Here is a 115,343-nt window from a genome sequence, read left to right as displayed (position 1 = left end):
TAATAAAATATTACAGGCATTTGCTTCAAGTTTGATATCTTTTACAAATCCAAAATCAATAATTGATTTTGAGAAGCCTGGATATTTAACACTTTTTAAAGCTTCTTTTATATTTTCTATACTCATTTTAAATCCTTTTAAAATTGTAATTGCAATTATAGTTCAAATAGGATAATCTTTGTCTTAAATCAAACTACACAAGCTATAAGTTACTATTTCATATAATTTTGTTCAATTTAAAGGATAGTATAAAATGATTAAAGATTTCAATAATTTTATTGATAAAAGTAAAAAATTGCCAAGAAATATTGTAGATTTAGATAATTTCAGAAAATCATCATATAAAGAACCAAAAAAACTACTAAATATTATAAATGATGATTTAGCTTTAAAAGAAGAACTTTTAAAAATTGTAAAGTTTGATTTTATTGATTTTAAAGAGAATAAAAGAAATATTGTAAATCTTATAAAAATAACAAACTTGGAGTTTATTACATCTTTATGTACAGCAATTCAAATTTCAAGTATATTTCCTAAAAACCTTTTTGCTTATGCTATTACAAAAGATGAGTTTCTATATTCAAATGTTTTTTCTATCTATTTTGCAAACTATTGGTTAAGTAAAATTGATAAAAAGTTAAGAAGTAAAGTTTTACTTCCAGCTTTTTTGAAAAATATCTCAAAACCAATAATATCTTTGACTATTAGCAAGAATAGATCGATAGAACAATTTCTCGAAGAAGCTATTAATACAAATATTGAAAATGCTGAAGAGAAATTTATAGGATTTAAAAGTTCTATTCTCTCTTCTAATATTTTAAAATCTTTTGAATTAAGTCATAATCTTATTTTACCTATTTCTTACTCAAATAATTTAGAAGAAGCTCCTTCATTATTCTTAACTCCTTCAACTGTTTTATATGCAATTGATAATATTTCTAATCCTAAAAAACTTTTAAATGAAGAAGATATTTTAAAAAGTGTAGAAGTATTAAAAAGTATCAATTTTGAAACTGAACAGTTTTTAGAAGCTATAAATGAGATAAAAAGTAGCATAAGTAGATATATTAACTAATTTATAAGTAACATTTCGATACAGTTTGTAACTTTTTTACTCAAAGGAAATGAACTTGAAAGAGATTACATTAGTCGTTTTATGTGCAGGAAATTCAACAAGATTTGATAATTCTTGTAAAAAACAGTGGCTAAGAGTTGGTAATATTCCTTTATGGCTAGATGTTACTTCAAGATTAAGTTCTTATTCTGATTTCTCAGAAACAATTGTTGTCTCAAAAGAAGATGAGCTAAAATATATGCAAAATTTTAGTGATGATTTTATTTTTGTTAAAGGTGGAGATACAAGACAAGAATCTATAAAGAATGCTTTAGAGTTTGTAGATACAAAATATGTTTTAATAAGCGATGTTGCAAGATCTTGTATTCCAAAAGATATGTTTCTTAGAGTTTTAGATAAAAAATCTGAAGCATTTTGTGTAGTTCCTATTTTAGATGTAAGCGATACAGTAATTTATGAAAAAAATTGTATAAATAGAGATGAAGTTAAACTTATTCAAACTCCTCAATTATCACAAACTTCTATTTTAAAAGATGCATTAAATAGCAATATTGAATTTACAGATGAAAGTAGTGCTATAAAAAACAAAGGTTATGAAATCACTTATGTAAAAGGTGATATAAGAGCAAAAAAACTAACTTTTATTGATGATTTAAATGAAATACCTTGCTTAACTCCTCCTTCAAAAAACTTTTTTGTAGGTTTTGGTTTTGATATTCATAGTTTTGAAGAAGGCAAAGATATGTTTTTAGGTGGTGTAAAATTACCTTATGATTATGGATTTAAAGCTCATAGTGATGGAGATGTACTTTTACATTCCTTAATTGATGCTCTTTTAGGAGCTGTTGGGGCTGGAGATATTGGAGAGTTTTTTCCTGACAATGACCCAAAATATAAAAATATTGACTCAAAAGAACTTTTAAAATATATTTTAAGATTTATAAAAAATGTTGGATATGAAATTGTAAATGTTGATATCACAATTATTGCAGAAAAACCAAAAATAACTCCACATAAACAAGATATAAAATCAAGCTTATCAAATCTTTTAGAACTTTCTAAACAATTTATAAATGTAAAGGCTTCAACTTCTGAGAAACTTGGAAGTATTGGTAGAGCTGAAGGTGTTGTTGTACAAAGTGTAGTAAATTTAAAATATTATGAATGGAATAAGAAATGAATATATTAATAGTAGAAAATGAAGTTTATTTAGCCCAGAAAATTGTTTCAAGACTTCTTGATGATGGTCATAATTGTGATTTTGTTGAAAGTGTTCATCTTGAAAACATTACAAAAGATTACGATATTATTCTTTTATCAACTACAATTCCTAGTAATATTTGTAAAGCAATTATCAAAAAATATGCACAAAATTCAATAATTTTACTAATGGTATCTTATATATCTGATGAAACCGTAACAAATCCGATAAAAGATGGTGCAAAAGATTATATTATGAAACCATTTTTAATGGATGAACTTGTAAGAAAAATTTATCACTACAAAGATTGTAGATCAATGAGAAGAGAGCTTAGTGTTTTAAAAGAGTATTATGATTTTACTATGAATAATATTGATACAAATAATATAATTCTGCCACTCTCTTTTCCACTTATGATTGAAACAAATCACCAAAAACTTTCTGATAAAATTGTATTTGAAACAGCAAAAAAATTAGCTATGAGTATTGAATTTGATAGTTTTTCATCAAACTCATGGCAAAAAAAGATAACTAACTTAAATAATAAAACAATTCTTTATATATCAGATTATCATCTATTAAAAAAGAGTTCAAAAGAGCAACTAAATAAACAAATTGAAGATAAAAATGTAATAATATCTTCTTTTGAAGATAGTGAAGAGTTTATTTATAAGAAAATAGTTTTAAATAATGAAAATGTATCAAATGATGCAAATACAATTTTATCTATAAATGATTATGTAAAAATGGTAGTAAGCACTTATCAAAATAAATATCCAGATACAGAGCTTTCTAAAAAGCTAGGAATATCAAGAAAATCTCTTTGGGAAAAAAGAAAAAAACTAGATATTGAAAAAAAGAAATAAAAAGGTAATTATGAATTTTAGAAAATTTTTTTTAACAGTTGGATTTAGTGGTTTAAGTCCAAAAGCTCCTGGTACAGCTGGAAGTTTTGTATCTTTAATTTTAGCTCTTGCTCTACTTGAGTTTTTACACTCTTCAACTCTATTATTATTGGCAATTCTTATTTCAATTATTGCAGTAAAACAGATTAATATTTATGAAAAAGAAGTTGGTATTCATGATAGTAGTGAGATTGTTATAGATGAATTAGCTGGTATGTGGATTGCTCTTTCACTATCTGGAATAAATAATGAAAATATACTTATAACTGCTTCTCTTGCTTTTATATTTTTTAGATTATTTGATATTTGGAAACCCTCTATTATTGGTAAAATCGACAGAGATGTAAAAGGTGGATTGGGTGTAATGGGAGATGATATTCTTGCTGGAGTTTTCGCTGGTATTTGTACAGCTGGTTCTTGGCAATTAATAGATAAATTCTTACTTTAATCCTTAGTTACTATACATTTGTATAGTAACTAATTTATCTTATTTTACTAAAGATAAAAAATCTTTATAAATTTTAGAACCTGAAATAGGTGTAAATTCACAACTTAAAATATTTTTATTTTTATATTTAAATGCAACTACTTCATCATTAAATAGCTTACTATGTGTAGCTTCAAAAATATTGTTATTTACTTCTACTTTATAAGCTGTATTCATAGAAAAAATATCTACATTTTTGTCTGATAAAACTGGATGACTTCCAGATTTCACTGTTTTTAGCTCTTCAACTTTTAAATCATTTGCTAATGCTAAAATAAAATGTCCTAAACCAACTGCAAACATTGGAATATTTGCACTAATTAATGACTTAACTCCACTTATTTCTTCTTTATAAATATTTGGATTACCTGCACCTGAACTTAAAACAACACCACCAATATTTTTATCATTAAATCTTTTTACTATCTCTTCACTTTTTATATTATATGGTACAACTTCAACTTCAAGACCAGACTCTACTAGTTCATTTAAAAATGATTTTTTAACTCCAAAATCTACTACTAAAACTTTTTTATCGCTCATACTTGCTTTATTATACTCTTGAGTTTGACTATTCCAAGCCCCTGTTTTATGAATATAAGCCTCTTTTGTAGATAATTCTCTTATAAAATTAATTTCATTATAACTTTTTGATTCTTGTAAAAGTTCTTTCAGTTCATCTTTAGATGAAACTTCTGTTGAAGCTATCATCATCATTGAACCTTCTTCTCTTACTACTTTTGTTAAAAATCTTGTATCAATTTCGCAGATTCCAAGGATATTTTGTTCTTTTAAAAATTGTGCTAAACTTTTATCTGCTCTATAATTTGAATAGCTATCATGATATGTTCTTGCAATAACTCCAGCAACTTGTGCTTTTGAACTTTCCATATCTGCATCATTTATACCACTATTTCCTATCTCTACTGTTGTAAAGTTTACAAAAAGACCTGAATTTGATGGATCAGTTATTGTATCTTCATATCCAAATGTTGTATTATTATAAACTAATTTACCAATAGCAGTTTTACTTGCACCAAATGATTTCGCTTCTAAAAAAATACCATTTTCTAAATATATATAAATTTTTTGCATTAGATTAATCCTCTTTTAATTAGCTCCTCTTCGTAAAGCCTATGATAAACCATATCATAGTCATCAGTCCCAGGAATTAATTTTCTTTTGTAGTTTTTAAGTTTACTTAAAACCTCACTATCTGCTCTTTCAAACCCTTTTATAAAATCATCCATCGAACCAAATATAACATTTTTTACTTGGTTGTCCGAACATGTAAAGTGAATATAGTCCTCCTCCCATAAAAAATCAATAATTTTGTGAGCAATATCTGAAAATCTATCTTCATTATTCAGAATTACTCCAAAATCATTTGCAAGCCTTTTTTTAGTCATCCAAAAAAGTTGCCTTCTATCAGCATTTAAATACTCAATTTCATCTTCTTGATTATCTAAAATCTCTTCAACTTTTTCATTTAAAGCTGCTTCTTTTTCAATATCTTCATCTAAAATTCTCTCTATTTGCTCTTCGATACTTGCTTTATTTCTTCTTACTTCAACAAAGCTACAAGCTGTTAAATCTCTTGTAATCCTTCTTGCAATATAAGATGTATGGTGTACTCTTAATCTCATTTTAGCCCCTTATAATAGTATCATCTCGTTCAGGTGAAGTTGAGATTATCCCAACTTTTACATTTGTAATTTCTTCAATCTTCTCTATAAATTTCTTTGCATTTATTGGTAAGTCTTCATATTTTCTAATACCAACAACGCTGTCCCAACCATCAATCTCTTCATAAACTGCTTCTACATTATCCATATCAGATGGCATATAATTGATTTTCTCTCCATTATGAATATATGATACACACACTTTAATTTTTTCAAATCCATCAAGAACATCAAGTTTCATAAGTGCTAATTTATCACAACCATTTAATCTACTTGCATATCTTACAGAAACAGCATCAAACCAACCACATCTTCTTTTTCTTCCTGTAATTGCTCCAAACTCTTTTCCAACTTCACCCATTGTTATTCCAGCTTGTGTGAAATCTTCTGTTGGGAATGGTCCATTTCCAACTCTTGTACAATATGCTTTTACAATTCCAATAACTTCACCAATATCTTTTGGATTTAAACCAAGCCCTGTACAAGCTCCACCTGTAACTGTACTTGAAGATGTAACATATGGATAAGTTCCATGGTCTATATCTAAAAGTGTTCCTTGTGCACCTTCTAATAAAACTCTTTTATTCTCTTCAAGTGCTTTCCAAACCATATTTGTTGTATTTACAATATATGAAGAAAGTTTTTCTTTATAAGATTTTAATTCATTTAAAAGAGCTTCTTTATCTGGTGTAGCTATTTGTAATATATCAAAGATTGCTCTATTTTGCTCAAAGTAACTTATAATATCTTCACAAAGTTTAGCTGGATTTAAAAGTTCACCTACTCTAAATCCTGTTCTACTAACTTTCTCTGCATATGTAGGTCCAATCCCTTTTCCAGTTGTTCCAATAGCTTTATCACCTTTTAGTTTCTCTTTTGCTTGATCAATTTGTGCATGAAAAGCTAAATTTAGATGAGCTTTATCAGATATATATAATCTTCCTACTAAACTACCAAATTGACTCATCTCTCTTAATATATTCTCAGGAGATACAACAACTCCGTTTCCAATAACATTTACTGATTTTGGATTTAAGATTCCTGATGGAATTAATTGAAGTACATATTTTACTCCATCAACCCAAATTGTATGTCCTGCATTGTGTCCACCTTGGCTTCTACAAACCATATCATACTTTTGAGCAAGCATATCTACGATTTTACCTTTTCCTTCATCTCCCCATTGGATTCCTACAATTACATCTGCTTTCATTTCTTTCTTACCCTTCAATTATTTTTAATAAATTATCTGTATATAGTGCAAAACCTAAAGAGCTAATCCCTTCTGCTTCATACATTCCACCTCTACAAAGTACAAGGTTATCTTTGATTACTCTATAATATATATCATTATAATATTTCAAACTTCCATAATAAAGTGGTGCTATTATAATATTATTATAATCCACTTCTAAAGCCTTTTCTAAAAGTTTTAGAAGTTCATTTTTTATACTACTTGGAACAATCTGTATTACTTCTTCCAAAGATTTAATATCTTGAACTCTTAAAAGTTTTTCAAGCCAATCAATTTTTAAATCTATTAGCTTTGAAATATCTGCTTGTTTAAAGATCTCAATATCAATATTTAGCTCTTTACTTACTAGTTTTGGAACAATAATATTTGATATTTGCATTATTGGCTCTATTTTTAAAGCTTTTAAAATATCTGCTGTCAAATTTAAAATATCTGAAATATTATTATGCTCTATATATTCACAACCAATTTGATACTCTTCTTTTGAAGGATATGAAAATATTGGTTGTATATAAAACCATTTTTTTTGGTTTGTTGCTCTTCCTAATCTTTTTGTAATAATTCTCACAACATCCAAAGTAGAATCAGCTCTTAGTGAAACTTGTTCATTCTCTTCATCTGAAAACTTTATTAATTTTCTTTCATTTGCTATTGCTTGATGTTGAGAATAAGAGAAGTTTGGTGTTAAAATCTCTTCAAAACCATTTTTGTACAAAATATTACATACAAGATTTTCTAACTCTCTTTTAGCTCTAGCAAGCTTTCCGAAATAAAGTCTACTTCCTTTTGGGATCTCGTGTTCAAAAACCATTTATATTAATTTCCTTTATAAAATGTCTCTGCAAAAACTCTATTTGCTGTTCCATCAAAAGTTCTAATTCCTAGTTCATCTAGTACAAGTTCAGTAGCATTTACAGCCCATGAAGCTTCAAAATCTTCAACTAAGCCCATATGATTAATTCTAAATATTTTTCCAGCTAAATGATCTTGACCACCTGCTATATCAACATTATATTTTGTTTTTAATAGTTTTCTAATCTCATTTGATTGCTCTGTATAAGCTGTTGTCATTGCATTTGCTGGAACTTTTGGATAAATTCTAAAACCAATAGCTTTTAATGCTTCTTGAGTAGCTTTTGCTCTTTTATCTGTTTGCTTATATAAATTATCAAATCCAATCTCTTTAAATTTTTCTAAAATTGCTCCAAGTCCAATAATCAAAGTTGTAGCAGCTGTATATGCTGTTGTATTTTTCTTTTGATTTTTAATTTCACTTGCAAGATTAAAATAGTATCCTGCTGGTTTCTCTTCAATTTTAACAACTGCTTTATTTGATAATCCAATCATAGCAATACCTGGAGGCAACATAAATGCTTTTTGGCTTCCTGTAATTAATGCATCAATATTTGATGTATCAATTTTTTCAACACCTAAAGCTGTAATTCCATCAGCAATTATCATAATATTTGGATTTATTTTTTTAACTTCTTTTGCTATTTCTTCAACTGGATGTCTTAATCCACCAGCACTTTCACAAATTTGAATAAAAAGTGAATCTATATTTTTATCATTTTTAACAGCATTTATAACATCTTCAACACAAGCTGGAGTATCCCACTCTTGTTTTAACTCTGTATAATCAATATTAAATGCTTTACAAATCTTTCCAAATCTCTCTCCAAACTTACCTGAGTTTATTGTAAGTGCTTTTGTTCTTGTTAAGTTTGTAATACAAGCTTCCATTGCACCTGTACCACTTGAAGCCAAAATTAAAACTTCATTCATATCATAAATTTCAAGTAATAGTTTTCTAGTTTTTTCAAATATAGCTTCAAACTCTTTTGTTCTATGATGTATTGTAATATCACTCATTGCTTTTCTTGCAAATTCTGGTACAGGTGTAGGACCTGGAGTTAATAACATATTCTTATCCTTATAAATTTTTATCTTTCAATCAAAGCTGTAAATTCTAGCTAAAAAAATATTAAATTTTGGTAAGTAAAAAATTTATTAAATTTACTATTGACATTATTACTAATTAGTAATATAATTCTCTCCAAGTATTTTATTTCTATAAAATATAAATATTTATCTTAAAAAATAGGTTTAATTATGTTTAAAATGAAGTCATATGACACAAGAGTAAGTAAATCAATGAAAACAGTTGTTAGATTAGATAGAGTTTTTAATAGGATAAATAATATTACAGAAAATCATCTATCAAAAAATAATCTAACATTTAATCAATTTAAAGTATTGGAAGTTTTATATCATTTAGGTGATTTAAATACTGGTTCTATTACAAAACTTACATCAAGCACACCTGGAAACACAACTGTTGTTGTAAGAAATCTCAAAAGAGATGGATTTATTGAATCAAAAAAAGATTTAAATGATGCAAGAGCTTCAATTTTATCTATTACTAAAAGTGGTGAAGAGATAATTGAAGAAGTTTTTCCAAAACATGCTGAAAATCTTTATGATTTTATGAATATTCTAGATGATAAAGAGCTTGATACTTTATACGATTTATTAGATAAACTTTACAAAACAAATAAAAAGGATTAAAAATGAAAAACTTAAAATTAGGATTATTATCAGTAGCACTTTGTTCATCGCTATTTGCAGGTAATTATAAAGTTGATACTTCACACTCAAATGCAGGTTTTAGCGTTAAACATATGATGGTTTCAAATGTTATTGGTAAATTCAATGATTTCAAAGGAACATTTGAATTTGATGAAAAGAATGGAACTTTACTTTCATTAAATGGTGAATTAAGTGTATCTTCTATCGATACAGCAAATGAAAAAAGAGATAATCACTTAAAAGCTGATGATTTTTTTGCTGCAAAAAACTTCCCTACAATTACATTTAAATCAACAAAAGTTGAAAAAGATACAATTTATGGTGATCTTACAATAAAAGGTAAAACACAAAATGTAAAATTTTCTCTTGAAAATGGTGGAACATTTGCAGGAAAAGCTGGATTCTCTTTAAAAGGATCAATCAATAGAAGTGATTTTGGAATCACTTGGAATAAAGTTTTAGAAGCAGGAGCAGTTGCTGTTGGTGATCAAGTAAAGTTAATCATTGATATTGAAGGAGATTTAGTTAAATAATTTTAACTAAATTTTAAAATATGAATCCTACTCTATTTATATCTCATGGTGCACCAAATATAGTTTTAAACAATTCTCAAACTAAAAATAGTGCTAGAGAACTTTCAAGTAGTTTGGATATTCCAAAGTACATAATTATCGTATCTGCTCATTGGCTAAGTTTTGATTTAAAAGTAATCAATCCAAATGCCAATGAACTTATGTACGATTTTTATGGCTTTGAAAAAGAGCTTTATAATTTTAAATATAAAATATCTAGCAATAAAGAATTAACAAATAATTTAATAGAAAAACTTAAAAAACAAAATATTAATATAAGTATTGATGAAAATAGAATAAGTTATGACCATGGAGTTTGGAGCAGTTTATATCTTCTTTATGAAGAGTTAAATATTCCAATAATTCAATTAAGTATTCCTAGTTCCTACTCTATCTCAGAACTTATTGATTTAGGTGAAAAATTAAAAGAGTTTAAAGATGAAGCATTATTGATTTTTTCTGGTGGAATTACTCATAATCTAAGAGATATGAGTTTTAATTCACAAATAAAAGATTATGCAAAAATATTTAATGATGAAATTAAAAATATTATAAATTTGGGTGATGAAAAAGAATTATCAAATATAGATAAAAATAGATATTTTTATCAAAATCATCCAACAACTGAACATTTTATACCTCTTTTAATAGCCTTTGGAAGTGCTTTAAATAAAAAAGGAAAATCTTTTAATAGCGAAATACTCTATTCAAATATTTCAATGGAGAGTTTTATTTTTGATGAAAAGGATAAAAAATGATAAGAAAACTAAAAAAAGAGAATATGGGAACATCAAATCTAGCTTGGCTTGAAAGCCGTTTTCATTTCAGTTTTGCAGAATATAGAAATCCAGAAAATATAAATTTTGGAGTTTTAAGAGTTTTAAATGATGATATTATTCATCCAAAAAGTGGTTTTGATACTCATCCTCATGCAAATATGGAAATAATATCTTATATCGTAGATGGAGAGATTACTCACAAAGATTCTATGGGAAATAGTGAAGTCCTAAAAAGAGGAGAAGTTCAATATTTAAGTGCAGGAGATGGTATTTATCATAGTGAACATAATTTACATGAAAGTGAAGATTTAAGACTTTTACAAATTTGGATTATTCCTCCAAAAAAAAGCTTAGCAAGGCTTTATGGAAGCCATAAATTTACAAAAGATGAAAGAGACAACAAACTACTAAATATTGTATCTTCACAAAATGGAGATGCTCCTATAAAAATCTATCAAGATGTAAATATTTATGTAGCTGAATTTGATAAAGATTTTGAATTTGATATAAAAAAAGATAGACAAATTTATTTTGTATTAATTGAAGGTAGTGCAGAAGTAAATGGCGAAACTCTTAATTTTGGTGATGCTATGGAACTTGTAGATGAAGAGAAACTAAAAGTTAATCCTATTACAAAATCACATATTTTATTTATAGAAATGAAAAAATAATCAAGTTTTAACTATAATTCATAAAATAACCAAGAAAGTAGCTTATGAGTTTAAATGTTTTAATAAATGGAGTTGGAAGAATAGGAAAAGCTGTTTTAAAACAACTTCTAAAGAGTGAAGATTTTAAAATTGTTGGAATAAATGATATTAATCCATATATTGAAAATATCATTTATTCTATAAACTATGACTCAACTTATGGAAAATATGAAGATAAGTTTAAAATTGTTGAAGATAACTTCATACAAAACTCAAATACTAGAATAAAAGTTACAAACTTTGACTCTTTATGCAAAATAGAATTAAGTGATGTTGATATTATTATTGATGCAAGTGGGAAAAAAGAGGATATTAAACTTTTGGAATCTCTTCCAGTAAAAGCGATATTTTTAACTCATCCAAATAAAGATGCAAATATAAATATAGTTTTAGGAGTAAATGAAGATAAACTTGATTTAAATTCTCATAAAGTTATCTCTACAAGCTCTTGCAATGCAACTGCACTACTTCCTGCTTTAAAAATAATTGATGATAAAAAAGAGATAATTTGTGGTGATATTGTAACTATTCATCCACTTTTAAATCATCAAAGAGTTTTAGATGGAAGCTTTGTTCAAAGTGCAACTAGAGGAGTTGATTTGAACTTTGAATTTGGAAGAAGTTCAACTCAAAATATAATTCCAAGTCAAACAACTACTATAAAAGCTTGTTCTTATGTAGTAGAAAAATTCAATCCAGATTTAATAAGCTCAAACTCACTTAGAGTTCCAACAGATACGGTTGGAGTAATAAATGTAACTCTTTTTACAAAAGAATCTTCAAGTAAAGATGAGATAAAAAATCTTTTTTTGGAGTTTGAAAAGAATCAAAAACTTCCAATAGTTTTAAATAATTTTGAAGCTCTAGTTTCAAGTGATTTTAAACAAGAAAAATTTACAACAATAGTTGATCATAGATTTTTAGAAGTTAAACAAAATATGATAAAACTTCTACTTTGGTATGATAATGAGTGGGGATATGCTTCTAAAGTTGTAGATATTTTAGATTTTTATAGAAAAAAGTATTCTCAAGAAAAATCTTGAGAATAACTAAAACTTAAAGTTGTTTTCCAATTCCTTTTGTAAGATTAAGCATAAAACTTAATCCTTTTAAAGTCTCTTCATCTCTCATAAGTTTTAATAGCCCTAAAAGAGACTGCTTACTATTTTTAGCATTTTCTCTTTTTGCATATCTAACTGCATTATCCATGATAAATCCAGCTGTTGCTAAATTATCAACTGTACCTATCATTTTTTCAACCATTGGTTGAGTTGTCATTTCAATATTATCAGATACAACAGCCAAAAGGTCAATAAGATTATCAATTCTTCCTGTTTGAACTAACATAGTCATTTTGTCTTCTAACTCTTGCATCTCTTTTGTTTTTAGAACTTCTACTTTATTACTCATATTTTTCTCCTATATCATTCCACGAGCAGCAGCCCAGTAGATACCTTTATTGAAACCTTTTCTTACAAAACTTCCTAATTTACTACAAGGAGTTGGTTTTACATCTTCCTTGTAATCATACCAAAGTGGCATTCCACAAGATAATCCCATTTGAGCAATAGCAATAACTAAACCATCATAACTCTCAGTTGGGTAACCATGTCTTAACTCAGAAGCAATATTATCAGCAACTACATCTGTTTGATTATGAATTGTTCCACCAGCTTTTGAAACAGGTAAATCAACTGTATCTCCTAAAGTATAAATATTATTTTGACCTATTACTTTAAGTGTTTTTTTATCAGTTGGTAGCCATCCTTCATTATCTAAAGCTTTTGATAATCCAGAATTTCTTATAAACTCAACAGCAATAAATGGTGGTGTTGACATTAAAATATCAAATTCAATCTCTTCACCCTCTTGTGAATATGCTATTTTCTTATCGGCATCAACTTTATTTAAAGTAAATCCTGTTTTATGTTTAATCCCAGCACCATCAAAAATTGAAGGTAATACTTTAGAAGTTGGTTCTTGTAAAAATAGTCCATTTTGTACAGCTTGTGCTTCTGTTGGATATGTATAAATAATCTCTACATTATCTCTAATTCCTCTTTCTACTAAGAAATCATGTAACATAATTGTTGTTTCAACAGGTGCAATACCACATTGATGTGGAATATTTGGAGTTTTTGGGAAGTTTACAGTAATTAAAACTCTTCCTTTTTCCAATTTATGGAATTTTTTAGCAAGTTTCATAGCACCTTCATAAGTATAGAAAATATCTCCACCTTCTGCTAATCCAGGGATTCTTTCAGGTGCAGCTTCACAACCAGTTGCTAAAACTAAAAAATCATAATTAAATTTTTTACCACTTTTTGCTTTTACAAAATTGTTTTTTGTATCAATTTCAACTGCTTCTTCAACTTCAAAATTGATTTCACTCATTAGAAGAGATCTTTGTTCTCTTACAAACTCATAACCTTCTGATTTTCCAAAAGCAACATACATAGCTCCTGGTCTATAATAGTGATTTTTTGAATTAGATATTAAAGTAATTTCTACCTCATCTTTATCTATTTCGGGCATTAATTTTTTTGCAAGGTTATTTGCAGTCATTGTTCCTGCTGTTCCCCCACCAACTATAAGAATTTTTTTTCTCATCTTATTTCTCCTAATATATTAGATAGATGAAAACAATATCAAATATAAGTAAGATTTGTATAAGTTATTTATAAGTTTTATATAAGTTTTAAAGATTATTTATTTTGTAGCCTATGCCTTTTATATTCTTTATAAGTTTGCTATAAGTTTTTTTTCTTAAGTTTACAACGACCATTCTAACAGCATCAGCACTAACCGTTTCTTGCCAAACACTATTCTCTATCTGCTCAATACTCACTATACTATTTTTATTATTTATAAGATATTCTAAAAGAAGTATCTCTTTTTTTGTAAGGCTTATTTCTAAATTATCTTTACTTATAATTTTTTGTTTATAGTCATATAAAAACTCTTCCCCTAAAGATATTTTTTTATCTTTTAGATTTTGTTTTGATAGTTTAGAAGATATCGCAACCAATAATTCATCAATATCTATTGGTTTTTTGAAATAAAAATGCACATCAGATTCAATCACTCTATTCATATATTCAGGACTATTAAATGCTGTCATAACTGCTCTTATTGTACTGTTTTTGATTAGTGCAATTTTTTGTAAAAGATGTAATCCATCAACATGAGGCATCTCAATATCGGAAATAACTACATCAAAGTTTTTACTATTAAAAACTTCTAAAGCTTCCATAGCATCACTAGCACTTATAACCTCTTTAAAATATATTGCTAGAATTCTACTTAACCATTTTAATGTACTTATATCATCTTCAACAATTAAAATAGATATATTTTGTAGCTTTTTATGAATATTCTGCATATTATTCCTTTGCTAACATAATAGTAAACTTTGCACCATTTTTAATATTTCTTACTTTTAATATACCATTCATATGATTTTCTATTATAACTTTTGACATATAAAGTCCTATTCCACTACCTTTCTCTTTTGTAGAAAAATATGGGTCAAATAATTTTGGCATAAGTTTTTTTTCAATTCCTTCACCATTATCACTAATATCTATTTCTAAATTATTATTAATATTTCTTATATCAATCTTTATTTTTCCATTAGAGATATTTTTTGAAACTATTTGCATCATTGCATTGTGAATTAGATTTAAAATAACTTGCCTAAACTCATTTGGAAAACCATATATTTCAAAATTTGTTATATTTTTTTTATCTATCTCTATTTTGATATTATGATTATTTAATTGAACTTGAATTAATCTTATTGCATCTTCAATACTTATTAAAATATCAAATTGCTCTTTATTTTTATTAATTCTAAAAAATGTACTAAAATCATCTATTGTTTGTGACATATAGTTTATTTTATCCATAATATCTGATTCTATCTCTTCTAAAAGTTTATTATCTATATTTTTTTGTGAAGATATATGTCTTAATCCTTGAACAATAATTCCCAAACTATTTAATGGTTGCCTCCACTGATGTGCAATAGAATCTATCATTTCACCCATTGCTGCTAATCTTGATTGATGGCACAATAATTCGTACTGTTCTGTTCTTTTTGAAACTTCAAGCTCTATTTGCTTCTCTAATTTATCTTGATACTCTATCTCTTCCGTTATATCTGAAGTAATCATAACTATCTCGTCACGACTTTCCAAATACGATAAAGACATACTTGCATTTATTCTTTGACCTGATTTTGTAATACAAATTTTCTTAAACTTTTCAATACTTCCATATTGTATAGCTTTTTCAACAGCCGTTTGAGAAGGAGCTGAATATTCAGGAGAAGATAAAGAGATACAAGATTCTTTATATAGCTCTTCCATACTATATTCCATCATATTTTGGAAGAATTTATTTGCATATAAAAACATTCCATTTCTATCTAAAATAGATATCCCATTTGCAGCTAAATCAAAAACGGCTTGAAGCTCCTCTTTTTTTGATCTTAACTCTTTTAAAGATTTTTCTAACTTTGATTGAACTTTACAATAAAGTGTTATATCGTAAAAATAGAAAATATTTTTTTCAAAATATATCTCATATTTTCTTTTTTTCCATTTTATATTAAAGGTTTTTCTATTTTGTTTTTTAGCTTTTTTGAGGTTTTTGTAGTTTTTCTTATTAAAAATATCTTTTAGTTTTTGCCCTGATTCAATTTTTATACTCTTTTTATTACCAAAAATTTCTAAAACTAAATCTTTTTTAACTTTTAAAATAAAAAACTTTGTACTGTTTTTTAAAATATTTTCTTGTTTCATAAAGATATAAGAGATAGATAGAGTTTAATTCTATCTATATAAACTCTACTTTTCTATCACCAGATTTTAACTCACCAATAACATATCCATCAGTTGAAGATAAAATTACATCTACATTTTTTGGGTTTACTACAAGAATCATTCCTACACCCATATTAAATGTTCTATACATCTCTTCAAGTTCAACATGATTTGACATAAACTCAAATATTGGTAAAACTTTAATTTTACTTCTTTCTACAACAGCTCTTAAATTTTCTGGTAAAACTCTTGGAAGATTTTCAGTAATTCCACCACCTGTAATGTGTGCTAATGCATTTATTTTATCTTTGTTAGCTTTAAACTCTTTTACATAAATTCTTGTTGGCTCAAGTAAAACATCTTTTAGTTTTTTTCCTTGAAAATCATCTTCTAAACTCATTCCTAACTTCTCTAAAAGAAGCTTTCTTACTAGTGAAAATCCATTTGAGTGAACTCCTGAACTTGGAAGTGCTATTAAAACATCTCCTGCTTCAACTTTTGAAACTCTATCTAACTCATCTTTTTCTGCAATTCCTACACAAAAACCAGCTAAATCAAAATCTCCCTCTTTATACATTCCTGGCATTTCAGCAGTTTCACCACCAATTAATGCACATTCACTTCTAATACAACCCTCAGCAATTCCTTTTACAACTTGTGTAGCTTCTTCTACTTCAAGTTTTGCTGTTGCATAATAATCAAGAAAAAATAGTGGCTCTCCAAAGTTACAAAGTAAATCATTTGTACACATAGCAACTAAATCAATACCAACTGTATCAAACTTTTTTGCATCAATTGCAAGTTTCAACTTTGTTCCAACTCCATCTGTTCCAGCTAAAATAACAGGTTGTTTATATCCACTTGGTAGTTCAAAAGCACCAGCAAAAGAACCAATACCTCCTAAAACTCCTGGAATTCTTGTAGATTTTACATATGGTTTAATATTCTCTACAAACTGATTTCCTGCATCTATATCAACTCCTGCATCTTTGTAACTAACTGTTGCCATTTTTACCTCTATACTATTTTTTTAAGCTAATTTTTAATTTTAAAAAATTTTTGGGTATTATATCCAACTATTTATAAATCTTAGGAAATCAAAAATGAGTGAAAATAGTTTCAAAAATGCAATTGCTCTTACAGGTGGAATTGCAACAGGAAAAAGTACTGTTTGTAATCTTTTCAAACTTCACGGTCTTTTAATAATAGATGCTGATAAAATAGCACATAAAATTTTAGATAAAGAGCATGAAAAGATTGCTGAAATGTTTGGTAAACAATATGTTAAAGATGGAAAAGTAATAAGAAAAGAACTTGGAAAAATCATCTTCTCAAATGAAAAAAATAAATTAAAATTAGAAGCCCTACTTCATCCTCTTATATTTGAAGATATAAAAAAAGAAGCAAAGATATTTGAAGATCAAAACAGACCATATATAATAGATATCCCTCTGTTTTTTGAGAAGATGAATTATCCTATTAAAGATTCAATAGTTGTTTATACACCAAAAACTATTCAAGTAGAAAGATTACAAAAAAGAGATAATATTGATGAAAAAGAAGCTATTTTAAAAATATCAAATCAAATGGATATTGAAAAGAAAAAAGATTTAGCAAAATATGTTATTGATAACTCAAAAGATTTAAAACATCTTCAAAATGAAGTTGAAAACTTATTAGAAAAGATTTTATAAACTTTAGGGCAAAGCCCTAAAATTTACTCAGCAACATTTATATCAACACCACTTTTAATAAGTTCTTCTTGTCTATCTTTTAAATAATCCAAATATGTATTTGGATAAGCTATATAGAATTTACCACTAACATATCTTAAAACTTCTTTGAAGTGAAAAGGAAATAAAAGTGCATCAATAGTTGATTTTAATTCACCATCATTATATAAAAGAATTCCTGGTCTATAATCTAGTTTTATTTTTTCTACCCAAGCTTTTGCACTTGTTTTCTCTCCATTAGGAGTAATGATTAAACTATTTGAATTTGCATCTAATCTTACTATTGTATATTTAGAAAACTCATCTTGTACATCTTTGTTTGTAAGAATTTTATCGTGAAAATGTCCACAAGGAATACAAGATTTGTCTTCAAAAATAATTGCAAGTGGTGTTTTTATTTTTGATAAATCTGTAAGCTCTTTAAACATTTTATTACTTTTAAATTTATATATATCTTTTTTCTCTATATTATTTAAATATGTAAGAAGATCCATTTTTAAATATGATTTTGTTTGAACATAATCTAAAATATCTTTAAAATCTTCACTATTTCTATATCCATTTACTCTAGCAATAATATTTTTCTCTTCATCAAAAAATACCATAGTTGGACTATATTGAATTTTTAACTTATTTGTTAAATCTCTTTCATTTACAAGTTCTCCATCTATCCAAGTTACTTCTTTACTTCCTTTAACATTTAGTTCAATTACATCAAAATGTTTTTTTACAAAATCACTTGTTTCATTTTTATCTTCAAAACTCTCTTTTAGCATTTTTGAACAATATGGACAAGCCTCAAAATCAAAGAAAATCATAAAATGTTTTCCCTCTTCACTAGCTTCATCTATATCTTCAGCTATATCAAGAAAACTTTGTTTAAACCAGCTTGGTACTGTGTGATTTGAAGAACCAATCACTTTTCCTTCTTGTGCAAATAAATTTATAATAAAAATACTAGAAAACAATAAACTAAGCATAATTAATTTTTTAAATATACTATTCATATACCTCATCCTTAAAAATTGAATTTGTAAAAGTTTATTAAATATTAAATTAATTTAACTATAAAAAAAGCCTTTTGACTTAAATCTAGAAATATTTATCCCGAAAGTGCTAGAATCTAAAATTATATTTGGTATATATGAAATAAGTAGATATGATATAAAATTCATACAATTCTTAAAAAAGGTCACTAAATGAAAGAGCAAACTCAATTAGCAAAAAAAACTCCGTTTAGAAAAAAAAGATATCTTATGTATCTTTTTATAACTATTTTCTCTCTTAGTCTGCCATTTATTCAAATAAATGGGAATCAAATATTCTTACTATCTTTTGATAAAATGCAATTTCACTTCTTTGGAACAGCATTTGATATGCAAGAACTATATTTAATGCCATTTTTACTAATGCTTTTATTTGTTGGTATTTTTGCAATTACTGCTATTGGTGGTAGAGCATGGTGTGGTTGGTCATGTCCTCAAACTATTTTTAGAGTTATTTATAGGGATTTAATTGAAGCAACTCTATTTAAAATGAGAAGAATTAAAAACAAACAAAAAAATATTGATTTCTCAAAAAACAATAATAAAATAAAAAAAGCTATTGGAGTAGTTATCTGGTCAGCTTTAGCTTTAGTTGCTGCTTCAAACTTTATGTGGTTCTTCGTTCCACCACAAGATTTCTTTGCATATTTACAAGATCCTAGTGAACATCTTTTTTTAATAGGTTTCGTTTTGGCAATAACTGCTTTTTTAGTTTATGATGTAATTATTTTAAAAGAGGATTTCTGTGTTTATATCTGTCCTTATTCAAGAATTCAAACTGTTTTATATGATAATAATACATATCAAGCAATTTACTCTACAAAAAGAGGTGGACATATTTATAATGAAAACAAAGAGCAAATTGTTTGGAAAGCAAAAGATTTACCAGATCCAAAAAATGAGTGTACAGCATGTGATGCATGTGTTACTGTTTGTCCAACTCATATTGATATTAGAAAAGGGCTTCAGCTTGAGTGTATTAACTGTTTAGAGTGTGTAGATGCTTGTACAACTGTTATGGGAAAACTTGGTAAAGAGTCTTTAGTTCAATGGTCAAGCACAAATCAAATTGAAAATAATACTCCAACAAAACTATTTAGAAAAAATACAATTATGTATTTTGTTGCACTAAGCCTTACAATTGCTTTAATGTTTGTAATGAGTGGTGAAAAAGAGTATATGCTTTTAAATGTAAATAAAGATACTGAACTTTATAAAATAAAAGATGGTAATGTTGTATCAAATAACTATGTTTTACTATTTCAAAACACGGAATCAAAACAACTTACTTATCATCTTGAAGTTGTTGATAATCCAAATATTACTATAAAGAGATTTGAACCATTTACTCTAAGTCCTGGTAAAATGGCTAAAAAAGTAGTAATTCTTCAAACAGATAAACTTTTAGTTGATAATAATTTAAAAGATACCCCTGTAAAAATTACACTTAAAGCTTATGCTATTGAAGACCCTGAAAAAGTTAAAGTATTTAGAAACGCTACATTCTTTTTCCCAAGATCAGATAGACTTAAATAGACAAAAAAGTGCTTTTGCACTTTTTTGATTAAATTGCTTATTAGCTATTTTTAGATAAAATCACAGCTTATTTATTTTCAAAACTTAATCATTTTATGGAGTATTTTAATGACAAAATTTATATTTGTAACTGGTGGAGTGCTTAGTTCTTTAGGAAAAGGTATCACTTCTGCTTCGATTGCAACAATATTAAAACAATCTGGATTCAAAGTTAGTATGTTAAAAATAGATCCATATTTAAATGTAGACCCAGGAACAATGAGTCCACTAGAGCATGGAGAAGTTTTTGTAACTGCTGATGGTGCTGAAACTGACCTTGACTTAGGAAATTATGAAAGATTTATAGATAGAACTTTAACAAAAATCAATAGTTTTACAACAGGACAAGTATATCAAAGTGTTATAAAAAGAGAAAGAGAAGGTGGTTACCTTGGTAAAACAATCCAAGTAATTCCTCACGTTGTTGATGAAATTAAAGATAGAATATTTGCAGCAGCTGATGATAATGAATTTTTAATTATTGAAATTGGTGGAACTGTTGGAGATATCGAAAGTTTACCTTTTCTAGAAGCTATTAGATCAATTAGACATGAACTTCCAAAAGCAAATACTATGAATATTCATGTAAGTTTAGTTCCATTTATAAAAGCAGCAGGTGAATTAAAAACAAAACCAACTCAACACTCTGTTCAAGAGTTAAGAAGAATTGGGATTACTCCTCATATGTTAGTTTGTAGAACAGAACAAGAACTCCCAAAAGCTTTAAAAGAGAAGCTTGCACTTGCTTGTGATATTGATAGAAATGCTGTTATTGAAGCTGGTGATGCACAATCTATTTATCAAGTTCCTCTTCATTTTATAAAAGAAGGAATTTTAAATCCTTTATCTGACCATTTCAATGTAAAAATCAAACCAAATATGGAAAAATGGGATAGACTTGTTAAAAACATCTTAGTTCCTCAGGATCAAGTTACTATTGCTATTGTTGGTAAATATATGGAACTTAAAGAGTCTTATAAATCTTTAGTTGAATCTTTAATTCATGCAGGAGCTCATTTAAATACAAAAATGAATATTCATTGGTGTGATAGCGAAAGAATCGAAGATTTAGGTGTTTATGAAGTTCTTGGAAATGTAGATGGAATTTTAGTTGCTGGTGGATTTGGTCCAAGAGGAGTAAAAGGTAAACTTGATGCAATTAAATATGCAAGAGAAAATAAAATTACATTTTTAGGAATTTGTCTTGGTATGCAACTAAGTATTATTGAATTTGCTAGAAATGTTCTTGGACTTGAAGATGCAAACTCTATTGAATTTGATGAAAATACTTCAAATCCTCTAATTTATTTAATTGACGAATTTATAGACCAAAGTGGACATAAACAATTAAGAACAAGTAAATCTCCACTTGGTGGAACTATGAGATTAGGAGAGTATCCATTTGAACCACTAAAAGGTTCTAAACTTCAAAAAGCTTATGGAAACAATAAAGAGTACTTTGAAAGACATAGACATAGATACGAAGCAAACCCAAAATATAAAGAGGTTTTAGAAAAAGCTGGAATGATTGTAAGTGGTGAATCAAATGGTCTTATTGAAGCTATTGAAATAAAAGACCACCCTTGGTTTGTAGGAGTTCAATTCCATCCTGAGTTTACTTCTCATCTTGAAACTCCAAATCCAATAATTTTAGATTTTGTAAAAGAAGCAAATAAAGCTAAGTAATGCAAAAAATTACAAAGCAAAGGCTTGTTTCTATATTAAATGCAAGGCATTTGAATAATCCTTATTCAAAGCTTGCATCTATTCCTTCTCCTGATAACTTCAAAGATATCAAAAAAGCATCACAAAGAGTAAAAAAAGCCATAAACAATAATGAAAGAATCACTATTATAGGTGATTATGATGTTGATGGTGTAGTTTCTACTTCAATTATGATTGAATTTTTCAACTCTATTGGAGTAAAAATTGATTATATTATTCCTAATAGATTTGAACATGGTTATGGTTTATCACCAAAAATTGCAATGCAAATTAAAGATGGTTTAGTAATCACTGTTGATAATGGAATTAGTTCAATTGAAGCATCAAAAATATTAAAATCTAAAAATATTGATTTAATAATAACAGACCATCATACAGTAGGAGATATTGTACCTATAGCATTTGCAATTATAAATCCAAAACAAAAAGATTGTTCTTTTGAATATAAAGAGATTTGTGGAGCACAGGTAGCTTGGTATTTTTGTGCAGCCATAAAGAAAGAGCTTGGTGTAAATGTTGATTTGAGCTCTTATCTTGACCTTCTTTGCCTAGCAATTATTGCAGATATAATGCCAATGACCAGCCTTAATTATACAATGGTAAAACAAGGTTTAAAAAAGATGAAAACATCAAATAGAGAAGCTTTTAAAATATTAAATCAAAACCTTCAAAAATCTATTTTAGTATCTGATGATATTGGATTTTTAATTGCTCCAAAACTTAATAGTGCAGGAAGAATGGATGATGCAACTATTGCTTTAGATTTTTTATTATCAAAGAACAAAGATAGAGCTTTTGAATCTTTAGCTCTTCTAGATGAATTAAACTCTTACAGGAAAACTCTTCAAGAAGAGATTACAAAAAAGGCTCAAAACTCTATAAGTAGTGATGATAAAGCTATTATTGTTTGGGGAGAGAATTGGCATGAAGGTGTAATTGGAATTGTCGCTTCAAAACTTTCAAATGCTTATAAAAAACCAGCCTTTGTATTCTCTATAAAAGATGGTATTGCAAAAGGAAGTGCTAGAGCAAACTCTCAACTAAATTTATATGATTTAATTCAAAATGCTTCAGATATTTTATTAGGTTTTGGCGGACATAAAAATGCAGCTGGGATATCTTTAGATAGTTCAAAACTTGATGAGTTTAACTCTATTATTCAAAGTTCTTTAGAAAATAACAAACTAGAACTACATGAAGAACAAGAAAACTTAGGAGAACTAGATATTGCAAGTGTAGATTTGGAGTTTCTAGAAATTATTGAAAGTTTTGAACCTTATGGTTTAGAAAACTCAAAACCTATTTTTAAAGTATCAAAAGCAAATTTAGTTAAATGCGAACTTCTAGGAAGAGACAAAAATCATTTAAAACTAACTCTTAGTAGCAGTGATGGTTTCTTATTTGAAGCTATAAAGTTCAATGATAGTAATTTAAATTTAGATAAAGAACTAAACTTTATAGTTTCAATATCTAAAAATGAATTTAGAGGTACAATAAAACCTCAATTTTTAATACAAGAGTTTATTTAGTTTATAAAACTAAAGGTCTTCTTGTATTCTCTTTTAATTTTCTTTTTTTCTCTTTTTCATCTCTTATATCATCATTTACAAAACCTTCTAGTTCTAAGATTTCACTTGTAATTGCTGTTCTTTCATAAGAAGACCCAACAACATTTCCACTGCTTAATTCTATTAATTTTATAAATATATTTAAAGTTTTACTTGTAATTGAATATGAACCTACTAAAGCATATCTTGAATCAACCTCATCAGATAAAATCTTTTTATGTTCTCTTGTAAGTACATTTAATCCACTTTGTCCAAATTCAAACTCTTTTGTAAGTTCAACTTCTCTTGTAATAATACTTTTTGATGCTAATTTATCTTTTAACATACTTGAAAGTAAAAATCCAAGTTCTGATCTATTTTTCAGATTATCTACATTTACAAAATCTGAAACCAATACAACATCATCTAAATAGATATGTTTTTCTAAATTCAATGATTGTTTATCAACCATTGTTGTAAGCATTGAGTGAAAATTAGTAGCACTTGTTATAGGGTTTTTATACGAACAAGATATTAAGAATAAAGAAAAAAAGGCTAGAGCAAAAAACTGCCCTAACCTAAAAAATGAGAAATGCATATTTTATTTCTCTTCAACAATTTTAATAGTTCTTAATGGTGGACAATCTTGAAACATTACACAATCATTTGCATAATTATGTTTATAAGTTGCTCTAGCACTTGATAGAACTTTTCCTGTTATATTATCAATTATTCTTGCATTTAAGATAACTTTCCCAATTTGTCTTGAATAAGTTCCTACAACTACATAATTACTTGGAACTTCACTTTTTAAATCTTTTTGATCTCTTGATAAAAAGTATTCCCCTCTTTCATTTACAGAAACTGCTAATTGTCCTCTAAATTCCGTAACTCCAAATCCTCTATTAGAAAGCTCATCTATCATGCTTTCTCCAACAACTCTTCCAAATTCTGATGTTTGTTTAAACTTGTCTAACTGTACAAATGATGTAACCACAATTGATTTTTTAGTATCAATCTTTTTATTTGTAACCATTTGTGTAGCCAGAGATGAAATTGTTGCTTCAAGTGTATCTTGAATAATAACTTTTTGTTGTTTATAGTTTGAAATATTCATACCATCACTCATTGATCGTACTTTGTCGTATTCTGTTTGAGTATTTTGATTCTTATATCCACAAGCTGTAAACATAGAAAGAACCGCTACAAATATTGAAAACTTTAGAAACTTTCTAAACATATGCTATCCTCTTTATAAATTCTTAAGATTTTAGTTAAAAATTACTTACAAGAACTTTATAAAAGCTTATATAAATCAAACTTATATATAATCTTAAAAAAATAATTTTATAAAAGGAGCTAAAAATGGCAAAAATTCTGGTTGCAATAGCAGATGGTTTTGAGGAAATTGAGGCAATTAATATTATTGATATTTGTAGACGAGCAGATATTAATGTTGTAAGTGCTGGAGTTGAAAACAAAATTTTAACAGGTGCTCACAATATAAAAATAGAGATGGATAAAAAAATAGATGAACTTTGTAGCGATGATTTTGATATGATTGTTTTACCTGGTGGTTTACCAAATGCTTTTACTTTAGCAGAAGATAAGAGTGTTCAAAAACTTTTAAAAGAGTTTAAAGTTAAAAATAAAAAAATAGCAGCAATTTGTACAGCTCCTTATGCACTTCATAAAGCAGAAGTTTTAGAAAAAAACTATACTTGTTATCCTAGCTTTGAAACAAAAATAAGATTAGATGGGTACAAACCCAATGAAGATGTAGTAATAGATGGAAATATTATAACTTCAAGAGGTCCTGCAACTGCAACAAAATTTGCATTAGAACTTGTAAAAATTCTAAAAGGAGAAGAAATTTACAAAAGTGTAAAAGATGGGCTTTTAGCGTAAGCTCATCTTTGTCTAAAATTTAACTAATATAAAACCATTTTTTCGCTACACTATAAATTAAAAAATTTAAAAAGATTTATATATTATGTCACAAATACCACAATTTACACATTTACATTTACATACTGAATACTCTTTACTTGATGGAGCAAATAAGATAAAAGAGCTTGCAAAAAAACTAAAAGAGTTTGGAATGACAAGCGTTGCTATGACTGACCATGGAAATATGTTTGGAGCAATTGATTTTTATAATGCTATGAAAAAAGAGGGAATAAAACCTATTATTGGAATGGAAGCTTATATTCACAATAGTGAAGATTTAAGTGATAAATCAAATAGACAAAGGTTTCACCTATGTTTATATGCAAAAAATGAAATAGGTTATAAAAATTTAATGTACCTTAGCTCTCAAGCCTATATAAATGGTTTTTACTACTATCCAAGAATAAACAAAGAGCTTTTAAGAAAACACTCAGAAGGACTTATTTGTAGTGCAGCTTGTTTACAAGGAGAAGTAAACTGGCACCTAAATACACAAAATGATAGAAATGTAAAAAATGGCGCAAAAGGATATGAAGAAGCAAAAAAAATAGCTTTGGAGTATAAAGAGATATTTGGAGATGATTTTTATCTTGAAATTATGCGACATGGTATTGGTGACCAGCATTTTATTGATGATCAAATTTTAAAAATATCAAATGAAACAAACATAAAAGTAGTTGCAACAAATGATACTCACTATCTAGAACAAAAAGATGCTGATGCTCACGAAGCTTTTATGTGTATTGCTATGAATAAACTTTATGATGATCCAAATAGATTAAGACATAGTGTTCATGAATTTTATCTAAAATCTCAAGAACAAATAAGCAAACTTTATGCTGATATTCCAGAAGCAATTGAAGCAACTCAAGAGATAGCTGATAAATGTAATCTTACAATCAAATTAGGAAACCCAACTCCTCCAAATTTTAAATTTACAAGAGAAAAACTACAAGAGAAAAATATAGATATTCCTGAGCCACAAAATGAATATTCATTAGAAAATGACAAAATTTTATTTGAACTTGAGTGTAAAGAAGGTCTAGAAGAGAGATTAAAACTAATTCCAAAAGAGAATCACGAAGAGTATAAAAAAAGATTAGATATTGAAATTGAAATTATAAAAAATATGAAATTTCCTGGATATATGCTTATTGTTTGGGATTTTGTTAAAGTTGCAAAAGATATGGGAATTCCTGTTGGACCAGGAAGAGGATCTGCTGCTGGGAGTTTAGTTGCATATAGCTTAAAAATTACAGATATTGACCCTATTCCTTATGGATTACTTTTTGAGAGATTTTTAAATCCAGAGAGAATATCAATGCCCGATATTGATATGGACTTTTGTCAAAGTAGAAGAGGAGAAATTATTGATTATGTTGTACAGCAATATGGAAGAGCGAATGTTGCACAAATTATAACTTTTGGTAAACTTCTAGCAAAAGGGGTAATACGAGATGTTGCAAGAGTTTTAGATATGCCTTATGCAAAAGCTGATGCTATGGCAAAGCTAATTCCAGATGAATTAGGAATAAATCTTACACAATCTTGGGAGAAAGAACCAAAGATAAAAGAACTGTGTGAAGCTGATCCACTTGCAGCAAGAGTTTGGGAATATGCTTTAGCTTTAGAAGGTCTTAACAGAAATGCTGGAACACACGCAGCTGGAGTTGTGATATCAAATGAACCTTTATGGAATAAAACACCTCTTTTTAAACCAAGTGGACTTGATACTTTAGCAACTCAATACAATGGAAAATATATTGAAGATGTTGATTTAATCAAATTTGACTTCTTAGGTTTAAAAACTCTTACAGTTATAAATGAAGCCATAAAACTAATAGAGCAAAGACACGGTATAAAAATAGATTTTAATACTATTGATGTAAATGATAAAGGTGTTTATGACTTAATCCAAACGGGAGATACTTTAGGACTCTTTCAAATTGAATCTGATGGAATGCAAGATTTATGTAAAAGATTAAAACCATCAAATTTTGAAGATATTATTGCCGTACTTGCTCTTTATAGACCAGGTCCAATGGAATCAGGAATGCTTGATGATTTTATTGAAAGAAAACATGGTCGAGCTAAAATTGACTATTTCCATGATGAACTTGAAGATGTTTTAAAACCTATTTTAGAAAACACTTATGGAGTAATTGTTTATCAAGAACAAGTTATGCAAATTGTTCAAAGTGTTGGTGGTTTTTCTCTTGGTGGTGCAGACTTAGTGCGAAGAGCTATGGGTAAAAAAATCAAAGAGGAGATGGATAAACTTAAAGGTGAATTTGCAGATGGTGCACAAAAAAAAGGATTTACAAGAGCTTATGCAGAAGAACTTTTTGATCTAATTGTAAAGTTTGCTGGATATGGTTTTAATAAATCTCACTCAGCTGCTTATGCATTAATTACTTTTTATACCTCTTATTTAAAATGTTACTATCCAGCTGATTTTATGGCTGCTTTATTAACTTTGGAAAAAGATAATACAGATAAAGTTGTAAGATATGTTGATGAAGTAAAAAGATTAGGTCTTGATCTTTTTCCTCCTGATATAAACAAATCTGATTTAGTTTTCTCAGCTACAAAGATTGATGGAAAAGAAGTTGTAATGTTTGGAATGGGTGCTATAAAAGGTGCTGGTGATGTAGCTATTAACTCTATTTTAAAAGCTAGAGAAGAGAAAGATTTTGAGAATTTAGCTGATTTTATTTCAAGAATTGATGGAAGTAAAGTAAATAAAAGAGTTATTGAATCTTTAGCAAAAGCTGGTGTTTTTGATAGTTTTGCATATTCGAGAAACTCTATTTTAAGTCAAATAGAGAAAATTTTAGATGCTACAAACAAAGCATCAAGTGCAAAAAAACTAGCCTTTGGTTCACTATTTGGAGATAGTGAAGAGCTTACAACAATAGATGTAGTGCTTGATCATCTTCCTGAATATTCAAAAAAAGAGATTTTGGAACTTGAAAAAGCTAGTCTAGGTTTCTATGTTTCTGGTCATCCACTTGATGAATACAAAGATAAAATTGATAAAATAAACTATACTTTATCTTCACAAATTGATGAACTTGATGATGGTAGCCAAATTTTAATTGTAGGTAAAATTGAAGAAATAACAGAAAGGATATCGAAAAAAGGTAGTAAATTTGGAATTGTTTCAATACTTGATTTTCATGGAACAATTGAATTTATGCTATTTGAAGATAAATTAAAAGATTTAAGAGAAAGTTTTGATTTAAATGAACCAATAGCATTTAAAGTAAGAATATCAAAAAATGACCAATTTACAAGAATGAGTGTTTTAAAAATAGAGACAATTTATGAAGCACAAAAAGAGAAAGTAAAAATAAAACAGAAAGAAGCTCCTTTACTTCCAGTTTGTATAGCACTTCCTTTAGATAATGATAGAAGAATTATGCAAGATTTATTTGAACTAATTGTAAATAATCAAGGAAAAAGAGAGTTAAGAATTATAATAAAATCAAAACTTGCTGATATAGAGCTAGAATCAGGTATTAAAGTAAATGATAATGTAGAAAAGCTTATTCACAATATAAAAGGAGCATATTTAGAAGATGTTGAAAATTCTATTAACAAATGATGATGGATATGATGCAATTGGTTTACAAGTTTTAATAAAAGCATTAAAACCAATAGCAAAAGTTATGGTTGTTGCACCTGCAAGAAATAAATCAGCTTGTGGTCACTCTTTAACTTTAGAAAGACCATTAAGATTAATTGGCGTTGATGATGATTCCTATAAAGTTGATGATGCAACTCCAACAGATTGTATATATCTATCTTTAGGAAATATATTTAAAAATGGCTATAGACCTGATTTAGTAATAAGTGGTATAAATATTGGTGCAAATATGGGAGAAGATATAACTTATAGTGGAACAGCTGGTGGAGCTATGGAAGCTGTTTTACATGGTATACCAGCAATTGCTATATCACAAGTTTGCAAAGATAGATGTAAGGATATCTCAAATAATTGGGATTTTAAATTAGCTATTAATACTATTATTACTCTTATAGAAAAGATTGAAAATGGTTCTTTTCCATTAGATGAAAGAAAGTTTTTAAATGTTAATATTCCGCCAATAAATGAAGAACTTTGTAAAGGGTTTAAAATCACAAAAGCTGGTTATAGGGAATACGGAAACGACTCTGATAGACACTTAAATCCAAGAGGTGAAGAGTTTTATTGGATTGGACTTCATCCTCTTTTATGGAAAGAGAGTTCTGATAAATCTTGCGATTTTGAAGCAATAAAAGACAATTTTGTTTCAATAAGTCCAATACAACTTGATATGACTTCATATAATGATATAGAAAAATTAGAAAATTGGTTAAATAAATAAAAAAGGAAAAAATATTTATGAATTTTACAAATTCAATCTCAAAACATATAGCAAAGCTTGTAGGAACTCTACTTGAAGAAGATGAACTACAAAAAGCTTTAAAAAGAAAATTTACAAAAAGAGAGTTTAAAGTATTTGTTGCTTTTGAAGAAGGGAAATCTATTGAAGAGATTAAGTTATTATTAAAAGAAAATGATAGCGAAGAGATAGAAAAAGTATATAAAACTGCCATTAAAAAACTAAATCAAGAGATTTTCAAGAAAGAACTTATAGAAAGAGATTAAATTATTTTGAAGTTAAACTTCAAAATAATTATAAAACCATTTTTATCTCTTTATGCTCACCTAAAATTTTGAAAATCTCTGTTCTGTCATCATCACTGTGAACTAGCATTTTCAATGTATAACTTTTAAATTTACCTTTTGAACTTGTTCTTGACTCTTTTATATTATGTTCTCTTTCTAAAATAATCTGTTTTACAATCTGTTTTACATTACAATTTTCAAGAACAACTAACTTGTATTCCCAAGAGCAAGGGTATTCAAGCTCTAATTTATGCTGATTTAAATCTATCATCTTTTAAAATCTCCACTTTTCCCACCACTTTTTTCTTCAAGCTGTACATTTGAAATAACCATACTTTTATCAATAGCTTTTACCATATCATAAATAGTAAGAAGTCCAATACTAACACCTGTTAAAGCTTCCATTTCAACACCTGTTTGTCCACTTAGTTTTGCTTTTACAAATAGTTTAAAACTATTATTTTGTACATTTTCTTCTATCTCACAATTTATTCCTGTAAGTAAAAGAGGATGACACATTGGTATTAATTCATGAGTTTTTTTTGTGCCCATAATAGCTGCAATAACTGCTGTTTGCAATACTGGACCTTTTTTTATTTCATTATTTATAATTGCATTAAAAGCCTCTTTGCTCATAGTTATAACTCCACTTGCAATAGCTTCTCTTTTTGTATCATTTTTATCTGTTACATCAACCATTTTTGGTCTATTATTTTCATCTAAATGTGTTAATTTCAAGATATTTTCCTTTAATTTTAAAATTTAATTCTATTTAAAATTTGGTTAAATAGTTATTAAGATTATTTTTTATATAATCATTGCTTAAATTTTAAAAGAAAGTGGGTGATTTTAGTGCCAGGCATTAAAGTTAAAGAAACTGAATCTTTTGACGAAGCGTACAGAAGATTTAAAAAACAATGTGACAGAAACCTAATCGTTACTGAAACTAGAGCAAGAAGATATTTTGAGCCAATGACGGAAATCAGAAAAAAACAAAAAATTTCTGCTAGAAAGAAAATGCTTAAAAAATTATATATGCTTAGAAGATACGAATCAAGACTGTAATAGTTTTTCGTGCTTTTATTTTAAAGCCTATGTTTTTATAAACATAGGCTTTTTTATTTTATATATATCTAATAGTAAACTTAGAACCTTCCATCTTTTTTGACTCAATTTCTAAAGTAAATCCATGTAAGCTTACAATTGTTTGAACAATATAAAGTCCTAATCCTAAAGAGTTGTTCCAGTTATTGTGTGAAACTCTATAATATTTCTTTTTAACCTTTTCAAGCTCTGTTATATCTATCCCAACTCCTTTATCAATTATAGATATTGAATTCTCATCAAACTCTACAATAACATCTTCAAATGAGTATTTTAAAGCATTTTCCATAAGATTTGAAATAACTATTGTAAAAAGAGTTTCATCTGCTCTTACTTTGATATTTTCACCTTTTAAAAATATTTTTCTATCTTTATATTTTACTTTTAAATCACCTAAGATATTTTCTAAAATATTTTTAATATAAAATTCTCTAATATCTAAACTGCTATCTTTATCTCTTAGTTTTATACTTAGTCTTAATTTATCAATAATTTTACTTAATTTATCAGAATTAAAAATAATCTTATTTAAAAACTTATTTCTCATCTCATTTGGAAGTTCTGAATCATTTAGAAGAGTTTGACTATAACCTTTTATTACTGCTATTGGATTTTTGAATTCATGTGAAATAGCCGAAATAATATCATCTTTTTGTCTATTAGCAAATTTCAATTTGGCTGTATATTTAGCCTTTTCTTTTGCTTTTACTTGAAGTTTTGATGATACTTTATTTAAAATTTTCGTAATTCTATTAAATTCATATGTAAAATTTGATTGAAAAGGATCATTATCTTTAGAGTTTCCAAGGTTTTCTAAAAAGTCTAAAATAGAATCTATCTCTTTTTTTATTCTAAGACTTATAAAATAACTAATCATAAAACTAATAGTCAAAAAAAGTGCCATATATATAAAAATCTCTATAGATAATTGAATAAAATTATCTAAAATTTTGCTTGTATCATCTGCAATTCTTAAAATATACATTTCATTGTTTATAAAAACTTTTTTTGCAACATATAAATACTCTTTTGAAAGTGTTTGTGAAACTCTTGTTTGCTTACCTATTTCAAAATTTATTGCTTGGATTATTTCAACTCTATTTAAATGATTCTCTTTTATCTCTTCGAGTTTTTTATGACTTTCAGCAATTACCGTACCATTTTTATCAATAATTGATACTCTTACTTCAAGTTTTGAACTTAAATTATTTACAAGATTTAATACAGATTCAATATCTTTTGATTTTTCCATTAAGATTGATAATACTTTTATATTTTGTATTAAATTTTTCTCAATCTCATTTATATAAAAACTTTTTGCCCAAAAATATATCACTATTGACAATGTCACAAATATTGCAAAAAAAGTTACAAGATAGCTTCGTAAAAAGAGTTGATGTATCTTTAACAAAAAATATACCCTTCTCCACGAACTGCTTTTATATAATCTTTTTTTCCATTTGGATCAATTTTATCTTTCAATCTTTTAATAGCCACATTTACAGTTTTTTCTTGTTTATCAAGTGCATCTTGCCAGATATTTTCTAGTAGGTGTTCTCTACTTAAAAGAATGTTTTGATTTTTTATAAATTCCAAAAGAAGCTTTGTTTCTAATTGACTTAAATTTACTCTTTTTTCATCTATATAAAAAGATTTATTTGAAGATTTATATAAGATATCTCTTATTTTTATATTTTCACTCTCATTTGAAGTTCTTTTTATAACAGCTTTTACTCTTGCACAAAGCTCTTTTATATTGAATGGTTTAGTAATATAATCATCTGCATAAGATTCAAATCCATCTAAAATATCTTCATCTTTATCTTTTGCTGTAACATAAATAACAGGTATTTGATAACCATCTTTTTTTATACTATTTATAAAAGATGTTCCCTCAACTCCTGGAAGATTTCTATCCATTAAAATCAAATCTATTTTTTCTTCTTCTAATATTTTATTTACATTTTCATTTATTGATAAGAATCCAATAGTTTCATATCCTTCTTTTTGTAGAGTATATTCCAAAAGTTCCAACATATCTTCTTCATCTTCAACAATTAAAATTAACTTATTTTTCATCTTGAATTATCTCTTCTGTTTTCTCTTCTGTTTTCTCTTCTTTTGATATCTTTTTATCTTTTATCTCTTTATTTCTCTCATTTTCTGGTGAAAATCTTATTGCTAAGATTCTAAAAATAAAAAATACAGATATAACAACTAGCATAAACAATATATCAAAATGCTCTTTGTTTTTGTTTGTTGATAAGATAATTACTTCTCTTACTAAAAATATAATAAATATATCAAGAACATATCTAAGCCTTAATGTCTCTTTCTTAATAAAATCCGAAATCATCTTTATAACTTCCATAATAACAATAAATTCCAACATCAGAATAATTGCTTTATAAAAATCATACTTTGCAATAATTATAGTTGCAAAAACTATTACAGCAACTAAGACTTCAAAATTTGTACTAAAATATTTTGAAATTCGTCTTAGTGCTTTCCTAAAATGTCTTATATGAAAAGATTCTCTCTCTTTATGATTGTTCAATATCTCCACCAATTTGTGCAAATTGCAATAACCTTGCAATACTTAAAGATCTATCTGCTATTTTTTCTAATCTTCTTAAAGAACTTAAAATATCAAAATACTCTTTTGATAAATCCAAGTTTTTTGTGATTAGTTTTAAAATATTCTTTTCTACCATAGAGTATAGATCATCCGTTTTACTCTCTTCAACTGCCACTCTTTGATACATTTGTTCTATCTGCTTTACTTCTTTTTCATCTATTATTAAACAAGCTGTTTGCAAAGATAATAATGCTGATTTCAAAAGTGGAATTGCATACTCCAATATTATAGCTGTATCTAAATCATTTGAATATGATTTTCTAAACATTTTTGCAAAATCTTTTGTATTTGCAGTAGTTCTTACAAACTCATTTGTAATTTTTAAAAAAGATACTAATCTTCTTAAATCTTTTGCTTCAGGCGAATAAAGTGCTAAAGTTCCAACAATAATATTATCAATCTCATTTGATCTTATTAAAGTTTTCTTCTCACTTATTTCAAGTTTACTTAACTCTTCAATCTTTTTCTCATTTAAAGCTTTTAAACAAAACTCTAAAGAACCAATCACCTCTACACTTATCTGTTTTATCTCTTGTTTTATTCTAATTAATTTATCTTCATATGGTTTTAACATTATCCAAATCTCCCTGTAATATAATCTTCTGTTTTTTTATTGCTAGGATTAACAAAAATTGTTTCTGTTTCATCATACTCTATTAGTTTTCCTAAGTGAAAAAATGCTGTATAATCAGCAACTCTAGCTGCTTGTTGCATATTGTGAGTAACTGTTATAATTGTATAATTTTGTTTTAATTCCAGCATCAAAGCTTCAATCTTCTCTGTACTAATTGGATCTAGTGCAGAAGTTGGTTCATCCATTAAAATAACTTCTGGTTTTACTGCAATTGTTCTTGCAATACAAAGTCTTTGTTGCTGTCCACCTGAAAGTGAAGTTCCTGGAGTTGTAAGTTTGTCCTTTACTTCATTCCAAAGTCCAGCTTGAACTAAAGAACTTTCAACTAATTCATCACATTGTGAACCTTTTCTTACCATTCCATGTTTTAATGGAGCATAAGAAACATTATCATAAATAGATTTTGGGAAAGGATTTGGCTGTTGAAATACCATTCCTATTCTTTTTCTAACACTTACTTCATCAACATCTTTATCATAAATATTTTTCTTATCAATTACAATCTTTCCATCAATTTTTACACTATTTATTAAATCATTCATTCTATTTATACATCTTAAAAATGTAGATTTCCCACATCCAGAAGGTCCAATCAAAGCTGTGATTTTATTTTGATATAGATTTACATTAATATCATAAAGTGCTTGATTTGAACCATAGTATAAATTTAAATTTTTTACATCGATTTTTGTTTTATTATTACTATTCATTTTTTCCCTTTTACCATTTTACTTCAAGTTTTTTTCTAAGATAAATTGCAACTGCATTTAGTGATATTAAGATTGATAACAATACTAAAATACCAGCTGCTGTTTTTTCTATATACATTCCTTCAGGCATTCCTGCCCAAGTAAAGATTTGTGCTGGCATAACTGTTGCTGCACTTGTAACCATAGCTGGTGCATCTGGAATAAATGCAATCATTCCTATAATAATCAAAGGTGCAGTTTCTCCCATAGCTTGTGCTAAACCAATAATTGATCCTGTCATAATTCCTGGAAATGCTAAAGGCAAAACATGATCTTTTGTTACTTGAATTTTATTTAAACCCAATCCATATCCAGCTTGTCTAATACTATCTGGGACAGCTCTTAAAGCAGCTCTTGAACTTACAATAATAATTGGTAAAGTCATAAGTGCTAATGTTAATCCACCAACCAAAGGAGAACTTCTTGGCATTCCAAATAAATTTATAAATATTGCAAGTCCTAAAAGTCCAAATAAAATAGATGGAATAGCTGCAAGATTATTTATATTTATTTCAATAAGTCTTGTAAATTTATTATCTCCTGCAAACTCTTCAAGATAGATTGCTGTCATAACTCCAATTGGAAATGCAATAATCATAGTTATAAATAGAGTCAAAATAGATCCTATAATACTTGATAAGAATCCTGCATTTTCAGGTATCTTTGAATCTCCATTTGTAAAGAAAATAGTATTAAACTTATTTTTTACTAAAGATTTTGCTTTTAACTCTTCAACAAGTAAAATCTCTTTTTCTTTTAAATTATTATTATGTTTTTTTAAATATTGATCAACTTGATGATTTGCTAAAATCCATAAATTCTGAGTCGTATTCATATATTCTGGATTCTCTTTTATCATTTTAGGAAGATCTCTTAAAGCAGCTCTTGAAACAATTGTTCTAAAATCTCTTTCTACTGCAAATCTTGTATCATCTAAAGATTTCTCATTAAATGTAATATCAACTTTTACATAAGCTACATTAAATGCTGGAATAGCTTTTGTAAGCATATCAAAAAGGAAAAATGCCAAAAAAGCTATTGAAAAGATTAAAGAAGTAAAAGTAAACTTCTTAAATCTTTTAGAACTAGCATGTCTTCTTTTTAGACTTGGATCATAAAATATATTTTGTTTTTTGTTTTTCTTTTTTAGTTTTATCATAATGTATTCACTTTATATTTTTCTTTAAATTTTCTAATTAAAGATAATGAGATCATATTTAAAATCAATGTAACAATAAATAGTGCAAGTCCAAGTGCAAATGCGCTTAAAGTTTCTGGTGAATTAAACTCAAAATCTCCAACTAAAGAGTTTACAATCGTAACTGTAACTGTTGTCATATCTTCAAGAGGATTTATAGATAAATTTGGTCTTAATCCAGCTGCCATAACAACAATCATTGTTTCTCCTAAAGCTCTTGAAAGTGCTAAAAGAAATGCTGAAATAATTCCTGGTAATGCTGATGGGATAACTATATTTCTAATAGTTTCAGCTTGTGTCATACCTAAAGCAAATGCAGCTTTTCTTTGAGAATCTGGTACTGCTTTTATAACATCATCTGAAAGTGAAGATATAAGTGGAATAATCATAATTCCCATAACAACTCCAGATGCAAGTGCTGAATTAAATGTTGCTTCAAGACCAAAAAAGTTTGCTGCTTTTACAACCAAAGGTGCAACTGTAATTGCTGCAAAAAATCCATAAACAACAGTTGGAATACCTGCAAGGATTTCAAGCATAGGTTTTAAATAATCCCTTAATCTTGGACTTGCATATTCACTCATATATATAGCACTTCCCAATCCAATAGGAATAGCAACTGCTAAAGCAATAACTGTGATTACAAATGTTCCAGCAAATATTGGCAATGCTCCAAACTGGCTATTTGCTGTACCTGGTGACCATGTTGTTCCAGTTAGAAAATACCAGAAGCTTCTTAATTTGAAGAACTCTATTGCTTCAAACAAAATTGAGAATAAAATTCCAAAAGTTGTTAAGATTGAGATTGTAGCTGCAAAAATCAATATTGCTTTTATAAGCTTTTCACTGAGTTCTCTTTGTTTTTTTTGTGTATCAAAGATATTCAATACTTTACCTTTATTTTTTATTTTTAAAAGTCTATTAAGTATTGATTACAATATGATTACAGATTAAAGCTCTATAAAAATAGGATTTCGTGAGCCTTTTGATTGAGTTTTCACTATGTTTAGCATGTGATCTAATTTATCAATATTTGATTTTGGATTTATCTCTATTATTGCTGAAGACACTGTTAATAAATCAAATTTTCTTATAGTTCCAAATCTATCTTTTGAAACAATATGTGATTTTTCTTTATCCTCTTTTGAGTATAAGTTTCTTGCACTATTTTCAAATTCATCTTGTACAAGTGATGTTAATTCAATAATATCATTCGATAAACTATTTTTAATTCCAACAAAAAAATCATCTCCACCAATATGAGCAATAAAAGCATTTTTCTGATATCTTTTTTGTAAAAGTTCTGCAAACATTAATATTGCTCTATCTCCTTGCCTAAATCCATAAATGTCATTAAAAGGCTTAAAATCATTAAAATCAAAATATATTATGCAAGTATTTATTTTGAAATTTTCTTTAAATGCTTCATTTATATATTTCTCTATTTGATTATTTCCTGGCAATTTTGTTAAGGGATTTTGATTTGCTGCTATCTCAATATTTCTTCTATATGATAAGGTTAAAAGAGAATTTAAATTTATAAACCCTTTATACTTATCTGATGAAGTTATAAAAATACCCAAAGAGCTACTTATATTTTGATTATACATCTCTAATATTTTATCAACTCCCCAAGTTACTTCAACACTCAAAGCTGGTTTAATATATTTTAATAATGTAGATGAATATGTCTTATTCTGTGCCAAAGACAATCCATATTGTGAGTAAGATATTTTTTTAATATCACTTTCATAAATAACTCCTAAGAAATATCCAAATTCATCAACTATTGGTACAAAATTATGTTCTGTATTTCTTTTAAAATGCAAAAATAGATCATAGAGTGAAGTATGCACATTTAGTGGATAAATCTCTTCTATAAACTCATCATTTATAAAATTCTTACTATTATCTCTTTTATCACACTCTATTAATTTTACAATATGTTCATAAGTTTTTTCTATCTCTTTTATATCTTTAGTTGGTTTTTGAACTAAATAACCTTGAATATAATCAGCTCCAATCTCTTTACAAGTATAAAACTCTTGTTCTGTTTCTATTCCTTCAGCTACAACTAATATTCCCATAATATGAGCCATATCTATTATTGAAGAACAAAAAAGTCTTTTTTTTGCATCTTGATCAATATTTGATATAAAAAATCTATCAAGTTTTATAACATTTGCTTCACTAAAGTATAGAAGTTTTAATCCAGAAACCCCTATTCCAAAATCATCTATTGCAATTTTATAACCACTTTCTTTGTATCTTTGAAGCATTGAAGAAAGAGCATTTTGTTCAATAGCTGTACCTTTTTCACTAAGTTCAAAAACTACCGTATCCTTACTTAAATTATATTTTTCTAAAATTTTCTCAGTATTTCCCTGAGAGTAATTTTTATTATATATTATTCTATTATCTAAATTGTAAAAAAGCTTTAGATTTTTTTGTTCTAGTTTTGCAAACTTATTTATAGCTTTTTCTCTTAGTTTTAAATCTAATTCATATAAATATTCATCACTAAAAGCTAAATCAAAAAGTTCATCAATAGTTCCAATTCCTGGGATATCTTGTACATTTCTTAGAAGTGCTTCAACAGCACAAATTTTACCTGTGTGAGAGTATATTATTGGTTGAAAAGCATAATCAAGCTTCTCAATAATTTCATTCCAATTACGCATTTTTTTCCTATATTCTAAAAAGAGGGAGGGCTCCTCTTTTTATCTATTTTTAGTGTAGATCACTTGCTTTTAATTTTGTACTATTTAAAACAATATTTCTAGCTTTTGTTCTTGTATCTTTTGCTAAAGGAATAAGTCCGATTTCTGTTAAAATTCCTTCTTCTCCAATCATTTTCTCACTCATAAATAGTTTTGTAAACTCTTTTAAAGATGAATTTGATTTTTGGTGGTCATTTTTAATATAAAAATACATTGATCTTGCAACTGGATACTTACCACTTGAAATAGCATCAACTGTTGGTAAAACATTATCAATACTTAATCCAACAACTTTATCTTTGTTCTCAATTAAAAATGAGTAACCAAAGATTCCAACTGCTGCTTCATTTTTTGTTAATCTTTGAACAATTAAGTTATCATTCTCTCCTGATTCAACATAAGCACCATCTGTTCTAATTTCACTATATTTTTTATATTTTTTATTTGCTTTTTCATCTTTTTTATACATATCTGTATAAGCTGAAACTTTTTTTAATGCACTTTGTAAAATCATCTCTTCAAAAGAGTCTCTTGTTCCTGATGATTTTGGTGGTCCATAAACAATAATCTCTCTATTTGGTAAACTTGCATCAATATCTGACCATTTTTTATATGGATTAGCAATTAAAGATTTTCCATCTTTTGAAGGAACTTCTTTTGCTAATGCAAGTGCTAATTGAGTTTTTGTTAGATTAAAGCTTTTTACATTTGAACTTTGAGCAACTGCAATTCCATCAAATCCAATTAAAGCTTCACTAATATTTGTAACACCATTTGAGTTACAAACTTCAAATTCACTCTTCTTCATTTGTCTTGAAGCATTTGCAATACTTGGAGTATTTTTATCTGCACCTGCACAAAATAACTTTATTCCTCCACCACTTCCATTTGATTCAACAACTGGAGTTGAGAATTTTGTAGTAGCACCAAACTCCTCAGCAACTAAAGATGAAAAAGGATAAACAGTTGAAGAACCAACTATTTTTAACTGCTCATTTGCAACTGCACTTGTAGCTAAAGCTGATGATAGAGCAAGAGCCAAAGATATATTTTTTAAATTCATTTTTTCTTCCTATTATTTAGATAATGAAAGTTTAAAAAGTCTTGGTTACAAAATGATTACTTAATTAAAATAATTTTTAAAATAGAGTTTTTTGACCCAGTAGGAGTCGAACCCACAACCTACCGGGTCGAAACCTGTCATTCTATCCAGTTGAACTATGGACGCACCTAAAAATTAGATTGAGATTCTATCTGTTTTTTACTTAAAATTATAAAATTGTACAATCTAAAAGAACTAAAATAAAAAATATTATTCCTAAATATCCATTTACAGTAAAAAAAGCTCTATCTATTTTTTTGAAATCTTTGCTTACTAAATAGTGTTCATAAGAGAGCATTAAAGCAGATACTAATACAGCAAAATATGCAAAATATGAACCATTTGAATAAATTACAAATAAAAGCCAAAAAAGAACTGTGATAAAGTGAAATATTTTCGAAAAAAGCATTGTTTTTTCTGCACCAAATCTTGATGGAATAGAGTGAAGTCCTAACTCTTTATCTACATCTATATCTTGCAAAGAATACAACAAATCAAAACCAGCAACCCAAAAAACAACTCCTATACTAAGCAAAATAACCCAAAAAGGAATAGTTTCACTAACAGCAACAACTCCTGCAATTGGTGCTAAAGCCAAAGAGAATCCTAATATAATATGAGCAAGATATGAAAATCTTTTAAAATATGAATAAGAAGCCAAAATTACAAGAATAGGGAAAGATAAAACAAGTGCCAAAAGATTTATAAAATATGCAACTAATATAAATGCTATTCCATTTGAAATTACAAAAACAAGCATTGCTTTTGGACTAACTCTTCCATCAACATTTGGTCTGTTTGAAGTTCTTGGATTTAAAGCATCAATATCTCTATCCATATATCGATTAAATCCCATAGCAAAATTTCTTGCTGTAACAGCTGCTAAAATCCCTAAAAATAGAAGTTCAGTACCAAACCAAGCAGTTCCATTTAGTTCTTTTGATGCAACAATCATCGCAATAAATATAAAAGGAAATGCAAAAACAGAGTGAGTAAACACAACCAACTCACTAAAATCTTTTATTTTTTGTATTAGTTTTTTCATGGCGTGAAGTTTATCAAATAATGATTAAATTAATGCTTTTTAGTTATAATCCATGAAAAAGGAAGCTTCTTATGTTAAATATTTTTCTTAAAAACTCTATAATAATTTTTATTTTAGCTATTTTATTCACTGCTTGTGCTACAAAAATTGAAAAAGACCAAGAAGAATTAAATAAGAAGAATAAAACAGAATTAATTGAACTTCTCATAAAAAAAGAGCTAGAAATAAATAGACTTACTCTTGAAATAGAAAATTATAAAGAGCAAAACATAGATGATTGAAGCAGCGATTATAGGAACAACCGCATCTGGAAAAACTGCACTATCTCTTGATATTGCAAATAAAACAAACTCTATAATTTTATCTTTGGACTCTCTTTGTGTATATAAAGAGATAGACATTGCAAGTGCAAAACCAACAAAAGAAGAAAGAGGAGATATTATTCATTTTGGAATAGATGAAGTTTTTCCAAATGAAAATTTTGATGTTATAGAGTTTCTAAATCTTTATAAAAAAACAAAAAGATTTGCAGAAGAAAATAATAAAAACTTAATAATAGTTGGTGGAACTGGGTTTTATTTGAAAGCTTTAAAAGATGGTTTAAGTGATGGCTTAGATAAGAAAATTGAACTAGATATCCCTTTAGAACTTGCATATAATCTCTTATTTTCTTTAGATGAAAACTATATGAAAAAAATTGAATCAAATGATAGATATAGAGTAGAAAAAGCTTACTCAATTTATAAACAAACAAAACTCACTCCATCACAATATTTCATAGAAAATCCTAAAAAAGCTCTAGCTCCAAATCTAAAAATATTTGAGATACAAAGAGATAAAGAAGAGTTAGTTAAAAGAGTAATTTTAAGAACAAAACAGATGTTAAAAGATGGTTTAATAGATGAAACAATTTTCCTAGAAAAGAGATATACAAGAGCTCCAAACTCTATGAAGAGTATTGGAATAATTGAAGTTTTAGAGTATTTAGATGGAAAAATAGATAAAAAACAATTGGAAGAAAAAATCATTTTAAATACTATGAAATTAGCAAAAAGACAAAATACTTTTTCAAATGGTCAATTTAAAGATAAAAAACAGAGTATAATTTCTAGCTTAAATTCAGAGATTGTTAAGTATTTTAAGATATAATCGCAAGTTCAAAAGTTTGATAAAGGACTTGCAAAGACTCGCTCTTTTATCATTCGCTTATTTTAAAAAAGGAAAATGGAATGAAAAAAGATATTCATCCAGATTACAAACTATGCCAAGTATCTTGTGCTTGTGGAAATAGCTTTGAGACAAAATCAAATGTTGAAGCAATGAGAATTGACATTTGTTCTGCTTGTCACCCATTCTTCACAGGAGAGCAAAAAATTGTTGATGCTGCTGGAAGAGTTGAGAAATTTAAAGCTAAATATAATATGGCAAAATAATACAACATTATGTTGTGCTTAGTTCCAACTCCAATAGGAAATCTTGAAGATATTTCTCAAAGATCTTTAAATATCTTATTGGAAGCGGAACTAATTTTTTGTGAAGATACAAGAGTAACAAAAAAACTTCTAAATCTCTTAGCAGATAAATATAAACTTGACTTTTCATCAACTTTAAGCAAAGAATTCAAATCTTTTCATTCTCACAATGAAGAAGAGGTTTTAAAAAACTTATCAAAAGATATTTTTACTAAAAATGTTGTTTATTGTAGTGATGCTGGAATGCCTTGTGTTAGTGACCCTGGTGCATCTTTGGTTGATTGGTGTATAAAAAATAGTGTTCCTTATGATGTTTTACCTGGAGCAAATGCGATATTAACTGCTTATGCAATGAGCGGATTTTCAAGTACAGAGTTCACTTTTTTTGGCTTTTTAGACCATAAAGGTGCAAGTAGAGCTTCAAAACTTGATGAAGTTTTAAATAGTAACAGAGTTTCAATTCTTTATGAATCACCTCATAGAATTTTAAAACTTTTTGAAGAACTAAATAAAAAAGAGCCAAATAGAACAATATTTTTAGTAAAAGAGATAAGCAAGGTTTATCAAACTTCTTATAAAGATAGTTCTAAAAATTTATATGAAAAGTTAAAAAACCTTGAAATAAAAGGTGAATGGGTTGTTGTTGTTGAAGCAAAAGAGAAAATTGGTTTCAACTTAGAATTAGATGATATTTTACCACTTGATATAGCTCCAAAAGTAAAAGCAAAGTTAATTTCAAAGCTTACAGGAGAATCTATAAAAGAGGTTTATCAAAAATTATTGGATAAAATCACAAAATGATAGTATATGGAAAACAAATAGTACTTTATGTATTAGAAAAGCACCCTGAATTAGTAGAAGAGGTATTTTTATCGAAAGAAATTGATAAAAAACTATTTACTCAATTTGCAAGATTAAATAAAAAAATACATAAAGTTGATAACCAAAAAGCTCAAGCTTTAGCAAAAGGTGGAAATCATCAAGGGCTTATTTTAAAGCTTAGTGATTATAGTTATACAGCAATAAAAGATTTAAAAAATATGAATTTTATTGTTGTTTTAGATGGTTTAACTGATGTTGGAAATATTGGTGCAATTGCTAGAACTTGTTACTCTTTAGGAATTGATGGTTTAATTGCAGCTGATATAAAAACTGTAAATAACTCTGGAACAATAAGAACAAGTGCTGGAGCGCTTCTTGATTTACCATTTGCAATTCATCCAAAAAGTGTTGATTTAGCAAGTGAGTTAAAAGATGCTGGTTTTGCACTTATTGGTGCAACAATGGATGGAACCGATTTAAAAAAATATGGGAAAATAGAGAAAACAGATAAAGTTGCTCTTTTTTTAGGAAATGAGGGTGAAGGAATTAGCCCAAAAGTTACAAAAAAACTTGATTTAAAAGTATCTATTAAAATGGAAAAAAAGTTTGATTCTTTAAATGTTTCAGCTGCTGCAGCTATTTTAATATATAATTTAAAAAAATAAAAAGGATTTGATTTGAAAAAACTACTCTTAATATTATTAATGATTTTATCTATAAAAGCAGAAGATATCAATCAAGCAGTTTACAATATTATTGGTAGTGAAGATTATAATACTCATTCAAATCTAATAAAACATATTTTTAAAGACCAAAATAGTTTTTATAGTGAAGATAGTCTTGATTATACAAAACTATTAGCAAAACTTGAAGAGAATAAATTATTAAAACTAAACTACGATTCTACAAAAACAATTGATGTAGTCTTTATATTTAATAGTAGTCCAAAAAAATCTTTTAAAAATATTAATGATATTTTAAAAGCTATTGGTTACCAAAATTTTATAAGTTCTAAACAAACAGTAAAAGATGAAAAACTTTTTTGGAGTATAAAACTAACATCTGCAGCCGCCATAAACCCTCTTAGATTGTCTTCAGAACTAAATAGTATAAATTGCAAAGTTTTGAATATAAAAAAAGAGGGAGAAGATAAATGGAGTTATTTAATTGATTCAAGTAACTCATCCTTGTATAAAGTAGAAGATTTAGTAACACAAAGTTCTTTATCACTTAGAAAACCTACAAGACCATACTATATTGAACTTGCAAATTCAAAAGAGATAACAATTGAATCAAAAGCAGGTACAGTTTGGCATCCTAATGTAGTCTTTTATGATAGTGAATTAAATGTTGTAAAAGTTGTTAAAAAAGAAAAAAGTGTAGAAAATATTAAAATTAGTGTTCCTAGTGAGACTAGATTTGTAAAAATTGATGATTTTTTCGCTTTAACTAATATAAAAAATGGATTAAATATTACTAAGGAGTAATAAAATGTTTGATGAGATAGAATTTGAAAGAATGAAAAGACTTCCAAATTATGTATTTGCTGAAGTAAATGCTATAAAAATGGAAGCTAGACGTGCTGGTATTGATGTTATAGATTTTTCCATGGGAAATCCTGATGGACCGACACCAAAACATATTGTTGATAAATTAAAAGAAGCTGCAACAAAACCTAAAAACTATGGATATAGTGCTAGTATTGGTATTTATAAACTAAGAGTTGCTATTTGTAATTGGTACAAAAGAAAATATGGTGTTGATTTTTTAGATCCAGATAAACATGCTTGTGCAACAATGGGCTCAAAAGAAGGATATGTTCATTTAGTTCAAGCAATTGTAAATGTTGGAGATGTTGCTGTTGTTCCAGATCCTACTTATCCAATTCACTCATATGCTTTTATGTTAAATGGTGCTGCTGTTCATAAATTTGAATTAGTTTTTGATAATGAATTTAAAGTAGATGAAGATCTATTTTTTAAAAATTTACAAAAAACGATAGATGAATCTATTCCAAAAGTGAAATATGTAGTTGTAAACTTTCCACATAATCCATCTTGTGCGACAATCACACCTGAATTTTATACAAAACTTGTAGCAATGGCTAAAAAAGAGAGATTTTATATTATCTCTGACATTGCTTATGCTGATATAACTTTTGATGGATACAAAACTCCTTCAATCTTTCAAGCTGAAGGTGCTTTAGATGTTGCTGTTGAGTGCTTTACTTTAAGTAAATCATATAATATGGCTGGGTGGAGAGTTGGATTTATTGTTGGAAATGAAAAGCTTGTAGGTGCTTTAAAAAGAATTAAATCTTGGCTTGATTATGGAATGTTTGCTCCTATTCAAATTGCTGCTACTGTTGCACTTGATGGTCCACAAGATTGTGTTGATGATATTGTAGAAAAGTATAAAACAAGAAGAGATGTTATGCTTCAAGCTTTTGAAGAAGCTGGATGGAAAATGGATAAACCAAATGCTTCAATGTTTATTTGGGCAAAAATCCCTGAAAAAGCACAACACTTAGGAAGTTTAGAGTTTTCAAAACAACTTCTAAGAGAAGCTCAAGTTGCAGTAAGTCCTGGAATTGGTTTTGGACATTATGGTGATAAATATGTAAGAATTGCTCTAATTGAGAATGAAAAGAGAATTAGACAAGCTGCTAAAAATGTTAAAAGATATTTAAAATCATTAGAGTAGAAAGAATATTAGGTTCCTTTTAAACTGGAACCATTTAAAAGGAAATTAATATGCTTAAAGTTGGAATTATTGGAGTTGGTACAGTTGGAACAAGTGTTGCAAATATTTTAAGAGATAATAAAAATATTATTACAGCACGAGCAGGTATTGAGATTGTTCCAACTATTGGAGTAGTTTCAAATTTAAATAAAAAAAGAGATGTTGAGATAAAACTTACAAATAATATTGATGAAGTTTTAGACGATCCAAGTATTGATATTATTGTTGAGCTTATGGGTGGAATTGAAGAGCCATATAAAATTGTAAAAAAAGCTTTAGAAAATGGCAAAGCAGTTGTTACAGCAAATAAAGCTCTTCTTGCTTATCATAGATATGAACTTCAAGAATTAGCTGGTGACTCACCATTTGAATTTGAAGCAGCAGTTGCAGGTGGAATTCCTATAATTAATGCTTTAAGAGATGGTTTAAGTGCAAATAATATCAAATCTATTCAAGGTATTATGAATGGAACTTGTAACTTTATGCTTACTAAAATGATAAATGAAGGTGCAAGTTATGATGAAATTCTAAAAGAAGCTCAAGAGTTAGGTTATGCAGAAGCAAATCCTACTTTTGATGTTGGTGGCTTTGATACTGCTCATAAACTTTTAATTTTGGGTTCAATTGCTTATGGAATTGATGTAAAACCAGAAGATATTTTAATTGAAGGTATTCAAAATATAAAACAGACAGATATTGAGTTTGCAAAAGAGTTTGAATACAATATAAAACTTTTAGGAATTGCAAAAAAAGTAGATAATCAAATAGAACTTAGAGTTCATCCTGTTTTAATTCCACTTGATAAAATGATAGCAAAAGTAGATGGAGTTATGAATGGTGTTTCTGTAGTTGGTGATAAAGTTGGAGAAACTATGTATTATGGTGCTGGAGCTGGTGGAAATGCAACAGCTAGTGCCGTTATTGCAAATATAATTGATATTGCAAGAAAAGGTAAAGGCTCTCCTATGCTTGGTTTTGAAAAACAAATTGGTATTCAACCAACTTTAATGCCAAAAGATGAAATCAAAACAAAATATTATTTAAGGCTTGAAGTTGCTGATAAATCAGGTACTTTAGCAAAAGTAGCAAAAATATTTGGAGATAATGATATCTCAATAGAAAATATGATGCAGAAATCGAAAAAAGAGCAAAAAGCAAATTTACTTCTTACAACACATATTTGTATAGAAAAAGATATTTTAAAAGCTATAAATGAGCTTGAAAACTCAGGTGTAGTTCTTAAGAAACCAGCTATGATAAGAATAGAAGATTAATTCTTCTACTCTTTTTTATACAAATACTCCAAAAATGCAGTATCTTTAAAAAACTTATATTTTTTTATCAAGCTATTTTCAATATCTATAAAAGCCATAAAATCTGTTTCATAAATCTCTTTGTTTTTTAATATCTCATATTTTAAGTAACCTTTTACAAATACACTATTTTCATTTTCTGCAATACTTTCAATCCTAAAATCTAAAGTTTTATAATATTCATTTAAATGAGTAAAGAACTCTAATAACTCTTTCTTATTTCTATATTTTCCATATAATTCAGGAAAAGTAGGGCTAGTTTCTTTTACAGCTAAATACTCTATATCTTCATCTATAAAACTTAAAGCATTTTGTATATTTCTTTCTCCCAAAGCTTTATAAAAACCTTTTACAATCTCTTTTTTATCTATATTCACTTTAGAAGTTAAGAACTCTTTTGTAGAGATATTAAGCCCAAAATGGTGAACAATATTTTTTATAAAAAACTCTTTCTCTTCCTTTGTAAAACTACTTGTAGCATCATCTATTACAATAGCGTTATATCCTTTATCATGTGCTTCTCTAAAAGTTGATTCTACACAAACATTCGTAGCAAAACCTGTCATATATAAAGTTTTTATTCCATTATTCTTTAAAATTGCATCCAAATTTGATCCAGCAAATCCACTAGCACCTAATCTTCCACTTACTACAAAATCTTCTTCTTTTGGTAAAAAATCTTTATGAAAATCTTTGTTTTTATCCTGCCAAGTCTTAACTTGAGGTATAACTGCTCTTAAACCATATTTTGCATCATTTCCAAACTCTTTGTAATCATCACTTAAAACCAAAGGTATATGAATTATTTTCATACCTATATTTCTTGCATACTCTAAAGCTTCTTTAGAATTTTTTATAGAAGCTTCAAACTGTTTCTTATCTTTCATAAAACCATATAATTTAGATTTTTTATCTAACCACTCATTTTGATACTCTATTAATAATAGAGCTGAACTTTTTGTATCTATTTCTTGCATTTTATTCTCCTTTGAATATAAATTTATCACCATTAATAGTGTTAGCATAAACATTTTTATCATCTTATTTTCCTTTTTTGTAGATTAGTTACAATAATTGCTAGAGAATTATCAAATAATCTTCCTTAATTGTAGATTAATTACAAAATATGTACAATATAATACAAATTAAGGAGATAAAATGTTTGAAGATCTATTTGACCCAAATTTAGTATCAAAACTACTTGTAACTATTGGTGATGTTTCAGAAGTTACAAAGATTCCACAAAGAAAACTTAGATATTGGGAAGATAAGGGAATTATTCAATCTTCTTCAAAAGAAGATGGAACAACAAGAAAATATGATTATTTAAATATTAAGAAAATAATTTTAATTAAAGAGTTATTAGATGAAGGTTTTACACTTGATGCTTCAGTTAAAAAAGTAGAAGAAAGAGTAGAAAAGCTACAAAATGCTTTTAATAAATTAAAAGAAAAGAACGATAACTAAGGCTTTTGCCTTAGTTTATTATCTTGGAACTACTTTCTATCTGCTTCAATATCAATTTTTATTTTTACTTCATCACCAACAGCAACTCCACCAAGTTCAATAGCTTTGTTCCATTTTAAACCAAAATCAGATCTTTTGATTTTTCCTTCAAGTGCAAATCCAATTTTATTTCCATGGATATTTATATCATCAACTTCAAGAGTAATATTTTTTGTAACTCCTCTTAAAGTAAGTTTACCCTCCATTTTTCCATCATCTCCATCTGCTTTATATGAAGTCATCTCAAAACTCATCTCTGGATATGTTGAAGCTGAAAAGAAATCATCACTTTTTAAATGATCATCTCTATCTTTTATTCCTGTATCAATTGATAATGTATCAATTTTAGCTTTTAAATTTTTAAAAGTCTTTGTCTTTTCATCAATTTCAAAATTTGAGTTATATGATGTAAATTTACCATTAACATTTGTAACCATCATATGTTTTACACTAAATCCAACATTTGAATGAACAGTATCTACTTTATATTCAGCTGCTGTAAGAACTGATGTTGCAACAGCAGAAACAACCATTAGTTTTAATAATCTACTCATTTTATACCTCTTTTTTATTAGATAATAAGATTTTATCCCTAAATAATTAACAGTTTTCATACTTTTGTTAATAAGGTTTAAATTTATTTTAATCTTAAATATATTATGATACTTATTATCAATATCTAGTAGGAGATTTATTATGTGTAGCAATATTTTATTAAATAGCAAATTAAATGAGACAATTAGTCCAAGTGAGTTTTTAAATCTAGTAATTTCAAAAAGTACAAACAAAATTATCACTCTTCTGATTTTAGGAAGAGTAAATATAAATGTAAGAGATTGCAGTGGGAAAAATGCTCTTTATTGGGCTATGATAAATGAAGATTACGAGCTTATAAAAGCTCTTATAAAATACAAGATAGATTTAAAAGTAAGCAAAAATCTAAATGCTCTAAACTTTGCTGTTTATTTAGATAATCCAAAACTTCTGAAAACTCTTTGTGATTGTGGTTTAGATATAGATTGTTATGATGAGATAAATTCAACTCCTTTGATTTATGCAATTTTATATAATAAAAAGAGAGCTATTAATTTCTTAATTCTAAAAGGTGCTAATCAAGAACATGAAGATTTTATGGGGAATTGTCCTAAGAACTTATTAAAAAGAGCATAAATTATGCTCTTTTGTTTTGATTATTTCTCATAAAAATATAAAATATTGCTGGTATTATAAATAGTGTTAAAATTGCAGAACTAAGCATCCCACCAATCATTGGTGCTGCAATTTTTTGCATTATTTCACTTCCTATTGAATCAATATACATAATAGGTATAAGTCCTCCTAAAATTGCAAAAAGTGTCATTAGTTTTGGTCTTAATCTTAAAACTGCACCTGAAAATATTGCATTTCTCAAACTATTGTCATCACTATCTTGCATATTTTTTACAGCTTCATCAAGATATAAAATCATAACAATAGATGTTTCAGCAGCAACTCCAAGAAGTGCTAAGAAACCTACAACAACTGCTATTGATACATTATAACCCAATAAATCAATATAAAACATTCCACCACTTAAAGCAAAAGGAAGTGTTAAAAATATTATTAAAGAGTATTTTAAATTCTTCAAAGCTAAATATATGAGTATGAAAATAAATACCAATACTAAAGGAATAATATAACTTAATTTTTGAGTTGCATGTTCTAACAACTCACTCTCTCCTGACCACTCATAATAGTAACCACTTGGAAGCTCTATATCTTCTAATAATTTAGAAGCTTCTTCTTTATACTGTTTTATACTAACACTATCTTTTGGACTAATATAAACATATGCAACTTTTAAAGCCTTTTCTGATTGTATTATTGATGGACTCTCTTCATAATTTAACTTTGCAAAAGTTTTTAATGGTTTAAATCCTAAATCAGTTTTAATTTGAAGATTTTCTAAAGAGAATATATCTTCTCTGTTTTTTGCTTCATATCTTAATGTAATTGGATATCTCTCAAGCTTATCCAAGAATAGATTTAATGTTTCTCCACCTACTCCCAAAGATAAAGCTTGTAAAATTGTATCTCTTGTAATCCCATATCTTGATATTTGTTCATCATCTATTTCTACATTTAAATAGTAACCTTGATTTATCTTATCAGCACTTACTGTCATTGTTCCTTCATATTTTTTTAATATTGCTTCAATATTACTACTTTGTTCTTGTATTATTTTTAAATCATTTCCATATAGTTTTATTCCAAGTGGTGTTCTAATTCCTGTTAAAAGCATATCAATTCGTCCTTTAATAGGATAAGTCCATGAATTTACTAATCCTTTTACTTGAAGTTTTTTATCCATTTCATAAATTAATTTTTTATATGTCATTCCTTCTCTCCACTGTGATTGTGGTTTAAAAGTAATAATAGTTTCAAGCATTGCTAAAGGTGCTGGATCTGTTGCACTATCTGCTCGTCCAGCCTTTGCAAATGCACTTTCTACTTCTGGGAATGATTTTATTACCATATTTGTTTTTTGTGCTAACTCTTTTGCTAAATCAACTCCAATTCCATATGGAGTTACAGGCATATACATAAATGTTGCTTCATTTAAAGATGGCATAAATTCCCATTTTAATTTACTATAAGTATAAACTCCAAAAATAATACCTACAAAGAATAGGGCAACAAATAGGTATTTTATTCTTAAAGTTAATCTTAACATTGGAGAATATGCTTTTATAAAGAATCTATTTATAATATTTCTATCTTCACTTATAATTTTTCCTTTTATAAAGAATATCATCAAAATAGGAACTAAAGTTATTGATAATATTGCACCACCTAACATTGCAAAAGTTTTTGTAAATGCTAAAGGAGAGAATAGTTTTCCTTCTTGACCACTAAGTGCAAAAATTGGTAAAAATGATACAACTACAAGTAAAAGTGCAAAAAATATTGGTCTTCCTACTTGTTTTGCTGAAGATAAAATGATCTCTATTCTATCTTGATTTGAGATATTCTCTTTTCCTTGAAGATGTTTATGAGCATTCTCAACCATTACAATAGTTGCATCAACCATAGCTCCAATTGCAATAGCTATTCCACCCAAACTCATAATATTTGAGCCAATATCAAAAAGCTTCATAAGTAAAAATGTAATTAAAACAGTCAAAGGAAGAGTTATGATTATAATCAAAGCACTTCTAAAATGAAATAAGAATAGGGCAACAATTAGCATAACTATTATAGATTCTTCAATAAGTGTTCTTTTTAAAGTATCTATTGCAGCATCAATTAATGAAGTTCTATCATAAACCTCAACAACTTCAATTCCATCAACTTTTAGAGTTTCAAGTTTTGTTTTCACACTTTTTATAACACTATGAACATCTGCTCCATATCTTGTTATTACAATTCCACCAACAACTTCACCTTCTCCATTTAGCTCAGCAACTCCTCTTCTTTCATTTGAAGTTATATTTACTTCTGCTATATCTTTTATTTTTAAAGGAGTATTATTTAAAACTTTTATTGTGATATTTTCTATATCAAACTTATTTTTTAAGTATGCTCTTGCACTAACTATATTTTCATATCCATTTTCTAATATAATTCTTGCTCCACTATCATTATTATTCGCTAGAACTGCATTTTGTATATCATCTATACTTAAATCATATTGTACTAATCTATCTTGATTTAATGTTATCTCATAATTTCTAACAAATCCTCCAACACTAGCAACTTCACTAACTCCATCAACCCCTAAAAGAGCAAATTTATAAAAATAATCTTGTAAAGTTCTTAGCTCATCTAAACTTTTTGTTGAAGATTTTAAAGCATATTGATAAGCCCATCCAACTCCTGAAGCATCTGGTCCAAGCTTAACTTTTGCATTTTTAGGAAAAGTTCCTTGAAGAGTTGATAACTGCTCAAGAATTCTACTTCTTGCATCATATAAATCATATCCATCTTTAAAAATAATATATATCATTGAATTTGAAAAGCTACTCATAGCTCTAATTGTTTCAATATTTGGCAAACTCATAAGATTTGAAATAAGAGGATAAGATATCTGCTCTTCAATAGTTTTTGCACTTTGATTTGACCACTCAACTTCTAATATTACTTGATTTGCTGACATATCAGGCAAAGCATCAAGATTTGTATTCTTTATAGCCCAAAATGATGCAAAACATAGAATAATAGAGAAAAAAAGTACTAAGAATCTATTTTTAATACTTAAATCTATAATTTTTTCAACCATATCCTACCACTCCTCATCATTTACATCATAAAGCCTATTTGTCATAGCATCTGCATCATATAAAAACAATGAGTTATTTATAACTTCATCTTCTTTACTTATTCCACTATATACTTCATATAGCTCTTTTGAAACTCTTTTAGCTTCTATTTTCTTTGGTTCAAAATCTCCATTTGATTTTGGAATAAATACAAAGTATTCATCTGCTCTTTTAATAACTGCACTTCTAGGAAGAGATAAAACTTCTCTCTCTTCTTTAATTAGCTCAACTTTACCAAACATTGATGGAAGTATATTTCTTGATTTATTATCAATAATAAATCTTATATCAACAGTTTTTTTACTATCATCAATAACTGGATAAATAAAATCAACTTTTGCATTAATAGGATTTTCTAAACCATCTAGTTTTATATTTGCTTTCATATTTGTTTTTATAAAACTCAAATCTTCTTGATAAACAGAAGCTATAAACCATAAACTATCTATTTGGCTTATTTGAAATATTGTTTTACCTTTTTCAATAAAACTTTGATTATTTACATTCTTTTGTGTAATTATTCCATCAACATTTGATTTAACAAAAACATCTTTATTGTTTGATTTAATCAATCTTTCTTGCTCGTTTTTATCAATATTTAGATTAATTAACTTTCCAGAAACTTTATTCTCAATATCTTTATTAATCTCTTTTGCAATCTCTAATTCAGCAATAGAAGAGCTAATTTCAGGAGAATAAATCTTATATAAAAGTTCTCCTTTTTTTATATCCATATAATTTTTATTTGTATTTAAATATGTAATATATCCATCAAATCTACTTACAATATCCACAACTTTACTTTCATCAATTTTAGTAAGTCCATAAAAACTTTTGCTTTGAGTTATTTTCTTCTCTTTTGCTTTTATTTTTTCTATATTGAATAACTGTTTTGCATCTAAAATCTCTGCAAAATTGTATTGCAGTAGTAAAAATAGGATTAGTAATATTTTTTTCATTTTATACCTTTGTTTGAATAATAAATAAGTTCACTATAATTTTCGAAATATTTTGCTAACTCTTCATTTGCTTTTAATTCATAAGAGATTAATTCATTTAAATTCTTTAAATTATCACCAAAACTAAGTTTTGAATAAGCCACAAACTCTTCTAATACTTTTTGAAGTTTAATCTTCTTTGGAATTATCTCTTCTTGTAAAAGAGCTAAATTCTTTCTTGATAATTCTATATTATTTAGTAAAATCTTATTTTGTAACTTTAAATTATGAACTTGACTCTGCTCTTTATTTTTTATCTCACTTGAGTTTATTTTTGCTTTTAATTTATTGATATTTTCTGTGTTATATATAGGAAGAGGAAAATTAATCATAACATTCGCCCAGTTTTGTTCATCATCTTGCATATATTCTAAACTAAGAGTTAGTTCTGAAAACTTTTTCGCATCTTCTAGTTTTGAATAGCTATTTTGTTTTGTACTTTCAACTCTTAGTATCTCTATTTTAGGATGATTCGTTTGGAAATCTTTTAATAAACTATCATCTATCTCTTTTAAAGCTATATTATCTTCAATTTTATCCACATTTAAATATGTAATTAATTCCAAATTTAAATACAAATTTGATATCTGATTCTCTAACTCATTTTGTAAAACTTCAACATCATAATTTGAAATTTCACTATTTAATAGCTCATTAAAAGTCACTTTATCACTTTCATACATTTTTAAATATTGATCTTTTACTCTTTGAAGGTTTTTTTGATACTCATTTAATAACTCTCTTTTATTTTCTAAAACTAAAATTGTATAAGAGTATTGATATATCTTTGATTCTAGTTCCAACTTTTTATCTTCAAGCTCAAGTTTCTTTATCTCTTCATCTTTTTGTGCTATATCTTTTTCTAAAGATAGCTTACTTCCTATTGGAATTGTTTGAGATAGACTAACTCCATACTCTTTATTCATTTTCATTGCATTATCATCTTTATGTAAGCTAATGTTATTTAGCGAAAACCCAAGAACTGGGTTTTGCCATTTTTTAACTCTGCTTAGCTCTTTTGAAGCAATCTCAATTGAATTTTCCAAACTTCTTATATCGTAATTTTGTTCTAAAGATTTAGAAACTATCTCATCTATTGTTAGAGCATAGATAAAATTACATATGATAAAAAGAGCCAAAACTATTTTTTTCATCTTAGAAACTCACACTACTTTTAATTGATTGAACTTTCCCATCAGATGTTTTAAATCTAATATTATATTGCCATGTTCCATCCATACAAAAATTAATATGAAATTTGTATAAATCTTTATCAAATTTTCCTTCTCCATCATGTTCCATATATGGCATTCCTGGCATCTCTGGCATAAAGAACTTTACTCTTAATTGAGCATCATTAACAATTTTCCCATCTTTTGTGATTTTTGCAAAAAACTCGTTGCTTCCTGCACTTAAATCTCTTTTACTTGTAAGTTCAAGTTCATATCCATCTACATTAAACTTCTCTTGCATAGCATTTGCATTTAAGAAACTCAATCCTAAAAATAGTCCTAGTAATACTTTAATTACACTTTTCATTCTTAATCCTTTTTTTGATTTATGGAAATTTAGCATTTATTATGTGTAGTTTGTGTGTAGTTTCTAGCTTAAATGAAGTGCAATTTTATTCTATTCAAAAAAAAAATTAAACTATATACTTCTATTCTATTTTTAAAATAAGGATAATTTATGATTAAATATTTACCATTTATTCTATTTTGGACTCTTGGAATTATTTGGGGTGCAAACTTTATATATATGAAATGGGCAAGTGAACTTCTAAGTGAAGAACAAGCTGTTCTAATAAGAGTTTTATTTGGATTTATTCCAATATTTTTATATGCTTTATATTTAAAAGTTTTAAGATTTGAACATCTAAAATATAGTTTTCATTTTATTATTATGTCTTTACTTGGAACTTCAATATATTACTTCTTTTATATGAAAGGTGCAGCTTTACTTCTTTCAGGAGTTGCTGGTGCGATAAGTGGAACAATACCTTTATTTACTTTTATTTTAGCAACTATATTTATAAAAGATCAAAAGATTAGTTTAAATCTGATTTTAGGTATTTTAGTGGGTTTTTCAGGAGTTATTTTAATATCAAAACCATTTGATACTCAACTTTTTGAAGCAAACTTTGAAGGTATTATATATATTTTACTTGGTTCTTTTATATTAGCATCATCATTTGTATATGCAAAAAGATTTTTATCTCCTTTAAATATTCATTTTGCAGCTTTAACAACATACCAATTAGGTTTTGCTTTTATAATTTTAGCTATTGTTACAGATTTTACAAATATTGAGAATATATTATCAGATACTCATATTTTTTATGGAACAATAATTGGTCTTGGTTTCTTAGGAACAGGAATAACAACTATTCTTTACTACTATTTAATACAAATTATTGGTCCTGTAAGAGCATCATCAGCTACTTATATTCCACCTGCAATTGCTCTATTTATAGCTTATTTTCTTGTTGATGAAAACATTGTCTTACTTGATTTAATAGGAACTATTCTTATATTCTCAGGTGTATTTTTAATAAATAAAAAGAAAAAGAATTAACTATTTTATTGAAGATATATAATCAAAAGGGGTTATTCCATAAACCCTTTTGAATAGTCTATTAAAATGTGATAAATCAGAAAAACCAAACTCCACAACAGCACCATAAAGATCTTTTGTTGAATCTAAATATTTCTTGGCATGATTTAATTTTGTATTTAAAAAGTATTGATAAGGAGTTATTCCTGTATTTAACTTAAATCTTCTAATAAATTGAAATTTTGAGATATTTAACTCATCTGATATTTGTTCTAGATTTAATATATTCTCAAGCTCATAATATATCATCTCTTTTGATTTCTCTATAAAAATTTTATCTTTATTATAAGTGTAAATTAAATCTTTATTTGAAAAATTATCTACTACATTTAATACTAATTCTCTACAAAGAAGCTCATTCTCTTGATTTAAAATAGCATTTGAAAGCTTTATTAAATCATCTTTTAACTTTTCATTATAAGTTAATGATGTAGAAAAATTTATCTTCTCTTTTCTTTTCATAGCTTCCATAAGAAGCTCTTCTTTGATTAGAAGCATTATATATTCATATTTCCCTAGCTTACTTTCATGTATTTGATCTGGATTAAATATTGTAACTCCATTTTTGTAAGAAATTATAGAAGAACCATCTAATATATATTTTTGTTCACCTTTTAAAGTGATACCAAAGTGATACTCTTCGTGTGAATGCTTTTTTAAAATTAAATTATTTATATCTGCTTTTAAGGCTGTAATTCCTAATTTATTCTTATATGTAAGTATGTCTTTTGCTTTGTTCTGCATATTTATCTCTTTATTTTAAAAGATAAGTTTAAAAGTTGAGCCATTATTCTTAATAGACTCTATCTCTAGTTTAATTTTGTAGTTTGTACATATCATATTAACAATATTTAAGCCTAATCCAAAACCACCACTTTGAGTTGTTGCTCTGTAATATCTTTTAAAAATATCATCTATTTTATCTCTATCTATTCCTATTCCACTATCTTTTATCTCTAAACTATTATCATTTAAGATTATTTCTATATCTCCACCCATTTTATTATATTTAATTGCATTTGAGATTAGATTATTAAATACTCTTATAAAATCATCTCTATCTATTTTATAAGAAAATTCTTTTAAATTAAACTTCACTTTTATTTTTTTCCTTGAAATCATAGGCTCAAAAGCTATAATTTCTTCTTCAATGATTTTCTTTAAGTCTAACTCTTCTTCAATTCTTTTATTTTTATTATCTAAAAAAAGATAAGTCAAATCACTATAAATTTCACTCACTCTTTTTGCACTTAATTTTATTCTCTCAATCTGTTTCTCACTTAAATTTTTATCTTGACTTGACATTATAATTGCACTAATTGGAGTATTTAACTCATGAGTTGTATCTTTTATAAAGTTATTTAACCTATCTCTTTCATCTTCTATTGGCTTTAGAAATAACTTTGCTAAACTATATCCAACTAAAGAGATAATTAAATATACAAGTATAAATATAATAAATATTTGATATTTCAATGATGTAATTCTACTATTTAAACTAAAGTCTTCTAAAACAATATACCAAATACCCAAATGTCCAACAGTTGAATTATCTATTAATTTTATTTTCTCTTCATTATAAAAAAACCCTATATCTTCATTTAATTCATCATTAAATGAACCAAACAAATACTCTTTTTCTTTGTTATAAAAAGCAATTTTATATTCATTATTATTTAAAATATTATCTTTGTTAAACTTTTTATTACTCATATGAGATACTATTATCTCATTTGATGCTTTTGAAACAAGAGTTTGCATATTTGATTTTACTAAATCAATATATAATGTTTTCTCATTTTGATAGTAAAAAAATAGTGATAAAAGAAGTAAAATAAAAGAAGATCCCAAATAAAGACTTAGAAATCTAAAAAAACTTTTTTTTTCTTTAGATGTTAATTTTATAACCAACTCCTCTAATATTCAATATCAAGTGGTCACCCAGGATTTTTCTTAAATTCTTTATATAAGTTCGGATAGTACTAGCTTCTATACTATCTTCATATGACCATATATTGTTTATAAGTTCATCTATACTAACCACTTTTTGATGCTTAGTATAAAGATAAATTAATATATCAAACTCTTTTTTTGTTATATTAAAATTATTTCCATCTTTTCTTATACTTAAGTTATCAAGATCTAAGATTAAATTATCTTTTAATTTAATCTCTTTTTTTATTCCTATATTAAATAATCTTTTTATATTACTAACTCGTAAGTCAAGCTCTTTTAACTCAAAAGGTTTTTTTATATAATCATCACATCCACTATCAAAACCTTTTTGCATATCTTCTATCATATTTAATGATGTTATAAATATAGCTGGAGTTGAAATATTCTTATCTCTTAACTCTTTTAGTAAGTCAAAGCCATTTTGATCTGGAACATTTACGTCTAAAATTAACAAATCAAAACTTTCAGAATATAAATATTCTATGGCTTCATTCGCAAAAAAGGTAGTTGTAACTTCGTAATTCTGTTTTTTTAAGTGTTCTTCTAAGATTTCATTTAAGATTAAATCATCTTCTAGAAGTAAGATTTTCATTTTTTAAAGTGGGGTTTTCACCCCAGTAATTTAGACTAGAATTCTCTTCTTGGTCTACTATCTCTTGGTCTATCTTCTTTTGGTTTAGCTTCATTTACTCTTAAAGTTCTACCATCAGTCTCTTTACCATTTAGAGCTTCGATCGCAGCATTTCCAGCACTAGCTTCTTCCATTTCAACAAATGCAAAACCTTTTGATCTTCCAGTTTCTCTATCCATAATTATTTTTGCACTTTTAACTGCACCAAACTTAGCAAATACTGCTTCTAAATCTTTATCGCTCATTTTATACGATAAATTACCTACGTAAATGTTCATATTTTTTATCCTTTGAAAAAGTTAGATATTATGCCTTAAAAAAAAATCTAAATCAAGAGTTTTTAAAATTTTTTTCCAATGCTAGAATAATTCTTCTCTCAACTTCATCAAATCCTAGTATAAAAAGTATATCATATACCGATGGTGCCTGTGTTCCACCAGTTAATGAAATTCTTATTGGTTGAAAAATTTGTGGGAATTTTAATCCTTTTTCACTAATAAAAGGTTTTGTAATGTTCTCTAACTCTTCAATATTTGAGAATTTACCTTGATTGTTTCTTAAAAGTTCAAGATATTCTTTTAAAATATCTGCACTATCTTCTTTTATAAATTTACTTACTCCATTTTCATCATAAGATTTTGGTGCGTTTATTATATCTTCTATTGATTTCTTTAATTCTACAACTGTATTTGCTCTTTGTTTAGAAAGATTTAAAACTTCTTCTTTTTTAGAATAATTACTTAAATCTAAATCAAAAAACTTCAACTCTTCTATAAGTCTATTATTTGATGAATTTTTAATATATTCACTATTTAACCAAAGTAGTTTCTCTGCATTATAAGCTGATGCTGATTTATTTATATTTTTTGGATCAAATAGTTTTAACATTTCCTCCATAGAAAAAATCTCTTGATCTTTGTTTGACCAACCAAGTCTAACTAAAAAATTCAATAATGCCTCAGGAAGATATCCTGTTCTTTTATAATCCATTACATCCATTGCACCATCTCTTTTTGATAGCTTTTTACCTTCTGGATTATTTATCATTGGAACATGATAAAAATTTGGATGTTTTACTCCTAGTGCATTATAAATTACTATCTGTTTTGGAGTATTTGATAAGTGATCATCACCTCTAATTACATCTGTCATATTCATTAACATATCATCAATAGTTACAACAAAATTATATGTAGGCATTCCATTACTTCTTGCAATTACAAAATCATCTACAAATGAAGCATCAAATTTCATATCACCTTTTACTCCATCAACAAACTCTATTGTTCCTAATCTTGGTGCTTTTATTCTAATAACAGGTTCTACTCCCTCAGGAATAACTGGTAAAACTTTTCCATCTTCTGGTCTCCAAGTACCATCATATTTTGGAGTTTGTTTTGCTTCTTCTTGTTTTGCTCTTATACTATCAAGTTCTTCTTTGCTCATATAGCACTTATAAGCATTCCCATTTTCTAAAAGTTTATTTATATACTCTTTGTATATTTTTGTTCTTTGTGATTGATATTCTACCTCATCATCATATGATAATCCAACCCATTCAAAAGCTTCTATAATAGCACCTAATGCTTCTTGACTATTTCTAGCTAAATCTGTATCTTCAATTCTAAGTCTAAAAACTCCACCATTTCTTCTAGCCCATAAATAACTATAAAGAGCTGTTCTTAATCCACCAATATGTAAATATCCTGTTGGACTTGGGGCAAATCTTGTTATAACCATTTTATTCTCCTACTCTTTATCTTTATTTTCTTCTTTATTATGCATATAAAAACCTACTACACTTATAATTACAACAACTACTAAAAAAACCAAAAGTCCTATTTCAAGTATTGCCATTTTAATCCTTTTTTATATCTTTTTCTCTTAATTGCCCACATGCAGCACTAATATCTAAACCTTTTGATTCTCTAATTGTACAAATTACACTTTTACTATTTAGGAAATCTTTGAATTTCATCATATCACTTTCTAAAGGTCTTTGATAAGTTGTTCCAGTATATGGATTAAAATATATTAAATTTACTTTTGCTTGAATTCCATCAAGAAGTTTTACAAGTTTCTTCGCAGCTTCAAGACTATCATTTTTATTTTTTATAACCAAATATTCAAACATAACTTTCTTTCTTGTATCCACAGGAAATGCTTTAACTGCTTCAATAATACTTGCAATATTATAAGCTTTATTCATAGGAATTAATTCACTTCTTAGCTCATCATCAACAGCATGAAGTGAAATTGCAAGTTGAATTTGTAAATCTTTTTCTCCAAGTTTCTTAATCTTACTTGCAATTCCAGATGTTGAAACAGTTTGTCTTCTTCTACTTATTGCTAAGCCATCAAGTTCTGAAAAGATTTCAACAGCTTTTACAAAATTATCAAAATTATCAAGCGGTTCACCCATTCCCATATAAACAATATTTAAAGCTTTATTTTCAGCTATATTATTATCTTTTTTTATGTGAACTATTTGAGCTATATACTCTCCAACTGTAAGATTTCTTACAAATCCACCTTTTGCAGTTAAACAAAAACTACAACCAACCTTGCATCCAACTTGACTAGAGATACAAACTGTATATTTTTCACTTCTTACAATTTGTCCATCTTCATCTACTTTCTTATCTTTCATTAGAAGTAAAACTGCTTCAATAGTAAGATTATCTCTTAATTTAAAAAGATATTTTATACTTCCATCACTACTTTGCTCTTTTTTTATAATTTGCATTATATCAATTGGATAGTTGTTTTTTAAATCCTCAATCAACTCTTTTGGAAGATTTTTCATATCATCATATGATTTTGCATATTTTTTATACAACCAATTATATACTTGTTTTGCACGAAATGATGGCTTTAATTTTTCTTTTAACTCTTCTAATGTGTAATCATAAATTGATATTTCATCAAATTTTGCCACTATTTTGCCTCTTTTGCTTTTATTATATTTTTCTCTTCTAAGTATTTGATTAATTTTTCCATTGCTTCTTTGTGGTTCTTTATAAAATCTTCATGAGCATTTTCATCTGTATAGTTTGTAACTACAAAAATACCAAATGCTGGTATTTCAAACTCTTTTGCTACACTTAAAACTGAAAAGAACTCCATATTTTCTAACTCTAAATTATATTCTAAAAACTCTTTTGAAAGCTCTTTATTTGTGTTTATATAGTTTGAACTATTTACTATAACTTCACTTTTTGTAAAATTTGTACCAATTTCGATTATATTATCAAGTGGTGTATATGAAAAGTTTTGAACATAACTTAACTCTACATTACTAGCACTTTTTGATTCAACAATATCAAAAATATTATGTTTTCCATAACTTCCTGCACTTCCAATAAATAAAATAAATTCTGGTCTATTAAAAAGACAAATTTTTGTAAGATTTATTGAACTTTCAATCAAACCAACTCCAATCTCTTTTGCAAATTGGAATCTTTCATTTCTTCCTGCACATACTATCATTTGCATTCCATTGTAAAATTTGAATCTACTTTTATATCTTGTTCATTGTTTAATGGAGCTATATTACTAATATTCATATCTTCATTATCACTAATCATCATAGGAGAACTATACATTTTTGTTCTTGCAATTGGGAAAAATGCTTCTTCAAATATATTTACACTTTTTAATTCACATCTCTTTGATAATTTTTTTGATAACTCTTTTGAGTACTCTGTTATCCAAATTAAAGATTCAATTCTTAATTCATTTGTCACATTTTCTTTTAATTTATTACTAAAATCCCAAGATAAGTTTGAGATATTAACTTTTAAATCATTTGAATCATTTTTATAGTTTATAATTTCACTTATAAATTTATTTACAGCTTTATCATTTTTTGAACTTACATAGAATCTAGTTTCTCCTACATATCCTCTAAAATGTTGCTTATTTTCTATATATTCATATTTTGGAATCAAATTATAATTTGTATTCTTTATAGAAATATTTTTCTTATTCTTTAACAAATTATTAAATTTCTCAATCTCAATATTTATACTCTTTTCATCTTGTTTTTCTACTGTAAATATTATATTTGTTGCTAATATATCTGCTTTTACACTTTTTGTAAAACTTTTATTAAGATTTACATCATAAGAAAAAGCCAAAATCGGCAAAGCTATTGTACTTATTATTAATTTTCTCAAATTTATATCCTTACATTTATATTATTACTTTTTAGATATTTCTTTAAATCCATAATATCAACTTCTTTATAGTGAAATATTGAAGCTGCTAAAGCCGCACTTGCTCCAGTATCAAAAACATCTTTAAAGTGTTGCATATTTCCAGCACCACCACTTGCAATAACTGGAATATCTAAAGCTTGAGAGATTTGTTTTGTTATATCTAGATCAAATCCTTGTTTTACTCCATCATTATCCATTGAAGTAAGTAATATTTCTCCTGCTCCTCTTTCTTGAACCTCTTTCGCCCAAGATAAAGCATTTAGTCCTGTATCTTCTCTTCCACCTTTTACAAAAACATGATATGAACCATCAGAAACTTTTTTAACATCAATAGCAACAACAATACATTGGCTTCCAAACCTTTTTGAACCATCATTAATTAAATTTGGTGTTTTAACTGCACTTGAATTTATAGATATTTTGTCACAACCAACATTTAATAATGCATATATATCTTCCAAAGTTCTAATACCACCACCAACCGTTAATGGAATAAAAACCTCTTTTGCAACATTTTTTACTATATCAACAATAGTTCCTCTATTCTCTACACTTGCACTAATATCTAAAAATGTTAATTCATCTGCACCTTCATCATTATATCTTTTTGCTATTTCTACTGGATCTCCAGCATCTTTTAAACCTATAAAATTTACACCTTTTACAACTCTTCCATTGTTTACATCAAGGCATGGGATTATTCTTTTTGTTAGATTATTCAAATAAAATTCCTTAAAAATTAGTTAAAAATATTACCTAATTGTAAGTTAAAAAAAGATATAATCATCAATTATGAAAAAAGTAAAAGCAAAAAAAGAGTTCGGACAAAATTTTTTAAAAGATAGTTCAGTCCTAGATAAAATCATCGAATCGATGCCCCATAACAATAATCATATTGTAGAAATTGGGCCTGGATTAGGTGATTTGACTAAGAACTTAGTCAAATACAAAGGTGTGACAGCTTATGAGGTTGATACTGATTTAATCGGTATTTTGAAAGAAAAATTTGCAACAGAGATTCAAAAAAATCAATTTGACTTAAAGCATATTGATGTATTAATGGCTTGGGATGAGCTAAAATCTCTACATAGTAGTAAATATGACTTAATAGCAAACTTACCTTACTATATTGCAACAAATATTATATTAAGAGCATTTGAAGATGAACTTTGTGAACACATAGTAGTTATGGTTCAAAAAGAGGTAGCAGAGAAATTTACTGCAAAAGTTAATGATAAAGAATATTCATCTTTGGCAATAATTACACAAAATATTTCTAAAGATTCAAAAATTCTTTTTGATGTTCCACCCGAAGCATTTGACCCAATGCCAAAGGTTACTTCTTCAATCCTTTATATAAAAAAAGATTTATCAACTAAAATTGATAATGTTTTTAATAAATTTTTAAAAAATTGTTTCTCACAACCAAGAAAGAAACTATCTAAAAATCTTAGTTCTATTTTTGATAAAGAAATTATTTTAGAAATTTTTAAAGACTTAAATATAAATGAAAATATAAGACCTCATGAACTTGATGCATCTTTGTATAGCCAAATGTATACAAAGGTAAAAAATGGAAAATATAAATAAAGAAGAGATTTCTACTGAAACTACAAGTGAAAGTACAAATCAAGTTAAACAAAACTATAAACCAAGAGAGCCAAGACAAGCTCGTGAACCTAGAGCTCCAAGAGCACCTAGAACAACAAATAAAGATGTAAAAGAGAATAATACTACATCTAATGATGAAATAAATAATGATTCTTCAGATAAAAAACCTGAATTTAAAAAAAGAAGACCATCTAAACCAAGAGTTTTTAATAATAAAAACCTACCACTTTCAGGCGATGGTTGGACTAATGATTTAAAAAAATCATATATGATAAATGAGAAAATTCATAAAGATAGATTAAATCCTCACTATAAATTAAATCTAAATACAAGTGCTAAGCTTAGAATTACTCCACTTGGTGGATTAAATGAGATTGGTGGAAATATGATGGTTGTTGAAACTGAAAATGAAGCAATTATTGTAGATGTTGGAATGAGTTTCCCAGATGCAGATATGCATGGAGTTGATATTTTAATTCCTGATTTCACATATTTAAGAGAGATTAAAGACAAAATTGTAGCTGTAATTATAACTCACGGTCACGAAGACCATATAGGTGCAATGCCATATTTATATAAAGAGATGCAATTTCCTATTTATGGTTCACCACTTCCTTTAGAGATGATTGGAAGTAAATTTGATGAACATAAAATGAGAGAGCATAGAGCACTTTTTAGAGCTATAAATAAAAGAGTTCCAATTAAAATAGGTAATGATTTTGAAGTTGAGTGGATGCATATTACTCACTCAATTATTGATTCATCAGCAATTGCCATAAAAACAGCTGCTGGAACAATGATTCATACAGGAGATTTTAAAATAGATCATACTCCTTATGATGGTTTTCCAACTGATATTCATAGACTTGCTCATTATGGTGAAGAGGGTGTTTTAGTTTTAACTTCTGATTCAACAAACTCTCATACACCAGGTTTTACAAAAACTGAAAAAGCAGTTGCTCCTACATTTGAAAGAATATTCTCGACAACAAAAGGTAGAGTTATTATGAGTACTTTCTCTTCAAATATTCATAGAGTTGCACAAGCTATTGAAAAAGCTCTAAAATATGGAAGAAAGATCTGTGTTATAGGTAGATCTATGGAGAAAAACCTAGACATTGCAATGACTTTAGGTTATATTAAATTTCCAAAAGATCAATTCATAGAAGCTCATGAAGTTGGAAAATATAATGATAATGAGATTATGATTGTAACAACAGGAAGCCAAGGTGAATCTATGAGTGCCTTGTATAGAATGGCAATTCATGAACATAGACATATCAAAATTAAACCTGAAGACCAAATAATTTTATCTTCAAAAGCAATTCCAGGAAATGAAGGAAGTGTTTCTGAGATTATTAATCATCTTTTAAAAGCTGGAGCAAATGTTGCTTATCAAGATTATAGTGATATTCACGTATCTGGACATGCTGCTCAAGAAGAACAGAAATTAATGCTAAGACTTGTTAAGCCTAAATTCTTTTTACCTGTTCATGGGGAATACAATCATGCTTTAAAACACTCTCAAACAGGTATTGATTGTGGTGTTTTAGAAAGAAATGTTTACATCATGGCTGATGGTGAACAAGTTGAAGTTAGTCCAAAGTATCTTAAAAAAGTAAGATCTGTAAAAAGTGGTAAAGTATATATTGATAATACTTTAAATCATAAAATTTCTGATGATGTTGTTATTGATAGACAGAATATGGCAAAAGAGGGAATTGTAATGATTGTTGCTCAAATCAATGAAAATGATAAGACATTAGCTGCTAAACCAAAAGTTGCTAGTTTCGGTTTGATTTCTGATAAACAAGATAAATTCTTTGTTAAGGAAATTGAAGATATTCTAGCTCTATTTGTTGAAAATGTTAAACCAGGTGTATTCAAAAACAGTAGAATTTTAGAAGATGAATTAAGAAAAGTAGTAAGAAAACATTGTATAAGAAAATATAAAAAATATCCAATGATTGTTCCTACAATATTTGTACAATAAGGTTAATTATGAACTATAAAAATATAGTTAAAGAAGTTTTAAAGATTGAAGCTGATGAGCTATTAAAGTGTGCTGATAGTTTTGATTTTGATATAGAAAAAGCTGTTGATTTAATTGTTAATTCAAAAGGTAAATTGATTGTTACAGGTGTTGGAAAGTCTGGGCTTGTTGGAGCAAAAATTGCTGCTACACTTGCAAGTACAGGTACTAGCTCTTTTTTCTTACATCCAACAGAAGCTATGCATGGTGATTTAGGAATGATTGGTAAAGATGATGTTGTTCTTGCTATCTCTTATAGTGGTGAGAGTGATGAGTTAGTTCAAATTCTTCCTCATATAAAAAGATTCAATATTCCAATGATTGCAATGGCAAAAAACCCAGATTCAACACTAGCAAAATATGCAGATTATTTTTTAAATATTGCAGTATCGAAAGAAGCTTGTCCTTTAGATACTGCCCCAACATCTTCTACAACATTAACAATGGCTATGGGTGATGCTCTTGCTGTTTGTTTAATGAAGAAAAGAGATTTCAAGAAAGAAGATTTTGCTTCTTTCCATCCAGGTGGAAGTTTAGGTAAAAAACTTTTTGTAAAGGTTTCTGATCTTTTAAGAGTAGATAATCTTCCTATTGTTTCACGTGAAACCAAACTAAAAGATGCAATTATAACTATGAGTGCTGGAAGAGTAGGTACTGTTATAATTTGTGATAATAGTAAAGTTTTAGGTGTTCTAAGTGATGGAGATTTAAGAAGATCTCTTATGGATAATGATTTTTCAATAGATTGTAAAGTTGAAGATATTGCAAATATGAATCCTAAAACATTTAATGATGACAATCTTTTAGCAAGTGATGCTTTACAAATAATTGAAAACCACAAAATTCAATTATTGATTATTACTGATAAAGATAATAAATTAAAAGGTTTATTACATATTCATGATTTAATTGAAGCAGGAATTAAATGAAAAAAGATATAAAAACTACTAAAAGAGCTACAAAAGTAGAGGAACTTACAAGATTAAATAAGTTTATTTCTCATAATAGTAACTATTCAAGAAGAGAAGCTGATACATTAATTGCTGAAGGTAAAGTACGAGTAAACAATAAAATTGTTACAGATATGGCAACAAAAGTATCAAATTCAGACAAAGTTGAAATTGGTAAAAAGATTATCAAAGAAGACAAAGAGAGAATGTATACAGTTATTGTTTATAATAAACCAAAAGGTGAAATTGTAAGTAAATCTGATCCTCAAGCTAGAAAGACAATCTATGATGGTTTAGAGAGCCGTTATAAGCACTTTATGAGTGTTGGAAGACTTGACTTTGCAAGTGAAGGATTATTGCTTTTAAGTGATAGTGTTGAAGTTGTAAACTCTTTAATGCATTCAAACCTTGAAAGAGTTTATAAAATTAAAGTAAATGGCTTTATAAGTCCTAAAGTTGAACAAGCTATGCAACAAGGAATTGAGATTGAAGATGCAACAAAAGGTGCATTTAAAGGTACTAAAATAAAATCAATGTCATTCTCTCCTTTTTTAGCTTATGATATACAAACAAATGGTGAAAAGACTTCAAAAATCAAAGTAGTGATTAATGAAGGTAAGAATAGAGAACTTAGAAGATTTTTTGCTCATTTTGGTCTAAATGTAATGGATTTAAAAAGAGTAGAGTATGGTGGAATTAGTCTAAATAATCTACCAACAGGAAAATCAAGATTTCTTACAAAAGAGGAGTATAAAAACTTACGAATCTTTTTAAATGAAGAAAATGATAGACTTATCAAATAAATATAGACCTCAAACTTTAGAAGAGTTTGTTGGTCAAACTCATATTATTGGGAAAGATAAAGCACTTTATAAATTAATTAAACAAAAAGAGATTCCTCATCTATTTTTTTATGGGAAACCAGGAACTGGGAAAACAACTCTTGCAAAAATTATAGCAAAAGAGTTAGCTAGTGATTACTATTACTTTAATGCAACTACAATAAAAGTTGAAGATTTAAGAAAGGTATTTGATAGATACAAAGATAGTTTTATTAAACCTTTAATTTTTATAGATGAAGTACATAGATTATCTAAAAATCAACAAGAAGTTTTATTACCAATTATGGAGTCTTATAGTGTAAAGATAATTGGTGCAAGTACAGAAAATCCTTTTTTTACTTTAACATCAGCAATAAGATCAAGATCTTTTACATATGAATTCCTTGCTTTTACATACAATGATATGGAAAGAATTCTTTTAAAAGTTGAACAAGACTTCAATATAATTCTTGATAAAGAAGTAAAAGATTACTTGATATACTCTAGTTCAGGTGACGCAAGAGCAATGCTTACACTATTAAACTTTGCATATAAAGTTGATAAAAATATATCTTTAAATGTTTTAAAAGAGTTAAGAGCAAATGTAATTGGAGATGGTGTTTCATCATCTTCAACTCACTATGATTTGGCAAGTGCTATGATAAAATCAATTCGTGGAAGTGATATTGATGCAGCACTTTATTATATGTCAAGACTTATTGAAGGTGGAGAGAGCGTTGATTTTATTACAAGAAGATTAGTAATTCTTTCTAGCGAAGATATTGGAAATGCAAATCCAAATGCACTTAATCTTGCAACAAGTACAATGCTAGCTTGTAACAAAATAGGATATCCTGAAGCCAGAATAATTTTAGCTCAATGTGTTATTTATCTAGCTTCTTCTCCTAAATCAAATTCAAGCTATAAAGCTATAAATAAAGCTATAAAAACTATTAAAGATGGAAATATACTTGATATACCAAAACATCTTGATTCTTTACATATTGCTTATAAATATCCTCATGATTTCGGTGGTTATGTTAATCAAGAGTATTTAAAAGAAGATTTAAATCTTTACCAAACACTTGAAATAGGTTTTGAAAAAACTTTAAATGAATGGATAAATAAAATTAAAGGAAATAATAAAGGAGAATAAATGGAATATTATACTTGGGTACTTTCATTTCACATAGTAGCAGTTTTATCTTGGATGGCAATGCTTTTTTATCTACCAAGATTATTTGTTTATCATATTGAGAATATTGATAAAAAAGAGTTTGTAGATATTGTAACAGTTCAAGAAAGTAAGATTTATAAGTTTATTGGTCATCCAGCTATGTGGTTTACAATTTTTAGTGGTATAACAATGATTTATTTAAATCCAGCACTTCTTTCTCAAGACTGGTTTCATGCAAAACTCTTAATGCTAGTTTTTCTTATCGCTTACTCTTTTTCATTAAACTATTATAGAAAGCAACTTGCGAATGGGAAATGCAAAAAAAGTGGTAAGTTTTTTAGAATGTATAACGAACAACCAACCCTTTTAGCGATATTAATTGTTACATATGTGATTACTAAAAACTTTTCACTACTATTTACAATAATAATGATATTGTTCTTTTCATTTATTTCATATATGATTTTAAAAACAAAAAAGGATAAATCTTGAGTTTTGAAAAATACTATCTACTAGATACAAATATTCTTCTTGAAAATGCAAATAATATATTTAGATTAAGTGATGATGGTAAAAATCTTATAATTCTTCCAGAAACTGTTCTAGATGAGCTTGACAACAAAAAAAGTGGTTTTGATGAGATAAATTTTCAAGCAAGAGAGTTTGCAAGGCTTTTAGAAAATTCAAATATCATTAGCACAAATACTTTCTCTGATAAAAAGATAATTAGACTAAATCTAATAAATAATCAAAATACAATTATTGATATAATTTCAAAAGAAGATTATAGGGTTAAAAGCAAAGATACATCGTTAAATATCTTAAATGATAGAAAAATACTTGAAATTGCTAGTGAAATTGAAGAGTACTATAAAAAGAAAATTATCTTTATTTCTATGGATATTATGGCAAGAACTAGAGCTTTAAGTATTGATTTAAAAACTGATGCACTTCATGGTAAAGATAGTATAGATTTTGATTTTAACTTTATAAAGAATATTGAAATAAACTTTAAAGAGATTGAGTTTATAGATAATCAAGATATTTCAAACTTTGATAAAGAGCATAAAGCAAATGAATACTCTTATTGTTTTAAAGTAAAATATTCTGACCAAATTATTTTAGCTTCTATTCAAAATAAAAAGATTAAAGTTCTAGATGAAGAAGAGATAAGAAATCAAATAATAACTCCTTTAAATAAAGAGCAACTATTTTTTGCAAATGCAATAATAAGCCACTTTTATAATGTCCTAATAGTAGAAGCAAAAGCAGGAAGTGGAAAAACACTTTTAGCTTTAAGTGGAGCTTTAAAACTTGTAAAACAAAAGTTTTATGGAAAAATCATATATATTAGAAACTCTATTGAATCTTTAGACAAAGGTGAAGATGTTGGTTATCTTCCAGGACTTGAAGAGAAGTTTAGAATATATAATCACCCTTTAATGGATAGTTTAGAATATATTATAAGAAGTGAGCATAAAAGAAAAAGGTCTAAAAGAGTTGATTCAAATTATACTCCTTTGGAAGAGAGTGAAATACAAGCTAGAGTTGAACAACTGATTTCAAATTATGGAATAGAAACTATGTGGGTGGGAGAGATGAGAGGAAGAACACTCACAAATAGTTTTATAATAATTGATGAAGCACAAAATATGTCAAATAAAACTATGCAAATGGTTTTATCAAGAGTTGATAATAGTTGTAAAGTTGTAATTTTAGGTTCAAATAAGCAAATAGATAACTTCTATGTAAATAAATATACAAATTCTCTAACAACACTTTTGAAATCTACTAAAAGAGATAATGATTTTGTAAATCTTTTTGCAATAAAACTTGAAAAAGTTTTAAGAGGTCCAATAACTGAGTGGGCTGAAAATATATTTTCATAAAAAACTATTCATCTTCAATAATAAATTAAATGTGATATAATGTGTATTATAACTTGTAAAGGAATACACAATGTCACTAATCCAATACACTTCAAATGAGATGTTTTCTGCGACAGATCTCGTAAGAAAGAATAAATTAATCTTTGATAAAATTCAATCAAAAGAGATAGAAAAAGCTATCATATTAAGAGATGGAAAACCTGCAATGATTCTTATTGATTTTATTGAATATGAAAAAATCATGAAAGATTATATTAGCTTAAAGTCTAAATCAGAAAATAAAGAAATCATAGAAACAAACTCTTTTAAAGAAGAAAAAGATATTACAAAAACTATAGAAACAGATATCAATTTAAATGAAATGATAGAAGATACAAAATCTGCAATATTAAGCTCAATTTCTGATGATAAAATATCTGAAGAAGATTATCTAAAAGCTATGGAAGCAATAAAAAGCTTAAGTCTTAACTCTGATTTATCAAAACCATCTTCACATAGTAATACTGATGCAAAAGATAGTTGTATTGAAATAAAAACTATTGAAGAGAGCTTTGAAGAAGAGAAATCTCCTCAAAAACTAAAAGATTTCTGGGATAAATAAAAAGATTTTAAAATGTTTCCCGTGAAACATTTTAAAAAATCAATTCAAATATTCTTTTTTGTACCACAAAGAAAAAACAAATAATGAATATAAATGTTGCTTAAACTTTCCATCTAAAGATAATCCATATATATGTTTTAAATACTCTTCATTAAAGAATTTTGTCTCTTTATTTACATTTAAAATAGTTTCTATAATCAATTTTCCAAACTCTTCATGTATCCACTCATTAAAAGGGGAATTAAAACCTTTTTTTGTACGTAATATTAAATCTTTTGGAATATATTTTTCTGCTATTTTTTTTAAAAGATACTTATTTGTATCACCTTTTTTTATACTATTATCAATAGAAAATGCAAAATCTAATATTGAATTATCTAAAAAAGGTGTATGTATCTCAAGATTATTAAGTTTTGAAATATTATAAACTTTTGTCAAAACTGGATTAGCAACCCAAAGTTTAATATCTATATAGCTCATCCAATCAATAGGATCTTTTTTTGCTTTTTCTAATTTAAAAGTAGGGACATTTACAAATAATCGTCTTTTTTGGATATCATTAAAAACTTCTCCAAAAGAGTTATAAATATTTTGATCTTTTACTACTCTTCTTAAATATTCACTCTCCTTTGTATTATTTTGTAAAGCACTTATAATTTCATTTAGAAATAAACTTTGCTCAGAAGATAAAGAATCTTTAAATTTATAATATTCTAAATATTTTGAATAAGAGTTATATCCAAGAAAGAGTTCATCAGCACCTTCTCCTGATAAAAGTTTAGTAATACCAAGTTCTTTAAAACTCTTTAACAATATGTTCAAAGGAATTGATGCACTATCTGCATGTGGTTCATCAAATGAGTTTAAAGTAGAATAAAAGTTATCAATATATGTTTTTTTATCAATAATTACTTCATAATGATTTGAATTAATATGATTTGAGAGTTTTTTTGCAAATCTTAATTCACAATAGTTTTTATAATCTTCATAACCAACACTAAAAGTGTCAATTTTCTTCCCTGATATTTTAGTATAAATAGAAGATATTAAAGAGCTATCAATACCGCCACTTAAAAGAGTTCCTGATAGTTTATTTAGCCTTTTTCCAATAGAATCATATAAAAGCTCTTCAAGAGTAGCTAAAGCTTGTTTCTCATCATTTATAGCTTTATATGTATTTATTTTATGATATTTTCTTATATTAAGTTTGGAATCACTAAAAACAAGGTAACTTGCTTCTTCTAATTTAAATATATCTTTATAAAAACTATCTTCTCCAAATGTTGATAAATATTGCATATATTTACTAAGAGCAATTTTATTAAATATTAAAGAGCTTTTAAACTCATTATTCAACTCTTTAATTGATGTTGAGAAATAGAGTTTATCTTCATAAATAGCATAAAATAGTGGAATATTTCCAAACCTATCTCTAGCAAGAAAATACTCTTTTTTATAACTATCATAAATAGTAAAAGCAAATATTCCATCAAGTTTTTTTACAAATGCTTCACCATATTTTATGAAAAAATCTTTTATAAGTTGATGTTCATCTTCGTACCCAAAATGAGATAAATTATATATTTCACCTTCAAAATATATTTCTAAATTATCAAAAACTACTTTTTTCATACTATTTTAAAAAGATAATTTAGAATTTCAATATAAAAATGCAATAAAACAATAAATACAAAACTTGAAACCAATATTGTTGCTGCAACTAAACTAGGTTTTGTAGAGTAAAGAACAGAGAAATTAACATTATTTACAGCTAAAGGCATCAAAAGTTGCATAACAATAATTGATGATATAAAAGAGTTAAAATTTGTAAAGAATACGATAAGTATTATTCCAATAATTGGAAGTAATATATGCTTTACAAAACTTATTTGAAGTGATAAATTCCAATCAATAGTTTTAAGTCTTACACTATATAAATATGCTCCAAAAATGATTAATTGTAGTGTTAATGAACTATATGCACCCATTTGTAAAGTAAACTCAAGATTATCTGGTATTTTAAAACCAAAATAGTTGTATAAAAGAGCAAAAAAGGCAAACCAAATAACAGGTATTTTAAATATTGACTTTAATGAATCTTTAAAACTATATTTTTCTCTAGCAAAAAAATATATACTTACTGTATACATAAAAAATATATTTGCAATATTCATAATACTTGTATAAGGAACACTTTGTTCTCCAAATAGAGCAATTCCAAGTGGAATACCTAAATTACCTGTATTTCCTACCAAAGCTGTTGCTAAAAATATATTTTCATCTGATTTTACATTGAATACAAATTTCGAATATAGAAGCATTAAAAAAAGTGTAAGCATCATACAAAAAAGAAAAAATAGTGGAGAAACTAAAAAATCATAATTTATTGGTTCTTTTGTTAATCCCCAGAAAATCATAATTGGTTGTAATATATAAAGTGAGATAAGAACCAGTGATTTCTCATCTAGTTCTAATTTAAATTTTCGTTTAGCTAAAAATCCTAAAAGGATAAAAAAGTATATTGGTAAAACACTTAATATAGCTTCTATTATTTATCCTTTTATTAATAGCTTATACGGCTACAATACCTTTTATCATATAATATATTCCAGCTGCTAATAAAGCTGATGCAGGAACTGTAATAAGCCAAGCAGCAATTATCTTTTTAACTGCATCTCTTTTTACATATTTTGCACCTTTTGCTTGTTTAAAGTCTTTTTTCTCTTGTTTAACTTTAGCTTCAATTTCATCAATTCTTTTAAACAAATCAACAATTTTTATATAAGTTGATTTATTTTTCTCTTTTACTGCTTCAAGTTTAAAAAGATCTTCTTGAGCTTTTTCTAGCTCTTTTTTATGTTTTTTAAATTTTTCTCTAATATCTTGAACAAAATTCTTTTCAGTCATATCAAGTGCTTCTCTTAAAAAACCAACTCCAAATACACCCCCAATAGCTATATGAGTTGAAGAAACAGGAAGTCCCAATTGACTTGCAAGAATAACAGTTACAGCAGTAGCCATTGCAATAGAAAAAGCTCTCATTTGATCAAGTTCAGTTATCTCACTACCAACAGTTTTGATTAATCTTGGTCCATACAAAACAAGTCCAATAACAATTCCAATTGCACCAACAAACATAATCCAAAGTGGCACATGTGCTTTTACACTCGTACCTTCATGTAAAATTGCATCATTAATAGCTGCAAGTGGTCCAATAGCATTTGAAACATCATTTGCACCATGAGCAAATGATAATAAAGCAGCTGCAAAAATTAAAGCAGGTGTGAATAGTGTATTAACACTTACTCTATCATTTGTTAAAGAACTTAGTTTACTCTCTATATGTTTTTTAATTAAAAAGAAAGATGCAATTGCAAAAGGAATACTAATTAAAGATGCAGTAAAAAAGCTTACATGTATTAGCTGTCTTAATCCTTTTAGTAATAAATAAGTTGTAAATGCCCAAGTCATAATAGCAATTAAAATTGGAACAATTTTATGTGCACTTTCAAGCATATTTTCTTTATATACAATCTGTTTTTTTATGAAATATAAAAAACTAGCAGCAACAATCCCACCTAAAAGTGGTGATATAACCCAAGAAGAAGCAATTTCTGCTAAACTCCCCCAATTTAAAATAGCAATTCCAACACTTGCGATTCCAGCTCCAATAACTCCTCCAACAATAGCATGAGTTGTTGAAACAGGTGCTCCAATTGAAGTAGCAAAGTTTAACCAAACTGCACCAGCAAGAAGTCCAGCTGTCATAGCCCAGATAAATGAATCTTTGTTTTCAATAAGATTAATATCTATAATACCACTTTTAATTGTATTAACAACATCTCCACCAGCTATAATAGCACCTGCACTCTCAAAAATTGCAGCAATAATAATAGCTCCTGTAAGAGTAAGTGCTTTAGCACCAACAGCAGGTCCAACATTATTTGCAACATCATTAGCACCAATATTTAAAGCCATATAAGCTCCAAAAATTGCTCCAATAATCAGAAAAGTATTGTCAGGTACTTTACCATGAGAAGAATATGTCCAAAGAAAAACTGCTAATAAAAATAGCAAAGAGAAAGAGAGTTTAGCAAAACTAGAGAGAGATTTTTCGGTGGCGGTTTCAATGGTTTTTATTGTTTTCATATCCATTTTTATGTTCCTTATGTAATAATGATTGGAATTATAATCCAAATTATCTTATTTATATATTAGCTTTATTGAAATCTATTTATTTGAATTTGAAAGTAAGAAAGAGAGTTTAATCTCTCTTTCTTGGTCTTTGAGTTCTAGGTCTTGAAGAGCTCTCTCTTTCAGGTCTTGAATCACTTGTTCTTCTATCAGAACCTCTGCTATCTCTTCTTCCTGAGCTACTTCTAGTATTACTTCTTCTACCATCGTTTCTTCCACCTCTTCTGTTTCTGAAACCACCTTTTGAATCATTTATTGATTTACTTAATATCTCTGCAATTCTTTTAAGATCTGATTCACTTTTCCCAATATTATTATTACCTTTTACATAAGTTTTTGAAGATAATATTGATGCAAGTTTAAATGCTATTGTAGAAATATCAAACTCTTCACTTAAACTTTCAACTATTGCTATTGCATGATCTTTTACTTCTTGTTCAACAATACTTTGTTTAAGTTCATCTATTTTCTTCTCTTTTACTGTACTTATATTTGGAACAACTTTTGATTCAAGTTTTGAACCTATTGTTTGTTCAATTCGTTGAAGAGTTTTAAACTCATGTGGAGTTACAATTGATATTGCCATTCCATCTTTTCCAGCTCGTCCTGTTCTTCCAATTCTATGAACATAAGATTCACCATCAAAAGGAAGATGATAATTAAATACGTGAGTTACATCATTTACATCAAGTCCTCGTGCAGCTACATCTGTTGCTATTAAAACTTCAAGTCTTGATGTTTTAAATGCTTTTATAGCTTCCTCTCTTTGTTTTTGTTCCATATCCCCATGTAAAGCTTTTGCCATAAAACCTTGAGATATTAAAAATGTAGATAATCTATCAACATCTTTTTTTGTTCTACAAAATATAATAGATTTTTTCGGATTTTTATAATCAAAAAGTCTGATTAACGCATCATCTCTTTCTCTTTCATCAACCACATAAAAAGTTTGTGTAATATTTTTATTTGTTACATCTGATTTTGTGATAGTTACAAATTCTGGCTCTTTTAAAATTGTTTTTGCAAGATTTTTAATAGCTGTTGGCATTGTCGCAGAAAAAAGTAGTGTTTGTCTAGTTTCTGGCATATATGTAAAAATCTCTTTAATATCATCCAAAAACCCCATATCTAGCATTTCATCTGCTTCATCTAGTATAATAAAACTTGGTTTTACATCAATTTTTTCACTTCTTAGAAGATCTAAAAATCTTCCTGGAGTTGCAACAATAATATTAGCACTTTCTATAAGTTTTAATTGTCTTGAATATGATTGTCCACCATAAACTGTTGCTGTATTTATTCCTAAATATTTACCAAATTTATAAAGTTCATCTGAAACTTGCATAGCAAGTTCTCTTGTAGGAACAATAACTAAAGCTTCAACTGCCTTATTTCCTAATTTATTTAAAATTGGTAATCCAAATGCTGCTGTTTTTCCTGTACCTGTGTGAGCTTGACCAACAATATCTTTACCTTCTAAAATATGTGGAATTGCTTCAACTTGAATTGGACTTGGTTCTGTAAAACCAACTTCACTAATTGCTTTTTTTAAATTTTCTTTAAAATTAAAATCGTTAAAAGTCACTTTTCTTATCCTTAAGTATATATATAAAATATACACTCTTATATTAAAAAACCTTCCTGTATTGGATAATCAAATATATAAAATATGAATTTATTAGTTTAAAATTACTAAATCATAAAAAAGATAGGCATATAAATGTGTATAAATTGGCGGATTCTATCTAAGTTTTAATTAAGTTTTGCTTTAAGAGAGTAAATCTCTTATAGCAAATATTTAAATACTATCAAGACCTTTATAGTTTTCAAGGTATTTAGTATCGTAGTTATTATCAATGAAATCTTGATTTTGCATCATTTTTTTGTGAAATGGAATATTTGTTTTAATTCCCTCAACTTCAAACTCATTTAGAGCTCTTTTCATAATATTAATTGCTTTATTTCTATCTCTTCCCCAAACAATTAGTTTCCCAATCATTGAATCATAGTGTGGTGGTACGATATAATTTGTATAAATATGTGAATCAACTCTTACATTTCTTCCACCAGGAACCATCCATTGTGTGATTTTCCCTGGACAAGGTAAGAAAGTATTTGGATCTTCAGCTGTAATTCTACACTCAATTGCATGACCTCTAAATTTTATACTATCTTGAGCAGGTAACTCTTCACCTTCAGCTACCTTAATCATCCATTCAACAATATCAAGTCCTGATACCATTTCTGAAACTGGATGCTCAACTTGAAGTCTTGTATTCATCTCCATAAAATAAACATTTTGTTGATCATCTGCTAAGAATTCAAATGTTCCAGCACCTTCATATTTAAGATATTTAGTAGCTTGTACAGCTGTTTCAAGAAGTTTTGTTCTTGTCTCATCATTTAATAAAATAGCAGGTGATTCTTCAATTACTTTTTGGTGTCTTCTTTGTAAAGAACAATCTCTTTCACCAATATGAATTGCATTTCCATGAGAATCTCCAAGAACTTGTACTTCAATATGTCTTGGATTATTGATAAATCTTTCAAGATACATTGTTCCATCTCCAAAAGCCGCTAAAGCTTCACTAGAAGCTGCTAAGTATTGATGATCAAAGTCTCTTTCTTCTTTAATAAGTCTCATTCCTCTTCCACCACCACCAGCACTCGCTTTTGCCATGATTGGATAACCTATCTCTCTTGCTACTTTTTTACCCTCATCAAGAGTTCTTACAGCACCTTTACTTCCAGGAACAACTGGAACTCCAGCTTTTATCATCTCTTCTTTTGCTTTTGATTTATCAGCCATTTTTTCCATAACCTCAGAAGATGGTCCAATAAATTTAATATTATGAAGTTTACAAATTTCAACAAAATCTTGATTTTCAGATAAAAAACCATATCCAGGGAAAATTGCATCACAACCTGTCATTTCAGCTGCAGTTATAATTGCAGGAATATTCAAATATGATTCACTTGATTTTGCTCCACCAATACAAACAGCTTCATCAGCATGTTTTAAATAAGAAGCATTTTTATCTCCAGCACTATATATTGCAACAGATTTTTTTCCCATTTCCCTAATTGTTCTAATTGCTCTTTGAACAATTTCTCCTCTATTTGCAATTAAAATCTTTTTAATTTCTGCCATATTTATCTCTTATATTTTTTCAACAACAAAAATTGGCATATCATATTCAACAGGAGAACCATTTTGAACTAAAATATCTACAATTTTACAATCATATTCTGCTTCAACTTCATTCATAATTTTCATAGCTTCTAAAATACAAAGAACTTGCCCTTTTCTAATAGTATCTCCTATACCACAAAATGACGGTGCATCTGGAGATGGAGATGAGTAATATGTTCCAACCATTGGAGAATTAATTGTAGTTCCACTTACTTGATTATTTGATTTTTCTTCATTAACATTAAGCACTGGAGTTGCTACACTTGCTTGAGCAATTTGAGTAACAGGTGCTGAAACTTGAGCCATTGGAGAAGTTGCTACTGTTGTAACTCCACTTTCAAAACCTCTTTGCATAGAAATCTCAAATTCTGCTTCTTTAATTCTAAGCTTATTTAACTCACTTTTGTCAAAAACTCTAATAAGCTCTTTTATATCTTTAAAATCCATTTCGTACCTTTAATTTAAAAAATTTCGTAAATAATAGCAAAATATTTCTAATTTATTATGTTTTATTGTCAAAAATAAGCTTTTTTTAAGAAAAATAGCTAAAATAACGAAATTTTTTAATTTTAGGAAAATATATGATAGATGACAAAACTTTTATAAATATTGCAAAAGAGATAGCAAAATCTTCAAAATGTGTATCAAAGCAAGTTGGAGCAGTTATAGTAAAAGATGGAAGAATTTTATCAACAGGATACAATGGAACACCATCTGGATTTCAAAACTGTTGTGACTTTTGGAACAATGAATATACAAAAGATCATCACGAATGGTCAAAAACATATGAAATTCATGCTGAAATGAATGCAATAATTTGGGCAGCAAGAAAAGGAATAGCAATAGAAGATGCAACAATATATGTAACTTTGGAACCTTGTAGTGATTGTTCAAAAAATTTAATTGCAAGTGGTATCAAAAGAATAGTTTATGATAAATCTTATGAACATACAAACTCTAATGTTGTATCAAAATTTTTAAAAGACAATGGAGTGATTATAGAACAGATTGCTTAACTCTTAAGTAATTTTTGTTAAAATAAACCTTTATTTTAAAAGGAAAAGATAGATGAACAAAATTTTACCAATTATTTTTTTACTTTTCTATACTCTAAATGCAAATACTGTAAATGGTATTGCAGTAATTGTAAATGAAGATCCAATTACTCTATATGATATAAAAGAAGATATGAAAAAAAGAGGTGTAGATGAAAATAGTTCTGTGTCTTATTTAATAGACAAATTACTATTTGAACAATTAGTAAAAGAAAATAGTATAAGTGTTGATATATTTGAGATAGAAGATTATATTAAAAATCTTGCAGATTCAAATGGAATGGATATTTATAGTTTTAAATCTATAATTAAACAGAAATATCAAGATTATTCAAAATTTGAAGAAGATGTTAAAGATAGTGTTATTAGACAAAAATTAATTAAAAAATTAGTTCGTGGGCAACTTGCAATTGCAACAGATGAAGATTTAAAATTATATTATGAAAAAAATATTCAAAATTATCAAACAGCAGAGTATTTTAATGTTACACAATACACTTCAACAAATAAAGAACTTTTGATTGAAAAAATTTCAAATCCAATGAAAGTAATAAATGGTATTCAAAGTAATAGTACAAGAATTCCTAGCAAAGATATTCACGCTCAATTACAATATGTTCTTACAACAACAGATGTAAACTCTTTTACTCCAATTTTTGTTGCAAACAATCAATTTGTAACTCTATATATAAATAAAAAAGAGGGGAATGTTGCTTTAAACTTTGAAGCAGTAAAAAGTAAAATATTTGGTGAAATAATGGAACAAAGAGAAAAAGTTTTTTTGGAAAATCAATTTGAAAAACAAAAATTAAAAGCAGATATAAAAGTAATAAGATAAGGATAAAAATATGTCAAAAATGTTTGAAACAGTAATAGGTTTAGAAGTTCACGTTCAATTAAATACAAATAGCAAACTATTTTGCTCTTGTGCAACTAGTTTTGGAGAAGAAGCAAATAGTAATACTTGTCCAACATGTTTAGCTCTTCCAGGTGGTTTACCAGTTTTAAACAAAGAAGCTGTTTCAAAAGCAATTATGCTAGGAACTGCTTTAAAATCTAAAATCAACAAACACTCAATTTTTGATAGAAAAAATTATTTTTATCCAGATTTACCAACTGGTTATCAAATATCTCAATTAAGTGTTCCTGTTGTTGGTCTTGGTGAATTAACTATTGATTTTGCAGATGGTTCTAGCAAAACAATTGGAGTAACAAGGGCTCACTTAGAAAATGATGCTGGAAAAAACATTCACTCAAATAACTACTCTTTAGTTGATTTAAATAGAGCAGGTACTCCACTTCTTGAAATTGTTAGTGAACCTGATATGAGAAGTGCTGAAGAGGCTATTTTATATCTTAAAAAACTTCACTCAATTGTAAGATATATTGGAATTAGTGATGCAAATATGCAAGAAGGTAGTTTTAGATGTGACGTGAATGTATCAATTAGACCAAAAGGTGATACAAAGTTTTATACAAGATGTGAAATCAAAAATATGAACTCATTTAGATTTATTGAAAAAGCTATTGCTTATGAAGTAAATAGACAAATTGAAGCTTGGGAAGATGGTGTTTATGAAGATACAATTGTTCAAGAAACAAGACTTTTTGATACAAGTAGTGGAGAAACAAGATCTATGAGAGGAAAAGAAGATGCAGCTGATTATAGATATTTTCCAGATCCTGATTTACTTCCTTTAATTATTAGTGATGAAATGATTGAGAAATACTCAAAAATTCCAGAACTTCCAGATGAGAAAAAAGAGAGATTTGTAAAAGAGTATGCTCTTAAAGATTATGATGCTTCAGTTATTACAGCTTCATTAGAGATGGCAAACTATTTTGATGAGATGATGAGCGAAGGAATAAGTTCAAAAAATGCTACAACTTGGCTAACAGTTGAATTACAAGGAAGATTAAAAGAGGGAGTTACTATTGAGCAATCACCAATTGATGCAAAAACTTTAGCAACAATTGTAAAAAGAATAGAAGATAGTACAATATCAGGAAAAGCAGCTAAAGAAGTTTTAGATTATTTAATATTAAATAATAGCTCAGATGTTGATAGCACTATTGATAAACTTGGATTAAAACAAGTTAGTGATGATGGAGCTTTATTAAAAATTATTGATGATATTTTAGCTACAAATGAAGATAAAGTAGCAGAATATAAAGCTGGAAAAGAGAAAATGTTTGCATTTTTTGTTGGTCAAACAATGAAAGCAAGTAAAGGTAGTGCAAATCCAAATAAAGTAAGCGAATTACTAAAAGAGAGATTATCTTGAGAAAAGGACAAATTGCTGTAATAGGTGCAGGAAAATGGGGACAAGCTCTTCATTTTGCACTTAGTTTTAAGCAAGAGTGTTTTATAAGTTCTAGAACAAAAAAAGATATTAAGAATTTTGTTGATCTAGAATATGCATTATCTTGTGAATATCTAGTGATTGCAATTCCTGCTCAAGAAATAAGAGCATGGCTAAAAGAAAACTTCAAATTTAATAATCAAAAAGTATTAGTTGCAAGTAAAGGCATTGAAGCAAGTAGTGGAGAGTTTTTAAATGATATCTATGCAAATTTTATACCAGATAAGAATATTGGATTCATATCTGGTCCATCTTTTGCAGCTGAAGTTATAAAAGCTCTCCCTTGTGCATTGGTTTTAAACTCAAAATCAAAAGATATTTATGATGAATTTAGTAAGTTTTTTCCAGATTTTATAAAAACATATTATAGTAAAGATGTAATTGGAGCTGAAATTGCGGGAGCATATAAAAATGTTTTAGCAATAGCAAGTGGAATTTGTGAAGGTTTAAATCTTGGCAAAAATGCTCAAGCTTCATTAATAGCTCGTGGTTTGGTTGAAATGCAAAGATTTGGAAAACATTTTAAAGCAAAAAAAGCTACTTTTTTAGGACTTAGTGGAGCAGGTGATCTTTTCTTAACTGCAAATTCAACTATGAGTAGAAATTATCGTGTTGGTCTTGGTTTAGCTCAAGGTAAAAGCTTAAAACTAATTTTAGAAGAGTTAAAAGAGGTAGCAGAAGGTGTTCAAACTGCGACTGCTATTGAAAAGCTATCTAATAAGTATAAAATATATACTCCAATTGCAAAGGAAGTTAAACTAATTTTAGATGGGAAGAATCCTAAAGATAGTTTAAAAGATTTAATAAAAAACTAAGGAGCATATATGAAAGCTTTTGTTGTAGAAAAAGATTCAAAAGGAAATTTTATATCTGGAATAAAAGAGATTGATGCTCCAATTTGTGAAGAAAATGAAGTTATAATAAAAGCAACTTACTCTTCATTAAACTATAAAGATGCTCTTAGTTCTATTGGAAATAGCGGAGTTACAAAAGTTTTTCCACATATTACTGGAATTGATGTATCTGGTACTATATTTCAATCAAAGTCTAAAGATTTTAAAATTAAAGATAGAGTTACAGTCACTGGTTATGATTTTGGAATGAATACAAATGGTGGTCACTGCGAGTATGTAAAAGTACCATCAGAATGGTTAGTAAGAACTCCTGAAAATTTAAGTGATAAAGAGATTATGAGTTATGGAACAGCTGGTTTAACTGCTGCATTAGCAATTGATGAATTACTAAATAATGGATTATCTCCAAATGATGGTGAAGTATTAGTAAGTGGTGCAAGTGGTGGGGTAAGTTCTTTAGCAATATCGATATTAAATAAACTTGGCTTTAATATTGTTGCTTTATCTTCAAATTCAAATAAAATTGATTATTTAAAAGGTCTTGGAGTAAATGAAGTTATATTAAATGAAGATTTTCTAAAAGATAAAAATAAAGCTCTTTTAAAAGAGAGATATTCAACTGTTATAGATAGTGTTGGTGGAGATATTTTATCTTGTGCATTAAAACAATTAAAATATAATGGTATAGCCACTTGCTTTGGTCTTACATATTCAAATGAATTAAATACAAATATTTTTCCATTTATTCTAAGAGGTATAAAACTTATTGGAATAGATAGTGTAGAATGTAATTTAGAGAAAAAACAAAAAGCTTGGAATAATTTAGCAACAAAATATAAAATTGATAATATAGACTATATCACTAAAGAGATAAATTTAGAAAAGATAAAAGATGTATTAAAAAGTATGCTAGAAGGTAAAACTAGTGGGAGATATTTAGTAAAGATATAGAATTATATCTTACTATCTTCCTTATTTTCACTTACATCTTCTGGCTCTTTGTTCTCTTCATCTATAAGCTTTTGACTATAATTTGTCTCTCTTCCTGTTTTAAGAATCTTTGCTTGTTCAAGCCATTGATTCTCTTTAATGTATCCTGTAATTCCTAAAAAATTTTCAACCCATTCACAGTTTTTGCTTGTCCAAAAAGCAATTTGATCATATTGATAAACACCTAAATCATATAATCTAGCTTCAAGTTCCTCATCAATACCTTTTATCTTTGTAAATTTATCTTTTCTTGATGATGAGCTAAGAAGTGATGGTTTAAAATCCAAAGAGGCATTTTTATTAAATATTGGATTTATTCTTACTTTTTTCTCTTCAAAGATATCTTTATTTTTTGAACCAGATACAGATTTAAATCTTTTCTTCTGACTTTTACCAATTATAAATCCAACTATAATCCCTATTAATAACACTAAAATAGGCTTTGAAGCCATAAATTCAAAAAACTCTAACACTATTTCCCCCAATAATAATATAAACTATTTGTAATCTAAAAAAGTTATTATATTATACTAATTAAATTCTAAAGTATCAATATCTACTAAAAAATAGTTGCTATCTAGTTTATTCTCAATCAACTTCACAAGATTTGAATATCTATTATTTACAAGTGTTCCTTCAAAAATTGCAAAGTCATTTTTAACAACTATTTTAGAACCATTTTCCATATTATTTTTAAGAAAATTAATTACTTCATAAATATCATTTATAATATTTTGATTTAATCTACTATTTTCATCTATTTTAATATCTTTGCTTAGGTTTATATTTAAAGCCTCTTGTAAAGCATTTAAAGTATTATAACTACTAAAGTTACCACTTATTAAGAGTAAGTTATTGGCTTTTTCTATTGTGTAATTTGAGAAATTATAGAAGTTTTTATCAAAAATGATTTGAACCAAACTTGTACTCTCTTTTATCTCTATTTTTTCTATGGAGTCATCAAAATACTCTTTATAATCAAAGCTTATTATTGCAATAACATTTAATGAAAAAGCAAATGCTATTATTAAAAGTATTTTTGAAATATTTGACATTATCTACTAGAAATCATCAAAATCTATACTACCTTTTGAGTAGTTTACAACATTTCCTTCAAAGAAATTTGTTCTTTGATCATTAAAACTAGCATATCCGTCAACCCAAGGAATTGGATGTTTTGATCCATATTCAGCTTTATATCCAACAGCTTCTAATCTTCTATCCGCTAAATATTCAATATATTGTCTAATTATTCCATCTGTAAATCCTAAAATTTGTCCTTGAGTAATATAAGCACCCCAAGATGATTCTAAATCAACAGCTTTTCTAAACATTTTTCTTACTTTTTCTTCTAATTCTGCTGTAAAAAGATCTGGTCTTTCTTTTCTTACACTATTTATCATATTTTGGAATAATAAAAGGTGTGTAACTTCATCTCTTTGAATAAATCTAATCATCTGAGAACTTCCTAGCATCTTTCCTGATTTACCAAGAGCATATATAGCAGCAAATCCAGCATAGAAATATAATCCTTCTAGTATTTGATTAGCAAACATAGCTAAAAGAAGTTTCTCATCAGTTAGCTCTCCATTTGCTAAATCTTCATAAACACCTGCTATATAAGTATTTTTTTCTTTTAATTTTGCATCTTTTTTCCACATATCATAGATTAAATCTGTATTATCAGAAATTGATTCAACCATAACAGCATATGATTTACTATGATTTGCCTCTTCGTAAGATTGTCTTGAAAGACAAGCATTTATTTCAGGAGCAGTAATATATGGATTAATATTATCCATTAGATTATTTGTTTGTAAAGAATCCATAAAAATAAGCTGACTTAAAACTAAGTCATACATTCTTTTTTCAGCTTCAGTTAGATACATATAATCTTTTGCATCTTGTGTCATTTGCACTTCTCTTGGAAACCATGTATTAGCTTCCATCATATCCCAAAGTCTTAATGCCCACTCATATTTTAATCTAGTGAAATTTATCATTCCATCAGAGTCTCCACCAAAAACTCTTCTTTCATTTAAACTCTCTTTTGATTCTGGGTTATATATAGTTTTTCTTTGCAATTTTCTCTCCTAAAATATTTACTTTCTTCTTATTGACAACCAGCACACTCCATGCTTCTATCTTCTATATCATTTTTAGCTTCTGGACTTTGGCTTCTTAAATAATATGTTGATTTAAGACCAAGTTTCCATGCTAAAGTATAAATTTCATGAAGATATCTTCCACTTGCTTTATCTAAGCTCATAAAGATATTTGTACTTTGTCCTTGGTCTATCCATTTTTGTCTTATTGATGCAGCTTTAATTAATTGTAACTGGTCAATTTCAAATGCTGGTGTATAATATTCCCAAGTTTCTGGACTTAATCTTGGTACAACAACTGGAATTAATCCACTTAAATTCTCTTCAAACCACTTTCTTTTATAAACTGGTTCAATAGCTTGTGTTGTTCCAACTAAAATAGATATTGATGATGTTGGAGCAATAGCCATAAGGTAACCATTTCTCATACCATCTTTTTTAACTTTTTCTCTTAAATAATTCCAATCACAAGAGCTATCAAATAGATCTTTTTCTACAAGTGCATTTACAGCTTGTGGAGTATTATCATGAGGCATTATACCTTTAGACCAATTTGAACCAGCAAAAGTTGGGTAAGAACCTTTTTCTTGTGCTAAATTAGAACTTGAAAGAATAGCATTGTATGATATTGCTTCCATAACTTCATCTATTTTTTTAAAGTGTTCACTACTTCCCCAAGATAGCTTATAATTTGCTATCATCTCTGCTTCACCCATAACTCCAAGACCAATACTTCTTGTTTTTAAATTTGTAGCTTTTACTTTTCTAAGTGGATAAAAGTTTAAATCAATAACATTATCAAGCATATTTATAGCAATTGGTGTTACTCTTTTTATATCTTCAAATGTATTAATTCTTGAAAGGTTTATAGAAGCTAGATTACAAACTGCTGTATCTCCATCTATCTTCTCTTTTTCAACTATAAAGATTTTTTTACCATTTATACTATCTAAAGCTGTTACTTTATTTGCTTTTTTAGTAATTCCACCATCTACAATAATTAAATCCTCTTCTTCAAAAGTTTTTATTGTTCCATCTTCAAACTCTAATTTTATTTTATAATGATTTGGATTTGTGTTTTGGAATATTTCTGTACAAAGATTTGAACTTCTAATATGCCCTGTATGTGGATTTGGATTAGCTCTATTTGCTGTGTCTTTAAAACATAAAAATGGACTACCACTTTCAAAATAAGAAGTTAAAATCTTTTTCCATAAATCTTTTGCTTTTATTCTATTCTTTGTAATAGAATCATTATTTTCATAAGCAATATATTTATCTTCAAACTCTTTTCCAAAGCATTCACTTAAATCTTTTACTTCAGCTGGATCAAACAAAGTCCAATAAGAATCATCTAAAACTCTTTGCATAAACAAATCACTTATCCAAAGTGCAGGGAATAAATCGTGTGCTCTTCTTCTTTCTTCACCACTATTTTTCTTTAAATCAATAAAATCTGTTATATCCATATGCCAAGGTTCAAGATATACAGCAATTGCTCCTTTTCTTGTCCCTAATTGATCAACAGCAATAGCAATATCGTTTGTAATTTTTAAAAATGGAACAGTACCACCAGCTGCACTTTTATGTCCATCAATAGAACCACCTAAAGATCTTATTTTATTCCAATCCCAACCAATACCACCACCATATTTAGATAGAAGTGACATCTCTTTATATCCATCAAAAATACCTTCAATATTATCAGGGCTTGACCCAATATAGCAAGAAGACAATTGATGTCTATTTGTTCTTGCATTTGAAAGTGTTGGAGTTGCAAGCATTACTTCAAACTTAGAGATTACATCATAAAACTCTTTTGCTTTATTTTGTTTATCCTTCTCATCTTGTGCTAAAAACATAGCTATTGCCATAAACATCTGTTGTGGCAACTCTATTGGTTCACCTTTAGAGTTTTTTAGTAGATATCTATCATATAAAGTTTTTATACCTAAATAATTAAAAAGATAATCTCTTTCTGGTTTTATATATTTATTTAAATCATCTACATCATATCCATTTGATAAAGATGGAACTATTCTTCCAGCTTTTATTCCATAATCTATATAATCAGATAATTCTCTATAAGCTTCACCTTTTATTCCGTGAGTTGCTATTCCAACTCTATGATACAAATCATATAAAAAAAGTCTAGCTGCAACAAAAGTCCAATTTGGAACATCAATATCTATTTTTTCAACAGCAGTTTTAATTAAAGCATCTTGAATATCACTACTTTTCATACCATCAATAAATTTAATTTGGGAATCAAGTTCTAATTCACTTTGAGAAACTCCATCTAAATCTTTTGTAGCTTCAATAGTCATTTTTTGTATTTTAGTAATATCTAATATCTCTTTTCTACCATTTCTTTTTAAAATCATAATTGCCATAAGTAATCCCCTAATTTATTTGAATACTCTGTTATAAATTGCATCAACATTTTTTGTGTAATAGTCAAAATTAAAGCACTCTCTAATTTTTTCTTCACTTAAACTATTTCTTAAATCTTCATCAGCTAATAAATATTGTAAATATAGTGAATCACCATTTTCATCTGTTGTTGCTTTTCCTTTTTGGATACCTTCCCAAACTTTCATAGCATTTCTTTGAACTATTTTATAAGCATCTTCTCTACTTACTCCTGCTTTTGGAAGCTCAAGTAAAACTCTTTGAGAAAACACCAATCCACCTGTAAGATTTAGATTTTTCATCATATTTTCAGGCATTACTGTAAGATTTGCAATAACGCTGTTCATTCTATGAAGCATAAAATCTGTTGTAATAAATGCATCTGGTAACCAAAATCTCTCTGTTGAAGAGTGAGAAATATCTCTTTCATGCCAAAGTGCAACATTTTCCAATGCTGGAATACAATAAGCTCTTATCATTCTTGCAAGTCCTGTTATATTTTCAGTTAATATTGGATTTCTTTTATGTGGCATTGCTGAACTTCCTTTTTGTCCAGCTGCAAAATACTCTTCTGCTTCATAAACTTCTGTTCTTTGAAGATGTCTTACTTGAACAGCAAATTTTTCTACACTTGAAGCTAATAGTGCTAAAGTAGTAGCAAGTCTTGCATATCTATCTCTATGTATAACTTGATTAGAACAAGGCTCTGGTTTTAATCCAAGTTCTGCCATAGCATACTCTTCAAGTTCTAAAGGTGCATGAGCAAAATTTCCCATAGCTCCACTTATTTGTCCAACAGCAATTACTTCCATAGTATCTTCAAGATTTTTTAGATGTCTTTTAACTTCATCATACCAAACTGCAAGAGTTAATCCAAATGTAATTGGCTCTCCATGAATTCCATGGCTTCTTCCTACCATTAAAGTATATTTATGCTCTTCGGCTCTTTTTTTAATAGATTCCATAAGCATTTTTACATCATCAATAATAATTTCTAAAGAGTCTCTCATTTGTAAAGCAACACCTGTATCAACAGCATCTGAAGATGTCATTCCATAATGAAACCATCTTGACTCTTCTCCTAAACTCTCACTTACACTTGTATTAAATGCTATTAAATCATGTTTAGTGATTGCTTCAATCTCTTCAATCCTCTCAACAGAAAATTTTGCATTTTTTACTATTTTCTCGCAGTCGCTATCTGGTATAAGACCTAATTTATTCCAAGCTTTTACAGCTGCTTTTTCTACTTCTAACCAAGCTGCATATCTTGCCTCTTGTGTCCATTTAGAACTCATTTGTTCTCTAGCATATCTTTCAACCATAAATTACCCTTCTAATCATATTTCTATAAAATTTATAATAAAATTGTATTAATTTTGAATTTGAACTATATCCAAGTAGAACAAAATATAAGATAAAATCTAAGGAAAATATTTGGCATTTACACTTAAGAAATATAAAGCTATAAAAGATAAAAGAATACAAGCTTTTTTGGTACACAACCTTGATATAGAGGGCAGAATAGCACAAAGACTTGTCTCAAAAGGAAGAGTTTTTGATGAAAATATGAATAGTATAAAGACAGGGGAAACAATCCCAACAGAGTTCATATTTATAGCACTTTTTGAAGGTCATACAAGAGGTTTAAAACCATTATTAGAATTTCAAGATTTTGCAATTTTTGATAAACCAACACATTTAATGGTTCACCCAATTTCAAAAAATACAGAGTATTCATTACTTGATGAAATTCGTTATCACTTTGGAGAAAATGCAAATCTAATTCATAGAATTGATGCAGAAACAAGTGGTTTAGTAATTGTTGGGAAAAATAAAAAGAGTGAAATAGAACTAAAAGATATGTTTCAAGATAAAAAGTATCATAAATCTTATTTAGCTATTGTAAATGGTAAAGTTAAAAATGAGATAAGAATAGATAAAGCTCTTGATAGAGAAGGGCTTTTAATTGGTGTTAGAATGAAAGTTTGCAGCGAAAATGAAGGTGGGAAAGAGTCAATTACTATTATAAAACCTATTTTTTATAATAAAGAAAGAGATCTTACTTTAATTGAAGCAATTCCACTTACAGGAAGACAACACCAAATAAGAGTTCATCTTCACTCAATAGGTCACACAATTTTAGGAGACCCAATTTATGGTGTTGATGATATAAATGCTGAAAACTATCTAAATAAAACTCTAAGTAAAGAAGATAGATTTAAAGTTACAGGTTCAAATAGACTTTGGCTTCATGCAAATCATCTTGAGTTTCCCTATAAAGGAATTACTTATAAGCTTTACTCAAAAAATCAAGATATTTTAAATCAAATAATGTGAATCTTTTAAATTTTAAGAGATATCACTTGGTTCAAATTTTTTAGCTAATAAAAGTATAAAAGCTCCTCCAATAACAATAAGAGCTGTTAAAATAAGTGCATAATCATAGTTTCCATATTTTTCAATAAAATATATACTATAAAGTGGTGCTACAACTTGTCCTATTCCATAAGAAGATGTCATAGCTCCCATTAGAACAACTGGATTTCCACGAGAAAGCTGACCACCTAAATTCATAAAAAGAGCAACAAGTCCTATAAATGTTCCACCATATAAAATACCACTTAAAAAATTAAAATAGATATTTGAACTAAAGACTGGAATTAATATTCCAACTGCTTGAAGTAAAAGTGCAATTATAATTATATTTGAACTTCCAAATCTATGTGCAAGAAGCATCCAAACTATACAAGATGGAATTCCAGCAAGTCCAACTAAAGTCCAAGTAATACTTCCATATCCCTCAAGTCCTGGAAGATTATTTATAATATCTGGCAAAAATGTAGCTTGAACTACAAATCCTATACCTTCTGCAAAATATGCCATAATCAAAACAATTACAAATGGTGTAAACAAAGAAAAATCAAATTTTACTTTAACAGCATTTTGTTTTACCTCTTTATCAAAAGATAAAATATAAACACTATAAAATGATAATATAAGTGCAAATATTGCCAAAATAGCCCAAGAATCTCTCCAAGTGTAATCTAAACTTAGGAAAAATCTTGCTATTAAATCTGTTGTTAAAATAGAAAAACCAATTCCACTAAAATGTATTCCCATAGCTTTTGTTTTACTTTTAATTGTAAGTTTCTGCATAACAATAGCTGTTCCTACAATTAAACACATAGCTCCCGCAAATCCTCCTAAAACTCTTGAAATTATCCAAAATGTATTGTTATCACTAAAAGCTAAAACGAAAGTACTAGAGATTGCAAGAAAAACTCCTAATCTATAAAGATAAACTTTTACATTTATATCTTTTACAAACATAGAAAAAATTGATCCTGCTAAATATCCAGCAAAATTTAATGAAGCTAAAATTCCTACAAATTTAATACTCAAATAATCTTCAAGCATAGCTGGAATTAATCCAGTAAATGCAAATCTAGCAACTCCTAATCCAATTATAATTGAAAATATTCCAGCAATTAATATTGCAATATTATTATTTCTATCAAAAATCTTTAACATCTCTCATCTCTCTTAAGTCAAATATTTGTTATCATATCACTAAGGGTTATTCTATGTCAAATAATCAATAATGATAGATGATATAAGGAAAAATGATATGGATCTTAATTTATTAAAAGTTTTTATATCTGTTGCAGATAATAAAAGTATTTCTCTTGCATCAAATGAACTAAAATGCTCACAATCAAATGCAACTTCAAGAGTAAAACAACTTGAAAAAATACTTGATACAGAGCTATTTTATAGAGTTCCAAAAGGTGTAATATTGACAAATAATGGTGAGCTATTTTATCCTCAAGCTTTAGAGATTGTTCATAAAATGGAAAACTCTATAAAAAGCTTAAAAAATGAAAATAGTATGAACTCTCTTAAAATTGGTTCAACAGATTGTAATGCAGCTGTTAGAATTTCTCCTTTTTTATTACAACTTCATAATGATTTTCCAAATACACAGCTTGAACTTTTTACTGGAACTACAAAAGATATCTATGAGTTAATTCTTGATTATAAAGTAGATATTGCTTTTATAAGTGGTGAACCTAAAAATAAAAATCTAAAAGTTTTAAAAAAATTTGAAGAAGAGATAGCAATTTTAGAACCAAAAAAGAAAAATGTTCCAAATGTTACACTTACTTTTAAAGAAGGTTGTGTTTATGATGAATTTTTAAAAAACTACTATAAAGAAAAAAATATTTATGTAGAAAAATCCTTATCTTTTGGAAACCTAGAAACAATTCTCTCTTGTATCAAAGTGGGAATGGGAAAATCTTTACTTCCTTTAAGTCTTGTAAGAAAAATGGGATATGATAAAGATATAAAAATTACTATTTTACCAAAAAGTGAAGCAAATATTCCTACTTGTCTAGTTTGTAGAGTTGATAATATTCCAAAAATTAGTGATTATTTAAAAGAGATAGTTTTTGATTAATAAGCGATGAGTATAGGCGTTTTAGTTAAACTTTTCTGTAAGTTTTATACTCATCACTTATCAATATATATTAAAATTGCGAAATTATAGCAGTTTTTTATTTATTCTTGTTTAGGTTTTTAAACTAATTTAATCAATTTATATTTTTTTCGATTTTTTTACCTAATTTGAGTTATCATTATAACTTAAGCTACATAAAGATAATATTTTGTGTCGTTATGTAAATCTGTATATAACAAAGGATTTTTATGCAAATTTCATCAAACTTGACTTTAGAACTTTTTGACAAACCTTTTTTACTTGAAAAAAGAATCGCTCTTTTAAATGCAATTAAAAAAACAGGTTCAATCAATAAAGCATCAAAAGAAGTTCCACTTAGCTATAAAGCAGCTTGGGAAGCTATTGAAGATATGAATAATTTATCAAATACTCCAATAGTAATAAGAGAAACTGGTGGTGTTGGTGGTGGTGGAACAAAGCTAACTTCTTATGGAGAGAATCTTTTAAATACATATTTTCTTTTAAAAGAGGAACAAAAGAAATTCTTGGAAAACCTACATAGAATTACAGATCTAAATAGCGGAACTCTAAAAACAATTAGGAGATTATCAATGCAAATTAGTGCTAGAAACCAAATTATTGCTGTTGTTTCAAATATAAACAAAGGCGCAGTAAATGCAGAACTTACTTTAAAACTTAAAAGTGGAAAAGAGCTTGTAAGTGTTATTACTCTTACATCTGTTGAGAATCTTGATTTAGAAAAAAATGATGAAGTTGTTGCTTTAATCAAATCAAGCAATGTTCTGATTTCAACTGATACTAGTCTAAAAGTTAGTGCTAGAAACTGCTTAAGAGGAAAAATTGAAGCTATAAATAGCAGTGATGTAAACTCTGAAGTTGTTATAGATATTGGAAATACAGATAAAATAGTAACTATTGTAACTACAAATTCTGTAAAAAATTTAGGTTTAGAAGTTGGTCTTGAAGTTGATGCTATTATAAAAGCATCTGATATTATGATAGGTAGATAAGGATAAAATATGAAAAAAATAGTTTTAGTATTTGCATTTTTATGTTCAAGTGTTTTTGCAGGAACAATAAATATAGCAGTTGCAGCGAATGTATCTTATGCAATCAACGATTTAATTGCAGAATTTAACAAAACAAATCCAGATACAAAAGTTCAAGTAACTTTAGGAAGTAGTGGAAAATTTACAGCACAAATTGAAAATGGAGCTCCATTTGATATATTTATGAGTGCAAATATGAAATTCCCTGAAAATTTATATAATAAAAAATTAACTGTAACAGAACCTGTGCTTTATGCTCAAGGTAGTTTAGCAATGCTAAGTTCAAAAAAACTTGACCTTTCAAAAGGTATTAATATTGTAACAGATAAAAAAGTTATAAAAGTTGCAATTGCAAATCCAAAGACTGCTCCATATGGAACAGCATCTGTTGAAGCATTTAAAAATGCAAAAGTTTATGATGATATTGAATCAAAACTAATCTATGCAGAATCAATCTCTCAAGCTGTAACTTATGCTTTAACAGCTGCAGAAGTAGGATTTATTGCAAAATCATCTTTATATGATGAAAAAATGTCTCAATACAAAGAGAATATTGACTGGGTAAGTGTTGACCCAAAATTATATACTCCAATTGACCAAGGAATTGTTATTTTAAATAGAGCAAAACAGAACAAAGAAGCTAGAGCTTTTTATGATTTTATCCTAAGCCCTAAAGCAAAAAAGATATTTGTTGATTTTGGATATTTAGTAAAATAATAAAAGAGTAAATATGATTGCAAGAGTAAAAAATATTCATTCTAGTGATAGTTTAAATATTATTGAGTTTGATTTTTATAATAATATTTTTAAGATGATGAGTTTAGATTTAATTGAAAATTTACAAGTAGGTTCAAAAGTTGAGCTACTTGTAAAACCTACAAATATATCTATTTCAAAAAAACATATTGAAGATATTAGCTTATCAAACCAAGCTCTTGCAAAAATTATCTCTATAAATAGTGGAGAACTTTTATCAAATATTATTTTAGAGATAAACAGTACAAAGCTTGAAAGTATAATTACAAAAAATTCTAAAGAGAGATTAAACTTAAAAGAGAATGATGAAGTAAATATTTTAATAAAAGCTAGTGATTTATCAATTTATAGGATTTTAAATGATTGAATATTTATTAAGTGTAGATTATGCACCTTTTACATTATCTTTTAAATTAGCTCTAATTACAACTTTGATTTTGTTTGTTTTATGTATGCCTCTTGCTTGGTATTTATCACAAACAAAGTCAAAATCGAAACCATTTATTGAAGCACTTTGCACTATGCCTTTAGTTGTTCCTCCAACTGTTTTAGGATTTTATTTGCTTTGGGGATTATCTCACAATTCTCCTATTGGACAATTTTTTCAAAACTATTTTGGTATTAGTTTAGTTTTTAATCTAAATGGAATAATAATTGCAAGTTGTCTTTATAGCCTTCCTTTTATGGTTCAACCACTTCAAAGTGGTTTTGAAAGCCTAAATAAAAATATGATAGAAGCAAGTTATATTAGTGGAAAAAGTAAATTTAAAACTGTTTTACTAATAGCTTTACCAAATATCAAACCATCACTTCTTACAGCTCTAATCATAACTTTTGCTCATACTGTTGGAGAGTTTGGAGTTGTTTTAATGATTGGTGGAAGTATTCCAAACGAAACAAGAGTTGCTGCTATTGCTATTTATGAGTTTGTTGAAATACTTGATTATAAAAATGCTCATATTTATAGCTTAATTATGATTGTTATGAGTTTTATTACACTTCTTGCTGTTTACCTTTTTAATGGTAAACAAAAAAGAAATAGAGTTATATAAATGATAGATTTAAATATAAAAAAAGAGCTTCACGGAAGCACAGGAAAAATGCTTTTAGATATAGATTTATCTATAAAAACTGGAGAGTTTGTAGCTTTAAGTGGAATTAGTGGAAGTGGTAAAACTACAATTCTAAGAGTTTTAGCAGGTTTAGAAAATGCAAATGGAAAGATTATTGTAGACAATGAAATTTGGCTTGATGATAAGTTTATAAAACCAGTTCAAAAAAGAGATATTGGTTTTGTTTTCCAAGATTATGCACTTTTTCCAAACTTAACAGTTATAGAAAATCTTCTTTTCGTGAAAAAAGATAAAGAACTTGCAAAATATCTTTTAAATCTTACAGATTTATATGAGTTAAAAAATAGATATCCAAGCTCTTTAAGTGGTGGACAAAAGCAAAGAGTGAGTTTATGTAGATCTTTGATGAAAAAACCAAGAATTTTACTTATGGATGAGCCACTTTCAGCACTTGATCCTAATATGAGATTAAAACTTCAAGATGAAATTTTAGCACTTCATAAAGAGTTTAAGACAACAACAATAATGGTAAGCCATGATCCAAGTGAGATGTATAAACTTGCTTCTAGAGTTCTTGTTTTAAAAGAGGGAAAAATAGCAAATGATGGTTTAGCAAAAGATATTTTATTAAAAACAGAAGGTAGCCAAAAGTTTAGTTTTGAAGGTGAACTTCTTGATATTTTGAAAGTAGATATTATAAATATTGCTGTTGTTGCTATTGGTCAACAAATTGTAGAAGTTGTTATTAGTCAAAAGGAAGCAGAAAGTTTAAAAATAGGGCAAAGAGTAAATGTAAGTACAAAAGCATTTACTCCAAATTTAAAAGGAGTATAATTTTTTTTCAAGGTCGTTATATACTAAAATAGATAAAGGAATAGGTATGGTTAGAAAATTGAGCTTTGTTGTAGCTACAACACTTTTTGCAGGAACACTTCTTGCAAATGAAACAACAAATTTAGGACAAATTGATATATTTGAAAAAACAAATTCAGATAGTAAATTCAAAAGCAATGAAATAAGTGCTGAAGATATGGAACTTCAAAACAAAAATAGTGTTTTGGATGCTTTAAATACAATTAGTGGATTAAACACTTATGGTTATGGTGCAAGAGGAGAGCAAACAATCTCTATAAGAGGTTTTAGTGGAAGACATGCTCCTGTGTTTATTGATGGTATTGCTATAAATCTTCCTGTTGAGGGTTATGTAGATTTATCAAACTATATGACTTTTAATCTTGATAAAATTCAAGTAACAAAAGGTTTAAGCTCTCCACTTTTAGGTATTAATACTTTTGCAGGTGCTATTAACTTAGTTACAAAAAGACCAACAAAAGAGCTAGAAGGTACTCTTTCAACTGGTGTTTTTAATGGAAAAGGAAGAAAATCTTACTTAAATCTTGCTACAAATCAAGGTTTATATTATGTTCAAGCTAGTGGTTCTATTATGGAAAGAGATTACTATCCAATGTCAAGTGATTTTAAAGAAACTACTATTCAAGATAACAATAAAAGAGTAAATTCTTATAAAAATGATCAAAATATAAATCTAAAAGTAGGTTTTACTCCAAATGAAACTGATGAATATGCATTTAACTATATAAATCAGAAAACAGATAAAGGTATGCCAACAGATGTTTATAATGGTGATAGTGCAATGACAGATCCTAAAAAAGGTGGTCCTTATAGACAGTGGGATTATTCAAATAAAGAGAGTTTTTACTTCTTATCAAATACAAACTTTGATTTAGGATATATAAAATCTAGAATCTTCTATGATAAATATGAAGATAGTATGAATTTCTATAAAGATATCTCTTTTTCTGAATTACATCTGACTCCAACTCCTTATGATGCAAGCACAAAAGGAATTTCACTAGAACTTGGTCAATATGATACACAAAGAAATAGTTTAAAACTAGCCTTACATGCGAAACAAGATATTCAAAAAGACAATGAAAAAGATGGAAAAGTTTATAGAAAGAAAATGAACTATTTTTCTATTGGCTTAGAAAATACATTTAGAGTAACAGATGACTTTAGAATTATTGCAGGTGCAAGCTGGGATAAAGATGAAGTAAAAGAAGCAAATAACAAAAATCCAGATGCAACTTATGGAAAAGAGTTTGAACATGCAAGTTCTGACTCTTTTAATCCTATGATTAAAGTTGAGTATGATATAGATGATAGTTTTTCTACTTATGCAGGAGTTGCAAAAAAAACAAGATTTGCAAGTTTAAAAGAGAAATACTCTTATAGATTTGGTAAACAAATTCCAAATCCAGAATTAGAACCTGAAAAAACAATCAACTATGAAATAGGTGCTAGTAAACTATTTGAAAATCAGGGTATAAAAGCAGTACTATTTTACTCTGATGTAAAAGATTATATACAATCTGAAATAACTAACCCTAGTGCACCAAAGAATAATCAAATAAGTAAAAACTACAACCTTGGAAAAGTTAAACATATGGGATATGAGCTAGAGTATTTCTATGCATTTGATAATAATCTTGATTTTGATGCAAGCTATACAAGACTTTTAACTAAAAATGAAGAGATAAATAAAGATACAGGTAAAAAAGATCTAATCACAGATGCTCCAAAACATAAAATTGCTCTAAGTGCAACATATAGACCAATCAAAGGTTTAATGACAAATATAAATATGCAATTCTCTTCAAGCAGACACACTCATTCAAAAAATAAAGAAAAAGATGTAAGTAGTGCAGCTATTTGGAATGCAAAACTTGCTTATGAGATTAAAAAAGGTTTAACTTTTGATATTGGTGCATCAAATATTTTTGATAAAAACTATTCTTATAGTTATGGTTACCCAGAAGCTGGAAGAGTTGTTTACTCAAATATTACTTATAAGTTTTAAATGAAAAGTGCGATTTTTTCTCTTTTTGAAAATTGGGAAGATGATTACGAAAAAGCTATAACAGACCAGATAGAACTGGTTTGTTATGCAGAAAAGCTAGGATTTGATGAAGCATGGCTTACAGAACATCACTTCAACAACTTTAGCGTAAGCCCATCTCCACTTAGTGTTGCAAACTATCTTTTAGGAAAAACAAACAAGATAAAAATAGGAACAGCTGGAATACTTCTTCCATATTATAATCCTATAAAACTAGCTGAAGATATTGCAACAATCAAATCCTATGATGAAGATAGATTTTTATATGGTATTGCAAAAGGTGCATTTGCTATTTATGATAAAACTTTTAAAACAGATGGAATAACAAATAGAGAGCTTATGTTTGAGGCAAATGAACTTATTCATAGATTACTTTTAGAAGAGAGAGTAACTTTTAGTGGCAAGTTTTTCTCTTGTGAAGATATATCTATAAGACCAAAAATAAAAAAACCAATGACTACTTTCATAGCTTCTGAATCTCTTGAAGCCATAGAAAAATGTGCAAAAGAAGATTTCTCTTTAATAGGAAGCTTAGCTTTAAGTAAAGAGAAAATAAGAGATATTTTTAAAAACTTTGATAGTTTTAATCCAAAAAAGAGTTTATCTTTTAGAGTTGCAAGAGGTATAAATATTGGTTTTAATCAAAAAGAGATTGAAGAAGAGACAAAAAAAAGTGCTGAAATATTTTTAAAATCTATGCTTCTATCAAAAGATACAAATCCTACTTTAGTGAAACTTCTTACAAAAGAGTATTTACAAATAAGAGAAACTTTGTTTGACAAAAATAGGATTTTGCAAAATGCAATTTATGGAACACCAAAAGAGTGTGTGGAACAGATAAAAGAGTTGAAAAGTGAATTTAATATTGAAGCACTTTTATTAAAACCTCTTGTAAGCTCACAAAAAAGAGCAAAAGAGGTATTAGATTTATATATAAATGAGGTAAAACCATATGTTTAGAACAGTTTTTTTAATAGCTTCTATTGTAATTTTTTTAAATGCAAAAATTTATGAAGATATGCTAGGAACAAAGATAAATATTGAAAAAGTAGAAAAAATTCATGCAGCAACTCCTATTTTATTATATTCATTATATGCAATTGATAAAGATAAAATTGCTGGATTAAACTTCCCTTTTAATGAAAATGAAGCAAAATTTATTGATAAAAGAATTGTAGATTTACCTGTACTTGGTGGTTGGTTTGGTCAAGGAAGAGTGCCAAATAGTGAGATGATTTTACAAGCAAAACCTGATGTGATTTTACTATCTGATTCTACAAAAAAAATGGGAGAAAAGAAACTCAAATCATCTTTAGGAAATATAAATGTACCTTTGGTTTATCTAAAAGCAAACACACTTGAAGAACTTGTTTCTTCTTTTTATTATATAGGAAAACTTGTAGATAAAGAGAAAAGAGCAAAAGAGTTAGAAAACTATGGAAATGAGAGTTTAAATTTAGCAAAAGAGATAGAAAAAAAAGTAAGCAAAAAACCAAAAGTATATTATGCAGAAGGAAATAATGGACTTTTAACTGATTGCAATACTTCAATTCACTCAGAATTAATAAATCTTGCAAGTGGAGATAATGTTCATAAATGCCAAGCCACAAATAGTTTTGGAAGACAAGCTGTAAATTTTGAACAAGTTTTAAACTACAATCCTGAAATAATCTTAGTTTATGAAAAAGAGTTTTATAAAAATATTTTTAATGATAAGAAATGGCAACTAATAGATGCTGTAAAAAATAAAAAAGTATATTTTTTACCAAAAGGTCCTTTTAGCTGGTTTGATAGACCACCATCATTTATGAGATTATTGGGCTTAAGATATATTATTTCTATACTTCATCCTGATTTATATGAGATGGATATTTATGAAGAATCAAAAAAGTTTTATAAACTATTTTTAGATTTAGATTTAGATAATTCGCAAATAGATGATATTTTAGGCAAAAATTTATGATAAAAAGTGGCTATTTTGTTTTAGCTTTAGCTTTAATAATTATTATTAATGCTTCACTTTTTTTAGGTCAATATGAGATAAGTTTAAATGAATATTTTATGTTTATTCAAAAGTTATTAGGATTTAACTCTTCAATATCTATTGAGAAATATGAAACTATGAAAAGTATTATTTTTGATATTAGATTACCTAGAATCATATCTGCTGTTTTAATAGGAGCTTCTTTAGCAGTTGCTGGAGCTTCTTTTCAAGCTATGTTTGTAAATCCTTTGGTTTCTCCTGGAATTTTAGGAGTTTTAAGTGGTGCTTCTTTTGGTGCAGCTCTTGGTATGATTTTAGGCTTAAACTGGTTTTTGATAAATCTTTCTACGTTTATTTTTGGAATTCTTGCCGTTTTTTTTGCTATTACTATATCTTTTATCTACTCTAGTTCAAGAAATATGATTATTTTAGTTCTTGGTGGAATTATTAGTAGTTCTTTATTTTCAGCTTTGCTCTCTATTATAAAATATGGAGCAGATACAAATGATGTTTTACCAGCAATTACATATTGGCTCATGGGAAGCTTATCTTTTAGCACAAGTTCTATTGTTTGGAATTTAACTATTCCTATGCTTGGTGGAATTTTGATTTTAATCTTTTTTTCAAAATATTTAAATGCTTTAAGTCTTGGAGATGAAGAGGCAAAAGCTCTTGGAGTAAATACAAAACTTATAAAACTAATCATAATAATAGTAGCCACTTTAATAAGTGCATTAAGTGTTATTTTAGCAGGAATTATTGGTTGGATTGGATTAATTATTCCTCATATTACAAGGCTTATTTTTGGAGCTGATAATAAAGTAATCTTACCAATGAGTGCTCTTATTGGTGCAATATTTTTACTTATTGTTGATAATACATCTAAACTAATTTTTAGCTTTGAAATACCTATTGGAATTGTTACAGCAATTATAGGAATTCCTATTTTTATCTTTGTTTTAAAAAATGCAAAAAAAGGTTTTTGATGAAATTAATAGAAGCAAAAAATATATCTTTTTCATATAAAAATAATCAAGTTTTAGATGATATAAATTTTGAATTAAATCAAGGAGATATTCTATCTCTTTTAGGGAAAAACGGTTCAGGAAAAACTACTTTATTAAAGATACTTTTAGGAATATTCAAATCAAAAGGTGAAGTAAAAATTTTAGATAAGAGTATAAAAGAGTATTCAAATAAAGAGTTAGCAAAACTTATTTCTTATGTTCCTCAAACTCATCAGATTCCTTTTGATTATACTATTTTTGATGTCGTTTTAATGGGAAGGTTACCACATATTGGACTATTTTCAAACTACTCTTCAAAAGATAGAGATATTGCTATAAAAGCACTAGAAAAAGTAGGGATTTTACACCTAAAAGAGAAAATATATTCTCAAGTAAGTGGTGGAGAAAGGCAACTTGCTTTTATTGCAAGAGCTTTAACACAAAGTGCAAAAATCATATTTATGGATGAACCAGTTACTGGACTTGATTATGGAAATCAATTAAAACTATTAAATTTTTTAAAAACACTATCAAAGGAGGGCTATACATTTATAAAAACAACTCACTATCCAGAACATGCTTTATATGCTTCAAATAAAGTAATGATGTTAGAAAAAGGGAAAGTGCTGGATTTTGGGGATATTGAAGAAAAACTTACACAAGAAAACATAAAAATACTTTACAACATAGATGTAGAAATTATATCAAAAAAGAATGGATACAAATATTGTATCCCAATTTTATAGTAGGAAGAAAAATGAAAAAAAGTATAATAAGTTTATCACTAATAGCTTCAGCTTCATTAGCTCAAAGTTACAATTTAGGTCAAGTAAATGTAGAAGCAAAAAAAAATCAAAATATAAATGTATTTGAAAAGACAATCACTTCTGATGATATTTCAAGAGATAATAGTATTGATATATCTGATGCTTTAGACAATATAAGTGGAGTTAGCAAAGATATTCAAGGTGGAAGAGGTGAATCAACTATTCATATTAGAGGATTTAATTCAAAAAGAGTAGGTGTTTTTATAGATGGAGTTCCTATTTATGTTCCTTATGATGGAAACTTTGATTATGGAAGATTTTTAACAACGGATATTTCTCAAATTGATGTATCTAAAGCTTACTCTTCTGTTGTATTTGGTGGAAATACTATGGGTGGAGTTGTTAATATTATTTCTAAAAAACCAAAAAAAGAGTTTGAAGGAAATATAAAAGCTGAAATGATTTTTGACTCAAATATGAAAATGGCTAGACATATTGAGAGTTTAAATTTAGGAACAATGCAAAAAAATGGTTTTTATACTCAAGTAGGAGCTAGTTATTCAAAACAAGATCACTTCAGAATGAGTGATGATTTTAAAGGAAATTCTCATCAAGCTTCAGGAGATAGATTAAGAAGTGAAAATGAAGATAAAAAGATATCTTTAAAAGTAGGTTATGTAGCAAATGATGATAGTGAAATATCTATAAATTACTCAAATCAAAAAGGTGAAAAACAACAAGCTCCTGTAACTGATACAAGTTTTGCTAAAGAAAAGTACTGGGATTGGCCAAAAGTTGATAAAGAATCTATATCTATTGTTGGGCAAAAAAACTTTAATAATAGCTATGTAAAAGCTCTAGCATATTATGATAGTAGTAAAAACAATCTAAATTCATATAAAGATAATACTTACTCTTCTTTTGATAATAATAAGAAAACATTTAAAAATGAAAATGAAGATTATACATATGGTGCTAGAGTAGAATATGGTTTAGCAAATGATAATAATTTCTTTAAAACAGCTACAAACTACAAAAAAGATTCTCACAAAACTTATGATATAGGAAAAACAAATAATAAAAAAACTTTAAGTGAAAATTATGAAGATCATACAATTTCTTTAGGAGTAGAAAATATATATAATATTACTCCAAAATTAGAATTATTGGCTGGTTTGAGTTATGATATGAAAAAAGCTGATAAGCTTTATGATACTGAAACAAAATATTTAAATATGATGAAATTAGAAGAAAATGACTCTTTTTCTCCACAAGCTGCTTTAATATATAGTATTGATGATGATTCAAAATTAAGAGTAAGTGTTTCAAAAAAAACTTATATGCCATCTATGAAAGATAGATACTCTAGAGGTCCAGGGGGGGATGGTTCTGGTGGTGGAAACGGTTCTGGTGGTGGAAACGGTTCTGGTGGTGGAAACGGTTCTGGTGGTGGAAACGGTTCTGGTGGTGGAAACGGTTCTGGTGGTGGAAACGGTTCTGGTGGTGGAAACGGTTCTGGTGGTGGAAACGGTTCTGGTGGTGGAAACGGTTCTGGTGGAGAAAAAGTTCCAAATCCAGATTTAAAAAGTGAAGAAGCTATCCACTATGAACTATCTTATCAAAGATATTACAATGGTTTAAATTTTGCTTTAGCAGGTTTTTTTACAAGAGTTGATGATGCAATTCAAAATGTTACTTATAATTCAAATAAAAACTTAAAACAAAACCAAAATATTGGTAGTTTTGACCATAGAGGTATAGAATTAGATTTAGAGTATGCAAATGATGATTTTAAAATTGGTACAAACTATACATTTATCTCTATAAAAAATAGAAGCAACAATAATAATAAAATTGTAGATGTTCCAAAGCATCAAATATTTTTCTTTGCACAAAAAGAGATTGGTGCAGGTTTTTCTATATATGGAAATATGAAGTTTAGAAAAGGTGCTTATGAAAATAAAATGGATAAATCATATGTAGAAAATCCAACTACAACAACATTTGATATAAAAGCTATTTACAAAGCAAATAAAAATTTAAGTGCACAAATTGGTGTTAAAAATATTGGTGATAAATTAATTAGATATGATATGGCTTATCCTATGGCAGGAAGAGAGTATTTTGCATCTTTAGAATATAAATTTTAGGCAAAAAAATGGAAAAATTTAAAACATTTATAGCAATTGATGATACAGATGAGATAGGATATTTTATCTCAACTGGAGAAATTTGTGAAAATATTGCAAAATATATAAGAGAAAAATACTCAAATACAAGTGCTATAACAAGACATCAACTATTTTTACATGAAGATATACCTTATACTTCTCACAATAGTTCAATGTGTTTTACATGTGATTTATTTTTAAAAGAGTTTGAAGATATAAAAAAATATATTTTAAATTATGTTTCAAATATAAGTGCTCCATCATCAAGTGGTGGAGTTGCTATGGTTTTCGAAAAAGATATAAAAGATATTAAACAACTAATAAATTATGGTTTTGATGCAAAGAATAAAGTTTTAAATAAAAAAATTGCATATAATCTTGCAAAAGAGCAAAATATATTTTTAAAAGAGATAAAAAATGAGGGAAATGGAATAATAGGAGCTTTGGCTGGTATTGCTTTAAGACTTAGTGGAAATGATGGAAGATTAAGAGGAAAAGTAAAATTAAAAGCTCAAAAATTAAATGCAAAAGAGCTTTTAGAAGATAAGATAATTGATGATATAAAACTTCCTAATAATCAAAAATTAGATTTATCAAAAGAAATATTTTTTGATGATTCTAGTTTAAAATGGATACTAAAAAACAATAAAAAAACACTTCTAATAAAAGATTCAAATGAGTTTTATCTTCCATTAAATAAAGAAGAGTTGGCAATATACTAATGTTTGATAATAAAAATATATTTTTATTTGGTAAAAAAAGTTTTAAAGAAGCTATAAAGGCTGTTTGTAAAGAGTTTAAACAAGATGTTGATGAAGAAGAGTGCATAACATCTTTAGATATAAAATCTTGTTACAATTGCCTTTATAGAAGATGGACAAAAGATAGTTTTATCTGTACAAAAAGGGTTTTATTTGATAAATAGTATTCGTATTAGAGTTTTTGTTATTTTCATACTAATTTTTAGTTTATTTACAGCACTTTTTAGTGGTTACTTCATATTGGAAGGTGAAAACTATATAAAAATTCATTTAATTTCAATATCAATTTTTATAATCTCATTAATATCTCATATTTTTCTTAGAAAAAAGAGAGTTTTGAAGCTATTAAAAGAGAGTTTTAAAAAAAATTCAAAAAATAAAAAATATGATTTTCATAACTCTTTAGATAACTTAAGTTTAAACTCTTTAAGTAATTTAATTAAAAAATTGAATTTAGATAAAAAAAGAGTTGAAAAAGTATTAAAAGATATCAATTTTGATTTCAAAAACTTTGATGATACTTTACAAGATATTGCAGATAACAATGATTTTCAGCCTCAGAAACTGTTTATAATAATCATAGAAGATCATTTAAAAAATATAACAAAGGAGAAATAATGGCATTAGCAAAAACAAATTTAGAAAAATTAGCTTTTTCTAAACTATATAAAAAACAGATGAAAAACTCTACTTTTAAAAGTAAAAATAGTGGAGATTGGGATAAAAAAGCAAAGCATTTTAGTGAAAATGTTGTAAATAGTCCTTATACAAAAGAGTTTATAAGTAGAGTTGATTTAAGTAGTTGTGAAACTTTACTTGATGTAGGAAGTGGACCAGCAACAATATCTTTAGCACTTGCAGATAAACTTAAAAGTGTTTATGCACTTGATTATTCAAAAGAGATGCTAAATTATGCAGAACAAAATGCAAAAGAAAGAGATGTAAAAAATCTAAAAACTATAAATAAATCTTGGTATGACTCTTGGGACGATGTTCCAAACGCTGATATTGTAGTTGCTAGTAGGTCAATGGAAGTAAAAGATATTAAAAAAGCTTTAAAAAAATTAAATAGTAAAGCAAATAAAAGAGTTTATATAACTACAAAAGTTGGTGGAAGTTTTATAGATAAAGAGATTTTAGCTCAAATAAAAAGAGATATTATTCCAAGACCTGATTATATATATTTAGTAAATACACTTCACAGTATGGGAATATTTGCAAAAGTTGATTTTATAGAGACAAAAAACTCTAAATTTGATTCTCCTGATGAAGATGGATTTATACAAAGCTTGAAATGGAGTTTAGGCGAAATGTCTAAAAAAGAGGAAAAAATTTTAAGAGAATATTTTAATACTACTTATAAAAATAAAATAGAAAAAGAGGGATTAACTTGGGCATTTATCTCTTGGGAAGTAAATAAATGAGAAGCTTAGCTTTTCTTTTACTTCTATCTTTATTTTTATTTTCAAATGAAAATAACTATAAAGTATCAAAAAATCTTGAAATCTCTGGTCTTGTTTTAAATAAATTAAACTTAGATGTAAAAGAACTTGAAAAACTAAGTTATTTTAAAAGTGGTTCAACTCCTGTTATTTGTATGAGTGGTGAAACAAAAGATAATGTAAAGAGCTATGAAGGTGTTTTATTAAAAGATTTATTAGATAAAGCAGTAATAGATATAAATAGTAGAAAAGATTTTAACAAAATATATATTCAGGCAATTTCAAGTGATGGTTATGAGGCTATATTTTCATATAATGAAATTTTTAATACAAAACTAGGAGATAATATAATAGTTTTTTATAAGAAAAATGGAAAATATCTTGAAGATTATCAAGGTAAAATTGCACTTATAAGTATTGATGATATAAGAAATGGTCCAAGACATATAAAATGGCTTGAAAAAATCATTGTAGGTAAAATTTAAATCAAATTATCAAAGCTATAAATAGATATCTACTTAGCTTTGATATTACTAGCAAAACTAAAAATTTCTTAAAATTGTATTTCAAAATACCAGCTACAAAAGTAATAGGATCTCCAATTATTGGTAACCATACAAATAAAATAGATATACCACCATATTTATCAAAGTATTTTTTACAAATATCTATATATTTTATATTTATTAATCTCTTTTTTATTAAATATTCTTCACCTTTTAAGCCCAAATAATAGTTTAAAACTGAACCTAAACTATTTCCTAAAGTTCCAAAGAATAGAAGTAAATAGATGTTATAACCAGCTTTTATATCATATATTAAAAGTGCTTCACTTCCAAATGGAAGCAAAGTTGCAGATAAAAATGCAGAAATAAAAAGTATAAAATATGTCATTCTTCTCTTTTATAATAAATTAAAGATATTTTAGTTAGAATAACCGTCTTTTAAAGTAGCATTGAGAACACAAAATAGTGTTTTGAATGCTCCTTTTTAGACCTTTTCAAACTTTACTAAAGACAACGCCCCAGGATGGGAACATAGCAAGGCACCTTTTTTAGAGTTGTGATTGGGTATCTGGGAAGGAGTGCTAAACTTCTTTTAAAATAAATCTTTAAAATCATCCCTATAAATTAATATTTTTTTACTATTTTTATTATAGATAAATCTTTTATCATCATTTTTTATAGAATTAATTATAATATCTTTTATTTCAATATCACTTTTTGAAGCTTTCTTTAAAATAATAAAAAACTCTTTTAAAGTTAAAAACTCACTTCTATTTTCAGAAGTTTTATCTTTTTTATACTCTATTTCATTTTTATAAACTGTTCTCATCTCATTAAAAGCACTTTGTAAAAGTTTTATTTCACTATTAAATACATCAATTGCCATTTTATGACTATTTTCAAGTCTTTTTATCTCTTTATCATGCATTTTTTTAAGGTATTTAAGTGATTTTTTTAAGATTAGAATTTGTTCGTCTTTTAAATTTGCAATAATATTTTGTTCATCTTTATTATCTTTTTTATTTGTATATTTTTGATCTATTTCATCTATATATACAAATATTTTTCCATCTTTTGTTTCAGATTGGAGTTGATTTCTTTTAATACGATAATGAACCCCTTGAACAGAAATTCCTAAAATTTCTGAAGCTTCTTTTGTACTAACAAGTTTTTTCAAATCAAACTCCCCCTAAATAAAGTTTAATTAAACATCTAAATGTTCAACTTCTTTTGCATGAGATTCAATATAGTTTCTTCTAGGTTCAACTTCATCTCCCATAAATAGAGTAAATGTATCACTAGCAATCTCTGCATCTTCAATTTTTACTCTTAATAGTCTTCTATTATCTGGTGTCATTGTTGTTTCCCAAAGTTGCTCTGGATTCATCTCTCCAAGACCTTTATATCTTTGAATATATGCACCTTTTTTAGCAAGATTTTCTATCTCTTCTAATAATTCTATTAAATCTCTACCTTCAAAAAGAGTTAAATCTCTATCTTTTAATTTATTAAAAATAAATGTAGATTCACTAAAATATGGAGATGCAAAAAGATCATTATCTATAATTAACTCTTCAAGTCCCTCTTTAGTTTGAACAAATAGTTGAATTTTATCTTCAGTTATAACTTTTGATAAAATATTATGTCCTTTTGATTCAATAAACTCTTTTACTTTTTCATATAAATCAACAAACTCTAAATTTACTAAATTACTATTTTCAATTAAGTGTTTTAATACTTCTAAAAGTGAATATCTTTTTGCAAGTTGTTCAAGCATTGCTCTATATCTTGCAACTTGTTTAAATAGATCTAAAAGGTCATTATAACCCATTCCTTGAAATTCAAAACTCTCTAAACCATTTTCTATTAGATATGAAGATAAAGCAGCATTATCTTTTAGATAAATTTCATTTTTACCTTTTTTATATCTATAAAGTGGTGGTTGAGCAATATATAAATAACCTTTTTCAACTATTGGTTTTAAAAATCTAAAGAAAAATGTTAGAAGTAAAGTTTGAATATGGCTACCATCAACATCGGCATCGGTCATAATTATAATTTTATGATATCTTATTTTTTCATCATCAAAATCTTCACCAATTCCACAACCAAGTGCAGTAATAATATTTCTAATTTCATCAGATTTTAGAATTTTATCAAGTCTAGATTTTTCAACATTTAGAATTTTACCTTTTAGAGGCAATATTGCTTGATAAACTCTATCTCTACCTTGTTTTGCTGAACCTCCAGCTGAATCCCCTTCCACTAAATATAGCTCTTTAATTGCTGGATCTTTACTTTGACAATCAGCAAGTTTTCCTGGAAGTGTTCCTATACTAATTGAATCTTTTTTTCTAGTAAGTTCTCTTGCTTTTTTAGCTGCTTCTCTTCCTCTTGCTGCCATTAAAGCTTTTTCCATAATAGCTTTTGCATGAACTGGATTTTCTTCAAAATATTTATCTAAATTATCTCCAGTTAATTTTTGAGTAATTGGTCTTACATAAGAACTTCCTAATTTTCCTTTTGTTTGACCTTCAAATTGTGGTTCTGGAACTTTAACTGAAACAACTGTAATTAATCCTTCTCTTACATCATCACCTGTAATTTTTACATCTTTTTCTCTTGCACTTGCATTTTCATTTAAATATTTAGAAATACTTCTTGTAAGTCCAGCTTTAAATCCTGCTTCGTGAGTTCCACCATCTATTGTTCTAATATTATTTACAAAAGATAGAGTTTTTTCAATGTAAGTATCATTATATATTAAAGCAATATCAACTTCTACTCCATCAACTTTATCACTAAATGAAATTACTTCACATAGAGCTGTGTCTTTATTTAAATCTTCAACAAACTGTTTAATTCCACCTTCAAAATGATAAACTTCTTTTTTACCAATATTTTCATCTTCAAGAGTAATTGTAATAAATGGGTTTAAATATGCAACTTCTTTAAATCTTTTAGCAAGAATAGCAAATTCATATCTTGTAACTTCAAAAATAGTATCATCTACTAAAAAATCAATTGTTGTTCCTGTTTTTCTAGGACTATCTCCAATAATTTCAAGAGTATTTTTTGGAATACCTTCACTAAATATTTGTTGGTGAATTTTTCCTTCTCTATAAATAGTCATTTTTAAATCTTTTGATAAAGCATTTACAACAGAAACTCCAACTCCGTGAAGTCCTCCTGAAACTTTATAAGTATCTTTATCAAACTTTCCACCAGCGTGAAGAACTGTTAAAGCAATAGTTGCTGCACTTACTCCTTCTGTTGGATGAATTGCAGTTGGAATTCCTCTTCCATCATCTTCTATTTTTGCTCTTCCATCTTTTGTTAAAGTAATTTTGATATTTTTACAATATCCAGCCATTGCTTCATCAATAGAGTTATCAACAACTTCATAAATTAAGTGGTGAAGTCCATTTATATTTGTATCACCAATATACATTCCAGGTCTTTTTCTAACAGCTTCAAGACCTTTTAAAACTTTAATATTACTTGCACCATATTCTTGTTGTGACATTTTTCTAAATCCTTATTTGATATTTTTATTTTTCTAAAACAATTGGCATTACAATTGTTATAAATTTATTATCTTCTAAATAGAAAGGAAGATTTGATTCATTAAATCCAATTCTTACTTTCTCACTATTTGACATTGAGAAGAAATCTAAAATATATTTAGCATTTACAGCAATGTAAAAATCTTTTTCTATATTTAAATCAATATCTATTTGTGTATTTGCAACACTATCTTCATCTAAAGATTCAAATAAAATAGCATTTTTTGTAAATGTAATTTTTATATTTGAAGATAAAGAAGTAATTAGTTTTATTGATTCAACTACACTATTTTTTGGAATAAATATATTGTATTTTAGATTTGTAGGAATAATTCTTTCATAATCTGGATATTTTCCATTTATTAATTTTGTAAAGAAAGTACTATTTTCATTTGATATTACTAAATTAGTATTATCATAAGATATTTTTGCTTCATCTAAAAATAGTTTTTGAATTTCAAATATAGCTTTTTTAGGAATTATTAATTGTGCTTCATCATTTGACATATTTTCTAAATGAGTTAAAGCTAATCGTCTAGTATCAGTTGCACAAAAATTTATTTTCTGACTTTTAATATCTATTAAAGCACCATTTAATTCAAATTTTGGATTATTACTATCAATTGCTGGAGATATTTTTTTAATTGAATTCATAAAATTTGAGATAGATATTGATAACTCTTTTAAATTTTCATATTTATTAATAGTTGGAAATTCATTTGCATCATAAGTTGGTAATTTAAATATAGATTTATTTTGTTTTATTATTAAATTACTTGAACTTGTTTCTAAAGATATATCTTCGTTTTTTAATCTTTTAATAAAACTTAATAAATTAACACCATTTACAGTTGTTTTTCCATCTTCATAGTTTGATATATTTTCTACAAATGTTTCAAAACCAATTTCATAATCAGTTGCTTTAGCAATTAATCTATTATTTATGATTTCAAGATATATGTGAGAAGTTATTGCACTAGAATCTTTTTTCTCTAAAAATGCTTGCATTGAGCTAACAACATTTTCTAACACTTGTTTGTTTATTACCAACTTCATTTTTTCTCCTATTTAGTTTATTTCTTTAGTATTAGTAGTAGGTCATGTGAAAAGATGAAAATACCTTTTAAACCACCAAGATTTGGATAGTTTAGATAGTGAATAAAACTATTTTTATATTCACATCTTTTCACACATTTACTTACTTCTACTCCTTATTTATTAATTTATTCTTTAAATTTTGAATAACTAACTTAAAATTTTCATCACTATTCATAAGTTCAGTAGTTTTTTTCACATTATGTGAAATAGAACTATGATCTTTCATATCTAAAAATTTTGCAATATCAGGCATTGAATTATGAGTTAATTCTCTTGCAAGATATATTACAACTCTTCTAGCATTTGCAACTGCTGAAGTTCTTTTTTTAGATTTTATATCACTTGGTTTTATATTTAATTCACTTGCAACTAAGCTAATAATATCTGGAAGTTTTATATTCTCTTTATTCTCTTTTATTTGATCTTTCAAAAGATTTTGAACCATTGCAAGATTTATCTCTTGATTAAGAAGTGATGCACTAGCATTTATTCTTATTAGAACACCTTCAATTTCTCTTATAGAACTATCTAAAGTTGTAGCTATAAAAGATATAATTTCTCTTGAAAGATTAATACCATTTAGCTCACTTTTTTTCTCAATAATTGCAATTTTTGTTTCAAGTCTTGGAATTTGAATATCAGTTGTAAGTCCCCATTCAAATCTTGATTTTAATCTATCAACTAAACCAGCAATTTGTGAAGGTAATCTATCACTTGTCATAACAATTTGTTTTTTTGCATTATGAAGCTCATTAAAAGTATGGAAAAATTCCTCTTGAGTCTGTTCTTTTCCACTTAAAAATTGAACATCATCTATAAGTAATAAATCACAATTTCTATATTTTGTTCTAAAATGTTCCATATTTTTATTTTTTAGAGAAAATGTATAATCATTCATAAATTGTTCGATTGTTACATAAATTACTGTTTTGTCATTTTCTAAAGCTTTATTTCCAATAGCTTGTAAAATATGTGTTTTCCCAAGTCCTGTTCCACCATAAATAAAAAGTGGATTATATTGAATTCCTGGTTTATTTGAAACAGCAAGTGCTGCATTATAAGCCATTTGATTTGATGGTCCAACAACAAAAGAGTTAAATGTATATGAAGGATTTAAAATAGTACTTTCAGGAGTTTGATTTTGAATTTGTAGTTCATTTTGTTTTTTTAATTTTCTTTCACCAGCGATTCTTAGCTCAATTTCTGGTTTAAAACTACTATATTTTTCAAAAAAATCTTTTAAATTTTCTTCAAATTTATTTTTTATCCAAGCAGCAATATATCTATTTGCTACTTCAAATATAGCAATATTTTCTTCAAGTGATAGCTTTTTTAAATTTAGTTGTTTAAAATATCTATCAAAATCAATAGAATTTGTCTCTTTTTGGATATTTACTAAAAACTCTTTTTGTGTCAT

The 115,343-nt window shown here is 27.2% G+C and carries 118 protein-coding genes (1 of these 118 running past the window's edge); 60 read left to right on the top strand and 58 right to left on the bottom strand.

Features of this window, described 5'->3' with window-relative positions; translation table 11 throughout:
- Positions 1-126: the 5' end (the start) of an Mrp/NBP35 family ATP-binding protein gene (locus ATH_RS00595; RefSeq protein WP_066182319.1), read on the bottom strand. It extends 1,041 nt beyond the left edge of the window; 126 of the gene's 1,167 nt are visible here — the first part of the coding sequence; the start codon lies at positions 124-126; its stop codon lies beyond the left edge, outside the window.
- A gap of 127 nt (positions 127-253) precedes the next feature.
- Between ATH_RS00595 and ATH_RS00590 the strand changes: the two genes are divergently transcribed.
- From ATH_RS00590 to ATH_RS00575, 4 genes are read left to right on the top strand one after another with little or no spacing between them, the layout of a single operon-like run.
- Positions 254-1,075 carry an HDOD domain-containing protein gene (locus tag ATH_RS00590; protein ID WP_066182317.1) on the top strand — a complete coding sequence of 274 codons (822 nt, stop codon included), beginning with the start codon at positions 254-256 and terminating at the stop codon, positions 1,073-1,075.
- 55 nt (positions 1,076-1,130) lie between these two features.
- Complete coding sequence (locus ATH_RS00585; protein WP_066182314.1) at positions 1,131-2,255, top strand: bifunctional 2-C-methyl-D-erythritol 4-phosphate cytidylyltransferase/2-C-methyl-D-erythritol 2,4-cyclodiphosphate synthase; 1,125 nt, start codon at positions 1,131-1,133, stop codon at positions 2,253-2,255.
- On the top strand, positions 2,252-3,142 hold the full coding sequence (locus tag ATH_RS00580; RefSeq protein WP_066185300.1) for a DNA-binding transcriptional response regulator: 891 nt from the start codon (positions 2,252-2,254) through the stop codon (positions 3,140-3,142). The genes ATH_RS00585 and ATH_RS00580 overlap by 4 nt, the downstream gene beginning before the upstream one ends.
- A 10-nt stretch (positions 3,143-3,152) precedes the next feature.
- The gene (locus ATH_RS00575; RefSeq protein WP_066183247.1) at positions 3,153-3,629 is read left to right on the top strand and encodes a phosphatidylglycerophosphatase A family protein; all 477 of its coding nucleotides are present in this window, start codon (positions 3,153-3,155) and stop codon (positions 3,627-3,629) included.
- A 39-nt stretch (positions 3,630-3,668) separates the two neighbouring features.
- Here ATH_RS00575 and ATH_RS00570 read toward each other — a convergent pair whose 3' ends face one another.
- From ATH_RS00570 to ATH_RS00550, 5 genes are read right to left on the bottom strand one after another with little or no spacing between them, the layout of a single operon-like run.
- Positions 3,669-4,763, bottom strand: coding sequence for a carbamoyl phosphate synthase small subunit (locus ATH_RS00570; protein WP_066185301.1), 1,095 nt, complete (start codon positions 4,761-4,763; stop codon positions 3,669-3,671).
- Positions 4,763-5,314 carry a DUF507 family protein gene (locus ATH_RS00565; RefSeq protein WP_066185302.1) on the bottom strand — a complete coding sequence of 184 codons (552 nt, stop codon included), beginning with the start codon at positions 5,312-5,314 and terminating at the stop codon, positions 4,763-4,765. The genes ATH_RS00570 and ATH_RS00565 overlap by 1 nt, the downstream gene beginning before the upstream one ends.
- Before the next feature lies 1 nt (position 5,315).
- Complete coding sequence (locus ATH_RS00560) at positions 5,316-6,566, bottom strand: adenylosuccinate synthase (RefSeq protein ID WP_066182299.1); 1,251 nt, start codon at positions 6,564-6,566, stop codon at positions 5,316-5,318.
- A 7-nt stretch (positions 6,567-6,573) separates the two neighbouring features.
- Positions 6,574-7,419 (bottom strand): ATP phosphoribosyltransferase regulatory subunit, encoded by an 846-nt coding sequence (locus tag ATH_RS00555; RefSeq protein WP_066182296.1) that lies wholly within the window; start codon positions 7,417-7,419, stop codon positions 6,574-6,576.
- A gap of 5 nt (positions 7,420-7,424) precedes the next feature.
- Complete coding sequence (locus ATH_RS00550) at positions 7,425-8,531, bottom strand: pyridoxal-phosphate-dependent aminotransferase family protein (RefSeq protein WP_066182293.1); 1,107 nt, start codon at positions 8,529-8,531, stop codon at positions 7,425-7,427.
- A gap of 189 nt (positions 8,532-8,720) precedes the next feature.
- Here ATH_RS00550 and ATH_RS00545 point away from each other — a divergent pair, with 189 nt between their 5' ends.
- The 5 genes from ATH_RS00545 to ATH_RS00525 are packed head-to-tail and all read left to right on the top strand — an operon-like array spanning position 8,721 to position 12,301.
- Positions 8,721-9,176, top strand: a complete 456-nt coding sequence (locus ATH_RS00545; protein ID WP_066182289.1) for a MarR family winged helix-turn-helix transcriptional regulator — start codon at positions 8,721-8,723, stop codon at positions 9,174-9,176.
- A gap of 2 nt (positions 9,177-9,178) precedes the next feature.
- Complete coding sequence (locus ATH_RS00540) at positions 9,179-9,730, top strand: YceI family protein (protein ID WP_066182286.1); 552 nt, start codon at positions 9,179-9,181, stop codon at positions 9,728-9,730.
- A gap of 20 nt (positions 9,731-9,750) precedes the next feature.
- The gene (locus ATH_RS00535) at positions 9,751-10,527 is read left to right on the top strand and encodes a DODA-type extradiol aromatic ring-opening family dioxygenase (RefSeq protein WP_066182284.1); all 777 of its coding nucleotides are present in this window, start codon (positions 9,751-9,753) and stop codon (positions 10,525-10,527) included.
- Complete coding sequence (locus ATH_RS00530; RefSeq protein WP_066182282.1) at positions 10,524-11,219, top strand: pirin family protein; 696 nt, start codon at positions 10,524-10,526, stop codon at positions 11,217-11,219. Before ATH_RS00535 ends, ATH_RS00530 begins: the two co-directional genes overlap by 4 nt.
- A gap of 44 nt (positions 11,220-11,263) precedes the next feature.
- Positions 11,264-12,301: a glyceraldehyde 3-phosphate dehydrogenase NAD-binding domain-containing protein gene (locus ATH_RS00525; protein WP_066182280.1), complete on the top strand. Its 1,038-nt coding sequence runs from the start codon at positions 11,264-11,266 to the stop codon at positions 12,299-12,301.
- Positions 12,302-12,314: 13 nt separating this feature from the next.
- Here ATH_RS00525 and ATH_RS00520 read toward each other — a convergent pair whose 3' ends face one another.
- From ATH_RS00520 to purM, 5 genes are all read right to left on the bottom strand, one after another.
- The gene (locus ATH_RS00520) at positions 12,315-12,668 is read right to left on the bottom strand and encodes a DUF1641 domain-containing protein (RefSeq protein ID WP_066156717.1); all 354 of its coding nucleotides are present in this window, start codon (positions 12,666-12,668) and stop codon (positions 12,315-12,317) included.
- Between the two features lie 9 nt (positions 12,669-12,677).
- A complete protein-coding gene (locus ATH_RS00515; RefSeq protein ID WP_066156712.1) occupies positions 12,678-13,868 on the bottom strand; it encodes an NAD(P)/FAD-dependent oxidoreductase in 1,191 nt (396 codons plus the stop codon).
- A gap of 88 nt (positions 13,869-13,956) precedes the next feature.
- Complete coding sequence (locus ATH_RS00510; RefSeq protein WP_066185303.1) at positions 13,957-14,640, bottom strand: response regulator transcription factor; 684 nt, start codon at positions 14,638-14,640, stop codon at positions 13,957-13,959.
- 1 nt (position 14,641) lies between these two features.
- Positions 14,642-16,063 carry a PAS domain-containing sensor histidine kinase gene (locus ATH_RS00505; protein ID WP_083202008.1) on the bottom strand — a complete coding sequence of 474 codons (1,422 nt, stop codon included), beginning with the start codon at positions 16,061-16,063 and terminating at the stop codon, positions 14,642-14,644.
- 34 nt (positions 16,064-16,097) lie between these two features.
- The gene (purM, locus tag ATH_RS00500; RefSeq protein WP_066185304.1) at positions 16,098-17,093 is read right to left on the bottom strand and encodes a phosphoribosylformylglycinamidine cyclo-ligase; all 996 of its coding nucleotides are present in this window, start codon (positions 17,091-17,093) and stop codon (positions 16,098-16,100) included.
- 94 nt (positions 17,094-17,187) lie between these two features.
- Between purM and coaE the strand changes: the two genes are divergently transcribed.
- A complete protein-coding gene (coaE, locus tag ATH_RS00495; protein WP_066182273.1) occupies positions 17,188-17,778 on the top strand; it encodes a dephospho-CoA kinase in 591 nt (196 codons plus the stop codon).
- A 23-nt stretch (positions 17,779-17,801) separates the two neighbouring features.
- Here the strand turns inward: coaE and ATH_RS00490 are convergent, their stop codons facing one another.
- Entirely contained in the window at positions 17,802-18,824 is a 1,023-nt protein-coding gene (locus tag ATH_RS00490) for a thioredoxin family protein (protein ID WP_066185305.1), read from the bottom strand.
- Between the two features lie 192 nt (positions 18,825-19,016).
- Here ATH_RS00490 and ccoG point away from each other — a divergent pair, with 192 nt between their 5' ends.
- The 3 genes from ccoG (at position 19,017) to recJ (ending at position 23,692) form a co-directional block, all read left to right on the top strand.
- Positions 19,017-20,399 (top strand): cytochrome c oxidase accessory protein CcoG, encoded by a 1,383-nt coding sequence (ccoG, locus tag ATH_RS00485; protein ID WP_066182268.1) that lies wholly within the window; start codon positions 19,017-19,019, stop codon positions 20,397-20,399.
- 108 nt (positions 20,400-20,507) lie between these two features.
- Positions 20,508-22,124, top strand: coding sequence for a CTP synthase (locus ATH_RS00480; protein WP_066182265.1), 1,617 nt, complete (start codon positions 20,508-20,510; stop codon positions 22,122-22,124).
- Positions 22,124-23,692, top strand: a complete 1,569-nt coding sequence (recJ, locus tag ATH_RS00475; protein ID WP_066182261.1) for a single-stranded-DNA-specific exonuclease RecJ — start codon at positions 22,124-22,126, stop codon at positions 23,690-23,692. The genes ATH_RS00480 and recJ overlap by 1 nt, the downstream gene beginning before the upstream one ends.
- A gap of 1 nt (position 23,693) precedes the next feature.
- Here recJ and ATH_RS00470 read toward each other — a convergent pair whose 3' ends face one another.
- Positions 23,694-24,308: a FlgO family outer membrane protein gene (locus tag ATH_RS00470; RefSeq protein WP_066182258.1), complete on the bottom strand. Its 615-nt coding sequence runs from the start codon at positions 24,306-24,308 to the stop codon at positions 23,694-23,696.
- A gap of 3 nt (positions 24,309-24,311) precedes the next feature.
- Positions 24,312-24,950, bottom strand: coding sequence for a FlgO family outer membrane protein (locus ATH_RS00465; RefSeq protein WP_066182255.1), 639 nt, complete (start codon positions 24,948-24,950; stop codon positions 24,312-24,314).
- A gap of 125 nt (positions 24,951-25,075) precedes the next feature.
- Between ATH_RS00465 and ATH_RS00460 the strand changes: the two genes are divergently transcribed.
- The 4 genes from ATH_RS00460 to ATH_RS00445 all read left to right on the top strand — a co-directional run bounded on the left by ATH_RS00460 (position 25,076) and on the right by ATH_RS00445 (position 30,314).
- Positions 25,076-25,618, top strand: coding sequence for a DJ-1 family glyoxalase III (locus ATH_RS00460; RefSeq protein WP_066182252.1), 543 nt, complete (start codon positions 25,076-25,078; stop codon positions 25,616-25,618).
- Positions 25,619-25,703: 85 nt separating this feature from the next.
- The gene (gene dnaE / locus ATH_RS00455) at positions 25,704-29,267 is read left to right on the top strand and encodes a DNA polymerase III subunit alpha (protein WP_066182249.1); all 3,564 of its coding nucleotides are present in this window, start codon (positions 25,704-25,706) and stop codon (positions 29,265-29,267) included.
- Positions 29,242-30,030, top strand: coding sequence for a 5'/3'-nucleotidase SurE (gene surE / locus ATH_RS00450; RefSeq protein ID WP_066182247.1), 789 nt, complete (start codon positions 29,242-29,244; stop codon positions 30,028-30,030). Before dnaE ends, surE begins: the two co-directional genes overlap by 26 nt.
- A gap of 17 nt (positions 30,031-30,047) precedes the next feature.
- The gene (locus tag ATH_RS00445; protein ID WP_066182245.1) at positions 30,048-30,314 is read left to right on the top strand and encodes a hypothetical protein; all 267 of its coding nucleotides are present in this window, start codon (positions 30,048-30,050) and stop codon (positions 30,312-30,314) included.
- Between the two features lie 28 nt (positions 30,315-30,342).
- On the opposite strand, the gene ATH_RS00440 is transcribed toward ATH_RS00445, so the two are convergent.
- Both ATH_RS00440 and moaC read right to left on the bottom strand, forming a co-directional pair.
- Entirely contained in the window at positions 30,343-30,606 is a 264-nt protein-coding gene (locus ATH_RS00440) for an HP0495 family protein (protein WP_066182242.1), read from the bottom strand.
- The gene (gene moaC / locus ATH_RS00435) at positions 30,603-31,073 is read right to left on the bottom strand and encodes a cyclic pyranopterin monophosphate synthase MoaC (RefSeq protein WP_066182239.1); all 471 of its coding nucleotides are present in this window, start codon (positions 31,071-31,073) and stop codon (positions 30,603-30,605) included. The genes ATH_RS00440 and moaC overlap by 4 nt, the downstream gene beginning before the upstream one ends.
- Before the next feature lie 114 nt (positions 31,074-31,187).
- Between moaC and rpsU the strand changes: the two genes are divergently transcribed.
- Positions 31,188-31,400 (top strand): 30S ribosomal protein S21, encoded by a 213-nt coding sequence (gene rpsU, locus ATH_RS00430; protein ID WP_066171131.1) that lies wholly within the window; start codon positions 31,188-31,190, stop codon positions 31,398-31,400.
- A 58-nt stretch (positions 31,401-31,458) separates the two neighbouring features.
- Here rpsU and ATH_RS00425 read toward each other — a convergent pair whose 3' ends face one another.
- From ATH_RS00425 to mqnP, 10 genes are all read right to left on the bottom strand, one after another.
- Positions 31,459-32,790 (bottom strand): sensor histidine kinase, encoded by a 1,332-nt coding sequence (locus tag ATH_RS00425; protein ID WP_228260055.1) that lies wholly within the window; start codon positions 32,788-32,790, stop codon positions 31,459-31,461.
- Positions 32,791-32,843: 53 nt separating this feature from the next.
- On the bottom strand, positions 32,844-33,518 hold the full coding sequence (locus ATH_RS00420) for a response regulator transcription factor (protein WP_066182233.1): 675 nt from the start codon (positions 33,516-33,518) through the stop codon (positions 32,844-32,846).
- A complete protein-coding gene (locus ATH_RS00415; RefSeq protein ID WP_228140830.1) occupies positions 33,508-33,996 on the bottom strand; it encodes a phosphate-starvation-inducible PsiE family protein in 489 nt (162 codons plus the stop codon). The genes ATH_RS00420 and ATH_RS00415 overlap by 11 nt, the downstream gene beginning before the upstream one ends.
- Positions 33,983-34,651, bottom strand: a complete 669-nt coding sequence (locus ATH_RS00410; protein WP_066182228.1) for a phosphate signaling complex PhoU family protein — start codon at positions 34,649-34,651, stop codon at positions 33,983-33,985. Before ATH_RS00410 ends, ATH_RS00415 begins: the two co-directional genes overlap by 14 nt.
- Complete coding sequence (pstB, locus tag ATH_RS00405) at positions 34,651-35,421, bottom strand: phosphate ABC transporter ATP-binding protein PstB (protein ID WP_066182225.1); 771 nt, start codon at positions 35,419-35,421, stop codon at positions 34,651-34,653. The genes ATH_RS00410 and pstB overlap by 1 nt, the downstream gene beginning before the upstream one ends.
- A gap of 10 nt (positions 35,422-35,431) precedes the next feature.
- Positions 35,432-36,619 carry a phosphate ABC transporter permease PstA gene (gene pstA / locus ATH_RS00400; protein ID WP_066182223.1) on the bottom strand — a complete coding sequence of 396 codons (1,188 nt, stop codon included), beginning with the start codon at positions 36,617-36,619 and terminating at the stop codon, positions 35,432-35,434.
- Complete coding sequence (gene pstC, locus ATH_RS00395; protein WP_066182221.1) at positions 36,616-37,545, bottom strand: phosphate ABC transporter permease subunit PstC; 930 nt, start codon at positions 37,543-37,545, stop codon at positions 36,616-36,618. The genes pstA and pstC overlap by 4 nt, the downstream gene beginning before the upstream one ends.
- A gap of 63 nt (positions 37,546-37,608) precedes the next feature.
- Positions 37,609-39,339 carry a GGDEF domain-containing protein gene (locus tag ATH_RS00390; RefSeq protein WP_066182218.1) on the bottom strand — a complete coding sequence of 577 codons (1,731 nt, stop codon included), beginning with the start codon at positions 39,337-39,339 and terminating at the stop codon, positions 37,609-37,611.
- Positions 39,340-39,388: 49 nt separating this feature from the next.
- Positions 39,389-40,441 (bottom strand): substrate-binding domain-containing protein, encoded by a 1,053-nt coding sequence (locus tag ATH_RS00385; protein ID WP_066182213.1) that lies wholly within the window; start codon positions 40,439-40,441, stop codon positions 39,389-39,391.
- Positions 40,442-40,649: 208 nt separating this feature from the next.
- Positions 40,650-41,525, bottom strand: a complete 876-nt coding sequence (gene mqnP, locus ATH_RS00375; RefSeq protein WP_066182210.1) for a menaquinone biosynthesis prenyltransferase MqnP — start codon at positions 41,523-41,525, stop codon at positions 40,650-40,652.
- 71 nt (positions 41,526-41,596) lie between these two features.
- On the opposite strand from mqnP, the gene ATH_RS00370 reads away from it, so the two are divergent.
- From ATH_RS00370 to ATH_RS00335, 8 genes are all read left to right on the top strand, one after another.
- Positions 41,597-41,806 carry a hypothetical protein gene (locus tag ATH_RS00370; protein ID WP_066182207.1) on the top strand — a complete coding sequence of 70 codons (210 nt, stop codon included), beginning with the start codon at positions 41,597-41,599 and terminating at the stop codon, positions 41,804-41,806.
- Positions 41,799-42,674, top strand: coding sequence for a tRNA (adenosine(37)-N6)-dimethylallyltransferase MiaA (miaA, locus tag ATH_RS00365; RefSeq protein ID WP_066182205.1), 876 nt, complete (start codon positions 41,799-41,801; stop codon positions 42,672-42,674). Before ATH_RS00370 ends, miaA begins: the two co-directional genes overlap by 8 nt.
- Positions 42,675-42,754: 80 nt before the next feature.
- Positions 42,755-42,958, top strand: a complete 204-nt coding sequence (rpmE, locus tag ATH_RS00360; RefSeq protein ID WP_066182202.1) for a 50S ribosomal protein L31 — start codon at positions 42,755-42,757, stop codon at positions 42,956-42,958.
- Between the two features lie 9 nt (positions 42,959-42,967).
- Positions 42,968-43,798: a 16S rRNA (cytidine(1402)-2'-O)-methyltransferase gene (gene rsmI / locus ATH_RS00355; RefSeq protein ID WP_066390008.1), complete on the top strand. Its 831-nt coding sequence runs from the start codon at positions 42,968-42,970 to the stop codon at positions 43,796-43,798.
- The gene (gene rlmB, locus ATH_RS00350) at positions 43,795-44,484 is read left to right on the top strand and encodes a 23S rRNA (guanosine(2251)-2'-O)-methyltransferase RlmB (protein WP_066390009.1); all 690 of its coding nucleotides are present in this window, start codon (positions 43,795-43,797) and stop codon (positions 44,482-44,484) included. Before rsmI ends, rlmB begins: the two co-directional genes overlap by 4 nt.
- 12 nt (positions 44,485-44,496) lie before the next feature.
- Positions 44,497-45,306 (top strand): hypothetical protein, encoded by an 810-nt coding sequence (locus ATH_RS00345; protein WP_167542992.1) that lies wholly within the window; start codon positions 44,497-44,499, stop codon positions 45,304-45,306.
- Positions 45,307-45,310: 4 nt separating this feature from the next.
- On the top strand, positions 45,311-46,522 hold the full coding sequence (locus ATH_RS00340) for an LL-diaminopimelate aminotransferase (protein ID WP_066182185.1): 1,212 nt from the start codon (positions 45,311-45,313) through the stop codon (positions 46,520-46,522).
- A 50-nt stretch (positions 46,523-46,572) separates the two neighbouring features.
- Complete coding sequence (locus ATH_RS00335) at positions 46,573-47,835, top strand: homoserine dehydrogenase (RefSeq protein WP_066182182.1); 1,263 nt, start codon at positions 46,573-46,575, stop codon at positions 47,833-47,835.
- A 5-nt stretch (positions 47,836-47,840) separates the two neighbouring features.
- Here the strand turns inward: ATH_RS00335 and ATH_RS00330 are convergent, their stop codons facing one another.
- Positions 47,841-48,851 carry an isochorismatase family protein gene (locus ATH_RS00330; protein ID WP_228140831.1) on the bottom strand — a complete coding sequence of 337 codons (1,011 nt, stop codon included), beginning with the start codon at positions 48,849-48,851 and terminating at the stop codon, positions 47,841-47,843.
- Between the two features lie 181 nt (positions 48,852-49,032).
- Here ATH_RS00330 and ATH_RS00325 point away from each other — a divergent pair, with 181 nt between their 5' ends.
- Positions 49,033-49,341 (top strand): MerR family transcriptional regulator, encoded by a 309-nt coding sequence (locus ATH_RS00325; protein WP_066182176.1) that lies wholly within the window; start codon positions 49,033-49,035, stop codon positions 49,339-49,341.
- Between the two features lie 29 nt (positions 49,342-49,370).
- Here ATH_RS00325 and ATH_RS00320 read toward each other — a convergent pair whose 3' ends face one another.
- Positions 49,371-49,934: a YceI family protein gene (locus ATH_RS00320; protein WP_066176219.1), complete on the bottom strand. Its 564-nt coding sequence runs from the start codon at positions 49,932-49,934 to the stop codon at positions 49,371-49,373.
- 142 nt (positions 49,935-50,076) lie between these two features.
- On the opposite strand from ATH_RS00320, the gene ATH_RS00315 reads away from it, so the two are divergent.
- Entirely contained in the window at positions 50,077-50,550 is a 474-nt protein-coding gene (locus ATH_RS00315; protein ID WP_066176222.1) for an ankyrin repeat domain-containing protein, read from the top strand.
- Between the two features lies 1 nt (position 50,551).
- Here the strand turns inward: ATH_RS00315 and ATH_RS00310 are convergent, their stop codons facing one another.
- The 4 genes from ATH_RS00310 to ATH_RS00295 are packed head-to-tail and all read right to left on the bottom strand — an operon-like array spanning position 50,552 to position 56,215.
- Positions 50,552-53,638, bottom strand: a complete 3,087-nt coding sequence (locus ATH_RS00310) for an efflux RND transporter permease subunit (RefSeq protein ID WP_066390012.1) — start codon at positions 53,636-53,638, stop codon at positions 50,552-50,554.
- A 3-nt stretch (positions 53,639-53,641) separates the two neighbouring features.
- Positions 53,642-54,637: an efflux RND transporter periplasmic adaptor subunit gene (locus ATH_RS00305; RefSeq protein ID WP_066176228.1), complete on the bottom strand. Its 996-nt coding sequence runs from the start codon at positions 54,635-54,637 to the stop codon at positions 53,642-53,644.
- On the bottom strand, positions 54,634-55,830 hold the full coding sequence (locus ATH_RS00300; protein ID WP_066176231.1) for a TolC family protein: 1,197 nt from the start codon (positions 55,828-55,830) through the stop codon (positions 54,634-54,636). Before ATH_RS00300 ends, ATH_RS00305 begins: the two co-directional genes overlap by 4 nt.
- A gap of 1 nt (position 55,831) precedes the next feature.
- Positions 55,832-56,215: a FixH family protein gene (locus ATH_RS00295; RefSeq protein ID WP_066176233.1), complete on the bottom strand. Its 384-nt coding sequence runs from the start codon at positions 56,213-56,215 to the stop codon at positions 55,832-55,834.
- 150 nt (positions 56,216-56,365) lie between these two features.
- Between ATH_RS00295 and ATH_RS00290 the strand changes: the two genes are divergently transcribed.
- Positions 56,366-57,250, top strand: coding sequence for a DMT family transporter (locus ATH_RS00290; protein WP_066176239.1), 885 nt, complete (start codon positions 56,366-56,368; stop codon positions 57,248-57,250).
- Here ATH_RS00290 and ATH_RS00285 read toward each other — a convergent pair whose 3' ends face one another.
- The 9 genes from ATH_RS00285 to hisF form a co-directional block, all read right to left on the bottom strand.
- A complete protein-coding gene (locus ATH_RS00285) occupies positions 57,251-58,033 on the bottom strand; it encodes an AraC family transcriptional regulator (protein WP_066176241.1) in 783 nt (260 codons plus the stop codon).
- A gap of 15 nt (positions 58,034-58,048) precedes the next feature.
- Positions 58,049-59,140, bottom strand: coding sequence for a sensor histidine kinase (locus ATH_RS00280; RefSeq protein WP_066183232.1), 1,092 nt, complete (start codon positions 59,138-59,140; stop codon positions 58,049-58,051).
- Between the two features lie 37 nt (positions 59,141-59,177).
- The gene (locus ATH_RS00275; RefSeq protein WP_066176243.1) at positions 59,178-59,837 is read right to left on the bottom strand and encodes a response regulator transcription factor; all 660 of its coding nucleotides are present in this window, start codon (positions 59,835-59,837) and stop codon (positions 59,178-59,180) included.
- A gap of 35 nt (positions 59,838-59,872) precedes the next feature.
- Positions 59,873-60,154: an RNA recognition motif domain-containing protein gene (locus ATH_RS00270; RefSeq protein WP_066170746.1), complete on the bottom strand. Its 282-nt coding sequence runs from the start codon at positions 60,152-60,154 to the stop codon at positions 59,873-59,875.
- Positions 60,155-60,206: 52 nt separating this feature from the next.
- A complete protein-coding gene (gltX, locus tag ATH_RS00265) occupies positions 60,207-61,616 on the bottom strand; it encodes a glutamate--tRNA ligase (protein WP_066182166.1) in 1,410 nt (469 codons plus the stop codon).
- A gap of 118 nt (positions 61,617-61,734) precedes the next feature.
- Positions 61,735-62,814 (bottom strand): 23S rRNA (adenine(2503)-C(2))-methyltransferase RlmN, encoded by a 1,080-nt coding sequence (gene rlmN / locus ATH_RS00260; protein WP_066182163.1) that lies wholly within the window; start codon positions 62,812-62,814, stop codon positions 61,735-61,737.
- Positions 62,814-63,365, bottom strand: a complete 552-nt coding sequence (locus tag ATH_RS00255; protein ID WP_066182161.1) for a phosphorylase family protein — start codon at positions 63,363-63,365, stop codon at positions 62,814-62,816. Before ATH_RS00255 ends, rlmN begins: the two co-directional genes overlap by 1 nt.
- Complete coding sequence (locus ATH_RS00250; RefSeq protein ID WP_066182158.1) at positions 63,362-64,054, bottom strand: SIMPL domain-containing protein; 693 nt, start codon at positions 64,052-64,054, stop codon at positions 63,362-63,364. The genes ATH_RS00255 and ATH_RS00250 overlap by 4 nt, the downstream gene beginning before the upstream one ends.
- Positions 64,055-64,056: 2 nt before the next feature.
- Positions 64,057-64,818 (bottom strand): imidazole glycerol phosphate synthase subunit HisF, encoded by a 762-nt coding sequence (gene hisF / locus ATH_RS00245; protein WP_066182155.1) that lies wholly within the window; start codon positions 64,816-64,818, stop codon positions 64,057-64,059.
- 70 nt (positions 64,819-64,888) lie between these two features.
- Here hisF and rsmA point away from each other — a divergent pair, with 70 nt between their 5' ends.
- From rsmA to ATH_RS00205, 8 genes are all read left to right on the top strand, one after another.
- A complete protein-coding gene (gene rsmA / locus ATH_RS00240) occupies positions 64,889-65,686 on the top strand; it encodes a 16S rRNA (adenine(1518)-N(6)/adenine(1519)-N(6))-dimethyltransferase RsmA (protein WP_066182152.1) in 798 nt (265 codons plus the stop codon).
- On the top strand, positions 65,670-67,700 hold the full coding sequence (locus tag ATH_RS00235; protein WP_083190909.1) for a ribonuclease J: 2,031 nt from the start codon (positions 65,670-65,672) through the stop codon (positions 67,698-67,700). The genes rsmA and ATH_RS00235 overlap by 17 nt, the downstream gene beginning before the upstream one ends.
- An 8-nt stretch (positions 67,701-67,708) precedes the next feature.
- A complete protein-coding gene (locus ATH_RS00230) occupies positions 67,709-68,668 on the top strand; it encodes a KpsF/GutQ family sugar-phosphate isomerase (protein WP_066182148.1) in 960 nt (319 codons plus the stop codon).
- Positions 68,665-69,492: a pseudouridine synthase gene (locus ATH_RS00225; RefSeq protein WP_066182145.1), complete on the top strand. Its 828-nt coding sequence runs from the start codon at positions 68,665-68,667 to the stop codon at positions 69,490-69,492. Before ATH_RS00230 ends, ATH_RS00225 begins: the two co-directional genes overlap by 4 nt.
- On the top strand, positions 69,473-70,666 hold the full coding sequence (locus tag ATH_RS00220; protein ID WP_066182139.1) for a replication-associated recombination protein A: 1,194 nt from the start codon (positions 69,473-69,475) through the stop codon (positions 70,664-70,666). Before ATH_RS00225 ends, ATH_RS00220 begins: the two co-directional genes overlap by 20 nt.
- Positions 70,667-71,179 carry a protoporphyrinogen oxidase HemJ gene (gene hemJ / locus ATH_RS00215; protein WP_066182136.1) on the top strand — a complete coding sequence of 171 codons (513 nt, stop codon included), beginning with the start codon at positions 70,667-70,669 and terminating at the stop codon, positions 71,177-71,179. It begins immediately after the preceding gene.
- On the top strand, positions 71,176-72,576 hold the full coding sequence (locus ATH_RS00210) for a PhoH family protein (RefSeq protein ID WP_066390014.1): 1,401 nt from the start codon (positions 71,176-71,178) through the stop codon (positions 72,574-72,576). Before hemJ ends, ATH_RS00210 begins: the two co-directional genes overlap by 4 nt.
- Before the next feature lie 70 nt (positions 72,577-72,646).
- Positions 72,647-73,177 (top strand): hypothetical protein, encoded by a 531-nt coding sequence (locus ATH_RS00205; protein WP_066185316.1) that lies wholly within the window; start codon positions 72,647-72,649, stop codon positions 73,175-73,177.
- A gap of 39 nt (positions 73,178-73,216) precedes the next feature.
- Here ATH_RS00205 and ATH_RS00200 read toward each other — a convergent pair whose 3' ends face one another.
- From ATH_RS00200 to accB, 6 genes are all read right to left on the bottom strand, one after another.
- On the bottom strand, positions 73,217-74,809 hold the full coding sequence (locus tag ATH_RS00200) for an asparagine synthetase B family protein (protein WP_066182126.1): 1,593 nt from the start codon (positions 74,807-74,809) through the stop codon (positions 73,217-73,219).
- Positions 74,806-75,717 (bottom strand): AEC family transporter, encoded by a 912-nt coding sequence (locus ATH_RS00195; protein ID WP_228140953.1) that lies wholly within the window; start codon positions 75,715-75,717, stop codon positions 74,806-74,808. Before ATH_RS00195 ends, ATH_RS00200 begins: the two co-directional genes overlap by 4 nt.
- Positions 75,718-75,748: 31 nt before the next feature.
- Positions 75,749-77,332 carry an inorganic phosphate transporter gene (locus ATH_RS00190; protein WP_066182120.1) on the bottom strand — a complete coding sequence of 528 codons (1,584 nt, stop codon included), beginning with the start codon at positions 77,330-77,332 and terminating at the stop codon, positions 75,749-75,751.
- Positions 77,333-77,441: 109 nt separating this feature from the next.
- Positions 77,442-78,956, bottom strand: a complete 1,515-nt coding sequence (locus ATH_RS00185) for a DEAD/DEAH box helicase (RefSeq protein ID WP_066182117.1) — start codon at positions 78,954-78,956, stop codon at positions 77,442-77,444.
- A 213-nt stretch (positions 78,957-79,169) separates the two neighbouring features.
- Complete coding sequence (locus tag ATH_RS00180; protein WP_066182114.1) at positions 79,170-80,522, bottom strand: acetyl-CoA carboxylase biotin carboxylase subunit; 1,353 nt, start codon at positions 80,520-80,522, stop codon at positions 79,170-79,172.
- A 9-nt stretch (positions 80,523-80,531) separates the two neighbouring features.
- Positions 80,532-81,011 carry an acetyl-CoA carboxylase biotin carboxyl carrier protein gene (gene accB / locus ATH_RS00175; protein WP_066182110.1) on the bottom strand — a complete coding sequence of 160 codons (480 nt, stop codon included), beginning with the start codon at positions 81,009-81,011 and terminating at the stop codon, positions 80,532-80,534.
- A gap of 134 nt (positions 81,012-81,145) precedes the next feature.
- Between accB and ATH_RS00170 the strand changes: the two genes are divergently transcribed.
- From ATH_RS00170 to ATH_RS00150, 5 genes are read left to right on the top strand one after another with little or no spacing between them, the layout of a single operon-like run.
- A complete protein-coding gene (locus tag ATH_RS00170) occupies positions 81,146-81,580 on the top strand; it encodes a deoxycytidylate deaminase (RefSeq protein ID WP_066182108.1) in 435 nt (144 codons plus the stop codon).
- A gap of 52 nt (positions 81,581-81,632) precedes the next feature.
- A complete protein-coding gene (locus tag ATH_RS00165) occupies positions 81,633-82,457 on the top strand; it encodes a peptidylprolyl isomerase (protein ID WP_066182104.1) in 825 nt (274 codons plus the stop codon).
- A 19-nt stretch (positions 82,458-82,476) separates the two neighbouring features.
- Positions 82,477-83,904 carry an Asp-tRNA(Asn)/Glu-tRNA(Gln) amidotransferase subunit GatB gene (gatB, locus tag ATH_RS00160; RefSeq protein WP_066183227.1) on the top strand — a complete coding sequence of 476 codons (1,428 nt, stop codon included), beginning with the start codon at positions 82,477-82,479 and terminating at the stop codon, positions 83,902-83,904.
- Complete coding sequence (locus ATH_RS00155; RefSeq protein ID WP_066182101.1) at positions 83,901-84,797, top strand: NAD(P)H-dependent glycerol-3-phosphate dehydrogenase; 897 nt, start codon at positions 83,901-83,903, stop codon at positions 84,795-84,797. The genes gatB and ATH_RS00155 overlap by 4 nt, the downstream gene beginning before the upstream one ends.
- 9 nt (positions 84,798-84,806) lie before the next feature.
- Positions 84,807-85,787: a YhdH/YhfP family quinone oxidoreductase gene (locus tag ATH_RS00150; protein ID WP_066182098.1), complete on the top strand. Its 981-nt coding sequence runs from the start codon at positions 84,807-84,809 to the stop codon at positions 85,785-85,787.
- Positions 85,788-85,789: 2 nt separating this feature from the next.
- Here the strand turns inward: ATH_RS00150 and ATH_RS00145 are convergent, their stop codons facing one another.
- The 5 genes from ATH_RS00145 to purB are packed head-to-tail and all read right to left on the bottom strand — an operon-like array spanning position 85,790 to position 91,668.
- Entirely contained in the window at positions 85,790-86,299 is a 510-nt protein-coding gene (locus ATH_RS00145) for a hypothetical protein (RefSeq protein WP_167542993.1), read from the bottom strand.
- Positions 86,300-86,356: 57 nt separating this feature from the next.
- A complete protein-coding gene (locus ATH_RS00140) occupies positions 86,357-86,881 on the bottom strand; it encodes a hypothetical protein (protein ID WP_066182097.1) in 525 nt (174 codons plus the stop codon).
- 6 nt (positions 86,882-86,887) lie between these two features.
- Positions 86,888-87,910 (bottom strand): ribonucleotide-diphosphate reductase subunit beta, encoded by a 1,023-nt coding sequence (locus ATH_RS00135; protein ID WP_066179254.1) that lies wholly within the window; start codon positions 87,908-87,910, stop codon positions 86,888-86,890.
- Between the two features lie 29 nt (positions 87,911-87,939).
- Positions 87,940-90,324 carry a ribonucleoside-diphosphate reductase subunit alpha gene (locus tag ATH_RS00130; RefSeq protein ID WP_066179256.1) on the bottom strand — a complete coding sequence of 795 codons (2,385 nt, stop codon included), beginning with the start codon at positions 90,322-90,324 and terminating at the stop codon, positions 87,940-87,942.
- A gap of 15 nt (positions 90,325-90,339) precedes the next feature.
- Entirely contained in the window at positions 90,340-91,668 is a 1,329-nt protein-coding gene (gene purB / locus ATH_RS00125; protein WP_066182094.1) for an adenylosuccinate lyase, read from the bottom strand.
- 112 nt (positions 91,669-91,780) lie between these two features.
- Between purB and ATH_RS00120 the strand changes: the two genes are divergently transcribed.
- On the top strand, positions 91,781-92,683 hold the full coding sequence (locus ATH_RS00120) for an RluA family pseudouridine synthase (protein WP_066182091.1): 903 nt from the start codon (positions 91,781-91,783) through the stop codon (positions 92,681-92,683).
- Positions 92,684-92,695: 12 nt separating this feature from the next.
- On the opposite strand, the gene ATH_RS00115 is transcribed toward ATH_RS00120, so the two are convergent.
- Positions 92,696-93,877, bottom strand: a complete 1,182-nt coding sequence (locus ATH_RS00115; RefSeq protein WP_066182088.1) for a YbfB/YjiJ family MFS transporter — start codon at positions 93,875-93,877, stop codon at positions 92,696-92,698.
- 97 nt (positions 93,878-93,974) lie between these two features.
- Here ATH_RS00115 and ATH_RS00110 point away from each other — a divergent pair, with 97 nt between their 5' ends.
- The 17 genes from ATH_RS00110 to ATH_RS00030 all read left to right on the top strand — a co-directional run bounded on the left by ATH_RS00110 (position 93,975) and on the right by ATH_RS00030 (position 109,241).
- Positions 93,975-94,805 (top strand): LysR family transcriptional regulator, encoded by an 831-nt coding sequence (locus ATH_RS00110; RefSeq protein WP_066182085.1) that lies wholly within the window; start codon positions 93,975-93,977, stop codon positions 94,803-94,805.
- A gap of 248 nt (positions 94,806-95,053) precedes the next feature.
- Positions 95,054-95,836, top strand: a complete 783-nt coding sequence (locus tag ATH_RS00105) for a TOBE domain-containing protein (RefSeq protein WP_066182082.1) — start codon at positions 95,054-95,056, stop codon at positions 95,834-95,836.
- Between the two features lie 9 nt (positions 95,837-95,845).
- Complete coding sequence (modA, locus tag ATH_RS00100) at positions 95,846-96,592, top strand: molybdate ABC transporter substrate-binding protein (RefSeq protein ID WP_066182079.1); 747 nt, start codon at positions 95,846-95,848, stop codon at positions 96,590-96,592.
- A 13-nt stretch (positions 96,593-96,605) separates the two neighbouring features.
- Complete coding sequence (locus ATH_RS00095) at positions 96,606-96,998, top strand: TOBE domain-containing protein (protein ID WP_066182076.1); 393 nt, start codon at positions 96,606-96,608, stop codon at positions 96,996-96,998.
- Entirely contained in the window at positions 96,991-97,683 is a 693-nt protein-coding gene (modB, locus tag ATH_RS00090) for a molybdate ABC transporter permease subunit (protein WP_066182073.1), read from the top strand. Before ATH_RS00095 ends, modB begins: the two co-directional genes overlap by 8 nt.
- On the top strand, positions 97,684-98,538 hold the full coding sequence (locus ATH_RS00085) for an ABC transporter ATP-binding protein (protein WP_066390016.1): 855 nt from the start codon (positions 97,684-97,686) through the stop codon (positions 98,536-98,538).
- 46 nt (positions 98,539-98,584) lie between these two features.
- Positions 98,585-100,585: a TonB-dependent receptor plug domain-containing protein gene (locus ATH_RS00080; RefSeq protein WP_066390018.1), complete on the top strand. Its 2,001-nt coding sequence runs from the start codon at positions 98,585-98,587 to the stop codon at positions 100,583-100,585.
- Positions 100,586-101,584: an LLM class flavin-dependent oxidoreductase gene (locus ATH_RS00075; RefSeq protein WP_066182067.1), complete on the top strand. Its 999-nt coding sequence runs from the start codon at positions 100,586-100,588 to the stop codon at positions 101,582-101,584.
- Positions 101,577-102,587, top strand: coding sequence for an ABC transporter substrate-binding protein (locus tag ATH_RS00070; protein ID WP_066182062.1), 1,011 nt, complete (start codon positions 101,577-101,579; stop codon positions 102,585-102,587). Before ATH_RS00075 ends, ATH_RS00070 begins: the two co-directional genes overlap by 8 nt.
- The gene (locus ATH_RS00065; protein ID WP_066182060.1) at positions 102,584-103,594 is read left to right on the top strand and encodes a FecCD family ABC transporter permease; all 1,011 of its coding nucleotides are present in this window, start codon (positions 102,584-102,586) and stop codon (positions 103,592-103,594) included. Before ATH_RS00070 ends, ATH_RS00065 begins: the two co-directional genes overlap by 4 nt.
- Entirely contained in the window at positions 103,594-104,361 is a 768-nt protein-coding gene (locus tag ATH_RS00060) for an ABC transporter ATP-binding protein (protein WP_066185326.1), read from the top strand. The genes ATH_RS00065 and ATH_RS00060 overlap by 1 nt, the downstream gene beginning before the upstream one ends.
- A gap of 11 nt (positions 104,362-104,372) precedes the next feature.
- A complete protein-coding gene (locus ATH_RS00055) occupies positions 104,373-106,532 on the top strand; it encodes a TonB-dependent receptor plug domain-containing protein (protein ID WP_130234638.1) in 2,160 nt (719 codons plus the stop codon).
- Between the two features lie 8 nt (positions 106,533-106,540).
- On the top strand, positions 106,541-107,275 hold the full coding sequence (locus ATH_RS00050; protein WP_066390022.1) for a hypothetical protein: 735 nt from the start codon (positions 106,541-106,543) through the stop codon (positions 107,273-107,275).
- The gene (locus ATH_RS00045) at positions 107,275-107,478 is read left to right on the top strand and encodes a hypothetical protein (protein ID WP_066182049.1); all 204 of its coding nucleotides are present in this window, start codon (positions 107,275-107,277) and stop codon (positions 107,476-107,478) included. The genes ATH_RS00050 and ATH_RS00045 overlap by 1 nt, the downstream gene beginning before the upstream one ends.
- Positions 107,468-107,932, top strand: a complete 465-nt coding sequence (locus ATH_RS00040; RefSeq protein WP_066390024.1) for a hypothetical protein — start codon at positions 107,468-107,470, stop codon at positions 107,930-107,932. The genes ATH_RS00045 and ATH_RS00040 overlap by 11 nt, the downstream gene beginning before the upstream one ends.
- Positions 107,932-108,738 carry a class I SAM-dependent methyltransferase gene (locus ATH_RS00035; protein WP_066182043.1) on the top strand — a complete coding sequence of 269 codons (807 nt, stop codon included), beginning with the start codon at positions 107,932-107,934 and terminating at the stop codon, positions 108,736-108,738. Before ATH_RS00040 ends, ATH_RS00035 begins: the two co-directional genes overlap by 1 nt.
- The gene (locus ATH_RS00030) at positions 108,735-109,241 is read left to right on the top strand and encodes a molybdopterin-dependent oxidoreductase (protein ID WP_066182040.1); all 507 of its coding nucleotides are present in this window, start codon (positions 108,735-108,737) and stop codon (positions 109,239-109,241) included. The genes ATH_RS00035 and ATH_RS00030 overlap by 4 nt, the downstream gene beginning before the upstream one ends.
- Before the next feature lies 1 nt (position 109,242).
- Here the strand turns inward: ATH_RS00030 and ATH_RS00025 are convergent, their stop codons facing one another.
- The 5 genes from ATH_RS00025 to dnaA all read right to left on the bottom strand — a co-directional run bounded on the left by ATH_RS00025 (position 109,243) and on the right by dnaA (position 115,343).
- Positions 109,243-109,650: a YqaA family protein gene (locus ATH_RS00025; protein WP_066182036.1), complete on the bottom strand. Its 408-nt coding sequence runs from the start codon at positions 109,648-109,650 to the stop codon at positions 109,243-109,245.
- Between the two features lie 204 nt (positions 109,651-109,854).
- The gene (locus ATH_RS00020; RefSeq protein WP_066182031.1) at positions 109,855-110,439 is read right to left on the bottom strand and encodes a hypothetical protein; all 585 of its coding nucleotides are present in this window, start codon (positions 110,437-110,439) and stop codon (positions 109,855-109,857) included.
- Positions 110,440-110,466: 27 nt separating this feature from the next.
- Entirely contained in the window at positions 110,467-112,788 is a 2,322-nt protein-coding gene (gyrB, locus tag ATH_RS00015; protein WP_066182028.1) for a DNA topoisomerase (ATP-hydrolyzing) subunit B, read from the bottom strand.
- A 25-nt stretch (positions 112,789-112,813) separates the two neighbouring features.
- On the bottom strand, positions 112,814-113,884 hold the full coding sequence (gene dnaN, locus ATH_RS00010; RefSeq protein ID WP_066182026.1) for a DNA polymerase III subunit beta: 1,071 nt from the start codon (positions 113,882-113,884) through the stop codon (positions 112,814-112,816).
- A gap of 148 nt (positions 113,885-114,032) precedes the next feature.
- Positions 114,033-115,343: a chromosomal replication initiator protein DnaA gene (gene dnaA / locus ATH_RS00005; protein ID WP_066182022.1), complete on the bottom strand. Its 1,311-nt coding sequence runs from the start codon at positions 115,341-115,343 to the stop codon at positions 114,033-114,035.

The organism is Aliarcobacter thereius LMG 24486, from assembly GCF_004214815.1.
Classification (GTDB): Bacteria; Campylobacterota; Campylobacteria; order Campylobacterales; family Arcobacteraceae; genus Aliarcobacter; species Aliarcobacter thereius.
This window is presented reverse-complemented; position numbering and strand designations above follow the sequence as displayed.

Excerpts from the sequence above, each read along its gene's own strand:
- ATH_RS00480 (WP_066182265.1), top strand. The coding sequence starts at position 20,508 with ATGACAAAATTTATATTTGTAACTGGTGGAGTGCTTAGTTCTTTAGGA.
- ATH_RS00045 (WP_066182049.1), top strand. The coding sequence starts at position 107,275 with ATGTTTGATAATAAAAATATATTTTTATTTGGTAAAAAAAGTTTTAAA.
- ATH_RS00030 (WP_066182040.1), top strand. The coding sequence starts at position 108,735 with ATGAGAAGCTTAGCTTTTCTTTTACTTCTATCTTTATTTTTATTTTCA.
- coaE (WP_066182273.1), top strand. The coding sequence starts at position 17,188 with ATGAGTGAAAATAGTTTCAAAAATGCAATTGCTCTTACAGGTGGAATT.
- ATH_RS00270 (WP_066170746.1), bottom strand. The coding sequence starts at position 60,154 with ATGAACATTTACGTAGGTAATTTATCGTATAAAATGAGCGATAAAGAT.
- ATH_RS00165 (WP_066182104.1), top strand. The coding sequence starts at position 81,633 with ATGAACAAAATTTTACCAATTATTTTTTTACTTTTCTATACTCTAAAT.
- ATH_RS00285 (WP_066176241.1), bottom strand. The coding sequence starts at position 58,033 with ATGCAGAACAAAGCAAAAGACATACTTACATATAAGAATAAATTAGGA.
- rlmB (WP_066390009.1), top strand. The coding sequence starts at position 43,795 with ATGATAGTATATGGAAAACAAATAGTACTTTATGTATTAGAAAAGCAC.
- ATH_RS00130 (WP_066179256.1), bottom strand. The coding sequence starts at position 90,324 with ATGGCAATTATGATTTTAAAAAGAAATGGTAGAAAAGAGATATTAGAT.
- ATH_RS00065 (WP_066182060.1), top strand. The coding sequence starts at position 102,584 with ATGATAAAAAGTGGCTATTTTGTTTTAGCTTTAGCTTTAATAATTATT.
- ATH_RS00225 (WP_066182145.1), top strand. The coding sequence starts at position 68,665 with ATGAAAAAAGATATAAAAACTACTAAAAGAGCTACAAAAGTAGAGGAA.
- miaA (WP_066182205.1), top strand. The coding sequence starts at position 41,799 with ATGATTGAAGCAGCGATTATAGGAACAACCGCATCTGGAAAAACTGCA.
- ATH_RS00140 (WP_066182097.1), bottom strand. The coding sequence starts at position 86,881 with ATGTCAAATATTTCAAAAATACTTTTAATAATAGCATTTGCTTTTTCA.
- ATH_RS00205 (WP_066185316.1), top strand. The coding sequence starts at position 72,647 with ATGTCACTAATCCAATACACTTCAAATGAGATGTTTTCTGCGACAGAT.
- ATH_RS00305 (WP_066176228.1), bottom strand. The coding sequence starts at position 54,637 with ATGAAAAAAATATTACTAATCCTATTTTTACTACTGCAATACAATTTT.
- ATH_RS00255 (WP_066182161.1), bottom strand. The coding sequence starts at position 63,365 with ATGATAGTATGTGCAGGAAGAAATGAAAGATTCCAATTTGCAAAAGAG.
- ATH_RS00460 (WP_066182252.1), top strand. The coding sequence starts at position 25,076 with ATGGCAAAAATTCTGGTTGCAATAGCAGATGGTTTTGAGGAAATTGAG.
- hemJ (WP_066182136.1), top strand. The coding sequence starts at position 70,667 with ATGGAATATTATACTTGGGTACTTTCATTTCACATAGTAGCAGTTTTA.
- ATH_RS00525 (WP_066182280.1), top strand. The coding sequence starts at position 11,264 with ATGAGTTTAAATGTTTTAATAAATGGAGTTGGAAGAATAGGAAAAGCT.
- mqnP (WP_066182210.1), bottom strand. The coding sequence starts at position 41,525 with ATGAAAAAACTAATACAAAAAATAAAAGATTTTAGTGAGTTGGTTGTG.
- recJ (WP_066182261.1), top strand. The coding sequence starts at position 22,124 with ATGCAAAAAATTACAAAGCAAAGGCTTGTTTCTATATTAAATGCAAGG.
- ccoG (WP_066182268.1), top strand. The coding sequence starts at position 19,017 with ATGAAAGAGCAAACTCAATTAGCAAAAAAAACTCCGTTTAGAAAAAAA.
- modA (WP_066182079.1), top strand. The coding sequence starts at position 95,846 with ATGAAAAAAATAGTTTTAGTATTTGCATTTTTATGTTCAAGTGTTTTT.
- ATH_RS00370 (WP_066182207.1), top strand. The coding sequence starts at position 41,597 with ATGTTAAATATTTTTCTTAAAAACTCTATAATAATTTTTATTTTAGCT.
- gyrB (WP_066182028.1), bottom strand. The coding sequence starts at position 112,788 with ATGTCACAACAAGAATATGGTGCAAGTAATATTAAAGTTTTAAAAGGT.
- ATH_RS00565 (WP_066185302.1), bottom strand. The coding sequence starts at position 5,314 with ATGAGATTAAGAGTACACCATACATCTTATATTGCAAGAAGGATTACA.
- ATH_RS00105 (WP_066182082.1), top strand. The coding sequence starts at position 95,054 with ATGCAAATTTCATCAAACTTGACTTTAGAACTTTTTGACAAACCTTTT.
- ATH_RS00115 (WP_066182088.1), bottom strand. The coding sequence starts at position 93,877 with ATGTTAAAGATTTTTGATAGAAATAATAATATTGCAATATTAATTGCT.
- modB (WP_066182073.1), top strand. The coding sequence starts at position 96,991 with ATGATTGAATATTTATTAAGTGTAGATTATGCACCTTTTACATTATCT.
- ATH_RS00335 (WP_066182182.1), top strand. The coding sequence starts at position 46,573 with ATGCTTAAAGTTGGAATTATTGGAGTTGGTACAGTTGGAACAAGTGTT.
- ATH_RS00325 (WP_066182176.1), top strand. The coding sequence starts at position 49,033 with ATGTTTGAAGATCTATTTGACCCAAATTTAGTATCAAAACTACTTGTA.
- rsmI (WP_066390008.1), top strand. The coding sequence starts at position 42,968 with ATGTTGTGCTTAGTTCCAACTCCAATAGGAAATCTTGAAGATATTTCT.
- ATH_RS00445 (WP_066182245.1), top strand. The coding sequence starts at position 30,048 with ATGAATTTTACAAATTCAATCTCAAAACATATAGCAAAGCTTGTAGGA.
- ATH_RS00310 (WP_066390012.1), bottom strand. The coding sequence starts at position 53,638 with ATGGTTGAAAAAATTATAGATTTAAGTATTAAAAATAGATTCTTAGTA.
- ATH_RS00515 (WP_066156712.1), bottom strand. The coding sequence starts at position 13,868 with ATGAGAAAAAAAATTCTTATAGTTGGTGGGGGAACAGCAGGAACAATG.
- ATH_RS00340 (WP_066182185.1), top strand. The coding sequence starts at position 45,311 with ATGTTTGATGAGATAGAATTTGAAAGAATGAAAAGACTTCCAAATTAT.
- dnaA (WP_066182022.1), bottom strand. The coding sequence starts at position 115,343 with ATGACACAAAAAGAGTTTTTAGTAAATATCCAAAAAGAGACAAATTCT.
- ATH_RS00080 (WP_066390018.1), top strand. The coding sequence starts at position 98,585 with ATGGTTAGAAAATTGAGCTTTGTTGTAGCTACAACACTTTTTGCAGGA.
- ATH_RS00300 (WP_066176231.1), bottom strand. The coding sequence starts at position 55,830 with ATGAAAAAAATAGTTTTGGCTCTTTTTATCATATGTAATTTTATCTAT.
- ATH_RS00540 (WP_066182286.1), top strand. The coding sequence starts at position 9,179 with ATGAAAAACTTAAAATTAGGATTATTATCAGTAGCACTTTGTTCATCG.
- ATH_RS00025 (WP_066182036.1), bottom strand. The coding sequence starts at position 109,650 with ATGACATATTTTATACTTTTTATTTCTGCATTTTTATCTGCAACTTTG.
- ATH_RS00385 (WP_066182213.1), bottom strand. The coding sequence starts at position 40,441 with ATGAATTTAAAAAATATATCTTTGGCTCTTGCTCTATCATCAGCTTTA.
- ATH_RS00550 (WP_066182293.1), bottom strand. The coding sequence starts at position 8,531 with ATGTTATTAACTCCAGGTCCTACACCTGTACCAGAATTTGCAAGAAAA.
- ATH_RS00390 (WP_066182218.1), bottom strand. The coding sequence starts at position 39,339 with ATGCGTAATTGGAATGAAATTATTGAGAAGCTTGATTATGCTTTTCAA.
- ATH_RS00170 (WP_066182108.1), top strand. The coding sequence starts at position 81,146 with ATGATAGATGACAAAACTTTTATAAATATTGCAAAAGAGATAGCAAAA.
- ATH_RS00510 (WP_066185303.1), bottom strand. The coding sequence starts at position 14,640 with ATGCAGAATATTCATAAAAAGCTACAAAATATATCTATTTTAATTGTT.
- ATH_RS00190 (WP_066182120.1), bottom strand. The coding sequence starts at position 77,332 with ATGGATATGAAAACAATAAAAACCATTGAAACCGCCACCGAAAAATCT.
- purM (WP_066185304.1), bottom strand. The coding sequence starts at position 17,093 with ATGGCAACAGTTAGTTACAAAGATGCAGGAGTTGATATAGATGCAGGA.
- ATH_RS00315 (WP_066176222.1), top strand. The coding sequence starts at position 50,077 with ATGTGTAGCAATATTTTATTAAATAGCAAATTAAATGAGACAATTAGT.
- ATH_RS00580 (WP_066185300.1), top strand. The coding sequence starts at position 2,252 with ATGAATATATTAATAGTAGAAAATGAAGTTTATTTAGCCCAGAAAATT.
- pstB (WP_066182225.1), bottom strand. The coding sequence starts at position 35,421 with ATGAATAGTAATAATAAAACAAAAATCGATGTAAAAAATTTAAATTTA.
- ATH_RS00505 (WP_083202008.1), bottom strand. The coding sequence starts at position 16,063 with ATGAAACAAGAAAATATTTTAAAAAACAGTACAAAGTTTTTTATTTTA.
- ATH_RS00410 (WP_066182228.1), bottom strand. The coding sequence starts at position 34,651 with ATGTTAAAACCATATGAAGATAAATTAATTAGAATAAAACAAGAGATA.
- ATH_RS00275 (WP_066176243.1), bottom strand. The coding sequence starts at position 59,837 with ATGAAAATCTTACTTCTAGAAGATGATTTAATCTTAAATGAAATCTTA.
- ATH_RS00530 (WP_066182282.1), top strand. The coding sequence starts at position 10,524 with ATGATAAGAAAACTAAAAAAAGAGAATATGGGAACATCAAATCTAGCT.
- ATH_RS00180 (WP_066182114.1), bottom strand. The coding sequence starts at position 80,522 with ATGGCAGAAATTAAAAAGATTTTAATTGCAAATAGAGGAGAAATTGTT.
- ATH_RS00545 (WP_066182289.1), top strand. The coding sequence starts at position 8,721 with ATGTTTAAAATGAAGTCATATGACACAAGAGTAAGTAAATCAATGAAA.
- ATH_RS00050 (WP_066390022.1), top strand. The coding sequence starts at position 106,541 with ATGGAAAAATTTAAAACATTTATAGCAATTGATGATACAGATGAGATA.
- ATH_RS00095 (WP_066182076.1), top strand. The coding sequence starts at position 96,606 with ATGATTGCAAGAGTAAAAAATATTCATTCTAGTGATAGTTTAAATATT.
- ATH_RS00220 (WP_066182139.1), top strand. The coding sequence starts at position 69,473 with ATGATAGACTTATCAAATAAATATAGACCTCAAACTTTAGAAGAGTTT.
- gltX (WP_066182166.1), bottom strand. The coding sequence starts at position 61,616 with ATGGTTATAACAAGATTTGCCCCAAGTCCAACAGGATATTTACATATT.
- ATH_RS00440 (WP_066182242.1), bottom strand. The coding sequence starts at position 30,606 with ATGATAGATTTAAATCAGCATAAATTAGAGCTTGAATACCCTTGCTCT.
- ATH_RS00520 (WP_066156717.1), bottom strand. The coding sequence starts at position 12,668 with ATGAGTAATAAAGTAGAAGTTCTAAAAACAAAAGAGATGCAAGAGTTA.
- ATH_RS00075 (WP_066182067.1), top strand. The coding sequence starts at position 100,586 with ATGAAAAGTGCGATTTTTTCTCTTTTTGAAAATTGGGAAGATGATTAC.
- ATH_RS00420 (WP_066182233.1), bottom strand. The coding sequence starts at position 33,518 with ATGAAAAATAAGTTAATTTTAATTGTTGAAGATGAAGAAGATATGTTG.
- gatB (WP_066183227.1), top strand. The coding sequence starts at position 82,477 with ATGTTTGAAACAGTAATAGGTTTAGAAGTTCACGTTCAATTAAATACA.
- ATH_RS00555 (WP_066182296.1), bottom strand. The coding sequence starts at position 7,419 with ATGGTTTTTGAACACGAGATCCCAAAAGGAAGTAGACTTTATTTCGGA.
- ATH_RS00110 (WP_066182085.1), top strand. The coding sequence starts at position 93,975 with ATGGATCTTAATTTATTAAAAGTTTTTATATCTGTTGCAGATAATAAA.
- ATH_RS00465 (WP_066182255.1), bottom strand. The coding sequence starts at position 24,950 with ATGTTTAGAAAGTTTCTAAAGTTTTCAATATTTGTAGCGGTTCTTTCT.
- rpmE (WP_066182202.1), top strand. The coding sequence starts at position 42,755 with ATGAAAAAAGATATTCATCCAGATTACAAACTATGCCAAGTATCTTGT.
- surE (WP_066182247.1), top strand. The coding sequence starts at position 29,242 with ATGTTGAAAATTCTATTAACAAATGATGATGGATATGATGCAATTGGT.
- ATH_RS00070 (WP_066182062.1), top strand. The coding sequence starts at position 101,577 with ATGTTTAGAACAGTTTTTTTAATAGCTTCTATTGTAATTTTTTTAAAT.
- ATH_RS00055 (WP_130234638.1), top strand. The coding sequence starts at position 104,373 with ATGAAAAAAAGTATAATAAGTTTATCACTAATAGCTTCAGCTTCATTA.
- ATH_RS00535 (WP_066182284.1), top strand. The coding sequence starts at position 9,751 with ATGAATCCTACTCTATTTATATCTCATGGTGCACCAAATATAGTTTTA.
- ATH_RS00560 (WP_066182299.1), bottom strand. The coding sequence starts at position 6,566 with ATGAAAGCAGATGTAATTGTAGGAATCCAATGGGGAGATGAAGGAAAA.
- ATH_RS00290 (WP_066176239.1), top strand. The coding sequence starts at position 56,366 with ATGATTAAATATTTACCATTTATTCTATTTTGGACTCTTGGAATTATT.
- ATH_RS00320 (WP_066176219.1), bottom strand. The coding sequence starts at position 49,934 with ATGAGTAGATTATTAAAACTAATGGTTGTTTCTGCTGTTGCAACATCA.
- ATH_RS00570 (WP_066185301.1), bottom strand. The coding sequence starts at position 4,763 with ATGCAAAAAATTTATATATATTTAGAAAATGGTATTTTTTTAGAAGCG.
- pstA (WP_066182223.1), bottom strand. The coding sequence starts at position 36,619 with ATGATAAAACTAAAAAAGAAAAACAAAAAACAAAATATATTTTATGAT.
- accB (WP_066182110.1), bottom strand. The coding sequence starts at position 81,011 with ATGGATTTTAAAGATATAAAAGAGCTTATTAGAGTTTTTGACAAAAGT.
- ATH_RS00295 (WP_066176233.1), bottom strand. The coding sequence starts at position 56,215 with ATGAAAAGTGTAATTAAAGTATTACTAGGACTATTTTTAGGATTGAGT.
- ATH_RS00470 (WP_066182258.1), bottom strand. The coding sequence starts at position 24,308 with ATGCATTTCTCATTTTTTAGGTTAGGGCAGTTTTTTGCTCTAGCCTTT.
- ATH_RS00060 (WP_066185326.1), top strand. The coding sequence starts at position 103,594 with ATGAAATTAATAGAAGCAAAAAATATATCTTTTTCATATAAAAATAAT.
- ATH_RS00575 (WP_066183247.1), top strand. The coding sequence starts at position 3,153 with ATGAATTTTAGAAAATTTTTTTTAACAGTTGGATTTAGTGGTTTAAGT.
- dnaE (WP_066182249.1), top strand. The coding sequence starts at position 25,704 with ATGTCACAAATACCACAATTTACACATTTACATTTACATACTGAATAC.
- ATH_RS00085 (WP_066390016.1), top strand. The coding sequence starts at position 97,684 with ATGATAGATTTAAATATAAAAAAAGAGCTTCACGGAAGCACAGGAAAA.
- ATH_RS00330 (WP_228140831.1), bottom strand. The coding sequence starts at position 48,851 with ATGCAAGAAATAGATACAAAAAGTTCAGCTCTATTATTAATAGAGTAT.
- ATH_RS00235 (WP_083190909.1), top strand. The coding sequence starts at position 65,670 with ATGGAAAATATAAATAAAGAAGAGATTTCTACTGAAACTACAAGTGAA.
- ATH_RS00200 (WP_066182126.1), bottom strand. The coding sequence starts at position 74,809 with ATGAAAAAAGTAGTTTTTGATAATTTAGAAATATATTTTGAAGGTGAA.
- purB (WP_066182094.1), bottom strand. The coding sequence starts at position 91,668 with ATGGTTGAAAGATATGCTAGAGAACAAATGAGTTCTAAATGGACACAA.
- ATH_RS00035 (WP_066182043.1), top strand. The coding sequence starts at position 107,932 with ATGGCATTAGCAAAAACAAATTTAGAAAAATTAGCTTTTTCTAAACTA.
- ATH_RS00490 (WP_066185305.1), bottom strand. The coding sequence starts at position 18,824 with ATGAATAGTATATTTAAAAAATTAATTATGCTTAGTTTATTGTTTTCT.
- ATH_RS00230 (WP_066182148.1), top strand. The coding sequence starts at position 67,709 with ATGAACTATAAAAATATAGTTAAAGAAGTTTTAAAGATTGAAGCTGAT.
- ATH_RS00590 (WP_066182317.1), top strand. The coding sequence starts at position 254 with ATGATTAAAGATTTCAATAATTTTATTGATAAAAGTAAAAAATTGCCA.
- dnaN (WP_066182026.1), bottom strand. The coding sequence starts at position 113,884 with ATGAAGTTGGTAATAAACAAACAAGTGTTAGAAAATGTTGTTAGCTCA.
- ATH_RS00150 (WP_066182098.1), top strand. The coding sequence starts at position 84,807 with ATGAAAGCTTTTGTTGTAGAAAAAGATTCAAAAGGAAATTTTATATCT.
- rsmA (WP_066182152.1), top strand. The coding sequence starts at position 64,889 with ATGAAAAAAGTAAAAGCAAAAAAAGAGTTCGGACAAAATTTTTTAAAA.